Annotated in this window: 120 protein-coding genes and 3 tRNA genes (1 of these 123 running past the window's edge); 44 read left to right on the forward strand and 79 right to left on the reverse strand. The window is 39.9% G+C overall.

Features of this window, described 5'->3' with window-relative positions; genetic code table 11:
* Window positions 1-7 precede the first annotated feature (7 nt).
* Both BUE31_RS08330 and BUE31_RS08335 read right to left on the reverse strand, forming a co-directional pair.
* Window positions 8-1,321, reverse strand: coding sequence for a sensor histidine kinase (locus BUE31_RS08330; RefSeq protein WP_073402330.1), 1,314 nt, complete (start codon window positions 1,319-1,321; stop codon window positions 8-10).
* Between the two features lie 110 nt (window positions 1,322-1,431).
* The gene (locus BUE31_RS08335) at window positions 1,432-2,109 is read right to left on the reverse strand and encodes a response regulator transcription factor (protein WP_073402333.1); all 678 of its coding nucleotides are present in this window, start codon (window positions 2,107-2,109) and stop codon (window positions 1,432-1,434) included.
* 210 nt (window positions 2,110-2,319) lie between these two features.
* Between BUE31_RS08335 and BUE31_RS08340 the strand changes: the two genes are divergently transcribed.
* On the forward strand, window positions 2,320-3,813 hold the full coding sequence (locus BUE31_RS08340; RefSeq protein WP_073402336.1) for a glycoside hydrolase family 130 protein: 1,494 nt from the start codon (window positions 2,320-2,322) through the stop codon (window positions 3,811-3,813).
* 264 nt (window positions 3,814-4,077) lie between these two features.
* On the forward strand, window positions 4,078-4,509 hold the full coding sequence (locus BUE31_RS08345) for a hypothetical protein (protein WP_073402338.1): 432 nt from the start codon (window positions 4,078-4,080) through the stop codon (window positions 4,507-4,509).
* An 11-nt stretch (window positions 4,510-4,520) separates the two neighbouring features.
* On the opposite strand, the gene BUE31_RS08350 is transcribed toward BUE31_RS08345, so the two are convergent.
* From BUE31_RS08350 to BUE31_RS30980, 10 genes are all read right to left on the reverse strand, one after another.
* On the reverse strand, window positions 4,521-5,528 hold the full coding sequence (locus BUE31_RS08350; RefSeq protein WP_073402340.1) for a glycosyltransferase family 4 protein: 1,008 nt from the start codon (window positions 5,526-5,528) through the stop codon (window positions 4,521-4,523).
* Entirely contained in the window at window positions 5,529-7,808 is a 2,280-nt protein-coding gene (locus BUE31_RS08355; protein ID WP_073403077.1) for a glycosyltransferase family 4 protein, read from the reverse strand. It lies immediately after the preceding gene.
* Between the two features lie 432 nt (window positions 7,809-8,240).
* The gene (locus tag BUE31_RS08360; protein WP_073402343.1) at window positions 8,241-9,428 is read right to left on the reverse strand and encodes an aspartate aminotransferase family protein; all 1,188 of its coding nucleotides are present in this window, start codon (window positions 9,426-9,428) and stop codon (window positions 8,241-8,243) included.
* 159 nt (window positions 9,429-9,587) lie between these two features.
* Entirely contained in the window at window positions 9,588-10,085 is a 498-nt protein-coding gene (locus BUE31_RS08365) for a hypothetical protein (protein WP_073402346.1), read from the reverse strand.
* Between the two features lie 9 nt (window positions 10,086-10,094).
* Window positions 10,095-10,832: a hypothetical protein gene (locus tag BUE31_RS08370; protein WP_073402348.1), complete on the reverse strand. Its 738-nt coding sequence runs from the start codon at window positions 10,830-10,832 to the stop codon at window positions 10,095-10,097.
* 51 nt (window positions 10,833-10,883) lie between these two features.
* Window positions 10,884-11,438: an RNA polymerase sigma factor gene (locus BUE31_RS08375; RefSeq protein ID WP_410503970.1), complete on the reverse strand. Its 555-nt coding sequence runs from the start codon at window positions 11,436-11,438 to the stop codon at window positions 10,884-10,886.
* A gap of 112 nt (window positions 11,439-11,550) precedes the next feature.
* On the reverse strand, window positions 11,551-12,012 hold the full coding sequence (gene bcp, locus BUE31_RS08380; protein WP_073402354.1) for a thioredoxin-dependent thiol peroxidase: 462 nt from the start codon (window positions 12,010-12,012) through the stop codon (window positions 11,551-11,553).
* A gap of 1 nt (window position 12,013) precedes the next feature.
* Entirely contained in the window at window positions 12,014-13,732 is a 1,719-nt protein-coding gene (locus BUE31_RS08385) for a M23 family metallopeptidase (protein ID WP_073402356.1), read from the reverse strand.
* 38 nt (window positions 13,733-13,770) lie between these two features.
* The gene (locus tag BUE31_RS08390; RefSeq protein WP_073402359.1) at window positions 13,771-14,382 is read right to left on the reverse strand and encodes a fumarylacetoacetate hydrolase family protein; all 612 of its coding nucleotides are present in this window, start codon (window positions 14,380-14,382) and stop codon (window positions 13,771-13,773) included.
* Between the two features lie 64 nt (window positions 14,383-14,446).
* Complete coding sequence (locus tag BUE31_RS30980) at window positions 14,447-14,620, reverse strand: hypothetical protein (RefSeq protein WP_159440647.1); 174 nt, start codon at window positions 14,618-14,620, stop codon at window positions 14,447-14,449.
* Between the two features lie 180 nt (window positions 14,621-14,800).
* On the opposite strand from BUE31_RS30980, the gene BUE31_RS08395 reads away from it, so the two are divergent.
* A complete protein-coding gene (locus BUE31_RS08395) occupies window positions 14,801-15,199 on the forward strand; it encodes a GxxExxY protein (protein WP_073402362.1) in 399 nt (132 codons plus the stop codon).
* Between the two features lie 37 nt (window positions 15,200-15,236).
* On the opposite strand, the gene BUE31_RS08400 is transcribed toward BUE31_RS08395, so the two are convergent.
* A complete protein-coding gene (locus BUE31_RS08400; protein ID WP_159440648.1) occupies window positions 15,237-15,656 on the reverse strand; it encodes a T9SS type A sorting domain-containing protein in 420 nt (139 codons plus the stop codon).
* 276 nt (window positions 15,657-15,932) lie between these two features.
* On the opposite strand from BUE31_RS08400, the gene BUE31_RS08405 reads away from it, so the two are divergent.
* Window positions 15,933-17,885, forward strand: a complete 1,953-nt coding sequence (locus BUE31_RS08405; protein WP_073402365.1) for a KUP/HAK/KT family potassium transporter — start codon at window positions 15,933-15,935, stop codon at window positions 17,883-17,885.
* A 236-nt stretch (window positions 17,886-18,121) separates the two neighbouring features.
* Window positions 18,122-18,919 carry a phosphatase PAP2 family protein gene (locus BUE31_RS08410; RefSeq protein WP_234997777.1) on the forward strand — a complete coding sequence of 266 codons (798 nt, stop codon included), beginning with the start codon at window positions 18,122-18,124 and terminating at the stop codon, window positions 18,917-18,919.
* 107 nt (window positions 18,920-19,026) lie between these two features.
* On the opposite strand, the gene BUE31_RS08415 is transcribed toward BUE31_RS08410, so the two are convergent.
* Both BUE31_RS08415 and BUE31_RS08420 read right to left on the reverse strand, forming a co-directional pair.
* Window positions 19,027-19,281, reverse strand: coding sequence for a SemiSWEET transporter (locus BUE31_RS08415; RefSeq protein WP_073402367.1), 255 nt, complete (start codon window positions 19,279-19,281; stop codon window positions 19,027-19,029).
* A 77-nt stretch (window positions 19,282-19,358) separates the two neighbouring features.
* Window positions 19,359-21,047: an amino acid permease gene (locus BUE31_RS08420; protein ID WP_073402370.1), complete on the reverse strand. Its 1,689-nt coding sequence runs from the start codon at window positions 21,045-21,047 to the stop codon at window positions 19,359-19,361.
* Between the two features lie 78 nt (window positions 21,048-21,125).
* Here BUE31_RS08420 and BUE31_RS08425 point away from each other — a divergent pair, with 78 nt between their 5' ends.
* Window positions 21,126-21,800: a phosphatase PAP2 family protein gene (locus tag BUE31_RS08425; protein WP_073402373.1), complete on the forward strand. Its 675-nt coding sequence runs from the start codon at window positions 21,126-21,128 to the stop codon at window positions 21,798-21,800.
* Window positions 21,801-21,868: 68 nt separating this feature from the next.
* Here BUE31_RS08425 and BUE31_RS08430 read toward each other — a convergent pair whose 3' ends face one another.
* Window positions 21,869-22,531 carry a hypothetical protein gene (locus BUE31_RS08430; RefSeq protein WP_073402375.1) on the reverse strand — a complete coding sequence of 221 codons (663 nt, stop codon included), beginning with the start codon at window positions 22,529-22,531 and terminating at the stop codon, window positions 21,869-21,871.
* A 249-nt stretch (window positions 22,532-22,780) separates the two neighbouring features.
* On the opposite strand from BUE31_RS08430, the gene BUE31_RS08435 reads away from it, so the two are divergent.
* Window positions 22,781-23,116 carry a hypothetical protein gene (locus BUE31_RS08435; RefSeq protein WP_073402379.1) on the forward strand — a complete coding sequence of 112 codons (336 nt, stop codon included), beginning with the start codon at window positions 22,781-22,783 and terminating at the stop codon, window positions 23,114-23,116.
* A 6-nt stretch (window positions 23,117-23,122) separates the two neighbouring features.
* On the opposite strand, the gene BUE31_RS08440 is transcribed toward BUE31_RS08435, so the two are convergent.
* The 7 genes from BUE31_RS08440 to BUE31_RS08470 form a co-directional block, all read right to left on the reverse strand.
* Window positions 23,123-23,773, reverse strand: coding sequence for a DUF2306 domain-containing protein (locus BUE31_RS08440; protein ID WP_073402381.1), 651 nt, complete (start codon window positions 23,771-23,773; stop codon window positions 23,123-23,125).
* Window positions 23,770-24,150, reverse strand: a complete 381-nt coding sequence (locus BUE31_RS08445) for a hypothetical protein (protein WP_073402382.1) — start codon at window positions 24,148-24,150, stop codon at window positions 23,770-23,772. Before BUE31_RS08445 ends, BUE31_RS08440 begins: the two co-directional genes overlap by 4 nt.
* Before the next feature lie 148 nt (window positions 24,151-24,298).
* Window positions 24,299-24,997, reverse strand: coding sequence for a LytR/AlgR family response regulator transcription factor (locus BUE31_RS08450; protein ID WP_083619512.1), 699 nt, complete (start codon window positions 24,995-24,997; stop codon window positions 24,299-24,301).
* Window positions 24,994-26,016, reverse strand: coding sequence for a sensor histidine kinase (locus BUE31_RS08455; RefSeq protein WP_083619515.1), 1,023 nt, complete (start codon window positions 26,014-26,016; stop codon window positions 24,994-24,996). Before BUE31_RS08455 ends, BUE31_RS08450 begins: the two co-directional genes overlap by 4 nt.
* 240 nt (window positions 26,017-26,256) lie before the next feature.
* Window positions 26,257-27,957 (reverse strand): M3 family oligoendopeptidase, encoded by a 1,701-nt coding sequence (locus BUE31_RS08460; RefSeq protein ID WP_073402383.1) that lies wholly within the window; start codon window positions 27,955-27,957, stop codon window positions 26,257-26,259.
* 136 nt (window positions 27,958-28,093) lie between these two features.
* Window positions 28,094-28,591, reverse strand: a complete 498-nt coding sequence (locus BUE31_RS08465) for a hypothetical protein (protein WP_143167059.1) — start codon at window positions 28,589-28,591, stop codon at window positions 28,094-28,096.
* Between the two features lie 92 nt (window positions 28,592-28,683).
* Window positions 28,684-29,613, reverse strand: a complete 930-nt coding sequence (locus tag BUE31_RS08470; RefSeq protein ID WP_073402384.1) for an NAD-dependent epimerase/dehydratase family protein — start codon at window positions 29,611-29,613, stop codon at window positions 28,684-28,686.
* Window positions 29,614-29,818: 205 nt separating this feature from the next.
* On the opposite strand from BUE31_RS08470, the gene BUE31_RS08475 reads away from it, so the two are divergent.
* The 3 genes from BUE31_RS08475 (at window position 29,819) to BUE31_RS08485 (ending at window position 31,208) form a co-directional block, all read left to right on the forward strand.
* Complete coding sequence (locus tag BUE31_RS08475) at window positions 29,819-30,241, forward strand: antitoxin Xre/MbcA/ParS toxin-binding domain-containing protein (RefSeq protein WP_073402385.1); 423 nt, start codon at window positions 29,819-29,821, stop codon at window positions 30,239-30,241.
* Window positions 30,242-30,246: 5 nt separating this feature from the next.
* Complete coding sequence (locus BUE31_RS08480) at window positions 30,247-30,699, forward strand: RES family NAD+ phosphorylase (protein ID WP_073402386.1); 453 nt, start codon at window positions 30,247-30,249, stop codon at window positions 30,697-30,699.
* Window positions 30,700-30,836: 137 nt separating this feature from the next.
* The gene (locus BUE31_RS08485) at window positions 30,837-31,208 is read left to right on the forward strand and encodes a hypothetical protein (protein ID WP_073402387.1); all 372 of its coding nucleotides are present in this window, start codon (window positions 30,837-30,839) and stop codon (window positions 31,206-31,208) included.
* 44 nt (window positions 31,209-31,252) lie between these two features.
* On the opposite strand, the gene BUE31_RS08490 is transcribed toward BUE31_RS08485, so the two are convergent.
* From BUE31_RS08490 to namA, 3 genes are all read right to left on the reverse strand, one after another.
* Complete coding sequence (locus BUE31_RS08490; protein WP_073402388.1) at window positions 31,253-31,858, reverse strand: Crp/Fnr family transcriptional regulator; 606 nt, start codon at window positions 31,856-31,858, stop codon at window positions 31,253-31,255.
* Between the two features lie 125 nt (window positions 31,859-31,983).
* Window positions 31,984-32,844 (reverse strand): UbiA-like polyprenyltransferase, encoded by an 861-nt coding sequence (locus tag BUE31_RS08495; protein ID WP_073402390.1) that lies wholly within the window; start codon window positions 32,842-32,844, stop codon window positions 31,984-31,986.
* 74 nt (window positions 32,845-32,918) lie between these two features.
* Window positions 32,919-33,989 carry an NADPH dehydrogenase NamA gene (namA, locus tag BUE31_RS08500; RefSeq protein ID WP_073402392.1) on the reverse strand — a complete coding sequence of 357 codons (1,071 nt, stop codon included), beginning with the start codon at window positions 33,987-33,989 and terminating at the stop codon, window positions 32,919-32,921.
* Between the two features lie 318 nt (window positions 33,990-34,307).
* Between namA and BUE31_RS08510 the strand changes: the two genes are divergently transcribed.
* A complete protein-coding gene (locus BUE31_RS08510) occupies window positions 34,308-34,850 on the forward strand; it encodes a hypothetical protein (protein ID WP_073402395.1) in 543 nt (180 codons plus the stop codon).
* A 29-nt stretch (window positions 34,851-34,879) separates the two neighbouring features.
* Here the strand turns inward: BUE31_RS08510 and BUE31_RS08515 are convergent, their stop codons facing one another.
* From BUE31_RS08515 to BUE31_RS08545, 7 genes are all read right to left on the reverse strand, one after another.
* Window positions 34,880-35,584, reverse strand: coding sequence for a L,D-transpeptidase family protein (locus tag BUE31_RS08515; protein WP_073402397.1), 705 nt, complete (start codon window positions 35,582-35,584; stop codon window positions 34,880-34,882).
* A gap of 167 nt (window positions 35,585-35,751) precedes the next feature.
* Window positions 35,752-36,090 carry a YbbC/YhhH family protein gene (locus tag BUE31_RS08520; RefSeq protein ID WP_083619524.1) on the reverse strand — a complete coding sequence of 113 codons (339 nt, stop codon included), beginning with the start codon at window positions 36,088-36,090 and terminating at the stop codon, window positions 35,752-35,754.
* 6 nt (window positions 36,091-36,096) lie between these two features.
* A complete protein-coding gene (locus BUE31_RS08525) occupies window positions 36,097-36,843 on the reverse strand; it encodes a LytR/AlgR family response regulator transcription factor (protein ID WP_073402399.1) in 747 nt (248 codons plus the stop codon).
* 2 nt (window positions 36,844-36,845) lie between these two features.
* Window positions 36,846-37,883 carry a sensor histidine kinase gene (locus BUE31_RS08530; RefSeq protein ID WP_073402401.1) on the reverse strand — a complete coding sequence of 346 codons (1,038 nt, stop codon included), beginning with the start codon at window positions 37,881-37,883 and terminating at the stop codon, window positions 36,846-36,848.
* A gap of 205 nt (window positions 37,884-38,088) precedes the next feature.
* Window positions 38,089-38,916, reverse strand: coding sequence for a LiaF transmembrane domain-containing protein (locus BUE31_RS08535; RefSeq protein WP_073402403.1), 828 nt, complete (start codon window positions 38,914-38,916; stop codon window positions 38,089-38,091).
* 343 nt (window positions 38,917-39,259) lie between these two features.
* Entirely contained in the window at window positions 39,260-40,165 is a 906-nt protein-coding gene (locus BUE31_RS08540) for an SAM hydrolase/SAM-dependent halogenase family protein (protein WP_073402405.1), read from the reverse strand.
* A 133-nt stretch (window positions 40,166-40,298) separates the two neighbouring features.
* Window positions 40,299-40,667, reverse strand: a complete 369-nt coding sequence (locus tag BUE31_RS08545; protein WP_073402407.1) for a LiaF transmembrane domain-containing protein — start codon at window positions 40,665-40,667, stop codon at window positions 40,299-40,301.
* A 79-nt stretch (window positions 40,668-40,746) separates the two neighbouring features.
* On the opposite strand from BUE31_RS08545, the gene BUE31_RS30985 reads away from it, so the two are divergent.
* On the forward strand, window positions 40,747-40,890 hold the full coding sequence (locus tag BUE31_RS30985) for a hypothetical protein (protein WP_159440649.1): 144 nt from the start codon (window positions 40,747-40,749) through the stop codon (window positions 40,888-40,890).
* A 49-nt stretch (window positions 40,891-40,939) separates the two neighbouring features.
* Here the strand turns inward: BUE31_RS30985 and BUE31_RS08550 are convergent, their stop codons facing one another.
* The 3 genes from BUE31_RS08550 to BUE31_RS08560 form a co-directional block, all read right to left on the reverse strand.
* The gene (locus tag BUE31_RS08550; protein ID WP_073402409.1) at window positions 40,940-41,977 is read right to left on the reverse strand and encodes an agmatine deiminase family protein; all 1,038 of its coding nucleotides are present in this window, start codon (window positions 41,975-41,977) and stop codon (window positions 40,940-40,942) included.
* Window positions 41,978-42,120: 143 nt separating this feature from the next.
* A complete protein-coding gene (locus tag BUE31_RS08555; RefSeq protein ID WP_073402411.1) occupies window positions 42,121-42,990 on the reverse strand; it encodes a carbon-nitrogen hydrolase in 870 nt (289 codons plus the stop codon).
* Between the two features lie 128 nt (window positions 42,991-43,118).
* On the reverse strand, window positions 43,119-43,481 hold the full coding sequence (locus BUE31_RS08560) for a response regulator transcription factor (RefSeq protein ID WP_073402413.1): 363 nt from the start codon (window positions 43,479-43,481) through the stop codon (window positions 43,119-43,121).
* A 399-nt stretch (window positions 43,482-43,880) separates the two neighbouring features.
* On the opposite strand from BUE31_RS08560, the gene BUE31_RS08565 reads away from it, so the two are divergent.
* Entirely contained in the window at window positions 43,881-44,792 is a 912-nt protein-coding gene (locus tag BUE31_RS08565) for a hypothetical protein (RefSeq protein ID WP_073402415.1), read from the forward strand.
* Between the two features lie 149 nt (window positions 44,793-44,941).
* Here the strand turns inward: BUE31_RS08565 and BUE31_RS08570 are convergent, their stop codons facing one another.
* Window positions 44,942-46,540 carry a gliding motility protein RemB gene (locus BUE31_RS08570; protein WP_073402417.1) on the reverse strand — a complete coding sequence of 533 codons (1,599 nt, stop codon included), beginning with the start codon at window positions 46,538-46,540 and terminating at the stop codon, window positions 44,942-44,944.
* A gap of 277 nt (window positions 46,541-46,817) precedes the next feature.
* Here BUE31_RS08570 and BUE31_RS08575 point away from each other — a divergent pair, with 277 nt between their 5' ends.
* From BUE31_RS08575 to BUE31_RS31595, 5 genes are all read left to right on the forward strand, one after another.
* Window positions 46,818-49,844: a glycosyltransferase family 117 protein gene (locus BUE31_RS08575; protein ID WP_073402419.1), complete on the forward strand. Its 3,027-nt coding sequence runs from the start codon at window positions 46,818-46,820 to the stop codon at window positions 49,842-49,844.
* Window positions 49,845-50,030: 186 nt separating this feature from the next.
* The gene (locus BUE31_RS08580; protein ID WP_073402421.1) at window positions 50,031-50,366 is read left to right on the forward strand and encodes a type II toxin-antitoxin system RelE/ParE family toxin; all 336 of its coding nucleotides are present in this window, start codon (window positions 50,031-50,033) and stop codon (window positions 50,364-50,366) included.
* Window positions 50,353-50,655: a helix-turn-helix domain-containing protein gene (locus BUE31_RS08585; protein WP_073402423.1), complete on the forward strand. Its 303-nt coding sequence runs from the start codon at window positions 50,353-50,355 to the stop codon at window positions 50,653-50,655. Before BUE31_RS08580 ends, BUE31_RS08585 begins: the two co-directional genes overlap by 14 nt.
* A 2-nt stretch (window positions 50,656-50,657) precedes the next feature.
* Window positions 50,658-51,314 (forward strand): NAD(P)-dependent oxidoreductase, encoded by a 657-nt coding sequence (locus BUE31_RS08590; RefSeq protein WP_073402425.1) that lies wholly within the window; start codon window positions 50,658-50,660, stop codon window positions 51,312-51,314.
* 1 nt (window position 51,315) lies between these two features.
* Window positions 51,316-51,531, forward strand: a complete 216-nt coding sequence (locus BUE31_RS31595; protein ID WP_073402427.1) for a GDCCVxC domain-containing (seleno)protein — start codon at window positions 51,316-51,318, stop codon at window positions 51,529-51,531.
* Window positions 51,532-51,541: 10 nt separating this feature from the next.
* Here the strand turns inward: BUE31_RS31595 and BUE31_RS08600 are convergent, their stop codons facing one another.
* The gene (locus tag BUE31_RS08600) at window positions 51,542-52,105 is read right to left on the reverse strand and encodes an ORF6N domain-containing protein (RefSeq protein ID WP_234997778.1); all 564 of its coding nucleotides are present in this window, start codon (window positions 52,103-52,105) and stop codon (window positions 51,542-51,544) included.
* Window positions 52,106-52,623: 518 nt separating this feature from the next.
* On the opposite strand from BUE31_RS08600, the gene BUE31_RS08605 reads away from it, so the two are divergent.
* The 5 genes from BUE31_RS08605 to BUE31_RS08625 are packed head-to-tail and all read left to right on the forward strand — an operon-like array spanning window position 52,624 to window position 55,080.
* Window positions 52,624-52,953 (forward strand): ArsR/SmtB family transcription factor, encoded by a 330-nt coding sequence (locus BUE31_RS08605; protein WP_073402429.1) that lies wholly within the window; start codon window positions 52,624-52,626, stop codon window positions 52,951-52,953.
* A gap of 46 nt (window positions 52,954-52,999) precedes the next feature.
* Window positions 53,000-53,566, forward strand: a complete 567-nt coding sequence (locus BUE31_RS08610) for a DUF6428 family protein (protein ID WP_073402431.1) — start codon at window positions 53,000-53,002, stop codon at window positions 53,564-53,566.
* An 11-nt stretch (window positions 53,567-53,577) separates the two neighbouring features.
* Window positions 53,578-54,003, forward strand: a complete 426-nt coding sequence (arsN2, locus tag BUE31_RS08615; RefSeq protein ID WP_073402433.1) for an arsenic resistance N-acetyltransferase ArsN2 — start codon at window positions 53,578-53,580, stop codon at window positions 54,001-54,003.
* A gap of 7 nt (window positions 54,004-54,010) precedes the next feature.
* Window positions 54,011-54,664, forward strand: a complete 654-nt coding sequence (locus tag BUE31_RS08620; RefSeq protein WP_073402435.1) for an aquaporin — start codon at window positions 54,011-54,013, stop codon at window positions 54,662-54,664.
* Window positions 54,661-55,080 carry an arsenate reductase ArsC gene (locus tag BUE31_RS08625; protein WP_073402437.1) on the forward strand — a complete coding sequence of 140 codons (420 nt, stop codon included), beginning with the start codon at window positions 54,661-54,663 and terminating at the stop codon, window positions 55,078-55,080. The genes BUE31_RS08620 and BUE31_RS08625 overlap by 4 nt, the downstream gene beginning before the upstream one ends.
* Here BUE31_RS08625 and BUE31_RS08630 read toward each other — a convergent pair.
* Together BUE31_RS08630 and BUE31_RS08635 are read right to left on the reverse strand one after the other, a co-directional pair.
* Window positions 55,077-55,580, reverse strand: coding sequence for a hypothetical protein (locus BUE31_RS08630; RefSeq protein WP_073402439.1), 504 nt, complete (start codon window positions 55,578-55,580; stop codon window positions 55,077-55,079). The genes BUE31_RS08625 and BUE31_RS08630 overlap by 4 nt on opposite strands.
* 91 nt (window positions 55,581-55,671) lie before the next feature.
* On the reverse strand, window positions 55,672-56,193 hold the full coding sequence (locus BUE31_RS08635; protein ID WP_200801893.1) for a hypothetical protein: 522 nt from the start codon (window positions 56,191-56,193) through the stop codon (window positions 55,672-55,674).
* Between the two features lie 106 nt (window positions 56,194-56,299).
* Here BUE31_RS08635 and BUE31_RS08640 point away from each other — a divergent pair, with 106 nt between their 5' ends.
* Together BUE31_RS08640 and BUE31_RS08645 are read left to right on the forward strand one after the other, a co-directional pair.
* On the forward strand, window positions 56,300-57,592 hold the full coding sequence (locus BUE31_RS08640) for a hypothetical protein (protein WP_073402441.1): 1,293 nt from the start codon (window positions 56,300-56,302) through the stop codon (window positions 57,590-57,592).
* 125 nt (window positions 57,593-57,717) lie between these two features.
* Window positions 57,718-59,061: a hypothetical protein gene (locus BUE31_RS08645; protein WP_073402443.1), complete on the forward strand. Its 1,344-nt coding sequence runs from the start codon at window positions 57,718-57,720 to the stop codon at window positions 59,059-59,061.
* A gap of 151 nt (window positions 59,062-59,212) precedes the next feature.
* On the opposite strand, the gene phoU is transcribed toward BUE31_RS08645, so the two are convergent.
* The 6 genes from phoU to BUE31_RS08675 form a co-directional block, all read right to left on the reverse strand.
* Window positions 59,213-59,905 carry a phosphate signaling complex protein PhoU gene (gene phoU, locus BUE31_RS08650; protein ID WP_073402445.1) on the reverse strand — a complete coding sequence of 231 codons (693 nt, stop codon included), beginning with the start codon at window positions 59,903-59,905 and terminating at the stop codon, window positions 59,213-59,215.
* Between the two features lie 88 nt (window positions 59,906-59,993).
* Complete coding sequence (gene pstB / locus BUE31_RS08655; protein ID WP_073402446.1) at window positions 59,994-60,752, reverse strand: phosphate ABC transporter ATP-binding protein PstB; 759 nt, start codon at window positions 60,750-60,752, stop codon at window positions 59,994-59,996.
* Entirely contained in the window at window positions 60,734-61,579 is an 846-nt protein-coding gene (pstA, locus tag BUE31_RS08660; protein WP_073402448.1) for a phosphate ABC transporter permease PstA, read from the reverse strand. The genes pstB and pstA overlap by 19 nt, the downstream gene beginning before the upstream one ends.
* Window positions 61,580-61,583: 4 nt before the next feature.
* Entirely contained in the window at window positions 61,584-62,498 is a 915-nt protein-coding gene (gene pstC / locus BUE31_RS08665) for a phosphate ABC transporter permease subunit PstC (protein WP_200801894.1), read from the reverse strand.
* A 120-nt stretch (window positions 62,499-62,618) separates the two neighbouring features.
* Window positions 62,619-63,668: a phosphate ABC transporter substrate-binding protein PstS gene (pstS, locus tag BUE31_RS08670; protein ID WP_073402452.1), complete on the reverse strand. Its 1,050-nt coding sequence runs from the start codon at window positions 63,666-63,668 to the stop codon at window positions 62,619-62,621.
* Window positions 63,669-63,779: 111 nt separating this feature from the next.
* Window positions 63,780-65,183, reverse strand: coding sequence for a hypothetical protein (locus BUE31_RS08675; RefSeq protein WP_083619527.1), 1,404 nt, complete (start codon window positions 65,181-65,183; stop codon window positions 63,780-63,782).
* 307 nt (window positions 65,184-65,490) lie between these two features.
* Here BUE31_RS08675 and BUE31_RS08680 point away from each other — a divergent pair, with 307 nt between their 5' ends.
* Entirely contained in the window at window positions 65,491-66,129 is a 639-nt protein-coding gene (locus tag BUE31_RS08680) for a DUF47 domain-containing protein (RefSeq protein WP_083619532.1), read from the forward strand.
* Window positions 66,130-66,296: 167 nt separating this feature from the next.
* On the opposite strand, the gene BUE31_RS08685 is transcribed toward BUE31_RS08680, so the two are convergent.
* From BUE31_RS08685 to BUE31_RS08730, 10 genes are all read right to left on the reverse strand, one after another.
* Window positions 66,297-67,022, reverse strand: a complete 726-nt coding sequence (locus tag BUE31_RS08685; protein WP_083619535.1) for a carbonic anhydrase — start codon at window positions 67,020-67,022, stop codon at window positions 66,297-66,299.
* 8 nt (window positions 67,023-67,030) lie between these two features.
* On the reverse strand, window positions 67,031-68,635 hold the full coding sequence (locus tag BUE31_RS08690; protein WP_083619538.1) for a SulP family inorganic anion transporter: 1,605 nt from the start codon (window positions 68,633-68,635) through the stop codon (window positions 67,031-67,033).
* Window positions 68,636-68,712: 77 nt separating this feature from the next.
* Window positions 68,713-69,045, reverse strand: a complete 333-nt coding sequence (locus tag BUE31_RS08695; protein WP_073402456.1) for a hypothetical protein — start codon at window positions 69,043-69,045, stop codon at window positions 68,713-68,715.
* A gap of 142 nt (window positions 69,046-69,187) precedes the next feature.
* Window positions 69,188-69,550 (reverse strand): helix-turn-helix domain-containing protein, encoded by a 363-nt coding sequence (locus BUE31_RS08700; RefSeq protein ID WP_073402458.1) that lies wholly within the window; start codon window positions 69,548-69,550, stop codon window positions 69,188-69,190.
* A gap of 248 nt (window positions 69,551-69,798) precedes the next feature.
* Complete coding sequence (locus BUE31_RS08705) at window positions 69,799-70,197, reverse strand: hypothetical protein (RefSeq protein ID WP_073402460.1); 399 nt, start codon at window positions 70,195-70,197, stop codon at window positions 69,799-69,801.
* A 423-nt stretch (window positions 70,198-70,620) separates the two neighbouring features.
* Entirely contained in the window at window positions 70,621-71,121 is a 501-nt protein-coding gene (locus BUE31_RS08710; RefSeq protein WP_073402462.1) for a GNAT family N-acetyltransferase, read from the reverse strand.
* Between the two features lie 478 nt (window positions 71,122-71,599).
* Window positions 71,600-72,373 (reverse strand): DUF5995 family protein, encoded by a 774-nt coding sequence (locus BUE31_RS08715; protein ID WP_073402464.1) that lies wholly within the window; start codon window positions 72,371-72,373, stop codon window positions 71,600-71,602.
* A gap of 68 nt (window positions 72,374-72,441) precedes the next feature.
* Complete coding sequence (locus tag BUE31_RS08720) at window positions 72,442-72,900, reverse strand: hypothetical protein (RefSeq protein WP_073402466.1); 459 nt, start codon at window positions 72,898-72,900, stop codon at window positions 72,442-72,444.
* A 121-nt stretch (window positions 72,901-73,021) separates the two neighbouring features.
* A complete protein-coding gene (locus tag BUE31_RS08725) occupies window positions 73,022-73,357 on the reverse strand; it encodes a DUF6616 family protein (protein ID WP_073402468.1) in 336 nt (111 codons plus the stop codon).
* A 166-nt stretch (window positions 73,358-73,523) separates the two neighbouring features.
* Window positions 73,524-74,225 carry a S24 family peptidase gene (locus BUE31_RS08730; protein ID WP_073402470.1) on the reverse strand — a complete coding sequence of 234 codons (702 nt, stop codon included), beginning with the start codon at window positions 74,223-74,225 and terminating at the stop codon, window positions 73,524-73,526.
* Between the two features lie 213 nt (window positions 74,226-74,438).
* Between BUE31_RS08730 and BUE31_RS08735 the strand changes: the two genes are divergently transcribed.
* From BUE31_RS08735 to BUE31_RS08750, 4 genes are all read left to right on the forward strand, one after another.
* A complete protein-coding gene (locus BUE31_RS08735; RefSeq protein WP_073402472.1) occupies window positions 74,439-74,624 on the forward strand; it encodes a hypothetical protein in 186 nt (61 codons plus the stop codon).
* Window positions 74,625-74,768: 144 nt separating this feature from the next.
* Window positions 74,769-75,191 (forward strand): hypothetical protein, encoded by a 423-nt coding sequence (locus BUE31_RS08740; RefSeq protein WP_143167061.1) that lies wholly within the window; start codon window positions 74,769-74,771, stop codon window positions 75,189-75,191.
* A gap of 133 nt (window positions 75,192-75,324) precedes the next feature.
* Window positions 75,325-76,071, forward strand: coding sequence for a hypothetical protein (locus tag BUE31_RS08745; protein ID WP_073402476.1), 747 nt, complete (start codon window positions 75,325-75,327; stop codon window positions 76,069-76,071).
* Entirely contained in the window at window positions 76,068-76,928 is an 861-nt protein-coding gene (locus BUE31_RS08750; RefSeq protein WP_073402478.1) for a hypothetical protein, read from the forward strand. Before BUE31_RS08745 ends, BUE31_RS08750 begins: the two co-directional genes overlap by 4 nt.
* Window positions 76,929-77,187: 259 nt before the next feature.
* Here BUE31_RS08750 and BUE31_RS08755 read toward each other — a convergent pair whose 3' ends face one another.
* The 5 genes from BUE31_RS08755 to BUE31_RS08775 form a co-directional block, all read right to left on the reverse strand.
* Window positions 77,188-77,760, reverse strand: coding sequence for a pentapeptide repeat-containing protein (locus BUE31_RS08755; protein WP_073402480.1), 573 nt, complete (start codon window positions 77,758-77,760; stop codon window positions 77,188-77,190).
* A gap of 262 nt (window positions 77,761-78,022) precedes the next feature.
* Window positions 78,023-78,238 carry a YodC family protein gene (locus BUE31_RS08760; RefSeq protein WP_073402482.1) on the reverse strand — a complete coding sequence of 72 codons (216 nt, stop codon included), beginning with the start codon at window positions 78,236-78,238 and terminating at the stop codon, window positions 78,023-78,025.
* Window positions 78,239-78,253: 15 nt separating this feature from the next.
* Window positions 78,254-78,586 carry a hypothetical protein gene (locus BUE31_RS08765; RefSeq protein ID WP_073402484.1) on the reverse strand — a complete coding sequence of 111 codons (333 nt, stop codon included), beginning with the start codon at window positions 78,584-78,586 and terminating at the stop codon, window positions 78,254-78,256.
* Window positions 78,587-78,787: 201 nt separating this feature from the next.
* Window positions 78,788-79,081, reverse strand: coding sequence for an RNA recognition motif domain-containing protein (locus BUE31_RS08770; RefSeq protein ID WP_073402486.1), 294 nt, complete (start codon window positions 79,079-79,081; stop codon window positions 78,788-78,790).
* Window positions 79,082-79,297: 216 nt separating this feature from the next.
* Window positions 79,298-79,891 carry a hypothetical protein gene (locus BUE31_RS08775; RefSeq protein WP_143167062.1) on the reverse strand — a complete coding sequence of 198 codons (594 nt, stop codon included), beginning with the start codon at window positions 79,889-79,891 and terminating at the stop codon, window positions 79,298-79,300.
* 277 nt (window positions 79,892-80,168) lie between these two features.
* Here BUE31_RS08775 and BUE31_RS08780 point away from each other — a divergent pair, with 277 nt between their 5' ends.
* Window positions 80,169-80,630: a terminase small subunit gene (locus tag BUE31_RS08780; protein WP_073402490.1), complete on the forward strand. Its 462-nt coding sequence runs from the start codon at window positions 80,169-80,171 to the stop codon at window positions 80,628-80,630.
* A gap of 3 nt (window positions 80,631-80,633) precedes the next feature.
* Here the strand turns inward: BUE31_RS08780 and BUE31_RS08785 are convergent, their stop codons facing one another.
* A complete protein-coding gene (locus BUE31_RS08785; protein WP_073402492.1) occupies window positions 80,634-81,086 on the reverse strand; it encodes a lipocalin family protein in 453 nt (150 codons plus the stop codon).
* Between the two features lie 62 nt (window positions 81,087-81,148).
* On the reverse strand, window positions 81,149-81,706 hold the full coding sequence (locus tag BUE31_RS08790) for a hypothetical protein (RefSeq protein ID WP_143167063.1): 558 nt from the start codon (window positions 81,704-81,706) through the stop codon (window positions 81,149-81,151).
* A 57-nt stretch (window positions 81,707-81,763) separates the two neighbouring features.
* Here BUE31_RS08790 and BUE31_RS08795 point away from each other — a divergent pair, with 57 nt between their 5' ends.
* The 9 genes from BUE31_RS08795 (at window position 81,764) to BUE31_RS08835 (ending at window position 89,751) form a co-directional block, all read left to right on the forward strand.
* Window positions 81,764-82,087: a hypothetical protein gene (locus tag BUE31_RS08795; RefSeq protein ID WP_073402495.1), complete on the forward strand. Its 324-nt coding sequence runs from the start codon at window positions 81,764-81,766 to the stop codon at window positions 82,085-82,087.
* Between the two features lie 128 nt (window positions 82,088-82,215).
* Window positions 82,216-82,452 (forward strand): hypothetical protein, encoded by a 237-nt coding sequence (locus tag BUE31_RS08800; protein ID WP_143167064.1) that lies wholly within the window; start codon window positions 82,216-82,218, stop codon window positions 82,450-82,452.
* Window positions 82,453-82,497: 45 nt separating this feature from the next.
* The gene (locus BUE31_RS08805; protein ID WP_073402499.1) at window positions 82,498-83,151 is read left to right on the forward strand and encodes a tetratricopeptide repeat protein; all 654 of its coding nucleotides are present in this window, start codon (window positions 82,498-82,500) and stop codon (window positions 83,149-83,151) included.
* Between the two features lie 256 nt (window positions 83,152-83,407).
* On the forward strand, window positions 83,408-83,947 hold the full coding sequence (locus BUE31_RS08810) for a P-loop NTPase family protein (RefSeq protein ID WP_073402501.1): 540 nt from the start codon (window positions 83,408-83,410) through the stop codon (window positions 83,945-83,947).
* A 383-nt stretch (window positions 83,948-84,330) separates the two neighbouring features.
* The gene (locus BUE31_RS08815; RefSeq protein WP_073402503.1) at window positions 84,331-85,536 is read left to right on the forward strand and encodes a head maturation protease, ClpP-related; all 1,206 of its coding nucleotides are present in this window, start codon (window positions 84,331-84,333) and stop codon (window positions 85,534-85,536) included.
* Window positions 85,537-85,647: 111 nt separating this feature from the next.
* A complete protein-coding gene (locus BUE31_RS08820; protein WP_143167065.1) occupies window positions 85,648-86,856 on the forward strand; it encodes a hypothetical protein in 1,209 nt (402 codons plus the stop codon).
* A 121-nt stretch (window positions 86,857-86,977) separates the two neighbouring features.
* A complete protein-coding gene (locus BUE31_RS08825; protein ID WP_073402507.1) occupies window positions 86,978-87,562 on the forward strand; it encodes a hypothetical protein in 585 nt (194 codons plus the stop codon).
* A 125-nt stretch (window positions 87,563-87,687) separates the two neighbouring features.
* Window positions 87,688-88,977: a hypothetical protein gene (locus BUE31_RS08830; RefSeq protein ID WP_143167066.1), complete on the forward strand. Its 1,290-nt coding sequence runs from the start codon at window positions 87,688-87,690 to the stop codon at window positions 88,975-88,977.
* Window positions 88,978-89,130: 153 nt separating this feature from the next.
* The gene (locus BUE31_RS08835; protein WP_073402511.1) at window positions 89,131-89,751 is read left to right on the forward strand and encodes a DUF6712 family protein; all 621 of its coding nucleotides are present in this window, start codon (window positions 89,131-89,133) and stop codon (window positions 89,749-89,751) included.
* A 39-nt stretch (window positions 89,752-89,790) separates the two neighbouring features.
* Here the strand turns inward: BUE31_RS08835 and BUE31_RS08840 are convergent, their stop codons facing one another.
* On the reverse strand, window positions 89,791-90,489 hold the full coding sequence (locus BUE31_RS08840) for an FkbM family methyltransferase (RefSeq protein ID WP_073402513.1): 699 nt from the start codon (window positions 90,487-90,489) through the stop codon (window positions 89,791-89,793).
* Between the two features lie 350 nt (window positions 90,490-90,839).
* Between BUE31_RS08840 and BUE31_RS08845 the strand changes: the two genes are divergently transcribed.
* Entirely contained in the window at window positions 90,840-91,679 is an 840-nt protein-coding gene (locus BUE31_RS08845) for a hypothetical protein (protein ID WP_073402515.1), read from the forward strand.
* 93 nt (window positions 91,680-91,772) lie between these two features.
* Here BUE31_RS08845 and BUE31_RS08850 read toward each other — a convergent pair whose 3' ends face one another.
* Window positions 91,773-92,468 carry an acyltransferase family protein gene (locus tag BUE31_RS08850; protein WP_073402517.1) on the reverse strand — a complete coding sequence of 232 codons (696 nt, stop codon included), beginning with the start codon at window positions 92,466-92,468 and terminating at the stop codon, window positions 91,773-91,775.
* 185 nt (window positions 92,469-92,653) lie between these two features.
* Window positions 92,654-93,766, reverse strand: a complete 1,113-nt coding sequence (locus BUE31_RS08855) for an acyltransferase family protein (RefSeq protein WP_073402519.1) — start codon at window positions 93,764-93,766, stop codon at window positions 92,654-92,656.
* 230 nt (window positions 93,767-93,996) lie between these two features.
* Here BUE31_RS08855 and BUE31_RS08860 point away from each other — a divergent pair, with 230 nt between their 5' ends.
* On the forward strand, window positions 93,997-94,305 hold the full coding sequence (locus tag BUE31_RS08860) for a hypothetical protein (protein ID WP_073402521.1): 309 nt from the start codon (window positions 93,997-93,999) through the stop codon (window positions 94,303-94,305).
* A gap of 13 nt (window positions 94,306-94,318) precedes the next feature.
* Here the strand turns inward: BUE31_RS08860 and BUE31_RS08865 are convergent, their stop codons facing one another.
* The 3 genes from BUE31_RS08865 to BUE31_RS08875 form a co-directional block, all read right to left on the reverse strand.
* Window positions 94,319-95,446 carry an acyltransferase family protein gene (locus tag BUE31_RS08865; RefSeq protein WP_073402523.1) on the reverse strand — a complete coding sequence of 376 codons (1,128 nt, stop codon included), beginning with the start codon at window positions 95,444-95,446 and terminating at the stop codon, window positions 94,319-94,321.
* Between the two features lie 75 nt (window positions 95,447-95,521).
* Window positions 95,522-95,605 (reverse strand) — tRNA-Leu (locus BUE31_RS08870).
* Window positions 95,606-95,704: 99 nt separating this feature from the next.
* Window positions 95,705-95,788: transfer RNA gene (locus tag BUE31_RS08875), tRNA-Leu, on the reverse strand.
* Between the two features lie 209 nt (window positions 95,789-95,997).
* Here BUE31_RS08875 and BUE31_RS08880 point away from each other — a divergent pair.
* Window positions 95,998-97,014 (forward strand): WD40/YVTN/BNR-like repeat-containing protein, encoded by a 1,017-nt coding sequence (locus BUE31_RS08880; protein ID WP_073402525.1) that lies wholly within the window; start codon window positions 95,998-96,000, stop codon window positions 97,012-97,014.
* 113 nt (window positions 97,015-97,127) lie between these two features.
* Window positions 97,128-97,200, forward strand: a tRNA-Lys gene (locus BUE31_RS08885).
* A 356-nt stretch (window positions 97,201-97,556) separates the two neighbouring features.
* Here BUE31_RS08885 and BUE31_RS08890 read toward each other — a convergent pair.
* The 10 genes from BUE31_RS08890 to BUE31_RS08935 all read right to left on the reverse strand — a co-directional run.
* Complete coding sequence (locus BUE31_RS08890) at window positions 97,557-99,896, reverse strand: family 20 glycosylhydrolase (protein WP_200801895.1); 2,340 nt, start codon at window positions 99,894-99,896, stop codon at window positions 97,557-97,559.
* A gap of 50 nt (window positions 99,897-99,946) precedes the next feature.
* Window positions 99,947-101,773, reverse strand: coding sequence for a beta-N-acetylhexosaminidase (locus BUE31_RS08895; protein WP_073402527.1), 1,827 nt, complete (start codon window positions 101,771-101,773; stop codon window positions 99,947-99,949).
* A gap of 217 nt (window positions 101,774-101,990) precedes the next feature.
* Window positions 101,991-103,514, reverse strand: a complete 1,524-nt coding sequence (locus BUE31_RS08900; protein WP_083619549.1) for an alpha-L-fucosidase — start codon at window positions 103,512-103,514, stop codon at window positions 101,991-101,993.
* Between the two features lie 116 nt (window positions 103,515-103,630).
* Entirely contained in the window at window positions 103,631-104,926 is a 1,296-nt protein-coding gene (locus BUE31_RS08905; protein ID WP_073402529.1) for a DUF5690 family protein, read from the reverse strand.
* Between the two features lie 28 nt (window positions 104,927-104,954).
* The gene (locus BUE31_RS08910; protein ID WP_073402531.1) at window positions 104,955-106,112 is read right to left on the reverse strand and encodes a TIGR03364 family FAD-dependent oxidoreductase; all 1,158 of its coding nucleotides are present in this window, start codon (window positions 106,110-106,112) and stop codon (window positions 104,955-104,957) included.
* Window positions 106,113-106,120: 8 nt separating this feature from the next.
* Window positions 106,121-107,572 carry a phosphonoacetaldehyde dehydrogenase gene (phnY, locus tag BUE31_RS08915; protein ID WP_143167067.1) on the reverse strand — a complete coding sequence of 484 codons (1,452 nt, stop codon included), beginning with the start codon at window positions 107,570-107,572 and terminating at the stop codon, window positions 106,121-106,123.
* A 56-nt stretch (window positions 107,573-107,628) separates the two neighbouring features.
* Window positions 107,629-108,870, reverse strand: a complete 1,242-nt coding sequence (phnA, locus tag BUE31_RS08920) for a phosphonoacetate hydrolase (protein WP_083619552.1) — start codon at window positions 108,868-108,870, stop codon at window positions 107,629-107,631.
* A gap of 786 nt (window positions 108,871-109,656) precedes the next feature.
* A complete protein-coding gene (locus BUE31_RS08925) occupies window positions 109,657-110,559 on the reverse strand; it encodes a metallophosphoesterase family protein (RefSeq protein WP_073402533.1) in 903 nt (300 codons plus the stop codon).
* Window positions 110,560-110,586: 27 nt separating this feature from the next.
* Window positions 110,587-112,344, reverse strand: coding sequence for a RagB/SusD family nutrient uptake outer membrane protein (locus BUE31_RS08930; protein WP_073403107.1), 1,758 nt, complete (start codon window positions 112,342-112,344; stop codon window positions 110,587-110,589).
* A 23-nt stretch (window positions 112,345-112,367) separates the two neighbouring features.
* On the reverse strand, window positions 112,368-115,343 hold the 3' portion of the coding sequence (locus BUE31_RS08935; protein WP_159440651.1) for a TonB-dependent receptor. It continues 438 nt past the right edge of the window; only the last 2,976 of its 3,414 coding nucleotides appear in the window; the start codon falls outside the window, past its right edge; it ends in the stop codon at window positions 112,368-112,370.

Raw genomic sequence — 115,343 nt, forward strand, 5'->3', positions numbered from 1 at the left:
AGTTGTTTTAATTAAAGATAAGCTTTATTGCCGTCCCTTTTTCTCTTACCGATTTTATCTGGATTTTTATATCATGAAACGTGGTTATGCTCTTTACTATAGCAAGGCCTAATCCATAGCTTTCCCTTTCGTCTGTATCCAGTTTTTCAAAACGGTTAAATGCTTTTTCAATTTGCTGGCCGCTCATTCCTGTTCCTGTATCGGCAATTTCAAGTACATATCCTTCAGAGTTTAAGTAGTCTGTAATTGTTATACTGCCCTGCTCGCGGTTATATTTTATTGAATTGTTTATAATGTTAAACAATACGGTGTGCATTAAACTATGATTACCTCTTATTGAGTAGGCATGCTTTATATTATTGCTGAACGTAATTTTGCGGTCCTCCAGCCTATCCTCAAGCTCACCATAAACCTCAACCACAATATCAGCAATGCGGATCTTGTCGTTTTTATTAAACTGCTTATTTTCAACCTTCGATATTAAAAGCAAGCTATTGATAATGCTTTTTAGCCTGTTTAAAGTTTTAAGAGAAGCGAATATTTTGTTCTCGCTATCCTCTTTTAAGTCTTCGTGCGATAATATATTTTCCAGTCTCGAGCTAATGATTGATATAGGCGTAAGCAGTTCATGCGATACATTAGCAATAAATTGTTTTTCAAGGATAAACAGATCAGCTATTTTTTTCATTAAAGTGCTTATGCTGTCATCAAGCAGCTTAAAATCCTGTGTGCTGGTTTCTATCTTTTCATAATCAAAGTTCATTGGGTCATTTACTTTGATCAGTTTCCTGTCAATAATTCTGTAGAACGGAGCCAGCAGGTATTTAGTAAAAATCAAATCGATTACCAACGTAAGCAATAAGGCAACTACCAGCATTAGCAGTGTAAATTGCTTAATGGTTTGCTTTAATTGTATCACCGTATCAAGGGTATCCCCTATTTCCAGCAGGTAACTATGATTTTCGAAATTAAAACGGTAGGTAAGGATAAGGTAGCTATCCGTACTTTTCTCAATGGTTCGTTTTTGAGTACTAAAGCTTTCTGTGGGATGCCTGTCGGGTTGGTAGGGTATTGATTTAAGATATATGTATTCTTCCTTTAAAATATTATAATTGGTAAAACTTTGCTGCTGACTTAATACCTGGCTAATTTCTTTTGATGAAAGGTTTCTTATAAATACATCCTTCTTATTTTTAAGCCTTGATGATAAATGAGCGTAAGTGATCTTCTCCAGCGAAAACAAAATAAGTAAACCGGTAAATACAATAATAGCCAACTTGGTTAAAGTATTATATAAAGCCAGTTTTATTTGTAGTTTCATTTGTGTTAAGTTGATTAAGTTAGATTGGGTTGATTAAGTTGATTAGGTTATTTTTCAATTCATTATTAACCCAATCAACAACTCTCTTAATCAACTCAATCAACCACTCCTTAAATATTAACCCTATACCCAATACTCCTTACGGTTTCAAACCAATCTATCGGTTCAAATTGCGAAAGTTTTTTGCGGAGGTTTTTTACATGCACATCAACAAAGTTCGAATCTGAATTAATCTCCAGCACATCTCCCCAAACATGTTCAGTTAAATTTGTGCGCGATATTACCCTGTTTTTGTTCAGCACCAGGTAGTTGAAGATCTCAAACTCTTTTTTAGTCAGATTTATCCGTTCGGCGTTATAATGCACCGTACGGTTTTGTATGTTCATTTTAAATTCCTTTACCGTTATGTCATTGCTTTCCAGCTTATGTTTACGCCGGGTTATGGCGTGCATCCGGGCTAAAAGTTCATTTAATGAAAACGGCTTTGCCAGGTAATCATCCGCCCCTTGCTCCAGCCCATGGATCTTATCGTCAACTGCGCCTCGTGCTGTCAAAATAATAACAGCGTCGTCACGCTCCTTTAAGCTTTTTAGCATTTGCAGCAGCTCGAAGCCATCGCCGTCGGGCAGGTTCAGGTCAAGCAGTATAAAATCATAGCTATTAACAAATATTTTTTCGCCCGCTGTGGTTTTGGTGCGTGCATGCTCAATAGTAAAGCCCTCATGACTCAAAAACTCATCAATTTCAAGTGCAAGTCCTTTTTCATCCTCTACTATTAATACATTCATAGGCAGACAAGATACTAAAGTTAGTTTTAAGTTGATTAGGTTGGATTAAGTTCATTAAGTTAAATACATTTGCTTCGAAACTTTTTAAAAACACTTGCTTAATCAACCATTTAACTTAATCCAACCTAATCAACTTAGTCAACTAATTTAATAAAATTGCCGCAATCAATTTGTGGGCATTGCTGTTAATGAATAAATGCCATTTTTTATATGAGACTTTCCATTGAGCGTAAACCAATAAGAATAAATCCCGATCCGAAACGTGTTATTGCCAGATTCTTCTTTAATGGAAATGATCGTGCTAAAGAGGTAATTCAGCGGGTTATGAGCATTAGCGAGGATATTGCATTCGGCATTGTTTCGCCTTTATTGCAGGAGTATTCAAAACGGCACAGGAATATTACGCGTGCTTTAAACCGCCATTGCAGCAAGTTGAAGCCCCTTTTTACCGAACTCGAAATTGATTATGATACTTTAACAGTATACAGGAAACTACTGATCGGCTCGTATTTTACCCATGAATATTCTATTGAATCGGCAGCTTTCTTTAACCCGTCAATAGTTGAAGACCCTGACCAAACCGAATTACATGAGGGTCAAAGGCGCGTGATCATCAGTTTCAGGGCCGTTGGTGAAGGGCATATATCATCCATAACCTTTAGACGCGCCTTAATTGACCAGGCAAATAATATTACCGTTTTACCTGCAGGGAGCTATATTGACGAGGCCGAGATTGTTAGGAATGCGGTTTATAATAAAAAACTATTCTTTGACAAAGCAGCCGTTACTCAAATCGATATCAATGTATTAAATGAGCTGGAATCAAAACTCGACCATCATTTTGAGTACGCAAACCTGCGCCGGATAATTATCGATTCGCAAAAGCTGCAGGAAAGCGATATGAAAAAATTGGAATATGATAAGGTATTATGGCTTGCCGACTCGTATTATGAAATTGTTTTTTCATTAGATACCGATATATCTGACCGGGTTATATTCCCGATCTCGGAATATGAGCGCAAAGGCATAGAGGATGCACGGTTTGTACATTTTAAAAATGATGATGACAGCACTGTTTATTACGCCACTTATACCGCTTACGATGGCTCGCTGATAATGCCAAAGCTGCTGCAAACCAACGATTTCTACAACTTTAAAATAATGCCGTTATACGGAGCAGGTGCGCAAAATAAAAACCTGGCGTTGTTCCCGCGAAAGATAAATGGCAAATTTGCAATGATCTCCAGGATAGATGGTTGTAATAATTACATCATGTATTCCGATAAAATAAATATCTGGGAGAAACCCATAATGCTGCAACAGCCCAAATTTAGCTGGGAATTTATCCAGATAGGCAATTGCGGCTCACCCATCGAAACAAAACATGGCTGGATAGTAATAACACATGGCGTGGGCCCTATGCGCAGGTATGTGCTTGGCGCCAGCCTGCTTAAGCTGGATGATCCTGAAGTTGAAATAGGTCGTTTAAAAGAGCCCCTGTTGATCCCTAACAGTGATGAACGCGAAGGCTATGTACCAAACGTATTATATTCATGCGGTGCATTGGTGCACAATGGTAAATTAATAATCCCCTATGGCGTATCAGATTCATCAACTGCCTTTGCCGAAGTTGACATGACTGAACTTATTAATAAGCTTATTGCTGATAAAAAAGAAACCGATAAAGCGGAGAAGAAAAATTGATTTATTAGTCTTTGTACATATGTACTAAAAAGTAAAATCAATTATTAAAACTACTGCACAAAATTCCCCAATAATATACACATTTAATAGCTTTTTAACACTTTATATAATATCAGATGTCCATTTGATATTATACGTCTATTATACGTCACTTTTCTTAAAAAAAGAAGATTTTGGCATAGCCATTGTACATAATAATAGAATGTTATCAGGCATATAATATGCCTATAATAAATATTATATGAAAAAATAAATACTACGGCGATGGATCATTTTAGAGAAATAAAAAATAATTTGACCTGGCATAATGAAGGCAAATTTGAGGTCGAACTTATTAACGGTATAATTACCAAACTTAATTTTTGTGAGCCGGGGAAAGGCCCTGAAGATACCGGAAAATGCCTCACATCAACCAGTTATAAATTTTTACAAGCCGTGCACTCCTGCCTTGGCGATCTGTTTACTTTTATTGAGGAAGAAAATAAGCGCCTTGGCTATAGCTATGCCCGCGAAGGTGAAATTCAACCCTATCACCAGGAAGAAATTACAGAAAACAAATATCCAGGAGCTTCTGAAACCATATTGAGGCCTTTGATAAATTACGATCATCAACCTGAAGTAACAGATACCCCCAAGGAGAATATTGAAAATCGCATGGACAATACCTCAACCGGATCAGATGTAAAAAGTGCTTAAATATATGTGGATTATTTATCCAATATATACTCATACAGCTTCAAATAATCCCCAACCATTTTATCACATGAGAACTGTGATTCGGACCACTCACGGCAATCCCTGCGTTTTATATTATTAACCTGGTTTATAGCTTCAACTGCTTCATCAATATTATCAACCAAAAAACCGGTCTTTTCATGCTTTATCAATTCCGGCATCGATCCTTTGTTAAAGGCAATAACCGGGGTTCCGCAAAGCATAGCTTCGGCCACGCTCATCCCGAAGGGTTCATTAAAATTTATGGGGTGCAACAAGGCGTATGCATTTTGCAATAATATATTCCTTTTTGCAGGTTCGGCATTGCCAATATATTCTATATCAGGGCCTAATTGTGGTTTAACTTTTTCATTAAAATAACTTTCATCCTGTATTAGGCCTGCTATCAGCAATTTCCTTTTACTTTTTTTTGCGATCTCAATAGCTTCGGCAGTTCCCTTATCGTGGTGGATCCTTCCGAAATACAACAGGTAATCATCCGGCGTATCATTAAATTCAAACTGATCCGTGTTCAACCCGTTGTAAACTGTTGCCAGGTAATCAAGCTCAGCGCTCCGGTCAGAGTTACTGATTGATACATAATGCCCCGTTGAGTTATACTTTTTATAAACCGGAATTATCCTGGGCGATGAAAAGCCATGTATGGTGGTAATAATCGGTGTTTTTATCAGACCCGAATAGGTAAGCGGCAAAAAATCAAAGTTGTTATGAATAATATCAAACTCCCCTGCCCGCTCCATCAAATTACTGATATGCAGGCACTCTAATACCTTTGCATCCTGGTTACGGTCTTCTTCATATCCAGTATTGCAAATAGAATACAGCTTACCGCTGGTTATAGAATCGCCCGTGGCAAATAATGATACTTCAACACCCAGCTTTACCAACCCTTCGGCAATATTTGATGCTACCTGTTCCCACGGGCCATAATGCCTGGGCGGTGTGCGCCAGGCAACAGGCGCTAATACGGCAACCTTCATTTAAAACGACAATGAAGTATACTGATCAACTTTATTATACTCATATTCAAGCTCAAATGCTTTTAAAACAGTAAGGTGCGATATCAGGTAAGCAAGTGTACTCTCTGCACCCTGGTTCCGATTTATTCCGGTTGGCAGCAGGCCATCGCAGCAACCTTTAGTTTCGTGGTCATAAAGCGGTGCTCTAAGCGTATTTTCACCAAGGAACCATTTATAGCTTAAAAACATCTTCTCAATATACTGCGGCTTGCGGAAAATAGTATAAGCCTGGAAATGCATCAGCACCATAGCCATGGTTTCAATAGCCTGTTGGTCAAACGCAGGGAAACTCCCTCCTTTATAATACCAGCCATCATTACCAACCGGACTTAAATACCCGTTTGAAAGGGTAAGTTTGTCTAAAAACGCCATTGTTTTTAATGCCACCTGCTTAACTTTTTCATTCCCGGTTATCTCGCACGAGTGCAGCAAGGCCAACGGAAGGATCGCATTGTCATAAGTCATTTTTTCTTCAAACCATTGCCAATCTTCCGATTGATGCTTTTCATAAGCATCAATTAATGGGGTGGTTAAACTAACCATCTCATTAACCATACCTTCATCACCGGGATAAACATTTAGATAAAGGCTGATCCCGATTATGGTATTTGCCATCCCTCTCAAATGCTTTAGTGCCTTAAAATGAGGGAACGATTTATGAAAGATCTCGGTGGCAAATTCACGATATGAATTACTTGAAGAGCATCCTATTAAATACCCTAATGACCAAATGGTGCGCCCAAAAGAATCTTCTGAACCAACCTCATCCAAATACCTGCGGTCGAAGCTTAAAAAATTACGGAAGTTACCATCCTCCGTTTGCATATAGTGAATGTAGCTCAGATAGATAGGTAAAAGTTCAAAGGCCTCCTTGCTTTTACTGCGTTGGTAAGCCATTAAAGCCATTATCAGTGCGCGTGCATTATCATCCAGGCAATACCCTTCTTTTAAGTTAGGAATCCCATATTTTGCATGCTGAACTATCCCTGTATCGTCCGTTAAGCGCAACACATGGATAAGGCTGAACTTTGGCATTATTTCAGGATCAACAATGCTATTCTTTAATATCTTGTCGCTAAAATCATGATTGGTGCATGATTCCCGGGCTACATTTATAAATTCGGCCCCTATAACCGGCCAGCGTAAATGCAGGCCATAATCATAAGCGTTTTCTTTTAATTCGTTCAGCAAACGCTCCTGGTCCAACAGCTCAATTACGTTTTCTGCCAGGGCATCGGCATTTTTAAAATCAAACAAGCGGCCCCGGTTATTAGCCAGTAATTCTGTTGCATGCCAGTAAGGTGTTGATACAACCGCAGCGCCGGCGCCAACTGCGTATGACAGTGTGCCGCTGGTTATTTGCGCCTCATTCAAATAAGGGGTAACATAAATATCAGTCGCCGAAAGATAATCAACCAGCTCCTCTTCTGTCACAAACTGGTTTATAAAGCAGAGATGCTTTGACACATTTAATTGTGCTGCAAGCGTTTTTAAATGATCCCTGTATTCCTCGCCCGAGCTTTTAATTACCCCCGGATGCGTATTTCCTAATACCACATACATCACATCCGGATGATTTTCAACTATTTTGGGCAGTGCCCTCACTACAGTTTCCAGCCCTTTGTTGCGGCTAATTAAACCAAAAGTGAGCAGTACCCTGTGATTTTTAAACGGAGTTAGGCTTTTAACAGGATTATCAACCGATGCTTCAACATCCGGAACGCCGTGTTCAATTATCTGGATCTTATCTTCAGGGATCTCGTAAATGGTAGTTAAAAACTCAACCGCCCGCTTGCTCATCACAATTATTTTCGATGATTGTTCGGCAATTTCCCGAATGATGATACGCTGTACGTAACTGGGATCTTTTAAAATAGTATGTAAAATAGATATCAATGGTTTTTCGAGCCTGTTTAACAGTGGCAGGATGTAGATGCCGCTTTCGCCGCCGTAAATTCCAAACTCATGCTCCATTATACAAACATCAGCGTTGCTGGTATTAATATAATTAGCAGCACGGATATAATCTTTTTGATGATTCTGCCTGATAACATATTTTACCTCCTCCGGGTATTCATATTCTTGTACATTTTCCGAATCATTTAAAGCCACAACAAAGCCGCCATTCAACGGTGATTTCTTTTCGGGGAAATTTGCGTTTATAGCACGCATTAAATTTTGGTTAAATGTTGCGATTCCGCATTCGCGGGGAGGATAGGTTGATATATATGCTATTTTCATTAGTGTAGTTTGTTTTTTAATTGCAATGAAGCTATCATAAGCTAATGCCATATTTTAAATACAGCTTATGATGGTTTCATTTTGTTAGATAGATGTGTTTAAAACAACCCTGATTTTAATTAATTGTTTAAATCAGTGACCCAAAAAACGTTCAGTGTTTATCAATAATGCATGTTTATGACCGTTAAATGGCTATTTACATGCATGTTCCGTATAGTTATCATAAACTATACCAATTTAACTAGAACTATAATTTAGGAAATGTAATTAATGTTGGGACGTTAATTACTAAAGGGTATTTATTGAAAACGAAAGGAGAATTAAGACCTGGCTATTTTAACTCCAGGCCTACCAGGTAATTTTAAAAAGAAGGATTATACGCCAATATACGTTTTTTTTGGCAAGCAGGCATTTAAGTTACTGTGTTATCATTCAACAATAAAACCCAATAGCTTCAATAATTACACTACAGGCTTTTTCAATTTCATCAGGGGTGATGATCAGCGGCGGCGCAATGCGCATAGAGTTGCTGCAATGTAAAAACCAGTCGGTTATTACACCGTTTTCAATACAGCGGTCAATTATCTTTTTATTAAGTTCAAAACTTTCAAATTCAGCGGCTAGCATCAGTCCTTTACCGCGGACTTCTTTTATGGCCGGATGTACCAATAATCTTTTAAACAATGCCTCTTTTTCAGCTACAGCCGCAATTAAATTTTCGTTCAGCAAAACTTCAAGTGCTGCAAGCCCAGCTGCACAACATACCGGATGACCGCCAAACGTGGTAATATGCCCAAGGATTGGATTTTCCTTTAGCACTCCCATTATTTGGTTTGATGAGATGAACGCGCCAACCGGCATCCCCCCACCTAATGCTTTAGCTAGTAACAAAATATCCGGCTCAATGCCAAAATGTTCAAAGGCAAACAGTTTACCTGTTCGCCCAAAAGCAGCCTGGATCTCATCCAGTATCAGCAAGGTACCGGTTTCATTGCAGCGATGGCGTAAAGCTTTCAAATATGCAGCATCAGGCACTCTTATGCCTGCTTCACCCTGCACAGTTTCAATAATAACGCAAGCTGTTTTATCGGTTATTAATTCAAGATCATCAGGATTATTAAACCTGATAAAACTAACTCCGGGAAGCAAAGGGCGGTAAGCCTGTTTAAATTCTTCGTTACCCATAACGCTTAATGCACCGTGCGTACTGCCATGGTAAGAGTTATTGCAGGCAATAACCTCATACCTCCCGGTAAAACGTTTGGCCAGCTTTAATGTACCCTCAACAGCTTCTGCGCCCGAGTTGGTAAAATAAACAGATTGTAAATGAGCGGGCAATAACGAAACCAGCTTTTCGGCAAAGCGCACCTGCGGGGTTTGCACATATTCTCCATACACCATCAGGTGCATGTATTTATCAAGCTGATCTTTTATAGCATTAACTACGTATGGGTTGCTGTGACCCAGGTTACTTACTCCAATGCCCGATATAAGGTCGATATAAGCCTTCCCCTCCTTATTGTACATGTATATACCTTCGGCACGTTCAAACTCGAGCAAAAGCGGAAAATCGGTCGTTTGGGCGTTATTGGCTAGGAAGAGTTGTCGGAGAGTGGGCATGGTGCAAAAATAAGGGAAAAGTCCGGAAGTCGGGAAAGTCAGTAAAGTCCGGAAGAAGGAACAGTAGTTTTATGTCAGTAATTATCCTTACCAAAGTAAGTACGTTTAATACTCGAAGCTCTTTTTTACTTTCGGACTTTCGGACTTTCGGACTTAATTTTAATCCCCCGCCCTAACGCTGCGTTCGGTAAGCTGTTTAAGCACCTCGTCATTAAACTCGTGTTCGCTTTTATAAAGTATGCTTACCTTTTCAGGGGGGAGTATTTTATAAAACTCATCCCTGTAACGTTTTTTTATATCTAATTTTTGAGTTTCGTATTTTAAATCCAGGTCAACTTGCTGGGCGCCATCAACGCTGGCATTTGAATTATTTATTCTTTTAAGTATGTTAACCGCGGTTAGCTCTTCAGAATATTTACGGTACAGGGGCCAAAATGCTTTTGCTTCTTTTTGGGTTAAATCAAGCCGCTGATTAAGAAAACCTTCTTTAACAGCCTGGATCTTTTTGCCGCCATTTGGTTTCGCACTTCGCACACCAGGCCGCTGAACAGGGCTAAAACGCTGTACAGGCACAAGCACACGCCGCTGCCCGAAGCTTTTATAGCTTACGGTCATTATAATTAACATTCCTAAAACAATCCTGATCAGCTTACCCATTTAAATTAATTACTGTGCGTTATTAACGTCATTTTGCAAAGCATTTTCTAAACTCGCATCATCAATAGATGCATCGTCAGACGCAACTGTTGCCTGCGCATCCGAGGGGTCAAGATTTAGCTGCAAATAACTTTTAATATCGTCTACCGGAATATTTGACAATTCCTTGTGTAAAAATGTACCTTTATGTTCAACAACCGAACCTGTAAGCTCACTTAGCAATATCCCGCCGCTTAAGGCTAGAGCAAAACAAGCTGCAGTAGCATATTTAAAAGCAGTTGAAGTATATAACCTTCTTATTATCCCCCTGCTTTTAACCGCACCCTGGTTAACGGTACTATCTAATATATTTTTATTAAGCTTATCAAAATAACCGGCCGGAACGCTAAAATGTTCTGCAGGCTCACCCAATGCTTCTTCAACAAATATGCGGTTTTGAATCTGCTGCTGCAGGTTCTCAAAATAACCATCAGGCACAGTAAACCCCGGGTCGGTATTGTTTAATCCGCTTTCAACTGCTATCCTGCTTTGTATATTACCGGTAAGTTCCTCAAAATAATTGTCCGGAACTGTAAAATCTCCAAAAGATCCCTTGTTTTTTAATTCATCTAAATTTTTGAACGCTACAATACGATCTCCGAGGTCGCTAAAATAACCGGCAGGTACTGTAAACGGATTAGCAGGATTAATCTGTTTAAGTGACACATATTCATTAAGCCAATCTTTATTTTCCATTTCACTCTTCATATCTTAGTTATAGATGGAACAATTGTCAAAAGGTTTAAAATTTATTTAAAATTAATCTTTAGATAGTAAATACGTCTCTATTTTTTTCACCGCTAAGTGAAACGATGCCTTTAAAGCGCCTACACTTGTGCCCAGCACCTGCGATATTTCCTCGTATTTCATATCATCATAATATTTCATATTAAACACAAGTTTTTGTTTTTCGGGCAGGGTCAGTAATGCCTCCTGCAACTTACGCTGTGCCTTGTCGCCGTCAAAATAAGTTGAATCAGCCAAAGTATCCGCCAGCTCATAGGCCACATCATCAAGCGACACATTATTTTTTTGCTTTTTCTTATTCAAAAAAGTAATGCATTCATTGGTGGCTATCCGGTACATCCAGGTATACAGCTGCGCGTCACTCCTGAAACCAGCCAAATTTTTCCAAATCTTTATAAAAACATCCTGTACCAGATCATCGGCGTCGTCATGGTCTATCACCATGCGGCGGATGTGCCAGTATATTTTTTGCTGATATTTTTTCAACAGCATGTTAAATGCCTCGTTCCTGGTTTTCTCATCCTGGAACTTGCTTAATATCTCTGCGTCTTCAACCTCCATAGGCATGTAACAATAATTAAACTTAAATTCTTATTAGCTGCTTATTATTATAAAGCAATATTAATACTTTTCCGATAATTTTTTAAGCCCTCTCCTTTGGAGAGGGTTGGGTGGGACTTTATTGTAAAAGATCAAGCACCTGTTGCGATGCGTTTTTAGTATCAACCTTATCAATTATTTTGCTAAGCGTACCATCCGCGCCTATAATAAATGTTTTACGCGCTGTACCCATATATTTTTTACCGTACATGTTTTTTTCAACCCAAACACCATAGGCTTCGTTTATGCTTTTATCTGTATCGGCAATTAGCGGAAACGGAAGGCTATACTTTGTTTCAAACTTTTTGTGCGATTTTTCATCATCCGTACTTACTCCTATCACTTCAAAACCCTGGCCCAGCATTGATTGATAGTTATCCCTGAAATCACACGCTTCGGCTGTACAGCCTGGTGTATCATCCTTTGGGTAAAAATAAAGGATCACATTTTTTCCTTTAAAATCTGATAAAGAAACTGTTTTGCCGTTTTGGTCTTTTGCGGTAAAATCGGGAGCCTTGTCGCCTTCTTTAAGTGTTGCCATGTTATCTGGTAAATGTTGCTGTAAAATATTTGCTGTTATTTTTATTATCGGTAACAGTTAATTCAAATATATGTTTACCGGCTGCAATATCGGTATTAAAGCTATAACCCAGAATTTTACTTTTAAAATCCCATTCCATAAGTACCCATTTGCCGTCAATTTTACCCGTATATGATTTTATACCCGACAGGTTATCACTCATCCTGAAAAAGATCCCTTTAGAAGCCGACATATTTGCCCCAGTTTTAATATTTACTGGTACAATAACCGGGGGTATGGTATCCAGTTTTATAAAAAAATCGCCAAAGGTACGTGGCTGTGCTTTAATATAACCATCCTGGTAAGTGCCGCAGGCCATAGCGCCATCTGTGCTAACAATTACGGCTTTTTCCCCATGCTTTCCAATAGTGCTATCAGGCTTTATCCAAAGGTCATAGCTATCATGCACAGGTGTAAACCGGTTGTGAATGCTATACGTAGCTGAAAATGCCCCTAACTTTTTTGGCAGCATTTTGCAGGTAAAGTCTACATCGTCATAAAGGTTTCCCGGGTTAATATGCACCTTTACTTTATCATTGCTAAATTCATTCACTTTATCATAACGGAACAAATTCCCCCCAGGCTTAACTACAGCAAGGTTACTTTCCGCATGGCCTGCTTTTACTTTTAAGCTTAAGGTTGATGTATTACCGGCAGCATCTTTAACCACATATTCAACCTCATGAACTTCGCCATCATTAAAATTAATTATCCCGCGGTTTATTGATTGCGGATAAAGCGAGATCTTACTGCCCGGCAATATAAAGCACTTTTGCACCCAGCGATGGGTCTTCATCAGCTCGGGGTAATCAATATATGCGTTTATAGCATGGGTTTGGTCAAATGCAAAACGCTCAACTGCAAATGTGTAAACCGTTTTATCATCAACCTTTAGCTCGCACGAGTAAATGCCGTTATGATTTGGCGATACACTCGTCATATCATTAGTGCTGATGCCAAATCCTATCTGCCCCGTTAAATCCAATACCTGCAGCCTGGTTAAATGATAATTGCCGTTGCTGCCGGTAACAGCCAAAAACTGTCTCGGCGTTTTCTCGCTGAACGGATTCCCATCCAAATGATAAATGCCAATGGCGGTAATAGATGGCGGTATTTTATCAGGAATAGTTAAACCAAATAATTGCGGATTAATAGTTTCTTCGGTTTGGGTATCCCTGATCTCAAAATGCAGATGCGGACCAGCTGATGCGCCCTCATTGCCAGACATGGCAATAACCTCGCCCTGGCAAACCAGCATTTGCAATGGATCGAGCTTAAAATCAACTTCGAAGCTTTGTTGTTTGTATTGCTCATCGCGGATCAGTTTTTCCATTGCCGGGGTAAACGTTTTTACATGCCCGTAAACGGTAGTAAAGCCATTTGGATGTGTTATATAGATAGCATGCCCAAACCCGCCAAATTGAACCCGCAAGCGCGAAACATAGCCATCATAAGCAGCATGTAACGGGTAGCCGGTACGCTGATTAGTTTTAAAATCAAGCCCCGAGTGAAAATGGGCGCCCCGCAGCTCACCAAACGAGCCGGCGGTTGACGGAGGCAGGTCAAGCGGGTAACGAAAAAAGTTTTGCGGATACTGCCTGCTCTGGATGATGCCCTGCGCAAACACATTAAAACACCAGCAGGAAATTATAAAAAGGGCACCGATAATTTTTTTACTCATTCTTTGATTTTTCTTCCGGTCTTTCGGACTTTACTGACTTAACGAACGTAAAAATCAAGCATCTTCACATTTTCCAAATAGCCTTCCAGCCTGTCGCCCACATTTACTTTGGCTACGCCTTGGGGTGTGCCGGTAAAAATAAGATCGCCCTTTTTTAGGGTGATATATTTTGATACAAAGGCTATGATGTATTCAAACGAAAAAAGCATGTTTGAGGTATTACCCACCTGCCTGGCTTCGCCATTTACATCAAGCTTAAAATTGATGTTCTTCAAATCGGCAAACTGCGCTTTGGGAACAAACACACTTACTGGGGCAGAGTTATCAAATGCCTTGGCAAGCTCCCATGGCAAACCCTTTTCTTTATGACGCGATTGAATATCACGGGCGGTAAAGTCGACCCCTAAAGCAACTTCTTCAAAGTAATTCTGAGCAAATTGCTCGCTGATATGTTTCCCTTCTTTACTTATCTTTATTACGATCTCAATCTCGTGGTGAATATCTTCTGAAAAATCAGGATGATAGAAGGGCTTATTATCTTTCAGCAAAGCAGTTTCCGGCTTCATAAATATAACCGGAACGCCCGGCACAGGGTTATTAAGCTCCTTAGCATGCTCGGCATAGTTGCGGCCTATGGCAATTATCTTCATAAAGCCGAAATTAAACTAAGATTTGTAGGATTAAAAGATTTTAGGATATTTTTTAATTAATTGATCAAAAATCAAGAAAACGTTTTCTTATTTCAGCCATAACTTCAGAATGAGGAATACCTTCACCTCTTTCAAGCTCTTCTTTTGCTTCGTTTATAGCTTGCTTAACTTCTTTAGGGATTTCATTCCAAAAGTCCTGCTTTGATCCTGCTAATAAAGGTGTATTCTCAATCTCCATAGTTAAGCTCATCTGCTAAATCAAAAAATATTCTAAAAATTTTATAATCCTGAAACGCGGAGTCAGACAAGAAAAAATCCGAAATTAAACTAAGATTTGTAGGATTAAAAGATTTCAGGATATTTTTTAATTAATTGATCAAAAAACTTCTTTCATTCCTGTTTATCTTAGTTTCACCAAATGCAACATCAAGAACTTACTCATAAAATTATTGGATGCGCGATGAAAGTCCATAGTATTCTCGGAACGGGTTTTCAGGAAATCATTTATCAAAAGGCGTTGGCAATTGAAATGCAGAAGCAAAATTTGTCTTTTGGCAGAGAAATTGAAATGACCATTTTTTATGATGGAATCGATATTGGAAAAAGAAGGGTAGACTTTTTTGTCGGAGAGAAAATAATGGTCGAACTAAAAGCCGTTTCAATCCTTACTGATCTGCACCTTGCTCAGGCAATGAATTATTTGGAAGCTTATAATCTATCTGTTGGGCTGCTTATCAACTTTGGAAGCAAAAGCCTGGAGTTTAAAAGAGTGTACAATATCAAACATCCGGATAACAAATTTAAGATATCTGGCTAATCAAATCCTGTAATCTTACAAATCCTAAAAATCTTAGTTATAGTACCGAAATCCTCTTGATCACCGATTCAGTACCGGCAACAACCCTCAAAAAGTAAAAGCCCCGGGCTAACTTGTTGTTTAGCGGGTAGCTAAAGTTTTTTTCGCCGGCTTCAACCCTTTGTGAGTACAAAGTAATGATCTCATTTCCCAAAACATCCACAACTTTTATGGTAACATTTGCGGAACGTGAAATTTCGTACTTTAAATTAATTTGGTCAGTAACTGGGTTGGGATATACCTGTACATTGCTTAACAGCTTGTCATCAGGTTTTGTAACGCTAACCTTTGTGGTTGATATAACAGCCGGCCTTATAGGTGGCAGCACCAAATGCAGGTTATTTTTAAATATGGAAGTTTTTGTTGATTTGGGTTTCAAAAAACGCAGGACACTTGTATCGCCCCTTTGGTAACTCATAGCGTTAGAAAAGGCGAAATTCATAAATACTGCGATTGCAATTATTATGAACCATGAATTTTTATAAGTAGAATTTCGCCTCATGCTGTTTATTATTTACAAAAGTATAAATAAAGCTGTCATCAACTTAAATACTTGCCATTTTATAAACCATTTTAACAAAATTTAACAGATTACGGTTTAGCTTGGTATAAATTTAGCTTTTCTTTTGCTATTATTTATTATTTAATCAGTTAATTGTAATTTTTAATACTTTTGGGCCTTTGAAAGTATAAAGTGTCGAATCATAAAGATCTGCAAAAACTAACCGCCGCTGGGCTGTTAATAAGTTTAGGAATAATTTACGGTGACATAGGTACCTCACCGCTGTACGTGTTCAAAGCCATTGTTGGCGACAGAACTATTTCTGAAACATTAATTTTGGGGGGCGTATCACTTATTTTCTGGACGCTTACACTGCAAACCACTTTAAAATATGTGGTTATTACCTTACGTGCGGATAATAAAGGGGAGGGTGGCATATTTTCTCTTTTTTCATTAGTACGCCGCCGTGCTAAATGGCTTATAGTGCCCGCTGTTATTGGCGGCTGTGCTTTATTGGCCGATGGTATAATTACCCCTCCTATTACTATTTCATCAGCAATTGAAGGTTTGCAAACTTCGTTTCCGCATCTGCAAACTATGCCTATTGTTATAGCCATAATAATATTTCTTTTTATTATACAGCAATTTGGCACATCACTGGTAGGCAAGGCTTTCGGGCCTATGATGTTTATATGGTTTACCATGATGGGGGTTTTAGGGATTACTTTTATTATTCAGTCGCCCACCATTTTTAAGGCGTTAAATCCTTATTACGCATTAAAATTACTAACCAGCCATGCGCCGGGGGCTCATCCGCTGGTAATTATAGGCGCTGTATTTCTGTGTACCACCGGTGCCGAAGCATTATATTCAGACCTGGGACATTGCGGCCGTAAAAATATCCAGATCAGCTGGATCTATGTAAAAACCTGCCTGGTGCTCAATTATCTTGGCCAGTCTGTTTGGCTTTTACAACATGCGGGCACCAAAATGGATCTTAATTTAAATAACCCGTTTTATAAGATCATGCCCCAATGGTTCCTCATTTACGGTATCGGTATCGCTACCGTGGCTGCCGTTATTGCCAGCCAGGCGCTTATTTCAGGTTCATTTACCCTTATTGCCGAAGCTGTAAGATTAAACTTATGGCCCAAAGTACGGATCAACTACCCTTCTGAGCAAAAGGGCCAGCTGTATGTGCCAAGTGTAAACTGGTTGTTATGCGCAGGTTGCGTTGGGGTAGTGTTACTATTTAAGGAGTCGGCCCGGATGGAAGCCGCTTATGGTTTAAGTATCACTGTAGCCATGTTGATGACAACCCTGTTGGTGGCAAACTTTTTACGGCGAAAAAAATTACCAACCTATATTGTTGGTATCTTTTTAGTGGTTTACCTGCTTATTGAAGGCACCTTCTTAACAGGTAACCTTGTTAAGTTTGTTAATGGCGGCTGGTTCACCTTATCTGTTGGCTTAGTTTTGTTCACTATAATGTGGGCATGGCATACCGCCCGCAGAATCAGGAACCGTTATGTTAAGTTTATTGAGATTGAGGATTATTTCAGCATTCTTAAAGAGCTGAGTGATGATGAAACAGTACCAAAATATTCTTCGCAACTGGTTTACCTTACTAGTGCCAATTTCAATTCAGAGGTAGAATCAAAAATTATTTATTCCATATTGCAAAAGCAACCCAAACGTGCTGATGTTTATTGGCTGGTACACGTTGATGTTGTGGATGAGCCTTATAAAAAAGAATACGAGGTTGATTTTTTAGTGCCTAATAAACTGATAAGAATTGATTTTAAACTTGGCTTTAGGGTTGAGCAACAGATAAACCTGCTGTTTAGAAAAGTAGTTGAAGACCTTGTAAAAAAAGGCGAGGTTGATATTACAAGTACCTACAAATCATTAAACAGGCATAAAATTGTTGGCGATTTCAGGTTTGTTGTTATTGAAAAAGTGCTTTCACGCTCACATAACCTGTCGTTTTACGAAAGCTTTATTATGGCTTTTTATAAGATCCTGAAAAAGATCAGCTTATCGGAAGAACGTGGCTTTGGACTCGACCTAAGTTTTGTTACTGTTGAAAAAGTACCTTTAATGCTTGCCGCGCCTGAAACTGTGGAGATTCACCGCGTGAATTAGGGTTAAGTTATAAGGGTTGGAGAAGTTAATAGTGGTAAAAATTCGTTAAAACATTTTCAACTTTTACAACAATTCCAACTCATCTCTAATGTTAACTAAATATTAATTCAGAATTACTACAGATTTGAGCAATATTTTTACCTTATTTAGGTTTTGGTATGAACTGATTAAATCTCATTGATCAGGTTAGCTAAAACTATATAGAACAAACACTGTTAAAATTGAAACATCAGCCATTGAGAAAGATATTATTTGCCTTATTGTGTTTTATTTCATTTGAAGCCAGCGCGCAGCTTAAAGATACTGTGAAAAAAAAGAACATCGCTGATACTATAAAAAAAGACCTTTTAACCGCGCCGGATACGGTAAAGCATTTGCACAGCAAAACTGCGGCATTAGTATTCCCTGCCGCTTTGGTTGGTTACGGAGTAGCATCATTTATAATTCATCCGGTACGCCGCTTTGATTATTATATTAATAACGGTTTTAATAAACTCTACCCTCGTTATTCCGGGGCTATTGAAAGTTACATCCAGTTTGCACCAGTTGCAATAGTGTACGGTTTAAACCTTGCAGGTGTTGAAGGTAAAAACAGGTTTATTGACCGTACCGCACTTCTTGGCCTTTCAGCGGCAATTGCAGGTGTATCTGTTTATGGGTTAAAAAACACGACTCATCGTTTGCGGCCTAACAAAGGCGATTATTTCTCCTTCCCTTCAGGGCATACGGCTAATGCATTTATGGGCGCTGAGTTTTTAGCACAGGAATATTCTGGCAAATCACCGATATACGGTATAGTGGGTTATACGCTTGCTGTTACTACCGGAGTTTTCAGAATGTACCACCGCGATCACTGGTTTAGCGATGTGGTTGCAGGTGCCGGCTTCGGCATCCTGTCAACAAAAGCAGCTTACCTGGTTTATCCATACCTGCGCAATGCCCTAACCCATACCGATAAAGCCGGAAAACACACCATGGTAATGCCCATGTATCAAGACGGTGTAAAAGGACTTTCATTTGCTATGGAGCTGTAGAAGGGTTGTAAAGGTTATAGTTGTTGTAAGGGTTGTAGTTGTTAATACGCTTAGTGCCCTTTCACCTTTTACAACCACTACAACACTTACAACTAATTATAACGACCTTACTTATAAATTATCTTGTAAACCAGTATAATACTGGCAAAAATAAAGGTAATGGCATTGGCTACGGTTACAGGCAGGCTGCCGCTCATTAAACCGTAAATGAGCCATAAAAGTGTGCCAGCAGTAAACAAAGCGTACATTGCCAATGAAATACCCGAGGTGTTTTTTGTTTGAATGGTTTTAACAGCCTGTGGTAAAAAGGAAACGGTAGTGCCAAATGCGGCTAATAAGCCAATAATGGTAGTAATGCTCATAAAGTATCTTTTTAAAATGCGATGATAAGTCAGCCCTACTGGTTTTAAAGCACTATTATTCAATTCATTCAGAAAGCCTAACCATTTGCTTTTTCCTTACCTAATAAACTATGCTTGTAGCTGTAAGTAAAGTATATCACCAGGCCAATAACCAGCCAAATTAAAAACCGCAGCCAGTTGGTATATCCTAACTCTGTCATTAAATAAAAACAACTAAGTAAGCCAAGTACCGGTATTAATGAAAGGTTTTTAACAAAAGACATTACCGCAAGTACAGCTGATAAAATAATGAACAGGAAGAATGGAAAATTTTCATGTGCATTCTTACCGGTAAACATGCTTAATATATGATCCTTTAAAAAATAAGCACCAATTATAAGCACCGCAGGAACAATCCATTTTGAATTGATATATGGCAGGTGGAAACGCCCTTTTTTCGCAGCTTCACGCGGCAATAATAATACACCACCACAAACCAATACGAATGCAAACAGGGTACCAATACTGGTTAAATCGGTAACCTCGGTAAGGTTCATGAATAAAGCCGGTATGGCAACCACAAAACCGGTTACTATGGTAGCAAATGATGGCGTATGATATTTTGGATGGATCCTTGAAAAAGCTTTTGGTAATAAACCGTCGCGGCTCATGCTCATCCAGATACGCGGCTGGCCTAACTGGAATATCAACAACACACTGGCTGTAGCAATAACGGCGCTAAAAGATATAATCCCGCTCAGTGCAGTTAAATGCAATTTGGTAAATACGTAAGCTAACGGATCGCCAACTGCAAGTTCCTTGTAACTTACCATACCGGTAAGCACCAGGGCAATCAATATGTATAATACGGTACAAATAATCAGGGAGTAGATCATCCCGCGCGGCAGATCGCGCTGTGGGCTTTGACATTCTTCGGCCGTGGTTGATATCGCATCAAAGCCTATATAAGCAAAAAACACGCCCGACACCCCCTTCATCACGCCACCAAATCCATTAGGCATAAATGGGTGCCAGTTTGCAGGCGTAACGTAAAAAAAGCCTACTGCAATTACCACAAGAACAATGGCTATCTTTAAAAACACCATTGCGTTGGTAGCTTTCTTTGTTTCGCGGATGCCGATGTAAACAAGGTAAGTAATAATAACTACGATAAGCAATGCCGGTAAATTGGCAATTAATTTCACCCCGCCAATGCCAGGAGCGTTGCTCCATGCAAGTGCACCCTGTTTTATGGTGTCGGTTATTTCGGCAGTATGATTTTTTATGGCTTCATGCGCCTTAAATGCCGTAAAATAATCCATGGTAAGGTATTCCGGCATGTGGATATGAAAACCTTCTAAAAGGTTAACAAAATAGGTGCTCCATGATATGGCCACCGCTATATTACCTATAGCATATTCCATTAGCAGGTCCCACCCTATTATCCAGGCTATCAGTTCACCAAATGATGCATATGCATAGGTATAAGCGCTACCTGCAACAGGGATTCGTGATGCAAATTCAGCATAGCATAATGCAGAAAAACCGCAGGTAACAGCGGTTAATACAAATAATATGGTTACGCCCGGGCCGCCGTTAAAAGAGGCCAGCCCTATTGTTGAAAAGATCCCCGCCCCTACAACAGCGGCAATCCCCATCAGGGTAAGATCCTTTACATTTAATTCTTTTTTCAGATGTGAGCCTGAATGTTCGGCATCACTAAATCCGCTGGCAACGTCAGCTAATATTTTATGAATATTTTTTTTACGGAATATACTCTTCGACATTCGTTTGAATAATTTTGATCAGCAATTGTAAACATAACCATTTTTTTGGATTCAATAAGTATATGCTTACTTTGCACGATGAATATAGGAATAAATGATGTTTTAAAACAGATAAGGCTATTTTTTATCCTTTATGTCATCCTGCTTTGCGCCTGTTTAGTAATTAAGGTGATGTTTAGCAAAGAGGCTATATACTTTGCAGTAAACAACAGGCACTGCTCATTTGCCGATCAAATTGCACCCTATGTTACCGATCTGGGAAACGGCTGGACTGCAATTATTTTATCGGTCGCCATAATTTTATTCAACTATCGTAAGGCATTTTTAATGGCAAGCAGTTATGCAATAACCTCATTACTGGCCCAGGTAGTAAAATATATTTTTGATGCCCCCCGCCCTACTTTATATTTTAAGGATAAGCTAAACCTGATACATTTAGTTAAAGGAGTTGATATACTCAGGTTTCATAGCTTTCCATCAGGCCACACGGTAACTGCATTTTCTGCAGCGGTGGTTATTACCTATCTAACTAAAAATAAAAATTGGGGGATCTTATTGCTGGTTGTTGCTGTAGCCGTAGGATATTCGCGCATGTATCTGAGCCAGCATTTTTTTGAGGATGTTACAGCAGGATCTGTACTGGGAGTAGTAATAACTGTTTGCTGGATAAGTTATATCGACAGCAAACAGTTTTTACATACTTCTAAATGGAATAATGGACTTTTAAGAAAATCATTGGTCACTCGTCATTAATCATTGGTATTATTTCCTGTTTAAAACAATGCTTATAAAAGCTATTGCACCAATAACCGATTATCTGTTTAACTTAAAGTAAGCTTCTTTCTTCTCCTAACCACGGTAACTATTACCAGTACTATAACAAAGGCCGCACCGCCAAATATTGCTATTTTAACAGGTGATGACAACCCTTTTGCGTTTGACAAATATTGATCATTACGCTGTAGCTCAGGTGACAGGCGGATAGATGAAGCATAGGAATTATATTCAGCCTTTACAATGTCTTTTCTCTCGTCAGGGTACACATATTCAAATGTGTAGGTTGCATCCTGTGTGTAAAGCAATGTAAAATTTATCAGCTGGATGTTACCGTTACCATCATCATTTTTTAAAGTAAATACCTTTGCCTTTAATGTTCCAACTGTAGTATCTCTAACATGCTGAGCGCTGCTGCCAGCGCCGGATTGGCCTTCAATGCTGCTGATATATTTTTTCAATACTGCATTAAGGTCATTTTCTTTTTTTAGCGGCGTGTTATTTTTTTCATTAGGCGCCACAATAACAGTCATATAACCATATAGTGCATTAGCAGAATATATATGCTGGCCAAGGGTATCTTTTTTCTGGAAGCCAACCGGCAACGAAACGGTTACCAGGCTATCAATTTTTACAGGCTTAAGTGCGGTTTGGCTGAATGCCGTTATAACATATAATATAAGGGCGAAACTTAATAGTATCTTTTTCATACCTTATTAAACTATAAAAACTTCAATTAGTTTTAATTATAGGTATCATGTATTTTATGTTATGATATTTTTGTGACATATTATGGTATTTTTCAGTTAGTTATGACATATAATACTAATTAACCTTATTTAGTTAGTTTAAACAATACGTTAAAAATGATCATGCGTATTAAAATTTTCATAGTTAATTGGTGCTTATAAATAAGATTTAAGAAACACATTCAGCTAATATTTTTGCAACCCATTGAAATGAAAAATATAAAAAAAGCCTTACTTACAATTTTACTTGTAATGCCATTAACGGTTTTTGCTCACGGAGAGGAGGTGTTGTACACAATTTTCATTCAAATCATTTCAATTGTCGTATTTTTAATAATCCTAGCTTTTATCACATTGAACTTAAAGCAAAAATCAATTCTTTCAGGAGTTTATTTCTTTACGGTGATTATCGTCTTTGGTTCTACCAGCTCAATACCTTATCAGAACAATATGAGCACAATAAATTTCGCCATTGCGTTTATCCCAGGAATAGTTGGCCTAATGACATACTTCCTGCTGAAACTAAATTCAAAAAACATCAAATAAAAACATTTATAGCCTATTCTGCCTTGTATAATTTATCCAAACTTCTGCCGCTACAAGATGAATGGTAAAGCCAAGCCAAAACGCAATGCCGAAAAACTCATGCGGCGAAAGGTGTGAAAAGGCGAAAAACATGCCTACTATCGGGCGCACAGTGGCAATTGCAAATCCTATAGCAAACATCCGGATCATCCATTCCCGGTGGAGCGCTACTTCACGTCGCCGGATGTGATAAAAGGACTTGATCAACGAGAATAAAAAGATGCTTGCGAAAACCACCGTAGCTACCGACTCATTAGCACCACCGATTGCCATTTTAAAGCTCATAACCAAAGCAGTGATCCCTATTATTAACCCTAAAACAACTAAAACGCGCCCGGATAAACGATGAAACCAAAGGTAGTTCAAACGAATTTTCGGCACGAATTGCAATGGGGCCAGGATCATAAACAATGATCCTGGAATAATATGAATAAAAGTTAAAACCGGGTGCGCCAAAGTGCTGTCAAACGTTCCAAATTTTGGATTAACGTACGTTTTGATAGCGCCTGTCAATGTCAACGCACGCCGAAATGCAACCACAATACCAATTGTTGCCAGCAGCACTACAACCACAGTGATGCTCCGCATAAGCCCGCGCGGTATTGTATTCGCTTTCATGATGTTTGTACGCTGTAACTGCGGATTAAAGCAAAAACTGCCGCAGCTGTCGCAATAACCTCTCCTACCTGCTGAATCCATAATCCTGCACTGCCGCCAAATCCGCCGGGCCGGTTAACGTCTAACAGGCGAACATACGCTCCGCTTGCAAAAAGTCCCTGGAGAAGGAACAGTCCTGCCAGTATAGTGAGAACGCGCGCCCATCTCCAGCGCCCAAAAGCTACCAGGCCTGCCGGAATTAACAGAATAAAAAATACCGGCGGAACCTTTGGGTAATGAACCCCGGAAACAATCTGGATCACAATGCCAACCGTGGCTATGATCAGGCCCGCAATGATCAGTCTATCAGCTGCAGACAATGGAAGTTTTTGTTTCATAATATTTCTGTTTTTGTTGTTTGTGAACAATATTGTCCTAAAGTTTTGTTTGTTATCACAAAACTAACTTGCTGACGAATGCAAATTTTGAGAAGTAGACAAGGAAGGGAATTGTCTCGACAGGAGCGTAAAAGACGAAGACCTGGTTTTATTTATTAGTTAGGCGCGACAGATTTTCTTTATAAAAATCGCTCACAGGAATTTCATGGCTGCCAATGCAGGCAAAGTCCCGTTTAATAACAGTTATTTTATCTGTAGCAATAATAAAAGACTTATGAACGCGGATAAATTTATCGGCAGGCAGCTTTTCTTCCATCGCCTTCAGGCTCATTTTAGTAAGTACAGCTTTTGAAGCCGAGGCAAGATGTATTTTAATATAATCTTTCAACCCTTCTACAAAAAGAATATCTGCAAACAAAATTTTCACAAGCGTATATTCCACATTCACAAAAATGTGATCGGCCGGTTGTTCTCTCGTTTTATCATTCTTTAAATCAAATAGCTCTTTTGCTTTATTACAAGCTTTCAAAAATCTTTCAAATGAAACTGGCTTTAGCAAATAATCCACAATATTGAGGTTATAGCCTTCCAGCGCATATTTTTCATAAGCTGTTATTAGTATGATCATAGGCGGATGCTGCAGCGTTTGGATAAACTGCAGACCGTTAAGCCTTGGCATTTGAATATCAAGAAAGATAATGTCAATTTTTTCGTGCTGCAGCACTTCAATTGCCTCCATGGCATTTCTGCATGCTTTTACCAGCTGCAGGTAAGGCACCTGCCCAATATTATCTATCAGCAGATCCAACACCAGTTTTTCATCGTCAACAGCAATACAGCGCATCATTTCAATTGCAGGGTTAAGTAAACATGAAATAAATTATTTTCTTTCGTTATTGTAAGGGTATGCTGCTTTGGATACAAAAGCAGCAATCTTGATTGTACATTGTCCAACCCTATGCCCGGGCTCGCATCCTTGCCTTCATTCACGTTTGAGCTAAATTTATTCTTCACGTCAAATTCAAGTTTGCCATTATTAACGATTAATTGAATCGTTATTAATGGTTCGTCAACATCCATACCATGTTTAAATGCGTTTTCAACAAACGGAATTAAAAGCATCGGCTCAATACTATATTGCAGTTGATTTTGAGGCAGGTCAATATTTACTTTTATCAATACATCGTCTCCAAATCTTAATTTTTGCAATTCAACAAAACTTTTCAGGTAGCCGGCCTCTGTTAAAAGGGTTACCCTGTTTTCATCAGATTCATACAACATATATCGCATTAAATCTGATAACATGATCAAAGCGGGCTCCATTTGCTCTGATCGCTTTCGTGCCAGGGATACAAGATTTGTAAGTACGTTAAAAATAAAATGGGGATTTATCTGTGATCGTAAAAATTTTAATTTGATAGCTAACTGTTCTGCGTCACTTTCCTTTTGCTTTTTTTCATGCTTTATTTTATCAACTATCAACCTGTATATTGTACTGATAACGATAAATGCAAGCGTTGGAAAAAACAGGAAAAGATAAGTATATCTATCAATTATAACTTGTGGATACCACTGCCTTGCAACCAATAACTTTAAATAAAGCGAACCTATAACAATGCATGCTATTACTAAAATATAAGCCCACCATCTTCTTTTATTGAATAATAAAGGATACAATACAAATGCATTCAGGTAAAATAAACATACGTGATAAATGTTGGTGATAGTAAAAAACGATGTAGGGAAAAAGCCGGGGTTAACGGCTCTGTGGTCGCGCGAAATAAAAAGATGCGGCAAGCCAAACAGCATGCTCCATACAACAATATGTACCAGGATAACGGTATATTTTGAACTAAATTTAATCACTGTTGATTGATTGAATATTCAAAGATAACGATAGGTTACATACAGATGGCCCCGCGCAAACAGGATGTACAAATGTGAGGATCAAAACGCGAAATGTGGATACATTGCTATCCGTAATTAGTAAATAATAACATTTTCATCACATTGATCTTACTACAATTTTTTTTTCAAAAAAGAAAAGCGGATAACCTTTCAGTCATCCGCTTTTCCAATTACATTGTTCAAAGCAATCCAGTCTTCTTATAACTTATCCATCTCCGCCTTAACAAACGCAGCCAATTCCTTTACATAACCCGCGCTGAAATCAAATTTGATCCCTGCTGTTTCGTAAATTTCTTTGATGGTTTTAGTGTAGCCTAGTTTTAAAGCATCAAGGTATTGCTGTAAGCCTTTTTCGGGGTTTTCTTTATAGTTTTTCCATACTGCTATTGCGCCAAGCTGGGCCATGCCATATTCAATATAATAAAAGGGCACCTCAAAAATGTGCAGCTGTTTTTGCCACAGGTTATTTTCAGCTTCCTTATGATCGCTCCAGTCAACAAAGCCGGCGCCAAAGGGCTCATAGATTTCTATCCAAGCCTCTGTACGCTGCGCATCGGTATGACCAGGATTGGTATAGATCCAGTGCTGAAACTGATCAACCACGGCTACCCATGGCAATGTTTTCAATACATCAAAAAGCTGATCGCGCTTAGCACGTTTCAAATCTTCCTCGTTATCAAAATAAACATCCCAATTATCCATCGAAATCAGCTCCATACTCATGGATGCTAATTCTGCAACCTCGCTTGGGCAATGTTTAAAATCATTCAGTTCAAGATCGGCAGTAAGAAAGGTATGTACCGCATGGCCGCCTTCATGAACCATAGTGGTCAGATCGCGAAAGGTATTTGCCGAGTTCATAAAAATAAACGGAGCCCCTGTTTCTGACAGCGGATAATTATAGCCACCTGGTGCTTTACCTTTGCGGCTCTCCACATCAAACAGGCTATTATCCTTCATTATCTCCAAACGCTCACCTAAATAGCGGTTGATATTGCTAAAGCATTGGATAGATTTTTCAATCAACTCATTACCACCGTTAAATGGTTTTAAAGCAGGTTTGCCAGATACATCAACATCCATATCCCACGGTTTCAGGGAATCAAGATTTAAAGCTTTTTTACGTTTTTCGGCTTGCTCGCGCAATATTGGTACTATCTCCTTTTCAATAGCTTCGTGAAAAGCGTAGCAATCCTGAGGGGTATAATCAAAACGGCCCAGCGCCTGGAACATATAATCCCTGAAGTTTTCAAACTCGGCATTCAATGCTACCTTATGTCTTAATTCCCGAAGGTGATCAAACAATTTATCAAGCTGGTCTTTATCCTGCAGGCGGCGTTCGGTTATCTTTTCCCAAACTTCCTGCCTTTTAGCGCGGTCAGTATCCTTTAAAAATACAGATGCCTGCTCCAATGTAAATTCCTTATCGCCAATATGAACCGACATAGAGCCGGTTATCGATTGGTATTTTTGCTGCTCAACCTGGATCTCGGTTTGCAACGGGATATTTTCCTCCCTGAATAATTCCAGTGATTTTTTTATACCACGCAGGTATATGAAATATTTTTTATGGTCCAGTTTATCAACCCATGGGCTGTCAACCAGTTTTTTGTTCAGGTCGTTGCTGTAGGGTGCAATTTTAGGTTCAATTTCGGTGGCAAAATATTGAAAGTTTTGCAGCAGCTCTTCGTTGGTAGTATCGCAGGTCATTCGGATATAGCGCCAGGCAAAATCCTCTTCCAATGCTGCTTCTACTTCGCTGCGGTCATGCAACCATTTTTCAAGGTCGGCAACTGAATTTAATGAACGATCACGTAGTTCGGTATAAAGCGGCTCCAGGCTTTCCCATTTAATTTCGAACCCGGCAGGTATATATGTTCTTGTTTTTTTGTGGATCATTTTGTTGATGTGCTAATATGCAAATATGCAGAATTAGTCCGAAAGACCGGAAGTCGGAAAGTCCGAAAGATTAGAAGAATTACTTGAAAATAAAAATTCACATTAACTAACTAATAACTCTCAGTTTATGAACCAGCTAACGTTTATGCTGCACAACATTTATAACTTTATCATTCTTAAAGTCGATCTCTAATGAATCAGGGTCAATATTCCCAAGTTCCGGCCTAAATCCAAGCGGATAATACCAATCGTTGTTATTATATTCATTACCATCATCCCCAAGGATTTTAATAACCTCACTTTTCGATTTACCGATCAACATTTTGCTGTCAATAATATCACCGGAATATTCGTAACGGTCATCTTTATTATTTAGCCACTCATTTCTATCAAAATCACGTTTTGGATAATATTCCATAACCAACATGGTGATGATGACAATCCCCACATAAAGAAGCGGAGTAGTTATCATTGTTAAAACCCAAATGGTAATTCTCCTGGAGCTGGTTGTCGCAATGCGCTTTTTCCAAATACGTCGCCATATAAAAAAGACGGGGACAGCTAATACTATCAATATAACATAGACCTCTGCACTTATTCCAAAAAACTCGGGAATGTAAAGTAATAGCTTCACTTAATAAATTTTAAGGCTTAAAGCTAATTAAAACCACCAAGTTATCACACGCGGAAATAACCTTTTACTTCCATCCTACCGGATTTAATAAACTACTTCTTAGCGTACAAAGTTTCTGACATCAGTTTTAACCCTTCTTTGTAACTTGTTGGTTTAAAATCAAATGCCTTTTCAAATTTTGATGAATCGAAAATATAATCGTTGCTGTACTGGTAATACATCTCTACCGTTCCCATCACTACTTTGTTAAATAAACCATAGGCCCAAAGCATAAATTTATTTACAGCAAAAACCGAAGGTTTTACACCATATACGCGGGCAGCAATTTCAATAAACTGTTTGCCGGTTATTGCCGGTGCGGTAGGCATGTGCCAAATTTGGTTATCACTTTCCGGATGCTGGCCAAGCAGGAACATTCCTTTCCCCATATCAGGGATATAGCTAAAATTATGCAGCTTGTTGGGGTTCCCTATCCATTGTGCTTTTTGTTTTTTGGCGTAGTTTGTAAGCACCATCATATCAACAAAGCTGTTCTGGTTTTCAGTTCCGTAAAAATCAGCGCCACGGGCTATGCTGGCACGGATAGTTCCTGCTTTTGCCTCATCCATTAGCATGTTTGCAATTTGTGCCCTGATACTGCCTTTTACACTGCTTGGTTTGTATGGCGTATCCTCTTTCATCGGCCCGTCAACCAGACCATACATATAAACGTTATCAAAAAATATCAGCCTGGCTCCGGTTTCTTTACCCAGGTTAATAAAGTTTTGCATAATAACGGGCCATTGCGCTGCCCAAATCTTTTTATCATAAACCAACCCAGCGGTGAGGTAAATTACAGTTGAGCCTTTGCAGGCTTCCAGCAGTTCAGCATAATTTAACAGGTCGGCTTTTTTCCAGCTTACATTTTTATTGTTATTTACAATTGGCTTGCGGCTAACAAGGCGGATGATTTCGTTATTGTTTTCAAGTTCGCGGGTTAGTGCGTTTGCTACTGCGCCGCCGGCTCCTAATATAGTTTGCATAATGTTTCGTTTTTGATTTAATCAAAGGTACACGCGCTTTGATTCTCAAAACGTTAACAAAAGATAAGGAATTGAAGGAAATTTCGGAATTCGGATGTTCGATTTCGGATTTGGATTTGTCAGAGTAAACACTCCCAATTTTAATCAATTGACATTAAGGGTAAAAACACCTTGCAAATATCGGCAATTTTACCTAGTATTGTATATGACAATTGCACAAGCTAATCTTTTAAAAACCATTCCGTCTCGTGTGGATACCAATATAACACTTGGGATGATAAAAGCTGACAAAGTTGGCCCACAGCACTTACAAGCAATAAAAGATCTGACTTTATTCAATGATGAAAAAATTTCAGACTGGCTGGATATTAGTGTAAAAACTTTCAGATCGTACAAAAAACCTCACAGTATTATAAAGGCACGGATAAAAGAACATGCCGTAATGGCCTTGTCATTAATTAAACACGGAATCGAGGTTTTTGGCACAAATGAAAACTTTGCAACCTGGCTTGAAAAAGAAAACTTTTTCTTTGATAAAAAAGCACCTATCGAGTTTATGGACACACACAGCGGGATTAAATTTATTGATGATAGATTAACCGGAATTGAATACGGCGACAACGCGTAGTGTAAATGGAAGTATTTAGAATTGCAAGAGAATCTTTTTCCCAAAAACTCTTAGCCTCCGGAAGAGCGAACCGATGGAACCCGGACGACCAATTTATAATATATACAGGAGGCTCCAGGTCACTTTCTTCACTGGAACTAATAGTTCATCGAAATTCAATATCACCCGCCTTTAAATATAAAGTAATGATTATTTCTATTGCAGATGAAGAAAACCTGTATTCAAATATTTTGCAGGGGAATTTACCTAAAGAATGGAGAAGCCTGGATGCATATCCTGAATTGCAGCAGATTGGAAGTAAATGGTATCAAAGCAATAGTTCGCTTGTTTTAAAAGTACCTTCAGCAGTGATCCCGAAAGAATATAATTTTTTGATCAACACCAACCATCCCGATTTCAAAAGCAAGGTTTCACTGGTAAGAACCGAGGATTACTTTTGCGACGAACGATTGTTTTAATTTCAGAAATCGGATGTTCGATTTCGGCTTTAGTTGCCAGAACCCGAATAATAGAAGGTAACTCTAATACAATTCTAATACAAATTATGCGCTTTCAATTATGATTGAGCTTAACTTTATAACATTAAACTAAAATCATGAACAAGCATCTCCTCCTTTTTACGGTAATATTTTTCACTTCATGTTGCTTTGCATTTGCCCAAAACAAAGTAGATAAATATTGCCAGGTTATAGTAGGCCCTAAAAACGGTTTAACAGTCAAAAGAATAGCAAAAATTTCCTTTGGCGAGAACAAAGATTTATTTGCGCTGAAAGACACCACTGTTTTACAAAAGCTACATTATGATGTTAATCACCTGGTAACCGAAACTGATGTTTTAAATTATATGAGCAAATCAGGATGGACTTTAGTTAATATTCATTCTGCATTTCAATACACCAATTATGAGATGTTATATTTCAAAAAGGCATTTGATATTTCAGAGTTGGCAGAAACCCCATCAAATTAGATTATCAGGTTCCTTCAAATCCGAAATCGAACATCCGAAATCCCTTACCTCGCCTCAACTAAGATCCTCTTCCTTATCCGTGAAAGCGAAACCGGGGTTATTCCTAAAAAATGGGCAATGTAATGCTGCGGCATGCGCTGTAGAATTTCGCGGCCGGTGCTTAGCAAATCGAGATAGCGCTCTTCGGGAGTTTTTGTAACAAACGATGATACCCGGTCTTCATAGCAGATTAAATAATGTTCAGCTACCAACCTGCCGAAACGTTCCATTTTGTAGGCCAGCATTGGGTTTGCCAGCATTAACTGCATATTTTTATGGGTGATAGTTACCAGTTCTGTATCCTCAAGCGCCTGGATGTAGGTTAATGACGGGGTTTGGGTTAAATAGCTTTTGTACGAGCTTACATACTCGCATTCAAAGCTGAAATAGCCAGTAATTTCCTCGCCATCTTTAATATAGTAATATCTTACCGCGCCTTTTACAATAAAGCCAATATCTTTGCATACGATACCCGGCTCGGCAAAATATTTTTTCTTTTTCAGCGTACGGAAGTCAAGGTGTTGCGCAAATACTATCCACTCAGCCTCGTTAAATTCAACATATTTTTTAAGCTGCTCCCTGAAAGTACCTTGTGCTTTTAACTGGTCCATATTATTGATGTGCAAATGCGTGGATATGCAGATGTGCGAATGTTTGAATATGTAAATATAAAAAATTCTATCTTCCGGACTTTACTGACTTTCCCGACTTTCCCGACTTTCGGACTTTCCCGACTTTATCTAATCCAAAGCCTATCCAGCAAAAAGAACACCGCAAATACCACGCTGGCAATGCCGTTGGTAGTCATAAATGCAAAGTTAACACGGCTCAGGTCGTTTGGTTTTACAAGCAGGTGCTGGTAGATCAGCATGGCGCAGAAAAACACGATCCCGGCATAATAAAGATAGCCAAAACCTACAGGCGCAAAAAACACCGGCATTATAACAAACGCTGCCGATAGGATATGTAAAAAGGTAGATAACCTTAACGCATTTACCTTACCCAGCCACGCAGGGATTGAATGCAGGTTTTCATCGCGGTCAAAATCTTCATCCTGCAGGGCGTAAATAATATCAAAACCACTAACCCAGCACAATACCGCTAACGAGAAAAACAGTGGTGTTAAAGCAAACTGACCGGTTACAGCCAGGTATGCCCCAATTGGCGCTAACGACAACCCCAAACCCAGCACTATGTGACAAAGGGCCGTAAATCTTTTGGTAGCGCTGTAACCCAACACCACCAGCAAAGCCACCGGCGAAAGGTAAAAGCACAGGTTATTTATACACCAGGCAGTTATTACAAACAGCAGGCAGTTAATTATAGTAAAAGTTAATGCCGATGCCGGGCTGATCCTGCCCGACGGGATATCGCGCTGTTTGGTGCGCGGATTTTTTGAATCAATGTTCCTGTCCAGGTACCTGTTAAACGCCATTGCCGAGTTGCGTGCAAAAACCATACACAGTACCATCAATACCAGCTTAACCCAGTCAAAACGGTAACTGGTAGTGGTAACTGCCAAAAAAAAGCCGATAAAGGCAAATGGCATGGCAAAAATAGTATGCGTAAAGGTTACTAAAGACAGGTATTTTTTCATTTATATTTTATATAAAACCCAATTGTAATTGCGAGGTACCTCGCAATTACAAATTAACAATGTAAAATTAATAATTATTTACTCCATTTCGCTCTTTCATATTGAACAGGCCATTTTACTTCATGCCCCAATTCAAATGCAGCTCTTAACGGGAAATAAGGATCACGTAAAAACTCGCGGGCCATTATTACAAGGTCGGCCTGACTGGTTTGAATAATCTCATCCGCTTGTTTTGATTCTGTTATCAGTCCTACCGCACCGGTAAGTATCCCGGCCTCTTTCTTCACCTTTTCAGCAAACTCAACCTGGTAACCGGGTTTTAAAGGAATCTTAGCCAATACATTTCCGCCCGATGAACAATCAACCAGGTCTATTCCTTTATTGATCAGTATTTTTGCTAACGCGACAGAATCATCAGCGGTCCAGCCGCCTTCAGTCCAGTCGCTTGAAGAGATCCGGATAAACAATGGATTTTCAGCAGGCCATGCTTCTTTTACACTTTCAATAACTTCCAGTAAAAACCGGATGCGGTTTTCAAATGATCCGCCATATTCATCGGCACGGTGGTTGCTTAATGGCGATAAAAACTCATGAATTAAATAACCATGTGCGCCATGTAATTCAATTACCTTAAAGCCCGCTTTTAGTGCGCGTACCGCCGCTGCTTTAAAATCAGCTTTTACTTTTTCAATCCCGGCTTTATCCAGTTCAATTGGCGTTTCTTCAGCCGATGTAAAAGGAATGGCACTTGGCGCTACCGCTTTCCATCCATTAAGCTGATCAGACGAAATCTGCGCGTTTCCGTTCCATGGCAACTCATGACTGGCTTTTCTGCCCGCGTGAGCTAGTTGTATCCCTGCAACAGCGCCATGCGCATGAATAAAATCCGTTATTTCTTTTAACTTTTCAATGTGTTCGTCTTTATATATCCCAAGATCGCCATAGGAGATCCTGCCCTCTGGCGAAACAGCTGCAGCTTCGGTAATGATCAAAGCAGCACCACCCACAGCACGACTGCCCAAATGCACCAGGTGCCAGTTATTGGCAAAACCATCCTCGCTGCTGTACTCACACATTGGCGATACTACCAACCGGTTCTTAAACTCAATATTTTTTATTTTTATAGGGGAAAACAGATGTGGCATAATTACTTTTTTTGGTAAAGATGCGGAGTAGCGGATTAGGTTTTGTTGTTTGTGGTGATTTTTACCGGGGGATGATGAGGGGGAAGACAAGATGCATTTAGGCTTGCTCCAAATATCTTTCGCAAGAATTAGTGTTATAGTTTTCATTAATGTCCCGGCTTGTTCCGCGGAACGATGTGAACACGGGAAACAAATGGAACAAAAAAACCAGTTTGAAACAGCATGGAACAAGTGGAACAGGTGGAACATAAATTTGGACAAAATAGCCTTACACTTTAAGTTATTAGGAATTCCTGCTAATATAAAATAAATTGCAGGATGAAATTTATTTTAATGGTTGCAGCTCTGATTTCTTTGATTGGCTGTTCAGACTCAAATAAATTAAGTTGTTACAATGATAGACTGACAACTTACAAAAAAGAGAAACTTTATGTTCAATTAATAAAATCGGCTAAAAAAGAAATTCCCCTTTTGAACGATGAACATGGGCAAAATCTTTTTAAGGTGCCATCGTATATCGACTCTGCTATGATAGATGATGCTGTCTTTTTTAATCAGGATAAAAACAAGTGTTTACTATTTATTTTGCAGCAAACTTCCAATAAGCTTTACTTGGATCAAGTCTTAATTATACATGGATCATACATAAAAGGAGAATGGGAGTTTATGATTGATAGATTACCAGCAGTGCCCACAATAATTTATACAGTCCGTAAAAGTGGCTCGAGAGACCATCCGATAGAAAATAGTTTTAAAACATTATCTGAAAAGGCCCGATTGTTTGTACTTACTGCAGGGACTGTAGGTAATTATGGGTGTTCTATAGATAATATGTATTGGTTCGGCGACCAAAATCAGTAAATAATCTTTCGGCTTTTAAACTATAACGATTAATTACCAAAAGCATAATCCCTCCCCCTAACACTTGCAACTGGCGGCACATGATTTTTCTCAAACAAATCAAACCCGGACTTCATAGTTTTCCAAAACGCTAATGAAGGGTATCGTGAGTAAGTATGCATGTGCGCCCTATCCATCCTAAAAGGAAATATATCCAGATCTATTTTTTGCTGGCCTGCTTCAAAGGCTTTGTAAATCATGGTGTAAATTTCTTCAATGCGCGGGTCTGTCATCGCATAACAGCCTATTGATGCGCAATGCCCGTGAACCATAATGGCATCACCCGTATAACCTTTCAGTTGCTCCAGTCTATTGGGATAGCCCACATTTATGGCCAGGTAGTAATTACTTACAGGGTTTAGCTGCTTTGGCTCTATAGTATAAAAACCTTCAGGACTTTTACCATCGCCAGACCGGGTTTTAGTCCCCAATCCACCCGAATAAGTGCAGATCTCATAAGTTTTAAATAACCTGTATTGCTTACCAGCCTTTACCCAAACCTCAAGCGAGCTAACGTCTTTAAATAACCTGATGTAAATTGGTGAGTTTAACTTAAGTCCTTTTTGCTTTAATTCAGTTTGCAGCTTTGGCCAAACGGTGGATCTGACAGTCTTTGCCCCGTCGCTATCCGGTAAATCTTTTTTGGGGTTGATGAACAGCAAAGCCATCAACATAAAGCAAAGAAATCTAGCCATTTAACCGCTGATTGATTGTGATTTAGATGATAACGCTGATTTTGGTAAAATATTGATGATCGAGTCAAAAAACCACTGCAAAAACGCGTAGCCATTACGCAGAGGCGGCCCAGTACCCGTGCTCTAGACAGGCAGCATAAAACACCGCCACAGTAGAGGTATTGTCATTATTTACCGTGTATGACTTTCAGGATTTTGCCATCGCTTTTTTGGATTTCAATATAGGCAACCCCACCTTTAGCATGTTTCCCACCATTGAAGGTTCCTACTACAATCCAAACTTTGCCATCCTTTAATTTGGCAATAAATGGTTTCTCATCATTGATTTCCGATCCATAAACATTTAACCAAACTATTTCCGCTACTTTAATTGCAGAAACGGAATTAGGTATATAGCCATCTTCAAACTTCCAGCTTTCATTTGTTTTACTATGGCTGTTACAGCTTGTTAAACATGACAAAGTGATAAGCCAATATAAAAAGGACAGATTAAATGTTTTGTGCATAATGGCCTAAATCCCCAGCACCTGCTTCAGCTTCACATACCCCGTTTTACTTACCGGCACTTTAGCGCCCGATTTAAGGATGGCCAGGTGCGCATCTTTTTCGTAAGGATCAATCCTGGTAATCTGCTGGATAGCTATTATGTATGAGCGGTGTACCCTTACAAATTGCCTTGGGTCGAGCATTTGCTCAAAAAAGTTCATGGTTTTATTTTTCAGGAACGATCCTTCAGCGGTATATACGCTTACATAATCATCATCAGCTGCAAGGTATTGCACATCCTGCACAGGGATTATTTTTACCTTGGTGCCTGTTTTTACCACAATCCGTTCATGCTGTGCCGGCGAATGTGCGGCAGTTTCCAACAAGTCTTCGGTATGCTTTTTGGCTGCAGGGGCTTCGGGTGCCTGGGCAAGGTATTTTTCAATGGCTTTGTTAAACCTGTCCTTATTAAAAGGCTTTAACAGGTAATCAACTGCATGTGCTTCAAAAGCTTTTATAGCATATTCGTCAAAAGCGGTGGTAAATATTACCGCCGGCGGGTTTTCAACCAGCTCCAGCATTTCAAAGCCGTTTATTTTCGGCATTTGCACATCAAGGAATATAATATCAGGCTGATGCACCTGGATAGCCTTCAGGCCTTCAAAACCATCATTGCATTCCTGCATAACTTCTATCTGCGGAAAAGCCTGCAGATATTCTAATACAACCATACGGGCCAAAGGCTCATCGTCAATAATTAAGGCACGTTTCATATTTATAACTGCGGTACTTTAATAATAGTTGTAAATATATTATCATTTGCATGAGTTTCCATCAAATCATTACGTGCAAAAAGTAAATATAATCTGCGCTGTACCCCCCTTAGCCCAAAACCGGTACCTTTTTTAGGCCTTGATGTCTGTGGGTCGTAAGGGTTTTGCACCATCATTATCAGGTAGTTACCCTCCATTTCGGCCCTTATACTCACCACTACATCGCCTATAGTATCGTACAACCCAAATTTTATGGCATTTTCAACAAGCGGCTGTAATAACATGGATGGCAGCACCGCCTGGCCCGATTTTTCATCACAACTGATCTCCGTTTGTAAACGGTGACCAAAACGCACCTTCTCAATATCCAGGTACAGGTTAAGGTGTGTCAATTCTTCGGTTAACGGAACCTGCTGCTGATCGTCCTTTTTTAACGTACCGCGTAAAAAGTCTGATAGCTGGTGAATCATCCGGCGGGCCTCATCGGGCTTAAAGCCTATTAAAGCATTTATTGAGTTTAGGCTGTTAAATAAAAAGTGAGGTTGCAGCTGCTGCCTTAGGTTATATAATTCCGCATCGCGGGCCAGTTGTTCGGCCTCAGCTTTGCGTTTTTCGTTATCTTTCTGGTCAAGCTGCGAATAATAGATCATACTGATCATCGCCATCCACCCTATCGCCAAAAAATTAGTGAAGAAACGTATGGTTAATGAATTTACCAGGAATTTGGTGTATGCCGGACCAGTAGCCAAAAATGGCAAGATCCACCTGCTGCCAAACGTACAAATTGCTGCCAGTGCGCCTATCCAGATCAGGATGTTTAGATAATTACCTTTTTCGGGCTGATAATAACGCAGGTTATTGTTAATTAACCAGCAAGCCGAAGCAAGCAAAATTGAACAAATCAACCCATCGGTAAAGGCAATGTACCATATAAAGCCAAAACTATGCACTACATAGCTCTGCAGGCCGGTCCATACCAGTCCGCAGACTATGAACCCTGCATAGAGTCTTGATGATGTTAAGTTTGATGGTAAGGCCATTTTTTCGAGTCCGGAAAGTCAGTAAAGACCGAAAATCCGTAAGATGTTTATTAAGTTTTTATTGTAGCACTTTTAATATTTCAATGTCATGCTGAACTTGTTTCAGCACCACACTTGCAATGTGTACATCATGTCGGCTACCTGTCCTATGAGTTGCCGAAATAAATTCGGCATGACGTATATTTTGCTATTCTTATTCAGAAAATCAATAACTACGTATATCGACTCCTGCAAAAATCGAAACGCCTTTAAGTACCAATATTTTTTCACTGCCTATAGTAGCTGTGCTTTTCATTCTTTTATCCTCGATGCCGGCAAATACAGCGGCAATATCCGGAACTACCTGCCAATGCGGCGGAACTATCATTTTTACACCGCCGAAGATCTGGGTTATATCAATTATTACTTTACCGGCAATATCAGCCTGGGTAAAGTCAAGTTCGGCACCGCCAAAAATGTTTACTATTTCCCCGCCTTTAAAATTCTTTGAAAGGATGATCTTTTTTACCGATCCAAAAACAGATACTGTATCAAGATAATCATCCCCAGTATGTCTATAGGAAGCCGAAGGATTAATTGGCGGAACTCCTGAAGCTGAGGGATCAACAGTATAATCAGCTATTGGCCCACCGGCTGTTTTTTCCTCAGTTTTAGTCCAGTCCCATTTTGCCTTGTTATCATTTTTCCAGTTTTCCTTATCAAAATGGCTATGGCGCCTTAATATCAGCCATAAACCAAATCCAATAATAGCAATTGGCCATACTATCCGGTCGGCACGGTCAAAGTTTTCATTTATCAAAAACACAATGCCTATAAGTATCAGTAAAAAAGACGAAGGCTTGTGAAAATTGGTTTTTGCACCAATAAAAAGCCCCCAGCCAATAAGCAACATTGGCCAGCTAAATAACCAACCCGGAACAAAAAAGAAATCGAGCTGCTTAATAAGCAGCATAGCACCTACGGCCAGTAAAATTATCCCAGCCAGGGCTTTGCCATTGCGGGGATTGTTAGGGTGTACTATATCGTTGTCCATTATATTATTAGCATTTTAAATCGTATTCAAAACTAAGGTAACATTATAAGTATGCCAAACAAAAATTGGCAGTATATTTAAAGAAGTCGGTAAGATAATGTAAAGTGTCGGTGAAAAAGTTGGATAAATGATCTAATTTTTATTTTTTCCTCTTTCCCCACCTCTTTCCGCCGCAGGTGAAGAGAGGTCGACCAGCGAAGCGTCGTCGGGTGAGTTAACTATACGCCATGCATTCGCGTTAATGCATTGATGTTAATATCGCCCGCAGAATTCACTCACCCGGTCATTGCTTCGCTCGACCGCCCTCTCTTCGCTGCGCGGAAAGAGGGAAGACTATCTTTACTTACTTTAAACTCACTTCTACGCTCCATTCACCACCGCTTGCAACCCGATAGGTTTTGGCAAAATCATCCATATTAAGCGCAAACGATAGCTGCAAAAGGCTGTTCAAATAAGCCAGCGGCTTACCTTCTGCAACTTCGCCGAAGGTTTGGCTGTAGGGCATATCGCCCTGGTAAACCTGCTTGTTTTTGTTAAAGATAGCAACATGCACAATGTTGCCAAATTTGGGGTTTAGCTGTTTAAATAAAGTATCCGGAATGTTAGTCCAAACATTGCCGTATTGTACATCAAGCACCGGGATATTGCCTTTTATAGTTTTACCCTCCATTACCGCCTGTTGGTACGGAATGCTGATAACCTGTTTAGGCAATACCGGCCCAACCTGCTCATAAGTGATACCCCCGGCGGCCAATCGTGCAGCTGTGTAGGCATAAACATCCCTGCCATGAAAGGTATATGATTTTTGCGAATCCTTGCGGCGGTTTACGGCTTCATTAATTTCCCTAATCTCATCAATCCCCAGCGATTGGGCTATAAGCGTTAAGGTGCCGTTATCAGGCGTTACTATATAATGGCCTGACTTTGTTTTAAGCACCACCGATTTACGCGCTGTACCCACGCCCGGGTCAACTACCGAAACAAATACGGTACCTGCAGGCCAATACCTTACGGTTTGTTCAAGGCGATAAGCCGCCTCCCAAATGTTATATGCAGGGATCTCGTGCGTAAGGTCATACAACTTCAAATCAGTCGATACGCCCATGGCAACGCCCTTCATGGCTGAAACGGCGCCATCCTTCACCCCAAAATCCGATTGAAAGACAACTATTTTGTTTTGTGCCGATGCGAGTCTGGCTGACAATGAAAGCAGCACCAGGCAAATAAGTGTTCGTAAAGTTTTATTCATGCTGATTATTAATAACGCAATACAAATTAATGGATTTTAATATTTAATGAAGATGATAATTTAATTCAAAAAAAGAAAGCCACCCCGGATCACCAGGGCAGCTCTCAACCGCTATGAAAAATGCTTTGTTAAATTAAATCTCTTTAAATTTACTCTCCGGGTAATTAACTTCTGCCGGTTTCGTATGTTTCATTACCATCCATGCGCCGGTACCTATTATGGCTAAGGGCCAAACTACACGGTCGGCATTGTCAATATTGTCGGTGAGCAAAAAGGCTGTACCCATAACCAGCAACCAGATATAAATTGGCTTTTTGAAATTATACTTTGCACCCATATAAAGGCCATAACCTATAAGTATCATTGGCCAGCTAATTAACCAATTGGGAACAAAGAACAGGTCGAGCTGATCGATAAGCAATAAACCGCCTATAATCACAATGATTATCCCGGCCATTACTTTGCCATTATTTTTTGCAGGTTTATTTATGATAGTTTCCATTGTTTTACGTTTTAAATATTAACTAAAAGTACAGCAGTATTTAAAGCCGGGCAATGGAATGTTGGTAAGGTGTTTACAGATGTCGGTAAGGAGGGAAAAAGTGTCGGTGAAAAAAGTGATGTATAAAACCAACCATGTCATCCCGAACTTGTTTCAGCACCCCACAGGACAAGCTACCATGCAGGTCTACACCATACAAATGGAAAGCATGGTGCAGACTTAGCAAGTGGGGTGCTGAAACAAGTTCAGCATGACGTTTTTTTTTATTAAAGCTACACCTCCGGTTCCTGCTGGCTTAAACAGTGAAAGCTGCCCAGGCCCCATATAATATCAGTTGAATCAATCCCAACAACCTTTCTGTCAGGGAAGCACTCTTGTAAAATATCTAATGCCTTATCGTCATTGGCGCAGCGATAAGTTGGTACCACAACAGCCGAATTTGCGATATAAAAATTAGCGTATGATGCAGGCAAACGCTGATCGTCATAGATCACCGCATCGGGCATTGGCAGCTCAACTATGTTCAGTTGCTTGCCGTTTAGCAAGCGCATAGTTTTTAGTTCTTCAAGGTTTTCCTGCAGCAGGTGATAATTCTCGTCGTTCTTATTTTCTTCAACAACGGTAACTACAGTATCTTCGTTTACAAAGCGGGTAATATCATCAATATGGCCGTCTGTATCATCGCCAACAATACCATCGCCAAGCCATAATACCTGCTCAACACCATAATAGTTTTGCAGGTATTCTTCTATCTGCTGCTGTTTTAAATGCGGGTTCCGGTTTTTGTTCAGCAAACAGGCCGTGGTAGTTATTAAAGTACCTTTCCCATTAAAATCAACCGAGCCGCCTTCCATTACAATCCCGGGATGATATACCTGTAAACCGAAACACTCGCCTATTTTTGTAGGGATAACATCATCCAAATCAAACGGCGGATATTTACCACCCCAGGCATTATACCCCCAGTCAACAATAGCCTTTTGCTTGGTATCTGCATTTATCAAAAACGCCGGACCATGATCCCTGCACCAGGCATCATTTGTTTCAAACTCAAAAAACTCAATCCGTTTCAAATCAACACCGGCAATTATTAACTGCTGTTTGGCAAAGGCTGCCATCTGCTCATCCTTTACATTAATGCGCACCAATTCGCCTTCGCTTACTACTTTAATAAACTCGCAGTATTTTGGATAGATCAAATCTATCTTACCCGGCCATGAAGCCTCCTTATGCGGCCAGCTAAGCCATGTAGCGGTGTGTTTTGCCCATTCGGCCGGGAAATGGAATCCGGTTGGTGTGTAGTAGTTCATGGTTGATGGTTTATAGCTCAATTGTATGAACCATGATTTACCTGATTTTAGGATTAAAGGATCCTTATACCGTATTAATAAATCAGGGAATCAAAAAATCATGTGAATCATGGTTCAAAAAAAACGCAATAACGCTTTATTAATTAGTCCTCGTCAATAAATCTTTTGGTGATTGGCTGATAAGAATCAATTCTCCTGTCCCTCATAAACGGCCAATGACTCCTGTAATAATCAGATTTTGCCAGATCAAGTTCCTGCACAACCACCTCTTCATCATCGGTTGATGTTTGGTGGATCAAAGCTCCAAACGGATTGGCAAAGAATGATCCTCCCCAAAACTTAACGCCTGCTTCTTCACCTACCCTATTTACACTTACCACATGCACGCCATTAGCAACCGCATGCGAGCGCTGGATGGTTTGCCATGCGTTATATTGTTCAACGTTAGTAGCTTCATCCTGTGTAGTTGCCCAGCCGATAGCGGTTGGGTAAAACAAGATCTCGGCACCCATAAGGGCGGTAATGCGGGCAGCTTCGGGGTACCACTGATCCCAGCAGATAAGCACACCTATAGTAGCAAATTTGGTTTTAAATACCTTATAGCCCAGGTCGCCGGGAGTGAAGTAAAATTTCTCGTAAAAACCCGGATCATCCGGGATATGCATTTTGCGGTATTTGCCAAGGTAAGCACCGTCCGCATCTAAAACTGCGGTTGTATTATGGTAAAGGCCCTGTGCGCGCTTTTCAAACAGTGAAGCAATTATCACCACACCAAGCTCCTTTGCCACAACCGACAGTGCATCAGTTGACGGACCAGGGATAGCCTCGGCCAGCTTAAAGTTGTCATAATCTTCAACATCGCAAAAATAAAGCGAGGTAAATAGTTCCTGTAAGCAAACTATCTGTGCACCCTTTTGGGCAGCTTCTCTAACTTTAACAATTGCTTTATCTAAATTTTCCTGTTTGTTGGCGGTACAGGTCATTTGTACCAGGCCTACTTTTACTTTACTCATCCCGCTAAAATTTGCGCAAAAATAGTGTTTTTTGGTTGATTGAGTTGAATAAGTTGATTAAGTGAGTGGTTGTTTTACTTTAAAATGGCTTGACATAACTTAATCAACCCAATCTAACTTAATCTAACTTAATCAACTAATAATAACCCATTCACAGTGCCCACCAATTCATCCAAACCGAAGGGTTTTGTTATAATGGCGTCACAGCCACAGGCAAGCAGGTCGTCCTTATTCAAATAAGCCGAACAAATAATAACAGGAATATTGTTGATTTGATGGTGGGCTTTAATCTGGCGGCAAATATCATCGCCCCTGGTTCCGTTCAACTTATAATCAAGCATTACCAGGTCGGGTTTATAGGCTTTTATGGTTTCAATAATATTTTCGGGTTCTGAAGTTATGGTAACCTCAAACCTTTCATATAAAAGTGCTTCTTTAACAACATCCAGTATATCCTGGTTGTCATCAAGCATTAATATCCGCTTAAGCATAGTTAAATCAATTAGGTTGAGTAAAGTATCTGCTATCCGACCCTGAATTAAAAGTTAATAATTGAAAAACTACTGTTTAAATAACGCCAGAGGGTTAATTTTATTTGATAACATATTGTGATATTTAAGTCACTTTCATAATAAATTATTAACTTTTATTACCGTATGGTTAAAGCTTCTCTTTTATATTTTGCTGCAGGAAATTGTTTGAGCAAATGTTACGGCAGCAAACAGCCTGGCAACACTCATTAGGGCAAATTTCTTCATAGTTTATTATTTAAGTTTTAAAATGCATACTATTGACGGTAGTATGTTCAAATGGTTTAATAAAAAATAATAGATATTAAGCCTTAATACCATTTAAAGTCAAACAGCACAGCATCCCCTATTAATCAAAACATGATTCAACTATTAAACAAAACACTTCTATCTATTTTATTTTTAGTTTTTTCCATAAGTGCATTTAGCCAAACAGGCCCCTTGCCCGGCGCCGATGAAAAAATAAAGCCCGGCGATAAAAGCAATGATGGCACCTCGTCAATTAAATTCGGTATAAATTATTCAAGCAACAATGTTTTTATGGGCCGTACAGATACCACACGTACGCCCACCCTTATACCGCAGATAAAATACACGCTAAAATCGGGCATATACTTTTCAGGAAGCCTGGATATTATTCCAGGACGAAAAAAGAAGAAGCTGGATGGAGGCGACCTTAGCGCCGGCTATGATTTTGATATTACTGACGACCTTTCGGGCGGGGTATCTTATTCAAAATTGTTTTATAACAAGGCGAGTACTCAAATAGCATCATCAATAAGTAATACCTTTAATGCCAATTTAAGTTATGATATAGGCGATATTTTAACTGCCGCATTAAGCGCTGATTACAATATAAACAAGCAGGGCATTAATAACGATGCATTTGTAAACTTAAGCATCACACATGATTTTATTATGATTGGCATTTTTGGCGACGCCGATATTTTATTGATCTCGCCCACAGTTACTGCAAACACCGGCACAGAAAATTTCTACGATGCTTATTTAACCCGTAAAAATTTGAAAAGCCTAAAGCGCACAGCTGCTCAAAACGCACTTATTACCCAATATATAAATCAGCTTAGCAAATATAAATTACTTGATTACGAGCTGTCGGCACCTGTTGAATATAAAAGCGGGCACTTTATTTTTCAATTTACTCCAACTTATACTATTGTTCAAAATCAGCTGCCCAAAGGGGTAGCAAGCCAAATATCAAATAAAGCATCGGTCTTTTACTTTGAAACCAGTGTGGCATTGAAGTTTTAAGGGAGTCCGAAAGTCGGGAAAGTCCGGAAGTCCGAAAGAAAAAAGCGCTTAGCTTCCAAATTTGTGCAAGTCCTTATTTACCATACCGATCACCCGTCCTATCTTTCGGACTTCCGGTCTTACGGACTTTACTGACTTTCCCGACTTCCCTAAAAATCATGATAAATACTCCGGAATGTGCTGCGCAGGCCAAAGGTAATTTGAGTAGTTTTTCTGCTTCCTGCATCATTCTTCTCATCGCGGATAAGGCCGCCCAGTTCAAAACGCAGGTTATATTTCGGGTTTATGAGGTATGATACCGTCCCTTCGGCGTAACGTAAGGTGGTAGGAATTCCTTGCCCTATGCTGGTGGTTGTTGCTGATGCTGAAGTACTGGTTTTAAAAACATCTTTACCAAAATTCATATTTGCCGGATCAAGGCCATATTTGGCATAATTAACCTGGCCCATAAAATCAAAATTGCCTATTGAATAATTCAATATCCCTATAAACTCCCTGAAGTTTGCTCCAAGCGGATCACCAAGCGGCAGGCTGTAATCACTATAGCTTGTTATAGCCTGCGGGCTTGCATAAGTATATGGCTTAACACTATTGTACTCAAGGAGGTAGTTAAAACTTTTCACCTTAAACAAATCAGCGCCGCGGATCCCTAATTGAACACCGTTGGTGTTATCCATATTGTTACTGCCTGAAAAGAAATCGCTTGCTTTAAAGTTATCTATAAGCAACTGTCCGTAAATTGCTGTTTTATCAAATATCTTATACTTCCCGGTAAAGCCAACTAACACATTGTCAGGCTGGGATGATGGCCCCAATGAACTTGAGAAAAACAACGGATTTATATAGTTTGCGTCAAAGCCATGAAATTTACCGTTATCATCAGCTTCCTGCGCTATCAAAGCATTGAAAAAGCCTAACGACAGGCGGTTAGTAACATTCCAGTCAAGGTAATGGAAGGCAGCCCATTTACGGCGGTTGCTGCCAAACGAATCAAATTTCGGCAGGTTTATATCCTCAAGATATGCCCACATCATCATATATTGAACTTTGCCAAAGTTTGCCGTTAAGCGCAGCAATGGGTAATTAGCCGAAAAGTCTGACAGCAGTAATGACCGGTAGCCATCGCCGATAAATGTTTTATCAGTACCCAGGGTAATATTTAATTGTTTAATGGGTGTATATGAAACTATAGCCGTTACGTACGACCAATCCTGCGTGCCGGTGGGCTGTCCATGATAGCTCCTGTTATAGGCCTGCCCGGGTATAAAGGCATAGCTATTAACAATTGCATTATAGTAGCCTGGAAACTTAGCCGAATTTTCAAAACCACTGCTATAAAAAGAAAACTTATCTCCAACTGTACCGCCCAGCTGGAAACCACGGGTATTCAGGTTAGTAGTTATCTTGTCGGTAAAATCGCGGCCAATGAGCAGGTCTGGCAAATAATCAGCATAAAAAGTATACTCTTTGGTTTTTACATCAAACACATGCTCATTAAATATTTTGCGCACTATCCAGGTTTTACGGCTGCTATCAACTCCCCGGTTCATTATTGCATTATAGGTGGGGCTTAAGGTGCTGTCAATTAAAAATGGCTTTAGCGATGTATGCAGCTTGCTTTGTAAAGAGTAAACGCTTGAATTAAATTTTTGATCGAGCTGGTAGGAATAAGGCAGATAAACAGATTGAGCCTTGCTTAAATTGACCGAAAACACTACAATTATAACAAGTATTATTAATTTCCTCATAGGTAAGCAATCAATATTTTGTATCGCAACAAAATAAGTATTATTTACGATGAAATAAAAATTTCATTTGACTTAACTTTTTTTAAATGCAAACCTTTGCTTCTTTAGTGCTTTACAGCCTTTCGGGTTTTACTTATTTCCCGACTTTTTTACCATATTTGCAACTTTTAAAGCAGCGTGGCCTATTAATATGTTAAAAGTTGTTAAGTAGAACCTGTTTTAGTGGAAAAAGTGTTAAAAAACCTGATATTTACCCTGCAATAAACCATTATTTGTAATGCAATACAAAAAAATAAATAATCTTTTAGGCTGGCTTTGTTTTGCCATAGCATCAATTACCTACATCCTTACTTTAGAGCCATCAGTAAGCTTTTGGGACTGCGGCGAGTTCATCTCCTGCGCATACCGTTTACAGGTAGCCCACCAGCCCGGCTATCCAATGTTTGCCATGCTGGGTAAAATGTTTTCGCTTTTGTCATTCGGCAATAATGCAAAGGTGCCATACTTCACTAATATGGGTTCGGCAATTGCCAGCGGTGCAACCATTATGTTCCTGTTTTGGACAATTACCGCAATTGCTAAAAAAATGCTTGCCGGCAAACCAGGTGAGCCGGAAGATCAAAACCGCACCATCCTTATTATGGGTGCAGGTTTGGTTGGCGCCCTTGCCTTTACCTATACCGATACCTTTTGGTTCTCGGCTGTTGAAACCATTGTATTTGCACTATCAATGTTGTGCACAGCAATAGTTTTTTGGGCTATATTAAAGTGGGACGCCCATGCTGATGAACCCGGTGCAGATAAATGGATAGTATTTATAGCTTATGTAATAGGCCTCTCAATAGGTATCCACCTGCTAAACCTGTTAACTATCCCCGCAATTGCTATGGTTTATTATTTCCGCCGTGGCAAAAACGTAAACGTTAGCGGTGCAATCGGTACATTTTTAATAGGTGTGCTTATACTGGTATTTGTACAATACGGTATCAGGGGCTACTCCATAAAAATAGCCGCCTATTTCGATCTTTTCTTTGTAAACTCATTAGGTACCGGTTTCTGGAGCGGCGCTTTTGTATGGTTCCTGATAATTGCGGGCATATTGGTTGCTGGTATTATCTACAGCATCCGCAATAAAAAGCCTTTAATGAACCTGGCATTTCTGTGTATCTCTTTCGTTTATCTGGGTTACAGCTCATTCGCTTACATCCCTATCAGGGCCACAGCCAATCCCGATTTGAACAACTCGCACCCTGATAATGCTTTTACACTTTATGGTTACTTAAACCGCATTCAGTATGGCGAAAACCCATTGTTATTCGGTCAGTATTTTGATGCCAAGGTTATTGATCAAACCGAAGGCAACACCCTTTACCGTAAAGGTAAAACCAGCTATGAAAATGCCGGTAAAAAAACAAATTATGTTTATGACCATACTACCTTTTTGCCGCGTATGTACAGCAGCGATGGGCAGGATCCGCAATTTTACCGCCAATGGCTGCAAATGAGCGAAGGTGCGGCGCCTACCATGGCTGATAACCTTAAATGGCTGGCCAGCTGGCAGGTGTACCAGATGTATGTACGATACTTTTTATGGAATTTTGTTGGCCGCTACAATGATGCCGATGGGCAACAAAGCATGAGCGGCATTGACGGTAACTGGACAAGCGGTATTTTAGATGGCGGTAAACACCTGCCAAAATCGGTTATTAACGGTACTACTTACACCCCATTATATGCACTGCCTTTAATTATTGGCTTATTGGGCGCCATCTATCACTTTCAACGTAAAAAACGCGATGCACTGGTTGTTCTGTTGCTTTTCTTTTTTACCGGTTTAGCTATTGTGTTATATGTAAACCAGCCCAGCATACAACCACGCGAACGTGATTATTCATATGTTGGTTCATTCTATGCCTTTGCCATATGGATAGGTTTGGGCGTAATTGCCATTGCCGAGCTGATCCGTGTTAAATTAAGTGCTAAGGTTGCTGCTATTTTGGCCACCAGTGTTTGCCTGCTGGCTGCCCCGGTAATTATGGCTAAAGAAGAATGGAAAGCCCATGACCGTTCAACTAAAATGACGCCGCATGATATGGCTTATGATTACCTTATATCCTGCCCGCCAAATGCTATTTTATTTACATATGGCGATAATGACACTTACTCGTTATGGTATGACCAGGAAGTTGAAGGCATCCGCCCCGATGTGCGCATTGTTAACTTGAGCCTTTTCACAGGCGATTGGTATATCCGCCAGATGCAGGGTAAAATGAATGCCTCTGAACCATTGCCTATCACCATGCCTTACGATAAATATAAAGAGGGTGTGCGCGATGTTATTTATTTTGATGATAAAAAGATCCCAGGATCTGTCGAAGTAAAAGAGGTATTTGATTTTATATCGTCTGACGATAAAGCTGCGCAGGTACAATACCAAAGCGGCGATTTTGGAAATTACCTGCCTACTAAAAACTTTAAGATCACTATTAACCCTGATGATGTATTAAAGAACCATGTGATAACTCCTGATCAAAAAGACAAGCTGGCTTCAGTTATAGAGTGGAAATACACCTCAAACTATGTGACCAAAGAAAATCTTGCCATACTTGATATATTGGCGCATAACAACTGGAAACGGCCTATTTGCTTTACCACAACTATTGGTAGTGAAAACCTGATAGGCTTACAACCTTATCTTTATAAAGAAGGTTTTACTTATCACCTGATACCGTTTAAACCCGATACCAGCACTCATGATCAATTGGGTAAAACCAATAGCCTGGTGATGTACAACAACATGATGACCAAGTTTAAATATGGCAACTTTAAAACTGCTAAATATTTGGATCATGAGTCAACTACCATGTTTTACCCGGTTATGGTTACAACCTTTCTTGATCTTGCCGAAGGCTTGATAAAAGATGGTCACCCTGACCTGGCTTTAAAGGCCCTGCACAAGTTTGATGATGTAATGCCTGATATAAATCCGGGACTGGATGTTGCATACCGCAAGATGTTTATGGCGCAAACGGCTTATGGATTGCATGACAATGTTTTAGCTAATAAGTTTGTAACAGGCATTGATGATTATGTTGTTGATCAGCTTGATTATAACTATAACCTGCTGAAAAACAATTCAGACAATTTAGATCTGCGTAATGTACAGTTTGGCGTATCGGTTATAAATGCGATGGTAGGCATTACCGGCGATAGCCACCAAACGGCTTTAAATGCTAAGCTTGCAGCGCAGTTAAAAGATTATACCAATAAGTTTGGCCCTGTTTTGCAAAGACAGCAGCAGTAATTTGAGGCGAAAGCTGAAAGGCGAAAGCTAAAAGGTTATTGAATATTAAATACTGATAAAACCAATCCTGCGGGGTTGGTTTTTTTTGTTTGGTGATATGCTCTTGTAAATTGCGTACTTGCAGAAAAGAATTATAAACAGCAAAGTTGCCCAATAAGGCTACTTTGTTTATATTTGTACCGTTTTATGAAATTTAGAACAATAACTATTTACAAACATTATTTTCCGGAGTTTTTCTCTAAACAGCGCCAAAAAGTAAAAGATAAAATTATCTGGACTTTTAAGTTGATAGAAGAAATTCAGCATGTGCCCGAAAGTTATTTAAAGCATATGGAAGGTACTGATGGATTATTTGAGATCCGTGTTCAATCAGGAAGTGATATTTTTAGAATAGTCTGCTTTTTTGATGAAGGCAAATTAATTGTGATAGCTAATTGTTTTCAAAAGAAAACACAGAAAACACCAATAAAAGAAATTGAAAAGGCACTAAAGATAAAGGAGGCATATTATGAAGAAAAATGATAATCTTATCACTCTTGATGACTTTATTGATAAAGAATATGGCAACAAGGGTACTGCGAAACGCGATAAATTTGAACAAGCTTACCAGGAATTTAAATTAGGAGCATTGATCCATGATGCAAGACTTGCACAAGGCTTGACACAAACTCAATTGGCGGATAAATGTGGCACTACAAAAGCGTATATATCAAAGGTAGAGAATGATGTTAAAGATGTTCGTGTATCTACACTAAGGAAAATTATTGAGGAGGGATTAGGTGGGCAGTTGCAGCTATCTATTAAAATTTAACCATGCGAATTCTCATTTTAGGAGCAACAGGCAGAACAGGTCGTCTTTTAATTGAAGAAGCCAATAAGCATGGCTATGCTGTAAATGTTTTGCTGCGCGATAAAAGCAAGCTAAATTTTAATTCAAATTCAATTACAATATTTGAGGGCAATCCAACTAACCTTAACACATTATTACCCGCCATGCAGGGTTGTGAAGCAATACTAAGCACCTTAAACATTTCCCGCACATCTGATTTTCCGTGGGCGCCATTACGAACCCCAAAAAACTTTTTATCAGCCGGGATGAAAAACATCATTAAAGCAGCTGATCAATTGCAAATAAAACGGCTAATTATAACCACCGCATGGGGTGTGGGCGAAACAAAAAAAGAGATCCCTTTTTGGTTTAGGTTACTTATAGATAAAAGTAATATCGGTTACCCGTATCGCGACCATGAATTACAGGAAGACCTTTTAAGTAAATCATCCCTAAACTGGACCACAATACGCCCGGTTGGCCTAACAAACACATTAAACAATAAAAAAGTGCTGGTAAGCTTTAACAATTCGCCCAAACCCCGTTTAATCATCAGCAGGCAAAATGTAGCCCGGTTTATGTTGGATGTATTAAAAAATGATTTGTATATTAGGCAAAGCCCAACGGTTTCTGAAAAATGATATGACAAAAGAAATTCAGTTACAATCCACCATCACATGTCCCATTTGCGGCTATCAGAAAACCGAAACAATGCCTGTTGATACCTGCCAGTATTTTTATGTTTGTGAGGGTTGCCAGGCACATTTAAAACCCTTGGCTGGTGATTGCTGTGTTTTTTGCAGTTATGGTACGGTTAAATGTCCGCCAATACAGGCTGGCAATTCATGCTGCAGTTAGTTTATAAAAATTATAGATCATTATCAGGTTTGTAACCAATCCGCTTTCTGGGCGGTGCAGGTTTTTCTTTTTTCTCAAGCAATTCATCCAGGTAATGAAAAACCAGCTCAATACTTTTATCGTGATTATTTATTTTCTTTTTGATGTGTTCTATTTCTAAGCGGAGTTCGGTGTTATCAGTAAGTGCTTGCCGAATATTTGTAAACGCTCTTACAATTTGAATATTTACTGAAATAGCCTGGTCACTATTTAAAATACTGGCCAGCATAACTGCTCCATGCTCTGTAAATGCGTACGGAAGTACAGTTGAATATTTTAAACTATCCAAATGTCCAAATAATTGAATAAGCTGATTTTTTTCTGCAGTTGTTACCTGGAACATAAAATCATCAGGAAATCGTTTACTTTTTCGTTTTACCTGTTCGTTTAAGCGTTTAGTAGTTACTCCATAAAGCTCTGCCAAATCACGATCGATCATTACTTTTTTATTCCTTAAAACCATTATTTTGTTAATAATAACTTCGTCAGGAATCCGAACTAATACTGGTTTAGTTTCTATATCTTTTTTTGCCACTCAGCGTATAATATTTTAGAGGCGGTCGCAAATTGCGGCCGCCTCCTGTTTATAATTCTATTAAATAGCTTTAAAGTCTCCAATCGCGATCTTAAAAAACTAAAGCGGTCGCAATTTGCGACCACCTAAAAATATAAAATAATAATTAAAAAATCAGCTACAATCTATTATCTCCGCTGGTACAAGTCGGGGACTCACGTGGCAGCTACGTTATTAACTCCTTATTTTTGAAGGAGCTACAAAATGATTTACTCATCGGTTTTATTTTGATATCCAATTATATATCCACCCTTGTTCTTTAATAAAGATGATATACTACCGTGCTCTTTAACGTACTTTTGGCAGGTATCACAAATTGTGATACCTAACTTCAGTTCATTCCTTTAAGCTTATAATATTAAAAAACAAACTTTAATTAATACTATAGACTTAAAAATATCGATCATAAATTTCAGCAATTATTTATTGCTGAACTCTTGCAAATCTCAACTATTCATCGTAATATTGCGATATAATATATGGGCTTAACTAAAACAGAAATATTTACCGATGAGCAAAACAGGCTGGCTATTATGCTTAAAGCATTGGCACACCCGGCCCGCATTGCCATTTTACAGCAGATAATGGCCGCAAACGCCTGCATCTGCGGCGATCTGTCTATCGAGCTCGGGCTTGCCCAGGCTACTATATCCCAGCATTTAAAAGAGCTAAAATCTGCAGGTTTGATCCAGGGCACTATTGAAGGCGTAAGCGTATGCTATTGTATTGAGCCGAAAGCCTGGGCGTTGCTAAAAGAACAGCTGAACAACTTTTTAAATTTAGCGGAATTAAAGCCTAGCTGCTGTTAAAAAAATTTGAATTAATCCATCGTAATATTGCAATAAATATAAGGCCATGAACAATACAACATCACTAAACTGGAGCACTTTTAAAGAAGCGCTGGTACAAAACCCCAACTTATACCTGCAATTTCAATATGCGGAAAATAAGTGGGTAGATGCGTCCTATCATATCACCGAAATTAAACAAGCCCCTATCACCTCGGTTGATTGCGGCGGCGTAATGAATAACTGGACGGAGATAATTGTTCAGCTCTGGGAGCCTGCAAGTGGGCAACAGGAACGGGCCATGAAAGTTGATAAGGCATTATCAATTATTAAAGTGGTTGAAAAGATGCTGCCATTAGATGCAAATGCCACCGTGAAAATTGAGTTTGGCAACTCAGAGTTTGATACCCGGCAAATGTACCCCAATGAAATTACCGTTAGCGGAGATAATCTGCTGGTTGATCTGCGCCCTGATACCGTACAATGCAAAGCAATCAGTCGTGGCGGCAGCTGCGGAACAACAGCAACCGGCGAAGAATGCTGTGCCCCTGCCGTTGAAAAACCAAAAGTTCAATTAAAAAACCTGGCTGTAACCGCAGAAAGTTGCTGCACCCCCGGTGGTGGCTGCTGCTAATTATATACACAATGAAAATAGAACAAGCTGATAAATACAGGGAAAGCATTATTGCTTTACTAACCGCAGAAAAACTGCCGGTTGCCGATCTGCCTGATCAACTGGAAAACTTTGCCGTAAGCAAAAAGGGCGATGAGGTTGCAGGCGTAATAGGCTTAGAAATTTATGGCGATTATGCATTATTACGCTCACTTGCTGTTAATATCAATTTCCGCAACCAGGGTATAGCTAATAAGCTGCTGCTGCATATTGAACAACTTGCCGCTGCAAAAAAACTTAAAGCAATTTATCTGCTTACAGAAACTGCACCCGGCTATTTTACCCGTAAAGGTTATCAAACAATTACCAGGGCAGATGTACCGGCCCAAGTGCAGCAGTCGTCCGAGTTTAGCCATGTTTGCCCGCAATCTGCTATTGTGATGCTAAAATTTCTTTAAAATTATCATGAAGGCTTACGTGGCAGAATTGATCGGAACATTCGCTCTTGTTTTTTGTGGAACGGGCGCCATCATTATTGATCAGCAATTTGGCGGAGCGGTCACCCATGCAGGAGTCGCCATAACTTTTGGGCTTATAGTAACGAGTATGATTTATAGCTTAGGCCCTATATCCGGGGCACATTTAAACCCAGCCGTAAGCATAGCGTTCACTATTGCCAGGCGTTTTCCTGCAAAATTGCTTCCCGGCTATATTATTAGTCAGTTAACAGGCGCATTATTAGCGAGCTTTGTATTAAAATTTCTTTTTCCCTTAAACGAACTACTGGGTGCCACAATACCAATGGGAACAGAGATGCAATCCTTTATTCTTGAACTGATACTAAGCTTTTTTTTAATGTTGGTGATTATAAACGTATCAGTAGGAAGTAAAGAGCAGGGCATGTTTGCCGGTACTGCAATTGGTGCAGTTGTAGGTCTTGAAGCAATGTTTGCAGGTCCGGTTTGTGGAGCCTCTATGAACCCAGCCCGTTCAATTGCACCAGCAATAGTTTCAGGACATTTGGAGCATCTTTGGGTCTATATCATCGCACCAATTACGGGGGCTTTACTGGCGGTGCCGGTTTGCAACTATCTAACTATAAAAATTAAAACTACATGAAAAACATCCTGGTGCTTTGCACAGGCAACAGCTGCCGCAGCCAGATAGCAGAAGGTTATTTAAGGCATTTTGCAGGCGATACGGCAACCATTTACAGCGCAGGCATTGAAACGCATGGCGTAAACCCAAAAGCTATACTGGTAATGGCCGAAGATGGGATAAACATCAGCCAGCATACCTCAAACAATGTTGATGAATACATTAACATTCCCTTTGATTATGTAATAACCGTTTGTGATAATGCGAACGAGGCCTGCCCGTTCTTCCCCGGTAATGTTGAGCGTTTTCACCAAAACTTTCCAGATCCGGCAAAAGCTACCGGCAATATTGAACAGGTAATGGATGAGTTTACAAAAGTACGGGACTTGATAAAGGTATATTCAGAAAACTTTATCGCTGCACATATAAAGCCCTAATCCTTTTTTATAAAATAGGCTGTTTCGCTATGGCTAAAAGGCGCTGGCGAATAGTAATAGGTACGCAAAACCAAATGAGTAGCATCTAACTGAACTATACTTTCCATTCCGTTGCCGCCACTCCCATTTGTAGGGTGCCGAAGCACTGGCATTAATGTTAAAGTTGAATCAGAAACTTCATAGGTGTAGTTTATTAACGAAACATCGATAGTCCCCTCGCTAACTGCGTGGCCTTTGCCTGTTATTGTATAGATCCCGCTTTGCGAAACAGCAGCAGTTTTATCCGTATTAAACTTAATATAATCTGATGTGGTGAATGAATTGCCCGGAAACGTTGTATCACGATCAACTGCCGTACCGTTCGACTCATGAATGTTTAGCTTAGTTTCCTGCCACTTGCCAACAATTTTTGCGCTTTGCGAATTGTTATTATCCTTTTTACACGCATCTAAAAATGCAATAAAGCTGCCTATTAGTATGATGGGAAGTAACTTTTTCATTTTATTTGATTTAGAACCGGTATGTGTTAATTAACAATACGGGTATGCTAAACGTTTCGCTACAACCTGTTTCAACTATTTAAAATCCATTTTACTTAACCTTAAAATCCTGGTTATTAAATGGCGGGGTATCCGGCGCCTTGATCACATTAAATTCATGATTGGTGTTTTTATGGCAACTGTTACAGCTATTAGTTAAAAACAAAAAACTTGTTTCAAAACTATGCAGGCTTTTTGCTTTAATGGCATTGTTTACACTATCCAACGCGGGATATAATATGGAGAGTGATTTTACTTCAGGCCTGTCAGTACAATATTTTTTAATATCATCAACCGCTTCCTTTATCTCACCCATTTCAAAATCGGCCAGTTTCCAGTTTTGGTTTTTCCCGGCAAAATAAAGCTTGGCATGATGCACCTGGATGCCCGACATAAATTCGCCTAAACCCGGCTTATATGCTTGTGCTATTTGCAGGTTCATGCTATTAACTTTTGCCTGTAGTGCGGCTGTATTTGAATTCGCACTTGTGCACGCGGCAAAGGTTATTACCAACATAACAATAAGCAGATACCTGACATTTTTTTTGAAAATAGTTAGCGGGGTATTTTTCATAACTCATAATGTTAATTAAACTTAAATATACACAGTACAGATTACAGTGTTAGGCATTTTTATTATTTTAGACGTTGATAATCACAACTTAACAACCTAAAACTGCATGACAACCATAACAGCCGAACCCGCATACTGGTCAACCGCTCAGAAAATCGCCTTCCGCTTTTTCATGATATTTTTTATTTTGTATATTTTCTTTAACCCAAATGCTTTAGAGCCATATACGTTAGGGTCATTCAATCTTTACATCCAGCCTTTTCATAAGCTTATCCCCTGGCTTGGCAAGCATGTGCTGCACCTTGCAAAGCCTATCACCGCTTTTACAGGCGGCAGCGGCGATACTACTTACGATTATGTAATTCTTTTGTTTCTTACAACACTCTCAGCTTTCGGCGCAATCATATGGTCAATAACCGACAGAAAGACCCGAAACTATAACAAGCTGCTTTACTGGCTTACCGTAATTGTGCGTTACTATGTTGCCATTACCATGGTTAGTTACGGCAGCGCTAAAATAATTAAGCTGCAGTTTCCTTCACCATCACTTGGCAGGTTGATAGAGCCTGTAGGTAATATGTCGCCAATGGGTTTGGCGTGGACCTACATGGGTTACTCTGTTGGGTTTAACTATTTTACCGGCTTTGCCGAGCTGATTACCGGCCTGTTGCTCTTTTTCCGTAAAACCACTACACTGGGTGCTATTGTGGGGCTGGTAGTTGCTGGCAATATAATGGCTATTAATTATTGTTTTGATGTACCTGTAAAATTACTTTCAACGGCTTTGGTTTTTATGTGCCTTTTCTTAATGATAAGGGATACAACCCGATTGATCAATTTCTTTTTCAGGAACCGGGAGACGCTGCCATCAAACCTGTCGCCACACCGTTTTAAAGCTAAATGGAAAAATATTACACTTACTGTTGTCAAATATTTACTGATAGCCTTTGCCTTACTATCTAATTTTGATAACGCCATATCTATAGCAAAGCAATACGGCGATAACGCAAAAAAACCACCGCTTTACGGAATTTATAATGTAGAAAGCTTTATAAAAAACAAGGATACTTTGCCACCGATAACAACCGATACCCTGCGCTGGAGTAAATTAATGATAAGCTATGCAGACAACGCTCAAATTAAGTTTATGAATGATAGTATGAAATATTATAGTTTTAAACCTGATACTATAAAACATACTATTACCGCAAGCACTTATGCAGATACATTACATAAATTCAATTTAACCTATACTTTGCAAAAACCGGATCTAATGATACTAAAGGGTGCATGGAAAAAAGATTCCGTATCCATCCGCTTGCGCAAAATGGATCCTAAAAACTTCCCGCTTTTAAAGCGTGGGTTTCATTGGGTTAACGAGTTTCCTTTTAATAAGTAATTTCATACAAAACGCTCAAAGCTTTGACAATTTTTAAAAAGTTGTCAAAGCTAATCACCAATAATTGCTAATTCTTTCTTTATTTTAGGAGTTGATAATCACAATTTAACATCTTCTAAAACCGCATGACAACACTAACAGCCGAACCAGTCTACTGGTCAACCGCTCAGAAAATTGCTTTCCGCTTTTTCATGATATTTTTTCTGTTGTATATGTTTTTTAATCCCAACGGGGTGTTTCCCTATTCTGATAGTGTACAGGCAATCTATCTCCAGCCTTTTTATAAGCTTGTTCCGTTTATCGGCGCGCACATCCTACACCTTCATAAACCAATCATTATTGCTATAACCGGCAGCGGCGATACTACTTACGATTACATTATCATCCTTTTAATATTTTTAATGTCAATCATAGGTACCATTGTATGGTCAATTACCGGCCGTAGTACTTCAAATTATAACAAGCTATTTTATTGGCTTACCGTTATGGTACGTTATTACGTGGCTATCACAATGATAAGTTATGGCCTCTATAAGGTGATAAAGCTGCAGTTTCCATCACCTTCGTTTAGCAGGCTGTTGGAACCGGTTGGCAATCTTTCACCAATGGGCCTGGCGTGGACCTATATGGGATATTCAAAAGCCTTCAATTATTTTACCGGCTTTGCCGAGGTACTTACCGGGTTATTATTATTTTCCCGGAAAACCAGCACACTTGGCGCCATTGTAGGCTTCGTTGTTGCAGCTAATATAATGGCCATTAATTATTGTTTTGATGTGCCTGTAAAGTTGCTTGCAACCACGCTTGTTATTATGTGCTTCTTTTTAATGCTGAGGGATGCAGGCCGGCTGATAAACTTTTTCTTTAAAAACAAGGAGGCGCTTCCATCAAACCTTACACCTCACCGCTTTAAAGTAAAATGGAAAAACACCACACTTGTTGTTATAAAATATGTGCTGATTATCTATACGCTTTGCTTTGGCTTAGTTGACGCCTTTGCCAGGGAAAAACAGAATGGCGCCAAAGCGAAAAAGCCGCCGCTGTACGGTATCTACAATGTAGAAGCTTTTATAAAAAACAGGGATACATTAAAACCTTTATTAACTGATACCATCCGCTGGCGAAGGTTTATGATAAGTCGCGGTGGCAGCGCGCAAATTCAGATGATGAATGATAGCATAAGGCGTTACAACTTCAAGACCGATATAAAAAAACGCAGCGTGATAGCCTATACCGATGCAGATACAACACACAAGTTCAACTTGATATATAATTTAACAAAGCCCGGGCTTGCAGACCTAAAAAACTTCAAAGGCATTAACAAGAATGATACAACGGAATACCTTGTATTAAAAGGGGTTTGGAAAAAAGATACCATTGAAGTTTGGATGAGAAGGCTGGATCCTAACGGATTCCCGCTGTTACAACGGGGTTTTCATTGGGTTAATGAATCTGCATACAACAAATAATCGTCCATTTTGTCATCGCGGACTATTATCAACAACAAAGGCGGATATCACTACCCGCCTTGTCCTCATTTATTAATCAATCAACCTAATTAATCTCTTTAAAAATCAATATTCAATAACTTGTAAATTCGAAATCGAACATCCGACATCCTTACTCATCATCTTCGCCTTCAATCATCCGGCTGCTGCTTTCAAGGTGCTTTAAGATCTTGGCTTCAACGTAAAAAATAATCTCTTCGGCAATATTCTTCGCCTGGTCGCCTACACGCTCAAGCTTGCGGATAACTGAAAGGATGTAAAGCGCTTCAGGGATACCTTTGGCATCTGCCTTTATAAGTGCGGTAACGTTGGCCGGTGCGCTTTCATTTATAGCATCAAGCACATCATCCCTTTTAAATATACTTCGGGCCAATACGGTATCTTCCTTTTCAAAAGCTGTACGGGTATCAATCAAAATATTAATGGCTTCGTCATACATCCGCAACAGCGAAGTGCTTTCCAATGCGCTAACTTCAAAATTAACAGTCGATTCAACAACGTAAAGTGCAATACCGGCGGCAATATCGCCAATCCGTTCAAGGTTGGTGTTTATTTTAAGGGCCGCAAGTAAAAACCTTAAATCTACCGCAACAGGGCAGTAAAGAGCAAATACATTTTCGCAATCCCTGTCAATCTTAAGCTCAAAGGAGTTTACCCTTTTTTCTTTTATTAAAACTTCGCGGGCCAGGTCCTTGTCAAACTGTACCATGGCTTCTTTAGCCTTGTTCAATTGCGACTGAACCAGGATCCACATGCTAACCAGCTCTTTTTTTACCGCGGTAATTTCATTTTCTAATGGTGTCATATTTGTGATATGTTAATTTATTATTTAGCTGAAAGCCGAAAGCAAAAAGCTCAAAGCAAAAAGCAGCTTTCTGCTTTAAGCTTTCCGCTTAACTAAACCTTCCTGTAATATAATTTTGTGTACGCACATCGCTTGGTGCGGTAAACATTTGCTTGGTGTCATCAAACTCAACCAGTTCGCCCAGGTAAAAGAACGCTGTTTTATCGCTTACACGCGCAGCCTGCTGCATATTGTGTGTTACTATAATAAGCGTATACTTTTCCTTAAGCTCATGAAACAGCTGTTCAACGCTTGAAGTTGAGATAGGATCGAGCGCTGATGTTGGCTCATCAAACAAAATCACCTCAGGCTCCATAGCAATGGCGCGTGCTATACACAAACGCTGCTGTTGCCCGCCCGACAGGAAAGTACCTTTCTTGTGTAACGAATCCTTAACCTCTTTCCATAAAGCGGCAGATGTTAATGATTTTTCAACAATGTTATCCATGTCGGCCTTGGCCATTTTTAGTCCGTTAAGCTTATAACCGGCAACCACGTTGTCATATATGCTAAGGTTTGGAAAAGGATTTGGCCTTTGAAAAACCATCCCTATTTTATACCTCACATATATGGGGTTCATGGTATAAACCTCATCGTCATATAATTTTAACGATCCTTTTGCCGTTGCACCGGGTATCAATTCGTGCATGCGGTTTATGCAGCGCAAAAAGGTGGTTTTACCGCAGCCGGATGGGCCCATAACTGCGATAACCTGGTTTTTTTCGATCCCGATGCTCACATCTTTTACAACATGATTATCGCCAAACCAGGCATTAAATTTTGATGCGCTTACAACTGTATGTTCCATTTTCTTGTTATCAGTTTTGTAATTATGTTTAAAGTTAAAACAAACATTAATAATATGAATGATGCCCCCCAGGCAAGGTTGTGCCATTCGTCATACGGACTGGTGGCATAAGTGAATATCAGGTGGGGCAAACTCTCCATTGGTTTGGTAATTGACGATGATAAATAAGGGTTACCAAAGGCAGTGAACAATAATGGCGCTGTTTCGCCAATAATACGTGCTATTGACAGCATTATGCCTGATAAGATGCCCGCAAACCCGCAAGGCACAATAACCTTTAAAATTACCCGGTGATAAGGTACTCCTAATGATAATGCAGCTTCTTTTAGCGATGGCGGTAGTAAACGCAATGTTTGTTCGGTTGAGCGGATAACGATAGGCAGCATCATGATAGCAAGTGCTACACTACCTGATATGGCGCTGAAAGTACCCAACGGCTTAACCAGCCAAAAATAAATAACAATACCCACAACAATTGATGGTACCCCCTGCAAAATATCAACACATAAACCACTGTAATAAGCAAGTTTGGTATGCGGGTTTTCGCTCAAATAAATACCGGCAAACATCCCTACAGGTATAGCTAATACCGATGACATCATCACCATTATAAAGCTGCCTAAAAGGGCATTGCTTATACCGCCCCCGCTTTCGCCAACCGGCGCAGGTACATGAGTTAAAAAATGCCAGTTTACCTGTGTAACACCCTGTTTTATTATATAAAGCAATACAATAATAAGAGGAACGGTAATTAAAAAGGCTAAGAAAACAATAACTCCTTTAAATAAAATACTCTTGGTATTTCTAATTCTTATGCGTGCTTCCATATCGTTAATTGTTAGTAAACCTGGTGATTATTCTTTTACCTATAAGGTTAATAACCACGGTGACAAAAAACAGCACTAAACCAAGCTCAATAAGTGCTGAAAGGTAAACTGTATGGTCGGCTTCGGTAAACTCATTGGCAATAACGCTGGCCATGGTATTACTAGGGCCAAATATCAGGTCTTTAAAAGTGTGTGCTAACGTGCTGGTATTACCAATCAGCATGGTTACCGCCATGGTTTCGCCAAGGGCGCGGCCCAGTGATAAAAGTACACCGGCAAACAAACCCGACCTTGTAAATGGCATAATTACACTGCGGATAACCTCAAAACGGGTTGCTCCCAATGCATAAGCGCCTTCTTTTAATGGCGATGGCACCATACGGATCAATGTTATACCCAATGATGCGGCGTAAGGGATTATCATAACCGCCAATATAAGCGATGAAGTAAAAATACCTATCCCGTAAGGCGCTACGCCAATTTTTGCTTCAAACGTGCGGATTATCGGCACTAAAACAAATAAGCCCCAAAAACCATAAATAATAGAAGGCACTGCGGCAATAAGCTCAATGGTGTTTTTTAACAGGTTTGACAACCAGCCTTTAGGATTATACTCGCCCAGGTAAATAGATACAGCGTATGAAAATGGTATTGAAATAATAAGGGCGATGAACGAGGTAAGCAACGTACCAATTAAAAAGGGATATGCGCCGTATATGTTTGATACCGGATCCCATACCTTACCCCACAAAAAGCCTATCCCTAATGATTTAATGGAAGGTATTGATTCTTTTATCAGCGTTATTAAAATGCCAATAACTATCAGCACCAAAATAATACTCATAAAGATCAGGATCCGCCTGAAAATGGTTTCCCATTTCATTTGGCTGTACGAGAGGTCTAATCTTTTATTTTTCACAAAATTGGGGTTTTGTTATTAACACAATTACCAGTCCCATAAATTTTCGGAAACTGGTAATTGCATTATGATTTTATAAAGTTATTAATTCACTAAATCAATAACTCACTAATTCACTAATTATAAAATGGCTTTACCATCATAAGTAGCTGACTTCAATATTTTTTCAGCAACTTTTAAGGCCGATTTTGAAAGCGGCGCATAGTTTAAAGGCGCGCAATTTTTCTGACCATCATGAATGTTAAACCATAATAACTTTAACAGTTGTTTAGCTCTGTCGGCACTACGATCGCTATATTTTTGTTCTTTGTAAATCAAAGCCCAGGTAAAGCTGGTAATAGGGTAACCTTTAGGGTTATCAGTATTTGTTAATGATACTTCGGCATTTGCAGGTAACTCAACATTGCTTGATGCGGTAGTTGATTCAAGAGTTGGGGTAATAAATTTACCGGTCTTGTTTGCAATATCAGCATAAGCCATTTTATTCTGGATAGCATAAGCTAACTCATTGTAGCCAATAGCGCCAGGGGTTTGTTTCACTAAACCTGCAACACCTTCGTTACCTTTACCGCCTAAACCGGCTGGCCAGTTCACAGCAGATGCTTTACCTACTTTAGTAGCCCACTCAGGGTTAACTTTTGTTAAAAAGTCAGTAAAAATGAAAGAGGTACCGCTACCGTCTGAACGGTGGATAACTACTATCGGAGTTTCAGGCAATTTAGTGCCTTTGTTAAGTGCTGCAATTTTAGCATCGTTCCAGGCAGTAATTTTGCCTAAGTAAATATCAGCTAAAACGGTACCGCTTAAATTTAAACCTGTAGTAAGGCCCGGTACATTGTAAGTAACTACAACCGCACCTGATGCCATAGGGATATGCAGAACCGGAGCACCGATTTTTTTAGCCTGATCAGCATTTAAAGGGGCATCTGATCCGCCAAAGTCAACAGTTTTGTTGGTTAGCTGTAAAATACCACCACCTGAACCGATTGACTGGTAATTAACTTTTACGCTGGTTTTAGTAGCATACTCGGCAAATATTTTTGAGAACAATGGGTACACAAATGTACTTCCTGCGCCCAGCAAAGTATTGTCTTGTGCCGATGCTGATAACGATAGTGCACTTGCAGCAATTGCTACCGCGGCTACCTTTAAACTTTTAATTACTTTCATTTTGTTTTGTTTTGTGTGAGTTTTAGTTCGTTCCCTGTTAAGTTCTTGTTACCCGTTTTGTTATGCTGATTGGCCCCTATAGCAAATCAGCATAACAACAGGAGTATTTTATTATTTACCAAAAGTGAAGAAGAAGGTCATTCTGTAAACCAAAGTATGGTTATCAGGTAAATAACCTGCAGTAGTTGGCGCTAACTTATCTTTGTATTGTGTAAACCAAATGTTAGGCATGAAATGTATGTTCTTAGCAGGCGTAAAATCTAAACCTAATGTAACAAACTGCTCTTTGGTAGTTGGATCGTAAGAACCATAGTTAGTATTAACACTATAAGGATCACCACTGTTAAATTGAGTATCAGGGTTGTAAGTATCCCAACGGGCGAAGTAACCCCATTTGCCTTGTACAATTGCACCTCTGATCCATAATGAAAGGCCTTCTGCCTTTGCATCTTCTGCCAGGGCAGTTGTTTTATTTGTAACCCCATTTTTAAATTTCTGGGTGTAAGCTTCGGCGCCTATAGTAAAGTATTTAGCATTGTAGGCAGCAAATACTTTATACATGTTGTGTGATTGTGCACCTACAGCAGCAGTATTAGGAGCAGTTTGTGCGTAATCTGCATAAAAATCTACGTATAATTTTTTGTCAAGGAATTTACCCCATAAAGTACCGTAGAATATTTTATAGAAACCTGTATTAGCATTAGCAGCTGATAATAAGCTTGCAGTGCTGTTATTACCTACCATTGCAACATAACCAAAGTTTTTAGTTTTCGGATCAAAAGTTCCCTGCAAAGCAGCGCCAACATCATATGAGTTGTCTTTATGGAAATCGGTAATTGTTCTTTCAATTGAACGGTAGCTCCAGGTTGCTTCCGCTAATGAAGTTGGTGCGTTTGTACCAGGCTCATTTAATGCGAAAGTAGGGGTGCTCATTTCACCAACTACTAAATCTGTTCCGTTCCAAAGGTCTCTAACCCTGATGTTGAAATTTTTGATATAAAAACTCATCTTGCCATCAACCAGGTTATCACTGTTTTGGATAGATGTTGTACCATTAACGCCAGTATTTGCACTTGGCTCTGATGCCAATAATACTTCAGCCTTAAACTTTTTGGTTATATCATAATCATAACCTAAATAAAGACGACGGAATTGGAAAGCATTTCTGCCTGTAGGTACTCCGGTATAGTTATTTTCCTTGCCCTGGCTAGAGCTTGTTGCAGGAGAATGTGCGTTATAGTAAAAATCACCGAAAGCATATCCCCATAATCTTCTTTGAGGTTTCCATGAAGTATCTTCAGCTGCTTTAACTTCTTTTTTTACTGTAGCTACCGGCTCTTCAGCTTTTGCTTTCTCAACTGTTTTTACTTCAGTTTTTGGGGCGGCTGGCGCCGATATTGCAACCGTAGTAGCTGCGTCAGCATTTAAGCTGGTAGTTTGTGCCTTAGCAGTATAACCTACTATTAAGGATGCTAGTAAGGCTGCACTAAAAAGTTTCGTAAACATTGTTTTCATAATCAATTAAGGATTAAATAAATTTTGCCTCAAAAGTGGGGCAGCAGCATTATCTTAATGTTAAGCAATCATTAATCTTTGATGATATTATTTAAATGTTAACTTAACCTTTATAGCGTGTAAAAAATACATAAAAAGGCAATTTCTTCGATCTTTTAAAATTATAAACAATTGATTATAAATAATTTACACGGATATTTCTTTTTACGAAAATTGATAACATAGATTTAACATTGAACGTATTCTGTTTAATATGGGTTTAACATAGCAGCGCTATTTTTGGGCATTACCAATAATACAGCTGTTTATGAGGGTTTTATTTCAGGATTTTTTGTCAAATAGGGGGTTATTCTTTGATCAGCTCGATCTTGCGGCCAAAAACGCAGCTGATATGGCAACTTTGCTGGTTGGTGTTATAAATACCGAACAAGTTGACGAGCGCGACCTTTTATATAAACAGGTTGCTAAAATGGAGCATTGGGGCGATAACGTAACCCATAAAATAAACCTGGCGCTTAACCGGATAGTTTTCACCCCCTTAAACCGGAACGACATACACGCATTAGCTGCCGCGCTTGATGATGTTGCCGATATGATAAAGGAAACCAGCAACCGGATTGACCTTTATAATATAACCGATTTTAATACAGCTATTAAAGAACTTACCGTTTTAATACAAAAAGCAAGTGCTGAGATTCAAAAGGCGGTTAGCCTGCTAAAGCTGCATCAATCAACCAATACCATATTAATAGCATGTCGCCAGGTAAAAGAATATGAGCGCCAGGCCGACAGGATCTATTACAATGCCGTGGCCAATCTTTTTTTGAATGATAAAGACGCCATAAACCTCATTAAATACCGCGAAATACTGCACTCGTTAGAAACTACAGTAAATAAATGCAAAAGCACCGCCGATGTGCTGGAGGTTATTCTGATAAACAGGTGAGGAAGAGGTGAAAGCCGAAAGACCAAAGCCAAAAGCGAAAAAGATGTTTCGAAATTAGCTTTTAGCTTTCTGCCTTAAGCTTTTGGCTCCCCATACACCAAAAAAGAAAGGAGATGAAATCACTTCCATCCCCTCCCTCTTTCAAACAAATTAAACACACTATCAACTTAGTGCGCAGCCAGCGCTTCAACACCATCCAGCTCATACACATAACCTAAATTATGCGGACTGCTGCTGCTCACCTTAATATCTTTAACAAGGCCGCTACCCAAATCTATAACCCAGCCGTGTACCTCAAGGTCGGCACGGTTCATCCAGGCATTTTGTATAATGGATGTTTTACAAAGGTTATACACCTGTTCAGATACGTTTAGCTCTACCAGCCGGTTAAGCTTTTGAGTTTCATCGGTAATGCGGTCGAGTTCGTGGCTGTGCAGGCGGTAAACATCTTTAATATGCCTTAGCCAGTTGTCAATTAATCCAAACTGTTTGTTGCTTAGCGCAGCAGCTACACCACCGCAGCCATAATGCCCGGCCACTATAACATGCTTTACTTTAAGTACGTTAACGGCATAATCCAATACGCTCAGCATGTTCATGTCTGAGTGTACACATACGTTGGCAATATTACGGTGTACAAAAATTTCGCCGGGCTTGGTACCTGTCACATCATTGGCAGGCACGCGGCTGTCTGAACAGCCTATCCAAAGTACTTGCGGATTTTGGCCTTTTGCCAGTTTATTAAAATATTCGGGGTCGTCTTTTAAACGGTCCTTAACCCAATCACTGTTGCCTTTTAAAAGGGCTTTATAGGTGTCGGATTGTGCAAGTTTTACACTGCTTAAATCTATTTGTGGCTTGGTGCCATTCTTTTTATCTTCTGTAAGTATCATGTTGTTTCTTAGTTAGCGTTATAAATTAATTCTTTTAAAGGCGGTACATCATACCTTTCCTTTATATCTTTTAGTTGCACAATAATTCCTTTGGTAAAAGCATTGTGCTTAAAATTGTGGATGATCTCCAATACATCCGGGTCAATATAGCGCGAGTTTACCCCGTCAATTATCACGTCTGTACCTTTAGGCAGGCTGGTAAGAGTTATCTGTATAGCGGCCTTGTTTAAAAACGAAACCTCCTCGGCAAGCTGCAGGTTTATTACCTTTTTATCCCCATTTTTTATGATGTGATAAAAATACGGATTGCGCATATTGGTACGCAATATGTAAAACACACCTACCAGCATCCCAATACCCACGCCTATCAGCAAATCGGTAAACACAACGGCAATAATAGTTACCGCAAACGGGATAAATTGATCCAGCCCTTTGTGCCACATGTGCTTAAATAACGAGATCCGCGCCAGTTTGTACCCGGTTACCAGCAATATGGCGGCAAGGCACGATAGCGGGATTTGGTTTATTACCCAGGGAATACACAGCAGCGCCGCCAGCAATAATACACCATGTATAACAGCGCTGGCTTTTGTACGCGCGCCGGCATCAACATTGGCTGATGAACGCACTATTACCGCCGTCATAGGTAAACCACCGAGTAAACCGCTTATAAGGTTACCTGCGCCCTGGGCTACCAGCTCGCGGTTGGTGGGCGAGATCCTTTTTATCGGGTCAATTTTATCCACCGCTTCAAGGCTCAGCAAACTCTCCAAACTCGCTACCACGGCTATGGTGAAGGCTACTATCCAAACCTGCTTGTTGCCAATGTGGCTAAAGTCGGCAGTTTTAAACAGGGCAAAAAACTCGCCGCTGCTGTTTATTACCGGTATGTTTACAAACTGCTTTTGAAGCAAGGCAAAGCTGCCACCGGCAAATAAAGCACTCAGGCTTATCCCCGCCACAACTACCAGCAATGGTGCAGGCACAATGGCCAGCTTTTTAAACCGCGGCCAAAATATCATTATAGCTAATGATACCATGCTGATAACCACAGCCCCGTAATTGATCTTTGAAAATGCATTGGTTATAGCCGAAAAGGTATTGTGCTCATCTGTTTGGCTAAAGCCTTCATCGCCTTCGAAATTGGCATCAAAACCAACCGCATGCGGAAACTGTTTCATAATAAGAATAATGCCTATTGCCGCCAGCATCCCCTCAATAACTGCCGAAGGGAAATAATTGGCAATAGTGCCGGCCTTTACCAAACCTAATATCATCTGGAACACACCAGCCAGTATCAGCGCCAGTAAAAACGTCTCGTACGATCCTAAACTGGTTATGGCGTTTAAAACAATTACCGTTAAACCCGCTGCCGGCCCTGCCACACTTAGCTGCGAGCCGCTAAGGCACCCTACAACAATACCACCTATAATACCGGTTAACACGCCTGCGAAAAGCGGCGCACCCGATGCCAGCGCAATGCCCAAACACAAAGGCAGCGCCACTAAAAACACCACTAAACTGGCCGGGAGATCTTTTTTTAAATTTTTAGAAAGGAAATATTTTTTTAGGTTGAGATTGCCCACAGCAAACCCACCTTGCTCATTTTGCATAATTGAAAATTTGGATTAAATATTTAAATAAATTGTAAAGCGAAATGCTCCGGGTAGGAAATACCCGGTAAATTTATTTAAACGTTGGGAGGCGGTGTGGGAACCTGCGGATGATACACCTGCTTATACAGGCAATGCTCAGAATTGTAAAGTACTTTTACCCCGGTAAGGAATGATTGATAGGCCAAAACATGCATATAAGCTTCATCGAAAACCTTTTTCTCCTTAACCATGTCCTTTTCAGGATTGTCCTTTTCAGCCTTTGATTCAAGCTCGAGTTGAAGAATAACCGAGCTGACAGTTTTATTATCAAGATACAAAAAAGCAGGAGCAAGTGATATGGCCATCTTTATTAAAAAGACGCCCAAAAACAACGCAACTACCAGTATTTTGAATTTCCTGACCTTCATTTATGCCGTAAAAATAATTATTAATAACCACAAAAACGTGGTTTGGTTTCATTTTAACAAGGTTTTACATTTTGATGAGGAAGAAAACAATAAAAAAATGGTGACCATCAAAGCTTTACAGCTTCTTTTTCACAGGCTCAAATTACCCGGCTTTTTGCTCTCCAATTAAGCCATTTTCCTTCAACTCTTTAAGTTCAAGTTCATAGGCCCGCATCCGGGCATGCAGTATGTCCATTTCGGTACGCATCATCTGGATCTCGGTAATAAGCTTAGCCGATTCGGGTTTGTTGATCTTTTTTTCACCGGTGCCGAGTATGAGCCACTCGGGCGAGTATTTGAGCTGAAAGCACAGCTTGCGGATAAGATAATAGCTTACGTCCTGCTTTTTATTGATCACTTTGCTGATAAATCCCTGGTCAACACCAATTGCACCAGCCAGGGCCAGTTGCCCGCCATGTTCCTTTACAATTACCTTTAACCGTTTTACTATTGCTTCGTCAGACATTTGGATTGCAATAATAAACAAAGTAGCGGGATTGTCAAGGGTAAAATATTATTAGTTGATTGAGTTGGATTGGGTTATATTAAGTTGTTAAAAAGCTAAATTAGTTGATTGAGTTGGATTGGGTTAGATTGAGTTGAATAAATTATTAAAAAAGCGAAAAGGCTACAAATTTGCTTTTACAAACCTATAGCCTTTCTCTAACCAACTTAATCAACTCACTCACATAATCAACTTAATAAACTAAAACCTTAACTTGCTAATACAAACTCACTGCCATGTTGCTGAACCATATCAAGCAATTCGTCAAGTTTTACATTATAGGCCTCGATAGAGATCTGGCCATTATTATATTTTGCAGAAAGTAATTTAAGCTCCTGTACTTTTGAGAGCCTTAAACTTTCGTTTTTGTTATTATAAAGGTTTGCCATAGTTGATGCTGCCGCCATATTTTGAGGCACATCATCAAAACGTAAAGTAACTTTTAAAGCCGCTATTTTTTGTTCGGTCGATTTTAATAAAAACATCGGTGGAATGCTCCTGCTCTCTCTTAAAACTGCATTAACTTTTACCGCTTGCTTTTTATCGAACTTTAATATCAATACTATAATGGTTACGCCTGCTACCAAAAAGAAAAAGAACACATCCATAGCTTTAAAATTTATCAATAACTAATTCAATACTTATCGTTTGACATATTTTTACGATAGTGACGACTAAGTAGTTACGTTATTTTAATAAATATTTTTTGGTGATCGTTTATAGTTAGTTATTCATGCTAAAAACCTTATTATCAGCTTCTAATATGAGGGTCGGCTTAGGTATAAATACTATATAATATAATATAAAGAAGAAATGACAAGAGGGGTTGTCATTATAAGATATAAAATCCTACTGGATCTAACTGGGGAATGACGGGGGTGGCCTGTCATGGTGAGTAATCTATTTTTTCGAGCAAAAATAGATTACTCACCATGACAAGCCCATTGTATGTTCAATATAATTTGTCATGGGTACGCATCCGTCCAACATTCAAACCAAAAACCTTCCGGCTATGAACCATCAACTATGAACTAAAGCACCTTCTCGTAACACAAAAAACGCATCCCCGGCCTGAAGCCCAGGCCTATCTCGCCGGCAAACTGATAGCCAAGTTTTGGGAAAAGCTTTTGGGTAGCCAGGTTATTGATATTGGTGTCAACACGTAATATTTTAATTCCGCGGTTAATGCCAACCACCTCTGCCTGCACCAGCAATGCGGCAGCAACCCCTTTGCCCTGGAACTTCGGACTTACAGCAAGCCGATGCGTTACTATAGCGGTTTGGGTAATGTCCCAGCCAACATCGGCATACTCTGGCTCCTGGTCGGTAGTAATAGCGGTTATGCCTGCAATGTTACTGTCAATATCAGCCACCCAAAGCTGGTTTAAGGCAATATCGTTTTCAAATACCTGTGGGTTGGGGTAAGTGTTATCCCATTGCATATTACCCGCAGCATTCATAACGGGCACAACTTCGGTAATAAGCTGCATTATTTGAGGGATATCTGTAAGGATAGCAAGGCGGAGGAGCATATAAAAGAAATGGATTAAGGAAGCAAATATTTGTAAACAGACGGCCTGACGGCGTTAATTTCTTCAATCGTAATTTTTACCAACTGAGATTTAACCTTTTTAGTAAAGGATTTAGCATTTAATGTGTTGTTATCTTTACTAATAACTAAACCATTAACTCCATTTAAGTTCTTAACATGCATGGCTGTTAATTTTCTTTGATCGATGCAAATATACTCATTAACAAAGTAAGGCAAACGTATTAAAATAATTCGAGTCAACTTAGGAGGCTCCTCTGGAGCCTGAAAATCTTTATTAATTTTTCTATAAACAGGATGCTCCTATAGAGCTTGTTTTATTGAATATTTTTCAAACTCAAATAGGCTCCTGAGGAGCCCCCTGTTTATAGAAATCGCAAATACAATAATTGGCTCCAGCGGAGCCTCCTGAATCGAGTCTGACAAGCATAATAATTAATATGCATTGCCCTAATCCCACCCTACCCCACTACAATCTTCTGCTTACTATCTTCATGCAATGCCTTAATAATTCTGGCAGGGCTTTTCCATTCAAACAGGTGGATGATCCAAACAGTGAAGCGCAAAAAACCTTTCATAATAATCAGTCCGTCGGCAAGTTTCTTAATGGTTTGGTCACGCTGGCTTATGCAGGCGGTGTAGTCTGCACCTTGTTTTTTCACCAAATCCTCGGCAAAGCACCAGGCGCCATCGCGGGCATTATCAATGCTAAACTGTATCAATATAGATGTTTGGTTATTATAATGCAGGCCCAGCAGCGATAACAATGGCGACATCCGGGCAATATCATTCACTACCTGGTAGGTTAAGGCCGATATAATGATGTTAATGGAATCAAAATCTGATTGTACGCCTGCTAATTGCCCGCCAGACACTTCGGCAGCAGCAATACCCAAATCAAGGTTAATATGCGCGCTCATACCCAGCAACAATTGCTGCAACACAAGGGCACCTGAACTTTTAGTAGCCTCAAAAGCCACAAGCCACGATGCCGAAAGCGATTGTTTATTTTTCCAGGCCGTTAAAGCATCAAGGTATCTGCTGGCAAACACTACATCAAACTTTTCCATTTGAGCGCCATTTGCAAACTGGCCTTTGGCTATCCCCTCCTTCACGCTGGCCGTTACCTTATAATATAAGGCAGCAAAATAACCCATGCGGTCGTTGGTTTTAATGCTTTCGGCAATAATGTTTTCAAGTTGTGCAAGTACATCATCAATAGTGTTGGCTGCCATAGGTGCTTTAAGGTTTAGGATGTCAATTTAGCTACGGCAACAGCGCCGCTTCATCATCAAAAATAATATTATAATATGATATCGCCACCGGCCTTTGCTAAATAGGCTTTCACCTCGTTATAAATATCACTATCCTTCCCCCTAACAAAACGGAGCGGGATAGCGATCTCGCTGCCATGGTCAGATACCCATTTTAAATTAACCCGGATGAGGGAGGAACTTCTGCCGTTTACCAGGCTGATCTCTTTAATATCTTTCCAGTCAATTGTGATGTTGCGGATATAATCAACCAGGCAGGTTTCATTTAGCTCCAACGCTGTTTCTCCTTTAATAGCAGGGACCAGCCGTTTAACTATCAGCAGCGCACTTATCAAAACAAACACAATTACAAATACGCCATAAACTATCCAGCCAGCTTTGCTATTGCTTCCCAGCACATTTGTAAGCAGCAAAAGCATTAATACCAGCATTACTAAAAAGCTGGCCAGGCTATAGCTTAGGCTGTAAGGGTGTTTGGTTGTTTCCATAGTCAGTAAAGTCGGCAAAGTCAGTAAAGTCCGAAAGATAGGTAATTAGCAGTTTAAAGCCTATGTTTCCGCTCTTTCTTTCAAACTTCCGGACTTCCGGTCTTTCCGACTTTCGGACTACCTACATACTAATAAGCGTCCCAATAATATCCTGCGGACTAGCCGGATTGCCTTTCATATTTTGTTGTTCAAAATAATTGTGCCAGCCAGCATCAGCAACCATGGTTTCAAAGGTTTTGGCAAACTCGTCTGTAGGGAATTTCCATATCGCGAAAAAATCAAAACCCATCCGTTTATCAGTATCGGTATCATTAGCCCCCCAGCTAATTATTTCAACTCCCTGTTCAATTAATTGTTGTATTGCCGGTGCAAGCTGCGCCATGTAAGCGCCCCTTTCTTCGGCGCCAAGGTCAAGCCATGCTTGCCGGGCATTCCATCCTTCAATGTAGTATTTCATGTTAATAGTATTTAATAATTGGTTTATCAATACTACTGATTATTAATGAGATAAGTATAGTCCGAAAGTCCGAAAGAAGCTTCGCTGCCGGGTTCTTCTTATCTACCGGACTTTCAGACTCAATGACTTTCGGACTTTCGGACTTTACTGACTTTCGAACTCCCTCCTAATGATTATGCTTCTTATGAATATCCTTCACTAAACACAACTTTTTAATTTCCTCAATTTTTATAACAAAAGGGGCATATTTAAGGCGGTTGCCAATCAATTCGGTAACGTTATCTGAATGGGCAATTACTTCTTCTTCATTATCGCCGGCAAGCAGGCGTTTGTACATGCGGTAGTCGCCCCATTCAATATAATACACTTCGCCGGGGAGGATCTTTTTATCGTGAATGATCTTTAGCGCCACCCAGCAGCCATTTTCCAAATATGGATACATGGAGTGCCCCCAAACCGGCAGGGCAAAGTCGCATTCCTCAATCCCCGGAAAGTTCATGTGGCCAACCGGCCGCGTATCATTAATGTCATTATAAACCTCAACACCCGAGGCCGTAGCTATTATTTCGTACATGGGGATCCCCTCAAACAGGCGTGCAACCCCTGTAGTTTCAGAATTAGTTGTATTTTTTTTACCAGTTAAGAAATCACTGTATTTTTCTTTAAATATCTTTAATTTTTCTGGATCAATATTCTGCCGGCTCTTTATTATCTCGGTAATTGAACTTGGCGAGTTAAATCCAAGCACCTCGGCAAGCTCGGCGTTTCCATTAAACGCTTTCCCCCTAAGTTGATTATATAGTATAATAAACTCCAGTGTTTCGGGCCTTATGGTTTTAATTTTATTGGGTTTCAACTGCTCATCCATAACAATAAAAATTAATTATTTTTTTTTCTTGATTTTAATAAAGATATTTCTTTATATTTGTAATGTAATAATTCACTAAAGTAGTACAAATTTAATTAATTTCCAAACGCGTGAGTAAAGAATATACAGAATATTTTACAGGAAGAGAACCGCCCGGCTGATTCATCGACCAAAAAATAAAAAACAACATAAACAATAGCTAACCAAAATCATATGCACCTCGCCTACTCAGCCATCGGCACAACAAACAACCCGCAACAAAACGGAACGCAACAACATGAACACGAAAATGAAACCCTATTACGCTATGATGCCTACCAGTTAACCTGCGAAAAGTACAGGCATGAAATTGCCGCTATCCAAAAGTACATCCCCGGCTGGGAGCCAAAGTTTAGGTAGAAGTTCATAGTTGATGGTTCATAGTTCATAGTCGCTGCGATTGTCGTTGCCATAAACTATCATCCATCAAACATGTACACCCCTCCCAATGACTAATGACTAATGACTAATGACTTAATGACTAATGACTTAATGACTAAAAAAATGATAAAGATCTCTCAAAAACTAAAAGACAAACTGTGGTGGCTCATCATCTCGGTTGATTACGATTACGGCCGCATCACCATTGCCGACCACGACCTTACTGAAGACACCTTAACCCTGTGGCTGGAAGACAAGCACGATTTTAAAAATACGCTTGACGAATGCCTGCAGGTTGACATCCCGGTAAAGCAATTCGCCAAAATAATAAAGGAGGAACAGCTTAATAGCTACGAGGGCTCAAAAATGCATCCAACTAAAAATTATTTGTATAAGGCCAGCATTGAAATAAACGCACCTATCCGCTGGTACCAGGATGACGCCACGCTTAATGAGCAGCAAAATGCCCGCGAAACGGTGCTTAAACTTTTACTAACCCAGCTAATTGAAACCCAAACCCTGGGCGAGGATATGGTTCTGTATTAGTCCGAAAGACCGGAAGGCCGAAAGCAAGAAAAGTCAAATTTCCATTATTTTTTTAATAGAAATTATGCCAACTAGCATATTTATCATAATACAATAAATCCGAAATAGAAAATCCGAAATCCGAAATAATAACATGAATTACATTGCACAAATAAAAGGCTTTTGGCTGCTGCACGAAAAGCATACATTAAACAGTACCGATACCGCCCTGTACTTTTACCTGCTTGAGGTTTGCAACAGCACCAACTGGATAAACCCATTTAAACGGAATAATGCCAAAGTAATGGCCGATCTGCACCTTTCAAGGGCTACATTTTTCAGATCGCGCAGCAAATTAAAAAAAGCCGGAATCTTAAATTTCAGGTCGGTAAATGGCACACCAAACGTAACCTATAACTTAACCGATCTTGAGCTTATCTATCGCGATAGAAATCAACCGGTTACAGGCAATGCTAATACAGGTTGCGAGCCGGGTAGTGATACAGGTTTTGTTACGGGTAGTGATACACTAAATAAAAACAGTAAACTAAAACCAAAACAAATAGTAGTAATAAGCTGCGCCGATGCTTTTGTTTTTTATGTTGAGACAAAGAATAACCGCATGCTTAAAGACAGGTTTGGCCTTGATAATAATGCTATGCGCCAGCTATTTGAAACTTTTTACGATTCAAAAATTGACCTCGGTGACCTGAACAACAAAACTATTGAAGAAATAGCCCGCAACTTTTATTACTGGCTCCCTAAACATCTTACAGCAGGGCAAAAAGAAAAAAGTTGCGCCAAAAAAGAAAGTTATAACCGCCCGCCTAACGGCCAACCATTAAGGGGTGTTGCTGCGGCAATGAAATTTGCAAATGTTGAAATGAGGGAGGATCAATGAAAATGTTAGGGATTGGTGACAGGAGATTAGAAAAAGCGCCTGATGATAAAGCGCCGGCCCGGGTTAGCAGTGGCTGGGCTATTTTAAAGCAGGAAAAGATAAGAAACCTACCTAAGCGCGATCTTTTTAAAATAGTGCTGGCAAGTGTTGCCAAAGCGTTTGCCGATACCAACACCAAAGAAATCAGCAATGAAGACCGCAACTACCTGGTTAATGAGCTTACGGATAACATTTTAAAGTATCATCCGGCTATTCGTTTAAATGAGATCCCGGAGGCTATAGCGCAGGGCGTTAGGGGCAGGTATGGTGAGTTTTATGGTCTTAGCGTGGTAACGTTCCTGAAGTTTATTGAGCAATATTTATTCTCGGAAAAGCGTACGAGCCTGGTTAAAGAACTGCCACCCGATGAAGTACCTAAGCCTGTCCCCAGCCTGCAAACACAATTTGAAACGGCAAAGCTTAACGCTATGCACGCCCTACAGCGCAAGAAGGATAAAAAGGACATCTCGGCCGTTTCAACATCGGTTTATAATTTTTTAGACCAGCTTACCCTGCTGCAATCTACCCCCAATGAAAAATACGACATGATGGCCGATGCCACCCGCGAGCTGATAGACGAGCTTAAATACAAACTAATCGTTTCGCCCTACGTTGAACGCGCTGCTATTAAAAAGGATATTGAAGCCTATACCGATGCCCTTACAGAACATACTGAAGTTAATGACAGACAACTAACCTTTGTTAAAATGCGGGCCAAAAAACTAGCATTGGATGCGTTTTTAAACAATGTTATTTTGGAGGGTGGGGACTTGGGGAGATTGATTGAAGAAAAGCGGGAGGTGTTTTTAAAAGAATAAACATCGATAAACTATGTTATTGCGAGCGCAGCGTGGCAATCGCGAACTATGCATTTACGCTTTGCAGGTTTTCCACCGTTCTATCCGCTCTGTAAAGTATGAGATTGCCCTCCGCTGGCTAGCGGATCGCAATGACAAATTCTATAAATATTACTACTATGAACTTAATTAAACAACCCAAACCATGGCTTGCAATGGCATTACTGGCATCGCTGCTTATGGCGATGCTTATCATTCTAAAACACTACAATGCGGTAGGCTAAACTATCTTCAACTGGTACTTACTCAACAACCCATGAATGCCTTGTGCAGAAAAACTGGCTTTTTTAACCGAGTTTATCTCGGGGTCAATATCATAATTATAGGCGGTGATGAAGTTGGCGTTGCTGATGTCGGTACGGTTAAATATGGCGCCGTTAAGGTCGCAATCACTAAATACGGAGCCGGCAAGATTGGCCTGGGTAAAGGTTACTTCTTTTAAGGTTGATTTACTAAACCTGGTTTTCAGCATTTTTTTTAGCATAAAGGATGAATAATCCAATATGCAGCCGTCAAACCCAACGCTGAACAAAAAATCAACACAGTCGGTAAAGTTTACGCCAAGGATCTTGCAGTTTTTAAATTCAACACTGCTTAAGGTGCATTTGGTAAGCTTCATTAACGACAGGTTACAGCCATCAAAAACACAGTCGATAAATTTATTATTGGCGAAGTTGCTATTGCTAAAATCGCACTTTTTAAAGGTGCAGTTATTGAACTCTTTGCCACTTACAGTTGCGCCTGCATAGTTCTCATCTTCAAAGGTTTTATCGTCGTGTACAAGGGCGTTCATTAATTGTGAATTGGTGAGATAGTGAATTATATTTAACTTGTGTGGGGTGCCACACTGAGGCTCTCGAAGGGCGACACGAGCAAAGGCCTCAGCGTCATGCTTAGCAACTGGAAAGGGCCACTGCGCACGTCGTCCTTCGACAGAGCTCAGGATGACACCCACCTTGCATCGCTTTGCTTTTTCTATCTTTCGGACTTTCGGACTTTCGGACTTTCGGACTTTCGGACTTTCGGACTTTCGGACTTTCGGACTTCCTCCCCACCTACCCCTCTACTTCATCAATAAAAAGCAATAAGTCCTGGTGAAAGGTTTCGCGTTTAAACTCGGTGCCGTCATAATAAACCACGTTAACCAGTTCATCGCTTTCTGTAAGTGCACCGGTCTTTATATCCTCGTTTAAAAAATAGCCTTCAACAGCCATTTTGGGGCCATCGGCAATCATTACTACAACATCACCCAAAACAAATTTCTTTTCCATGATATTTATTTATGTCTATCGTTCTATTTTAACCAGTTCTTTAGCTTCTTTCACCAATTCTTCCACTGCGCTTTCCTCTTCGGCAGGCTTGCTTGCATACTGCAGCTTGCGGAAACGCCACATGGCAAAAGCTGGCTCCTGGAAACGGTTGATCAGTTTAAAAAACTTGGGGAAGTTATGCACCTCATCAAGCAGCACACCGGTAACTATACCGCTGTTATCGAGGATCTCGCGGATGGTATATTCCTTATCCCGCGTTATCCAGATCTCAAAATCCTGGCGGATCTCCGCGCTTTTTTCAGGATCTATCTTATCGTTTATGCAGATTACTTTATCTCCGGGTTTCATACTGCAAATTTAAGCAGTAAAACGGAAAATTGTTTGAGGTGGGGGTCATTTTATTGAATACCTATAAGACGAAGCCTTGAAATATTATAGCGAAATATACATTTAATTCCCCCTTCAGGGGGTTAGGGGGCCTGGCAAAAAAAAAGCTCCCCGATCCAATCGGAGAGCTTTCCCAATAAAAAAGAATATTGTTATGGGCAATTAATTGCGTCTAAAACCACCTTTATTACCACCGCCACCGTTAAAACCGGGACCTTTATCCTCGGCAACGTTAACCGTAATACGGCGACCATAATAACTTGCTCCATTCATGCACCTAATCGCTTCCTTCGCCTCGTCATCATTGGCCATTTCTACAAAACCAAAACCTTTACTCTCTTTTGTTTCGCGGTCTTTAATTATCCTGAGCGATCTAACCGGCCCAAAATCACCAAACACAGCAGTTAATTCGGCCTCATCCACTTCAAGTGGCAAGCCTGCAATAAATACTTTCATCAATGTTTTTAAATTTATGCAAATGTACACAAAAAAGGCCGCATTTCAGGCAGGTGAAAGCTAAAAGGTTAAAGGCAAAGGGTTTTATTACGTTGGGATGATTTATTGATTTCGAAATTCGGAATTTCGATTTCGGATTTACTTTGCTTTTGGGTTCGATGTTCAATTTGAGATTTACTCCGGCCATGAACTATTAACTATGATCCATGAACTACCCTACTTCAGCTTCAAATTAAATGTCCCTTCAACTTTGTAAACGGGAGCATTTGCTTTATCATCCGGAGCTAAAAAGGCATGGAATGTGCCTTTGGCAAGTACACTATCCTGGTTATATTTGTCAACGTAAATATTTCCAAAATCTTTTTGATCAGCATATTTGCTTAGTGAAAACTGAAAGGCTGGCTTTTTATACCCCGGATTCAACAAAAACTGACTACCGGCAATATCACCGCTTTTATCATTATGCACATAGCCTGATGAACTTATGCCAAAGCTCATGGTATGCTCTTTATTTATGGCCGTAATACCAAAGTATCGTTTGGTATCATCATTGTCATCATGCACTGTAATAAATGCTATCGAATCTTTTGATGCATCAAACACATAGGTCGAATCTTTCAGTGTAAATGATAATGTGCCACTTGCTGCCAAAAAGTTACCTGGCGATAAAGTAGCCGCACTGTCTGCAGCAAGGCTTGTTTTTAATGCGCTGCTATCCTTCACATCACTATCCTTCTGGCACGATGCAAGCACCGCCATAAATGATAGAGAAATGAAAAATATAAGGTGAGTAAACCTCCTAATGCGCATATTTTAAATTATTAATTAAATCTACTAAATTAAAAACGAAGATAAAACATCTAAAGTTGCCTGCGTGTAAAATTTAGTTAACAATTTAACATTTTTTAACCTTAAAATCGTAACAATGCTGAAACATGTCTTATTCACATGATATTTAGGCCACTTTTTCCTTTAACGAAAATTAAAAACTTTAAAATTATTTTGCTAAAAATATTTGCATTTCAATTTTAAAATCCTTATCTTTACATCTGTACTATGCTAATTGGCATATTAATCATAATAACCAATGTTCCCACCCTGCTTTACTGATCAACATAACCTTGCCTTACGTATTGACGCCTATTTTAATTTTATTGAAGGCGAATACCACCTGGAAACAAAACCAGGAAAAGAAACTAAAGAGCAGCCCGCCCCTACTCAAAAAGTATGGGACCGTGATCCGGAACCTGCCACGCTTGCCGGGCTCGCTTTGTCTTTAGGCTTCAACAGCCTCATGGCTTTTGATGATTACATGGAGAATGGCGAATTTGCCGAAGTGCTTAAATGGGCGCACCTGCGGATTGAGGCATCGTACGAAAAAAAGCTCCATGCCCAATCAGCCGCCGGCGCAATATTCGCGCTTAAAAATATGGGATGGAATGAGCGTAAGGAGATTAAACCAGCCGAAGAGCAGTCCCACGTCCTTGCGGTACAGGTTTTTGAATCGGGCCCAACGCCTGCCGAAAGCGAAAAAGAGGTTATACTATAGCGGCTAACGCTTAAATGAAAAGTCGTCAATCTCGGTATCAACCAGGTTAATATTCTGTGGATCCGATACCTGGCTTTCGGCATGTATTGCAAATTCTGTTTCAGTAAGCTTTGTAATTGTTTCAGCAACACCATGGCCGCCATCAACATACAATGTCATTATATTACCCTTAAGCTTGTAGTTAAATGTAGAAAGGCCGGGCGCTATCCTTGTTCCTTTAGCTGATTGATAACCGCTGCCGTCTTCAAAAAATTGTGCAAAGTCATCCGTTGTGTAATTGGTTTTTATTTCTTCATCAATTTGTACGCCATCCCGTACCAGCTTCAGGTCGTGTTTGGTTATAAACCATTTTCCAACAACTGTTATTTTTGCCTGCGGCGATGCAGCATCTTTTTTACACGCTTGCATACACAGTAACAATACAGGCAAAATAAGCAGTATGTATTTGTGTTTCATAACCTTATAATTGGTAATGTTAAATGTACCAATTGTTTTTATAAGGCCTCCCCTTTTGATAATTATTTGGTGTAATAATAATCAAGCACGTATTTATAATTCTTCACGTCGGTATTAAGGGTTTGGGTGGTGGTATATTCCATATGTAAGGTTAATAGCGATGCCGTTAATTGTACTATTTGTGCCGATTGCGATACCAGGTGGATTACAGGAACAGGGCCGGTGCTGAAATTTACAGTACCAACGCCAAAACCACCCAGGCCTGCCGATGAAAGCTTAAACGCCAGTCCTGCAAAACTATACGTACCGCTTAAACTGTCAGCAGCTATAACATTACCCAATGATGTGCTGCCAATGCCACCTGAATTGTAAAAGCTTATTGAGCTAAATTTACCGTCAGCGTCAAATTGTGCAAAGCTAAGGGTCTTGTTTGATGCCAGCATTGTTGTGTCAGTTTTCAAAGTCCCATCGATGAGCACTTCTTCGCTTTGCTTTTGAAGGTTCCATTTTCCGATAATCAGCACCTGCTGCAAATTAGCCGGCGTATTGCTGCTTTTGTTGCCACAAGCACAAAAAAAGCATATAAAAATGGGGATCAATAAAAAGTAAATACGTTGCATAGCTGCAGGCTTAACAGGTTTTATGTAACAAATATAAAAATAAATCGACATTAAAAAATGATCCCTCAAAAAGCTTCAGTGCTATTTCGCCAAAACTACTATACTGATAATCATATTGTTATAAACCAAGGCGGTACAAGTTCAGGTAAGACCGTGGCCATCCTCCAGGTTTTGCTTAGCATCGCATGTGCGAACGCTGGGCAAGTAATTACAGTAGTTGGGCAAGACATCCCCAACCTTAAAGCGGGTGCGTTACGTGATGCACAGAGTATTTATTATGGATGGCCGGCGTTGCAAAGCATGATAAAAAGCTATAACAAAACCGACAGGATCTTTGAGTTTCACAACGGAACTGCAAAATATTTTGGCACAAACCATTAACCGGGTAAACCTGTAGAGGTAAAAGCTGAAAGGCGAAAGCTGAAAGGTAAAAACAACTTTACAACAACTACAACTTTTACAACCCTTATAACAACTCAATCAATCCAACCCAACCAACTCCCCCTCCAATGAACATCAAACTTGCCAACTCATTATTTGACGATGGTATATTCTCTGCCATGTACAAAGCTGGCTTTATAACCACAAAAGTTTTTACTTACCGCGAGATCTACCTGTGGGTACAGGCCCAAATGCAAACCCGCTGCTTAACCAAGCGCCAGGCCGTACTGGAAGCCGGCGGTAAATTTGATAAGGATGAACGGACGGTGTGGCGGGCGCTGAATAGTTTTGAGGAAGGGAAGTAAAGAGGCATTTCTTTTTATTTGACCTGATTATCATACCTTTAATTCATGAAACCAAACCAACGTAAAATATTATCAGCTTTAATTATCATTATATGCTTTTGCTCGTGCGCTAAGCCAAAAAGGAAAATAAATCCCTTGTCAATAAAGCTAAACGATTCGGCAATGCAGTTAGTTATGCACTTTGGGACAGACGACAAATCAGTTGTAAACGGTATAAATCTGTTAGACAAGGCAATTAGAATTGATAGTAATTATGTCACGGCGTATTGGAACAAATTTTCATTTCAGAATCAATTAAAGCAATATAACGAAGCGTTGGAAACGGTAAAACATCTGTTAAAACTAAGGCCTAATGATGCCCTTATCATAGCTCTTACCGGGTTGGCTTACGAAAAAACAGGCGATACGATATCTGCGGCAAAGTGTTATAAAAACGCCTTGTCAAATTACGATAAGATACTTGATACAATGAACCTTAAAAATAAAAGCTATTGCGGTTTGGCTACTGGTAAAGCAATGATATTAAAACTATTAAATAAAAATGAGCAAAGCGACGCTTATCTAAAAGGATTACTTCAAACAGAAACAGATCCTGTAAACAAGCAATTATATGAAGAATCTTTAAGGGATAGCAGAAACGATGTTCTTTATGGGAAAGGCGATACCGTATCAGAAAACGCTAATCCTGTAAAACACTGACAAAACACTGTCAGCACTTTAATAAAAAGTTATACTGATCTTTGAATAGTCTGAACCGGGATTCAGCAGATTAATGGATTTATGGGATGCTTGTCAATTAAAATCGCGAAAATTCTTTAATCCCAAAATCCTGGTTCAGAAATAGCAACATGCCGACAAAACACTGTCAGCACTTAAACAAAAACTTATCCCGATCTTTGAAATATACCAGCGCCTGATCCAATTTATTAATCCCTGTATTTATATTTGCAGGGCAATGAAAATACATATAATGGGGGCATCATGTGCAGGTTCAACAACCTTAGGCATGGCCATGGCAAGACAGTTATCCTACCCTTACTTTGATACTGATAAGTATTTCTGGCAGCCATCTGAAATACCCTTTACTTCCAGGTATTCATTTGAAGACAGGAATAAGATGCTTAAAGATGATTTATTGCTAAGCAACAACTGGATCCTTGGCGGTTCAATTATAAATTGGGGCGATGAGTGGCTCACAGCATTTGATTGTGTTGTGTTTTTATATTTACCACAGCCAATAAGGATGGAACGTTTAAAAGCCAGGGAGCTGGATCGCTACGGTAATATTATATTTACTGATGCTACACGCAACCGTTTATATAAGGAATTTGTTGAATGGGCCACCGGTTATGATGATAACACCACCAACGGCCGAAACCTGCAGGCTCACCAAAACTGGCTGAACAAACTAAACTGCCCGGTAATTGAAATTACCAGCGATACTACAGTTCAGCAACGCTTAGATGTTATTTTAAACAACCTGCAGCGTAAATAACAACGTACTGACAAAACAGTGTCAGCACCTAAACAAAAACTTATCCCGATCTTTGAATAGTCTGAACCGGGATTAAGCTGATTAATGGATTTATGGGATGCTTGTCAATTAAAATCGCGAAAATCCTTTAATCCCAAAAATCCTGGTTCAGAAACAATCATACTGACAAAACACTGTCAGCACCCAATCAAAAACTTATTCCGATCTTTGAATTATGCCAATTAGCATATAAAACATTGAAACCTTTTTGTCATCTTGAGTGAGTGAGGCATCTTAGCAAAGCGACTTTAACGTCGCACAAGTATCACGGTGACAAAAAACGTCAAATTCATCTTTCGGACTTTACTGACTTTCGGACTACAAAAACATCTCAAATCTCAATCATGAGCTACAAAATTTACTTATACGATACCGATGCAGATTGCATAGGTTCCGGCAACTTATCATCAGCTTACATCCAGTCGCAACTGGAAGCAGCAGCCGGGCAGGATGTGGAAGTACACATCAGTTCGGCAGGCGGGAGCGCATTTGATGCCATCGCTATTTATGACCTGCTCAAAAAATACCAGGGCACCGTAACCACTTACATTGATGCTCTTGCCGCCTCGGCAGCTTCAATAGTTGCCATGGGCGGTAAAACAGTAGTAATGAGCAAATATGCACTGCTCATGATCCATAAACCGCTGGTAGGCTCGGGTGGCAATGCCGATGAGCTTTTAAAAGATGTGCAGATGTTAAATATAGTCCAGTCACGTTTGGCGCAGATCTATATGGATAAAACCGGGTTGGACGGAGTTACAGTTAATAGTTTGATCAACTCCGTCACCTGGTTATCTGCCGATCAGGCGCTTGATCTTGGTTTTATCAACCAGGTAGAGGATTACAGCACTGATATCACCAACAGCGCCATCATTAAAAACTATATCAGCACAGCACCTGCCGTGTACCAGAGATGCATTAACAGAATCCTAACCAATAAAAACAACATGAACATCGAAAACAAAGAACTTATCGAAAAAACCACATCGGTTCTGGATAAGATTATGAACTTCTTTAAGAAGGTAGTAAACAAGCAAACCATTACTGACAAAGGCACACTGCACCACACCGGCGAAATGGATGAAGGCACAGAAGTGTACCAGGATGAAGACATGACCACACCCGCTCCTGCCGACACCTACACCACAGCAACTGGCAGCAAAATTGCCGTAAAAGGAGGTCAGGTGCAACAGGTAATCCCTGCAGAAACTGATCCGGATGCCGCCCCGAATGCTGCTGAAGACGATGATGAAACAACTACCGACAAGTTCAAATCAGCCAAAAAACCAATGGCTATCCAAAACAAACTGCAGGAAATTAAAGCAAAGCTGCATGCGCAAAACGCTTTATTAGCCGAAGCAAAAGAAGCCCTGCAAACAGCAAACACCCGCCTTCAGAAAACCCGTGAAAAAGTAAAAAATGAAATCAAATCAGACTTTACCCCCGAAGGCTCTAAACGCAGCAACAAGGCCAAAACAGAACCTGTTGCATTCTTCGCACCAACCAGCACTTTGGCTAAAAACGCAGTTAAGAAAGCGATCGCGAATTAGTCCATGGACGATGGTCAATAGACCATAGCAACTTCTCTTACCCCACTAAACCATGGACCATCGACTATGGACCATGGACAATCAAACACAAAAAAATCCTTACAACAAAACATGGCTCAATTTACATTTACAAACAACACCTATGCCGGCGAAGCGCTGGCCGGGTTTATGGCAAGCACACTACTGGAAGCCGATTCCGTAAAACGCGGACTGCTTACTGTTATTAACGACGTTAAAGCACGCAAGATAATCCTTGACGTTGATGATGACGTAGTATTACAGGATCCATCAGGCATCTTCCACGACCAGGGAACAACTGCCCTGCAAAACGAAAGCTATCTTGACCCGGTAGTGTACGAATTTATGAAACAGGAACAGTGGGACAAACTGATCCAAAGCTGGGAAGCCCAAAGCTTAAAACCCGGCGCATTTTTAGACTATGAAGGTGTAGTTGACCTCTCAGACTTTATGGTGCAGCGTTACTTAACCAAGATCCAGATAGCTAACGAGCGTTTATACTGGCTGGGTAAAGGCTCAACCAAAGAGGCTACATTTACCGCTGCATTCCCCGGCTTACTGCCAACCATTGCGGCAGCTTCAGGCGTTTACAAAGTTGGATTAGCCAAACCGGCAACTTCAATGGCCGCAACTGCAATTAGCGCAACCGGCATAGTAACCGTGGCTGATACATCAACCCTGGCTGATGGTGATGTGGTTACCATCACCGCAGTAACCGGTACCAGCAAGGATACTACTAATGGTACTCCGGGTATTGATCTGCAGGGACAATCATACTTCATCCAAATAGCAAGTGCAACCACATTCAAACTGGTGCGTAACTACAATGAGGTAAATAGCCGCAAGCCCGCTACTTTTGCTAATACTTCAACGGCAGCAACAGTAAGCTACATCAACGTGAGCAATGTGCTATCAGTATTAGGCAGCGTTTATGCCCAGCTTGATCCGGCAGACCGGATCCAGGATGATTTTAACCTGCAGATCCCTTTACACGTAGGTTATGCTTACGCACAGGCACAGGCTAACAAAGCACTGAACGTTATCAATGCCTTTACTGATATGAAGAAGATGGATTACTTAGGCATCCCGTTACAGATCATGAACCACTGGCAGGCCAACACCATTTTGGGTGCACGTTCATCAAACCTGTTTTTAGGGGTCGATTTGTTAGGCGATGCTTCAGAACTGTCAACCGTTTACATGAAGCCTTACACCAATGATAACGTAGTGCGCATGAAAGCCCGCATGAAAGCTGCCGTAAACTACAAATTTGCTAACGAGCTGTTTTATCTGAGCGCATAAGCGCGGTTGATTAAGTGAGTGGTTGATTGAGTTGTAAAAGCTAAAACATATCAATCCTCCTTAATCAGCCTATCCCAACCCAATCAACTTAATCAACCCAATCTAACTTAATCAACTAAAAATGTCAATCTACAATAAAATAAACGCAGGGTTTAGCCTAGGGACAGACTCGCCCGTTACTGCCGGTATTGAGGATGTGATCTACATCTTTAACCAGGATGATATTACCCTAACATATGATACCCTGAATCCGCTTATAGTTAAAGGGCTTACAGCCGTAAGTACCGCTAAGGTGTACAAATTCGAGGGAACAAACAACAGCTTCAACACCATTTCAAAACTGGCAAAAACCGCTGTTGGGCCACGCTATACCGAAGAAATTGATTTTAACATAGCCGGTTTTTCGGTAGATGTTAAAACTCAATTAATGGCAATGGGCTACGGTCGGGTTTGCGCCATAGCAGTAAACAACTATAAAAGCAGCGATTCAGCCATTGAATTATTCGGCGCCGTAAATGGTTTAATATTAACGGATGCCGAACGCACCGCAGCTGATGAAACCCTTGATGGAGGTTACAAGCTGAAGCTAACCAACCCCGATAAATTAAGGGAGCCTTACCCACCACGTGCAGTATCCATCGCGCCAGAAAGCGGCACAGCAACTTATGCAAGTACGATTGCTGCCCTGGAAGCATTAACTGCTTAGTCATTGGTCATTGTGTCATTAGTCATTTTTTTGAGATGGCTAATGACCTTGTATCTCTAAATGGGTTTTCACTTAACAAACACCCCACCAATGACTAATGACCAATGACATAATGACTAAATAATATGAAAACTTACTTACCACAAATAGAACGCCGCATCTTCGTAAGGCCAAATCAAACTTTCGGCATCCTTAATTACGATATGGATAATGCCTATCCACAGCGGATGCTCGAGCTGGTGGCAGCCTCTCCTACTGCAAAAGATTGCTGGAACAAGCGGACAAAGTTCATAGCCGGCAATGGCTTTGAACAGCCGGAACTGGGTAGGCAGGTCATCAACCCAAAAGGTTTAACGTTAGCCAAGCTGCTAAAAGCTGTAGCTACTGACAAGGCTCTGTTTACCGGTTTTGGCATCCATGTAAATTACAATGCCAATTTTAAAATAGCATCAGTAAATTATATAAAGTTCGAGGACATTCGCATGGGAGATACTGACTGCCCTGATACTGCCGATAAATATGCCATCTACAGCGACTGGGGTCGCAAGACCTGGAAGAACATCATGCGCAGCAAGATCACCTTCCTTGATAAATACAACCCTGATCAGCAGGCTATAAAAGACCAGGTGCTGGCAGCAGGCGGATGGCAGAACTACAAAGGGCAGCTTTATTACTTCAACCCCGAAGTAGATGATTATCCATTGATAGAAGCCGACAGTGTTTGGGAAGATTTTGAAACCGAAGCCGGCATCAAGGTCTTTAACAATCGTGAAGTTACAACTGGGTTTCTCCCGTCAACAATGCTTTTTATGCAATCGCGAAGAGAGGAAGCAGATAATACAGCTCCAGATAGTGATGAGCAACCTTACAATAACACACCATCACAATTGGAAAAAGACCTTGGTTCATTCCAGGGAGCAAAGAGCGCACAAAAGATCATTGTTATTGAATATGAGGATGAAAGCTCCAAACCAGAATTTAAACCCTACTCTATCCAAAACAACGACAAGCTTTTTGAAATCACCGAAAAATCTGTAGAGGCGCGCATTATCAAAGGCTTTTCTATCCCTAAAGAGCTGATCAATGCTGAAAAATCATCCGGCCTGAGCAATGGCGGCGAAAAGAAGCAGGCCATCTGCGAATTTAACGATAATACAGCGCCCGACAGGCTGGAACTGTCTGAAGCTTTTGAAGAGATCTTCAGCCACTTTTACACCGGCATCAACCTCAAAAACAACTGGAACATATTACCGGTACCGGCTAACGTTGCCGATGATATTGCCGGCATAAAAGCCGGCAACAGCATTAACCAATTGCTGCTATCCACAATCCCTATCGAAAACAAAATAGCCATCCTGGTTTATGCCTATGGTTTTAAACAAACAGCGGCCGAGGCGATGTGTAGCAGGAGTTGATTTGGTTGATTAAGTTAGATTGAGTTGATTAGGTTTTAAATACTGCCCTTGAAACCTCTATAACACTAACAACATCCCCCCCCTAACTCAATCAATCTACCGAATCCAACTCAATCAACCCAATCAACTAACTCCAACTTAATCAACTAAAAAATGCAACTAATCAACCAAACAACATTTCAGCGATACGAGGATATCTCTGTAAACATAAAACCCGAACGCCTGAACGTATTCATCAAAAAAGCGCAGGACCTGGATCTGAAACCATTTTTGGGTCACGCTTTATACTATAATTTCATCCAGTATTTTAACGAAGATGGAACAATAAAAGACGATGCCCCACAATCTTACAAAGACCTGTTTAATGGCAGCGAATACCTGGACAAATACGGGCATATAGTTTTATATGAAGGTTTGGCACCCACGCTGGTTTACTTCACCTTCGCCCGTTTTATTGAGGCTGATGCAGTGCATTACACCCCAACAGGCCCGGTAGTAAAACACCACGATAACGGAGATGCCGTAGCGCCAAAAGACATTGTAAAACTGGTGCAGCAGCAACGCAGCGTAGCCAATGCCCATGCCAACGAAGTGGAAAAATTCCTTTTTGATAATAAAAACGATTTCCCGTTATGGCGCTATAACGACAAAAACAAAAGCAGCAGGCAATCTGGTCCGAGGATCAGAAGCATCGATAAAAATGATTTTAATTATCCGGGGTATGGTGCAGCAGCAACCGACGGCCATTTGCCCTTTTATGAATTCATGAACTAAACATGGTTTAAGGATTGACTTGTATCAGAAAAATCAGAATTAAGCAGCGCCTTTTACTATTCTTTTCAAAGGCAACGTATTTGAGGGAGATATAGCTAGGAAATTAGAAAAAGCAAAAAACTCACCATTTTTTCTTACGTCATAAGTATACAACCCATCAGGTTTAATGAGGTATACTTTATATCCACAACCTTCCAACAATTCATATGCACTTAATAAAGTAGAGCCAGTCATTGTCCATACATAATTATATTCGAATTGAATAAATCCAATCTTATGATGAGTTATAGCGTCCATAGCACCTTTAAGTATTTTTAAATCAAACCCTTCTGTATCAATCTTAAGATAATCTAAATGTTTTAATTGTAACCTTGATAATTCAGAATCCAGCGTTGATGTTTCAACTTCGATTTTTGAACTGTTGCCAGATACCCATTTTTCTGAAGCAGATGACAATTCTCCGGCGTTCTCCTGTTCGTAAAAATCAAGCTTTCCAATGTGATCACTCAAGGCAATTTTAGTAATCTGTACGTTACTAAGATCCTTAAACCGGTCTGAAATAATTGAGAATGCACTATTTCCGGGTTCATAAAGATATATCGAGGTCAAATTATTACCTGAATTTTCTAAGATATAAGAAGACCAATTTCCTTTATTAGCGCCAACGTCAAAATAACTATTGCAAGTTGGCATAAGAAAATTCAAAACTAAATATTCACCATTAATATCCGGCGACATACTTTTAACAGCATACCGTTGAACAATTATTCGATTACACTGATTTCTAACCTTAAAAGCTAAAAGTGTAATTATCCGGGAACTTGCTAAAATATTTTGGATGGTAGTTAAGAATCTTCTTTTCATTGTCACTCAATTCACAATACTATCATATATGAGTGATGCAATATAAAAACTTTTTATCCTTAGTTAGCTTAAGAGGCAAATAAATGCAATTATTTCACTAAAGTTTATTAAAGCAAGATATGAGAAGATTGCAAACCCAATAATACATAAGCCTTAAAATAAGATCATACTTATTAAACTTTCAAAGCTTTGAATCTCATTTAACAACATTAATTAACAAACTAATGCCAACAGACAAAAAAATAAGCGAATTACCTATAGCTACGTCAGTAAATGCGTCGGATATATCGTTGCTTGTAAATGGCGATACAGATTATCAATATACTTTTACTTTATTGCTGCAGTTTTTGCAGGCGAACCTTACTGTTGGTGCAAATTTATCCTTTGGTACAACCTTGCCACAAAACGCAACAGGCAAAAACGGCGATGTATTTGTAAACACTTCATCCGGATCGTTCGCACAAAAAGTATCCGGCATCTGGACTGTTGTTTACACCCTTCCCGCTGCAGATGCCGCCGATGGAACTTTACTTTACGGCGCCGGGTTGCCGGCTTTAGCAACGGGTAAAAACATGGATAGCTATATCAATACCTTAACCGGCATCTTTTATAAAAAAGCAGCAGGAGCATGGTCGCAAGTCTTCTCCATGGCCACCGGTCCGCAGGGCCCACAGGGAATCACCGGAACCAATGGTACAAACGGGCTAAATGGTAACACCATACTGTCCGGCACCATCAATCCATCAAACAGCACCACGGGCGTTAATGGAAATTTTTACATCAACACTTCTAATTACACAATTTTCGGCCCAAAAACGGCAGGAATTTGGGGAGATGGAGTATCGCTTTTAGGGGCAGGTGTTCCAAACGGAGGCACAGCAGGACAAGCATTAGTAAAGGTTGATGGGAGTGATTTTAATACCGACTGGCAAGACAACTCATTTGCAAACCTTTCCGGCAATCCGGCTGATAATGTTAATCTCTCAATCGCTTTAGCCGCCAAGCAGAATAATTTAGATTTCACACCCGAAAACACAATAAACAAAAACCAAGCAAATGCCTGATGATCCTATAACAAGTACGGCATATATTATTACTATGTAAAGAAAAATAATGTTATAATGAATGAATGTTAAAGCTATCAGCCCTAAACATATTTAATAATCAATTATTATATATTTTCTCAGGATATAAGCCAGGCTGCCTGCAAAGAAAAACGGAACCGGTTTGTTCCAATAAATAAATAATTGCTCATAATTAAACGCATAAAGCAGGATCAGCGTAGTAAAGATCAGAACTGTAAACCATTTCTCCTTAAAAACACACATAATACCCATAATGAATGTCAAAAAATAACATCCAACTTCAACCGGTAAAGTCCAAAGCGGGCCATTAACGGTGCGGGGGTCATGATTGGCATCAAACATACCAGGGAGAAAAAACCTTACATTTTGAAGCGTTATGTTACGAAACAAATAACTCCAGGTAATTTTGGAATTAAAATATTGAAATACGGTTAATTTAGACACTACAGGCCCGACTAAAAATACAGTAACAATGGTGCATACTATTAATGCTGGCCAAATCCGGAATATTCGCATTATGATAAATGCCTGCCTACTTGGGCTATTCACAAAGCTCGCTGTAATAAAAAGTCCGCTTAAAAAGAAAAATATATCTACAGCCAAACCTCCACAATTTAGATCCGGAAAGTAATGGCTTACTGGTTCGGGATATCCATCATTCCTGAATAGCTGGAATGAATGCCCAAACACAACCATTAAAGCCGCTAAAAGCCTTATCAAATCAAAATTATTATTACTCCTCTTTATAACAGTTTCAAGTTTGACCATTTAGTATCCCAAAATTCGAATTTAAAGTTTATTTGGCCTGCGACAAAACGATTAATGCTAATTCAACAACTCTCCATATTCAAACATCAGCCCTGATAAAACCTTATGAGAATACTGAATCAAAATTCAACGTTCGTAATGACACCAGCTGCACTTGATTTAAATGGCTTTATCCTATCCACTCCTTAAATAGTTCTGAATTTTCCTTTAAGATTCAAAAATTTACTTTCAAAAAAAGTGTACGAAGTATAAGATACCGCTAATAAAGCAATCCCATTTAATAACAATGAATCTGAATATTTAAAATATCCTTTCCATGGTTGACTTAAAGTAAATAATTGCTGCCATATATAAATACTATATGAAAGCTTGCCCACCTTAATTAAAATTGGATGATTTAATATCAATGAAAAAAAGTTAGCACCTTTTAAATTAAGAACAATTACATAGCTAATTAAAGTAGGAAAAATATAAATGAGTGCGTTCCAATTCAGAACGCCGGTTATATGAAAGCAGATAGCTACAACGAAAACAATAAGGCTTAAAAAATATGGTTGTCTGTCATCTACGTTTATTATTCGCTTAAATATTAAAATAGATGTGACGGATCCTATAAGGATTGATGACGTGCCCCAACCAAGCAAATAAGTAAAAGACAAAATAAATTTACCTATAATTTGATAATTAAAGGCATGAAATGAAAGCTGACCAACTATAATAATAAATGGCAATGTAATTAAGATCGGTAATACCAGAAACAGGTATTTTTTTATAGATCTAACTAAAATGAAAGGGAAAAGCAAATAAAATTGTTCTTCAACGGCTAAACTCCAAAAATGTGCTGTTTGCCAATTGCCGCCCTGTTGTATAGGAAAATTCCTCAAATAAAGTCCAGCTATTAGAAACATTCTTAAGGTTGTATCTAAATGAAAAATATAGGTAAGAATTAAGAGACAGAATAAATAAAGATATGCAACCGGGAATATTCTTAATATCCTCCGAACGTAGAATTTTTTTAAGGAAACTTTTCCATTTCTAATTTTTTCTTTCAATAAAAGCGTGGTAATTAAAAACCCACTTATTACAAAGAATATGTCGACTCCTATGCTCCCAGGGAAGTAATTATCCCAAGCTTTTCCTAGCAAGGAATGAGCCAATACAACAAAAGTGATTGAAATTGCTCGTAGTCCGTCTAATCCGGATAAATATTTCGCTTGAAATACTTGTGGTATTTCTTTTATGTCAGCATCCAACTTTTGTTTGAAGATATCGAAGTTTTGCTTTAAAGAAGTATGCATTTTCAAATAAACCAAATATTAACGGATTAAATACTTCAATAAAAAAATTTTAATCCTCAAAAAACTTTACAGCGCATTCGTAGACAAATACCAAATTCCATATCAAATCTTAAGGACGTTTAAAAAGAGTTTACAGGTACTATCAGTTCTGCGGATTTTTTCAACAGTAAAACCGGTTCAGGCCCTCTCATTATTATTATAAAAACTAAACTATCCAAAAAACATAAACTATGACAGCTATCGAAAATCATCAGATAAAAGGCATTACCATAAAAAACGTGGTGGTTACAATCATTAGCACTGCCAGCATTGTAGCATCAGTAGTTACTACTTATTTTGGTCTTAAGGCAGACATTCAATCCATAAAATCGTCGCAGGAAACTGAAGAAAAAATAACTAATCTTCGAGTTACAGTGCTTGAAAATCAGGTAACCTTGCTGCAAAAAGAAATGGATGTAATTAAAGGCAACCCAAAGCCACAAAATCCATCGGTTAAAGTTAAATATCCCGCTTTATTAAGTGTAGTAGAAAAAAGATAGCATTCCCAGGTATTTACTCATTTGTTTCCACTAAGCCACCCCAGGTTTTCACTTTGCTGAATTTGTACTTCAAGCTAAGAAAATACCTTTCGAACAGGAAGTACGACAGGCATGAAACAATCATAATAAAAATTAAATTATACGGAAACGTTATCAAGTACCATGGCAATTTGGGATTACCGTACGTAAATACTTGCTGCCAAATGTAAATACTGTACGACAGCAAACCAATAAAAGAAAGCACCCTCGAATTTAGCAGCCTAAAAATAACAGTCGGCGAGGCGACTATATTACTGATAATGATGTAGGCAATTAAAACAGAAATCGTTAAATTGGTATAAACCGCTTTAATGCTGTAAAATTGATCGTATTGAATGAAGAAGATTATAAATATGGCCACTAGATTTCCAGTTGTTTTATAGGATAGCAGCCATTTGTAATCAAGCTGCTTTTTATATACAAACATTGCAAGCAGGCACCCTACAGCTATGGCCTGGAATTTAAAAAGCAGACGCGTAAGCAAGTATAAAAAGCCATTGTCGGGTATGTTCAAAAGCACCTGGAAGCCGCAAAATACAGGCAAAACAGTAACTATAACCAAGGTATAAATAAAAAACACCTTAAAGCTTCTTTTTAGTATAAACGGGAAAATAATATAAAACTGTTCCTCTACAGATAACGACCAATAATGCACTAGTTCTTGCGTATAAGTATGCTTCTGAAAAAAGCCCGAATTCATTAAAAATAGCGAGGCGTTGATAAATTGAAAATAAGGTATTTGTAAATGAAACAGAATATTAAGGGCGATTATTAATATGATGTACAGGTAAGCAACAGGAATTATCCGCAATATGCGTCTTAAATAAAAATTTTTTAATGACACACCCCCTGTTAATTTGTACTCCCTTAAGCAAATACTGGTGATTAAAAACCCGCTTAAAACAAAAAATATGTCAACACCCAGGGCACCGTTAAAGCAAAATGAATAAACAGGATTGCGGGACAGGTGCAGGTGAGCCATTAACACCATAATAATGGAAACACCTCTTAAACCATTTAAGGAAGGATAATATTTTTCATCAACTGCTGTTGAAACCAATTGAGATTTATTTTGCAGCGCTTGCTTATTACCAGGTACCATTTTACATCGATATAATAAAAGCAATTACCTACAGCCGAGTTGATTAAAGCAACATAGTCTAACTTGCATTGGGTGTGCCCAGGAGCGGATTCGAACCGCCACATCCTTACGAATGCCACCCCCTCAAGATGGTGCGTCTACCAATTTCGCCACCTGGGCATATTAAAAAAGATTTGAGATGTTAGATTTGAGCATGAGATTAATAGTTATAAACCTGTCTCAATATTCAAATCTAATGTCTCAAATCTAAAATGGATGTGCCCGAAGAGAGACTCGAACTCTCAAGAGACAATTCTCAACGGCTTCTGAGACCGCAACGTTTACCAATTTCGCCATCCGGGCATTATGAAAGAGATTTGAAATGTTAGATTTGAGGTATGAGACAATTCATCTCCATACTTATATCTCACGTCTCACATCTTCTAACCGCTGCAAATATAAATTTTTAATGCAAAACGCCATTCTATAAATATAAAAAACTACAATTGGTTGCAACTTGGCGATGTAAAAATTAATTTCGGGTAAACTATTCAATCCTTTATCCTGGTAAAATGAAAAAAATCCGCCTGTTGCAATTTGGTTTCTTATCACTTTTTTTGTTGATCACCGCTTGTTTAAAAGCGCAAAGCATATTAAAATTACAAGAGGGCAAACCAACCAGTATCCGTGGTCTATCTGTAGTGGACGACAGTGTAGCATGGATCAGTGGTAGTCACGGATATATTGCCATTACCCGCGATGGCGGCAAAAACTGGACATGGCAGCAGGTAAAGGGATTTGAAAAAACCGATTTCAGGGATATTGAGGCTTTTTCTGATAAAAGCGCGGTGATCATGAGCTCAGGTACACCGGCATTGGTTTTAAAAACTAATGATGGAGGTGCAAACTGGCAGGTAAAATATAGAAATACCGATACAACCTATTTTTTAGATGCCATGGATTTTAACAAACCAAAACATGGTTTAATATTAGGTGACCCCATCAACAACAAATTTTTATTGCTTGAAACCAATAACGGCGGCGAAACCTGGAGCCCATTTAAAGATGAGCCATATGCAATACCTGGCGAGGCTGCGTTTGCTGCAAGCGGTACCTGTTTACGGGTTATAGATAGTAAAATATTTATAGCATCAGGAGGAAAAAGCAGCCGGCTGCTGTCCTGGTCAAATAAAAACGGTTGGGATTATGCAAACTTCCCTATAACACATGGAAAGCCCAGCCAGGGATCATTTTCTGTTGCCATCGGCAAAAAAAATAATGTATTAATTGGCGGAGATTATGCAAATGATAAAAAAACAGACTCACTAGCAGTAAGCTATACCGCCCATCCTTTTAAATTTTTAGGCCCACCGGTTAAACAACCTGCTGGTTTTCAATCGTGTGTAGAGTTTATTATGGGCGATACATTCCTCTCAACGGGTACACCTGGCAGCAATATTACAACCGATGGCGGTAAAACATGGACTAAAATTGATGATATTAGTTTTAACGTTTGCCGCAAGGCAAAACGTGGAAAATTGGTTTTATTAGCCGGCAACGGTGGAAAAATAGGCATTTTTAAAATGTAGAAAGCTGGCAATGAAGCGCTTAAAAACATTAAAAAATAAATTAAAATAACACTTGCATCCATAGCCTAATAGTCCTATATTTGCACCACTTTAAACGGAAACGCTTAAAGTATGATTCCGTAGCTCAGCTGGTAGAGCATAACACTTTTAATGTTGGGGTCCTGGGTTCGAATCCCAGCGGGATCACTGAAAGCCACCACACGGTGGCTTTCTTCATTTTAATACTTTTCCAAGCGAGTTTCGGAGGATCAGGGATCAATCAGAATTCTTGTGGGGGAATAAGAAAAGTATTTATTTTGCATAAGCATAACAAAATACGAACACCCTTGTTATCTCCTTACGAAACGCTTGTCCGTCTTATTTTACCTGAAGGTATTTTAGAATACTTTGAATTGACCAATGTTACCCAGACAGAGACTGGTCTGAATATTTATCTTGAAGAGAAGAATATAGTAACCTCCGGTACTTAGTTACGGACACGCAGAGGTACCTTTCCAGCATGGTGATGATTTGTTAAGCCGGTGGCTCCTTTAGCAAGCCTATTACGGCTTCAAGTCCTCAATTTCTTTATCTGACAATACTTTGTTCCATATTCGCAATTCATCTATTTTTCCATTGAAACCACCAACCATTTGCAATGGGAAAAACAAAGTCTCCATTTTTATCATTTTTGTTTTGTCTTTATCCGTAAATTGAATGAAATCGCCATACAGTTTCTTTTGTAGTGCGCCATTTATATAAAGGATTGTTCCCTTATTAGTACCGGCAATTACAATATGGGTCCATGTGTTTTCCGGAACGACATAATCAAAATCGAAATCATACCCCTCCCTTGAAAACCCTAATTTACCTGTGTTTCCCTGTTTTAACTTAATTACAGCATTTGGCGATTTAAAAACAATAGCGCCATTTTCATTATTATTTGAAGGATTGATCCAAAAGGAAACGGTATAATCATAGCCGATCTCTTTATAGGGTAATTTGGCAAAACTATTTTTCCCTGAAAAAGACAAGGCGTTTCCTTTCATCCCCGCCGCATAAGCTGCCTTTTGAAGGTGTATGTTTTTATTTCTTTTATCGAAATTAAAAAAGGCGACCATTGGCTGATCTGTTTTTCCCATTTTCCCACGGATATTCAACGAGGGGCCCTCACCTATTTTTTTACTTGCGTCTTCAAAATCGTCATACCCTGTAACAGTATGGCTTCCCGTCCACATTTTTTCAGACAGTACCTGCATTGCGGGAAACACACGGTCATGCACATCTTTTTCACTGATGCCATTTCCTACAATATCGTTCCATTCAGCAAAAGAGCCGCCTATAATAGTGGGATCGCCGGGCAGGAAATTCACATCCCCTATCATTGAAGGTGTCCAGTTGTTATAAATATTTTTAGTATCCAGGTAATCATAATAATAGCCCGCAGCGGGCACAATATACAGCCAGCCGTCGGGCGTACTGATCTGATTATAGCCCAGCTTTTTCATTTCAACAGGATTGGCATAACCGTTGTACCAGGTGTTCATGGTTACATTTTTTACGGTTACAGGCGTAGTGCCCTGTGCGTGTGTCAATGCCCCCCAAAGCCTTACATCTTTCCCAAAGCCTTGTACATACTTAATAAAATGGTCGGTAAAAGCGCGAAAAGCTTCCGCATCTTTTTTGGCATATTCATCGGTACCAATATGAACCTCCTTACCCCTAAATACAGGATGATCGCCTGATATATACTCTTTAAACACGTTTTCAATAACTGTGTAAGTAAGCGGATTATGCAAGTCGAGGTGATCCATTCCATACAGCTTACTGCCAATTTCAGGAACCGCTTTGGTAAAAGCCAGCGCATGTGCAGGCACATCTATTTCCGGAATAATGCGCACTGCATAATCATCTGCCAATTGCTGCAATGCAATAAATTCCTTTTTGGTATAAAAGCCGCCTTTAGCAGTAAGACCAGGATAGGTAGCATTTTCTAAACGGAAGGCCGAGTAGGTACTGTCCCAGCTATTATTAAAATATTTTTTAAACCCATTATCGCTCAAATGAATTTGAAAATCATTCATCTTGTAGTAAGACATGAATTTTACATAATCACGCAGAAACTGAAGCGTAAAAAATTTACGTCCATCGTCCAATACAAAACCGCGCACTTTAAATTCAGGGTAATCACGCGCAATACCACAGGGGATGGCTTTCTTTTGTTCCAGTAATTGTAACAAGGTTCTTGTGCCCCAAAACAATCCCTGGTATTTTAATGCGCTGATGGTTATAAAGTTTTTAACCTCAAAATAGTAGCCTTCTTCACCAATAGCCGTATCTTTTTCCTGCAAGGTTAAATAAATATCGCCTTTTTGGGGTTTACCCGTTAATATTTTCAGAATAAAACCGCTTTGTTCTTTTAATTCCTTTTGCAGAATCCCGGCTACTTTTTGCAACGCTTGTGTATGAGCATTTACAACAATCCTGGAAGAGCGGGTTAAAGAGACATCTCCCGCCCCACCATGCCATTCCCGTAATGAAGGGATGACAAAGGGTTGCGGATTAATTCCTTTATCTATAAACCTACCGGGGACCGTTATTTGCTTTGAAACATCATATTTAACAGTATCGTTATTATTGCTTATCAACTGAAAATACAGGTTTACTTTTGTTGCAACCAGGGGCTTAACAATCCTGCCTGTACTATCAATTACCGGTGTATAATCGCTTCCCTTCAATATTAAGTGACACCCATCAGGGCTTGCCGGAAAAGTGATTTTTTTATCGCCCGGCTTTATTGAAGGGACATCGGGAACGGACTGTGTAATTGGGTGGTTACTTTGGGAAAATACAAAACCCAAAGTGAAAAGCATCAAGCTTACAGACAGGATAAATTTTCTCATTTATATATTTTAGTTTATAAATAATTCTTTAAGCGTAACATTAAACCTGCTTATTTAAGATCCACGCTAAATTCATTACTTACCCTGTTTGCCGGTGTAACTATAATATACTTCAGGGTTAACGGCCGTCCATTAGTAAAAGGTGTTGTTATTGAACCATCGTATAGGTTTGTTGTGTTGTCTGCCTTATGCCCATCAATCGTATAATATACTTTGCTATCTGCAACCAAAGGGGTGATGGTTATTTTTTTTCTTCCTATTTGTGTGTCGTCACTAATCTTGATATCTGCTTCGGGGATCCTGTAATTTACTCCTGATTTTTCCAGGTTCTTTAAAAACACCGGTAGCCTGTTTTTGCTAAAACTTTCGTAATCCTTATCCGCTGGTTTAGTCCACCCAACCTCTGCAAGGGCAATCGCTCTCGGGAATAGCATATATTCCAATTTGTTATTAGTTGCCACATACTCTGTCCACATATTTGCCTGTACCCCTGATATGTGTTTTTGCTGATCGGGGGTTAAAACAGCAGGTAGCGGATTATAATTATATACAACATCCAATGGTAAAAAACCACCAATAGCCAAAGGTTCAGTCTTGCCATCTTTAGCCTGGGCATGGTCTACATACATGTTACTACCCGGCGACATGATCACATTATGCCCCTGTTGTGCTGCCTGGATCCCTCCCTCTTCACCTCTCCAGCTCATTACCGTTGCGTTAGCCGTTAAGCCGCCTTCTAAGATCTCATCCCAGCCTATCAAATTCCTTCCGTTTTTATTTAAAAACTTCTCTATCCGGCCAATAAACCAGCTTTGTAATTCATTTTCATCTTTTAAGTGATTATCGTGTATTACCTGCTGAGCAAATGCTGAATTTTTCCATTCATCTTTTGGAACCTCGTCTCCGCCGATGTGGATATATTTACCAGGGAAAATAGCCATAACCTCGGTTAACACATCTTCTAAAAATTTAAAGGTTGGCTCACCCGGGTTATAAATGGTATTATGCACACCCCAATAACCCGGCACTGTATATGGACCTGTTCCATTACCCAATTCAGGATAAGCGGTTAATACTGCGGTACTATGGCCGGGCATTTCTATTTCAGGAATTACCTCTATATTTCTTTCTGCGGCATATTTTACAATTTCACGCGCCTGGTCCTGGGTATAAAAGCCTCCGCTCCTTTTTCCATCATAAATAAATGGTTTGAAATCGCCATACCCGCCAATAATAGTTGAATCGCGCCATGCGCTGATAGTAGTTAGCTTGGGATATTTTTTTATTTCTAAACGCCAGCCCTGGTCGTCAGTTAAATGCCAGTGAAACCTGTTTAATTTCAGGCTTGCCATTACATCAAGGATCTTTTTAATTTCACCTACCTCAAAAAAATGCCGGCCAACATCTAACATTAATCCTCTATAAGCAAGGTTTGGCTGATCTTTAATATTCACTGCCGGAACTGAAAGTTGATTACCACTTACATGAATTAATTGCAATAAAGATTGAACACCATAAAAAACACCACCTGGCTCTCCGGATATTTTTATACCATTATTAGTTACGTTAAGTTCATAACCTTCATGTGGTAATTTTTCCGCCGATAAGGTATTTAAAGTGATAGCGCCTGTAGCTACACCATTATTTATCCCTAATGTAAATCCATACTTTTTCTGGAAGAAGTAATTGAGCATACCTGCCACTTTCATGGCTTCGGCTCCTTTTGCCACTATATTGGTGTGTTTGCTGATGGTAAATGATCCTATGCCTTTTTCTAATAAGGCAGGTTTTGGAACAATTGCAGCGTCATTTGTTTGCTGAGCAAATGCAATGCTTCCCGATAGGACCAGGCAAATAACCAGGTAGATTCTTTTCATAATAAGTATGGTTTTTATTTAATAATTTTATTTTAGTGTGTCTTTTCAAGCGTTTACTGACCTTTTAAATCATAACAAGACCGGCAGTGGCCGGCCTTGCTAATCAATCAATCAACTAATTAACCAATCTCACCTGGTTATTCTTTAAACAAGTAATCTTGTTTGTATCTTAATCATTTCATGCAGATAGATACCTGCTTCCGAAAAATCAATAGTTTTACGGCTGTTTATATAAACCCATAGCAATTAAAGCAGGGTTAGATCTTGACGATATTATTTTTAGCCTTACCCTTTGAGCTGTAATTGCTTTAAAACGGATCAGTCTTTTCGCACCAACGGTGGTTCCTTCAGTTATCAGTTCCCAATTTTTGCCGTCGAAATACTCCAGGTTAAATTTTTCAATGCGCTGGCCAATCGCGATATTTTCCTGCAAAAGCAATACATCAAATGTTTGTGGTTTGGCCAGGTTCATTTGTATAGTTGCGGTGGTATCCTGGTTTTTGGTGGTCCAGTAATTATTTACGTTGCCATTTAACAGCGCCCTGGGGTTTATGCCATTTGCCGAGATGATCTTTGTATCTTTTACCAGGTTGGTTTTAAATGTATTGTCAATTATGTTTTTCCATTCCTTTAAATTTTTCTGATCCTGTTCATTGATCAAACCTCGTTTGTCAGGCGGAATGTTAAGCAGCAGGACAGAGTTGCGGCCAACTGAACTATAGTAAATATCCATCAGTTTTTCAGGAGATTTTACTTTGGTATCTTCTGCTTCATGGTAAAACCAACCGGGCCTGATAGAAACATCCGTTTCGGCAGGATACCATACCAGTTCTTTAGCCTTTGCTATCTTATCCCGGCTTCCCAGGTCGTCGCCGGTCATATCTCCTTTAGGAGCAAAGGAAATATCTTTTTGGGAGTTTTGTTCAGTACCGGTATTTGACTGCTCATCAAGCGGCACTACGCTCCATTCAGACTGGCGCCCATACCCGCTTTCGGTACCTACCCAGCGCACATCAGGGCCCATAATAGCTATCACAGCACCTGGCTGCAAGCTACGGATAAGGCTATACCAGGCTTCAAAGTGATATGCCGGTTTTTTACCGTTAGGGCCGGTGCCATTAGCGCCATCAAACCACACCTCGTCAACTTTGCCATAATTACTCAATAACTCGGTAAGCTGATTCATGAAATAAGCATTATACTTTTCAGTATCCCCATAGTCGGGATTATTTCTGTCCCATGGTGAAAGGTAGATCCCGAATCCAATACCCTGCTGATGACAGGCATCGGCAACCTCTTTCACAACATCTCCCTGCCCGTTTTTCCATGGACTATTTTTTACCGAGTGTTCGGTATATTTACTTGGCCACAGGCAAAAACCGTCATGATGCTTTGCCGTTACAATAACTTGTTTTATTCCTGCCTCTTTGCACGTACGCACCCATTGTGTTGCATCAAGATTGGTGGGGTTAAATAGCTTGGTATCTTCTTTACCATCGCCCCATTCCTGGTTGGTAAAGGTGTTCATGCCAAAGTGAAGAAATGCCGTTAACTCCAGTTGCTGCCAACGCAATTGCCGGGGCGACGGTGTAATATTCGCAGCTTTAGCAATAATGTCCTGCCCATTGTCAGATGCATTGATCACAACATAATTTTGTGTTTTTTGAGCATAAATAGCGGTAGTATTAACTACTGCTAAAAAAAAGAATACCCGGACAAACAGTAACATTATTTTTTTCATTATTGAGATCGAATAGAAGATGAAATTATAAATTATCTTTCCTGATAAAGAGATTTTAAGGATACTTACACTGCGCAAACGTTTGATAAATTGATAAACATCGTCATACTGAGTAATCAGGCATTAAACGTTCCTGTAATTGGGCCCTTAATCCCCATTTTACGGTTAAAGAAAATAGCTGACAAAACAAGCAATAAAATGCAAATACCTGTAAGCAGGTAGCTAAACTGCATCAGCACTTTAGCCCAGCTTAAATTTTTCATAAAAAACTCTTTGTAAAGCAATAATCCAACGCTGCCCAGGTATCCAACAGAATCACAGATATAAACAAAGAAACCTGCGTTTGCCTTTATTTTAAATACGGCTATCATCCGTTCAAATAAAACAACCTGGACAGGTGTATAGGCCAAAAACATCCCCATACCAACCAAAAGCATCCACCAAAATGGATTTATAATATGGAGGTGAAAAAGCAATGTACTGCCGCCGCTTAACAACAAACCCAAAGCAATTAAGTATTGCGTTCCCCAAAAACCTTTTATGTTATTCCGGATCAGTGAAATACTTCCTATAGCAGCTAATACAATGATGCCTGTAATTGTTTCGGTTATCGAGAAGATGGCTTTATTCCAGTGAGGGTCAATCTCGTTCCATATTTCTACCGAAAAATTATCCCTAAAATCTCTCATGGTGGTAAGTATGGTATAAATTAGCCCAATACCTATTATACCCGGCCCATACTCTTTTAAAACATTTTTTTTGTCTTCATTAGTCATTGGTAAGCGTTCAACACGCAATAGCTTATCAGTTTCTGAAGGTTCGGGAATCACTGAGAGCATCCATACAAATATTAAGAAGAGCGGCAGAAAAAGCAAGCCAATAATACCGGGCATCCAAAATTCAGAAACTAATGGAAACCATCCATGTACTATAAAATAAATGGTTTTTAAAATTCCGGATGATACGATGAGGCTAATACTGAGCCCCATTGCCAGCATTTCTGTAAACCGCCTGCCCTCAAGGTAGCTAAAAACAATGCCCCATACCATTCCCAGCGGTAATCCGTTCAGAAATAAAAAGAAAAAATTGTAAGGATATGGCACCAATCCAAAAAGGAGAAGGCCTGCTTCTGAAAAAAGAATCAGCCTGATAATGAGCTTTACCCTGCCGGATGCTTTGAGTTCAGAAATTACTTTGATGCCTATAAATTTTGAAACCATATAGCCAAGCACCTGCGCAATAATTAAAACAGCCTTATAGTCAAGGTCCCAAAGGGTTAACCCGGTATAAGTTCCGCTGGTAAATGGCTTTCTGAAGGCATACATACAAAAGTAAGTGCCAAAGGCGGCCAGCATACACCAAAATATAAAGAACACTTTTGAATGCGTAAGTAGCTTATTTAACTGATTCATCCGGGTTGATCAATAAACTGGTTAAAAATCAGTTGTAAATATCCTTTATGCTGGCTTCGGCGTAACCGGCGGCACAGGTCATGCCCTTACCTCCTATGGCGGTTCGGATATGTATTCTGCCTTCTATATCAGCTTCAACCACATGTTTACTATTATGTTGCGGATAAAATCCGGCCCAGGTAGAAGCTATTTTACGGACATCGAAATTCACAATATTTTGTGCCTCTTTTAACATCAACTCATTGATAGCGCTGTTAACATCAAACCCAAGATCATCGGTATGGTTTACATCTGCGTATTCGTGTGAATCGCCGATAATAATGGAACCATCCACTGCTTTTTTGAATAAAAGGTGTACTCCCCATTTTTTTAACTCCGCGTAATGCTCTGGAGTTGTTAGCTTAGCAAAAGACGGGCATTCCTGGAATGATTCATACCTGCGGATAGACAGGCCCGTTAAAATATTCCCTTCCAGTTGCACTTCCGGCATCGGAACGGTTTTCATCATTTGTAGCTTACAAAGGATGATCCCGCTATTTTTAAACAGATCGGCAAAAAGTAATTTAAATTCCCCTCCGCTGCACACAATTACTTTTTCGGCTATGAATTTTTCCCTGGATGCAGTGGTTACCTCCACATGATCGCCAATAACCTCGCAATCAACAATAGCGGTTGCCGGTTTGTAGGTAAGATTAGGATATTTTTTAGTGGCATATTCAATTAAACGATGGATCAGCTTATCCGGTTCCACGCTTAATTCCTGCGGGAAGAAAATGCCGCCTTTGCAATATTCCATTTTTAACGCCGGCCATTGGGTTAAACAGTTTTTTGCTGATAATATTTCCGCCCCATAACCAGAAGCATCCATACGTTCTTTTAACTCATGCGCCAGTTGTAATTCGTCAGCATCCGAAGCAAGATAAACCGTTCCGTTGTTCCGCACGCTAATGTCAAACTCCTGCTGGATCTCTTTATATAATTCAGCTGTGCGGGTAGCATAAGCAAACCAATCTGACGACATCCCTGAAGTTACCACCTGGCCGAAATTGCGTACCGTGGCATTTACCGGGTACTGATCCTTTTCGGTTAGCAGTACTTTTTTACCTAAACGCGCAGCGTGTATAGCGTGAAATGTGCCCAATATGCCTGAGCCAACCACTATTAAATCAAATGTTGAGTTTTCCATTATTTTAATTACCAGGGCATTGAAAATGTTTTTACATAAGTGAAGCATTTGATAGCTTCTATCACTCCTTCTTTTATGCCAAGGCCCGAATCTTTGATGCCTCCAAAAGGAGAACTCTCAATGCGGTAACCCGGCACCTCATTGATATTTACGGTGCCTACCTGCAATTCTTTCACAAAGCGAATGGCATTCTCCATGTTAGAGGTAACCACACCTGATGATAAACCAAAAGCGGTAGAATTTGAAAGGGCAATTGCATCATCAAGATCTTTAAATGTAAGGATGGGAGCCAGTGGACCAAACGATTCCTGAACCACCATTTGCGCATCCCGGGGGACATTTATAATCACTGTAGGCTGTAACAAGGCGCCAGTGCGCTTGCCACCTAATAAAATTTTTGCACCTGCAGCTACTGCTTTGTCTACCACATTTTCAAGGTATATGGCAGCTTGCTCGTCAATAACGGTTCCAACTTTAGTTTTAGGGTCTGCCGGGTCTCCGCAGGTATATTCTTTTGCCTTTTTAACAAATCGTTTTGTAAATTCTTCAGCGATGCTATCATGTACCAAAATGCGTTTTACAGCAGTACAACGCTGCCCGGAGTTTCTGAAAGATCCCTCAGCGGCCAGCTCAACTGCCAGGTTAAGATCTGCATCTTCTAAAATAATCAGGGGATCATTACCGCCAAGTTCCAGGATCACTTTTTTATAACCAGCGGTTTGGGCAATTCTTTTGCCTACAGCTACACTTCCTGTAAAGGATACCAGATCAACCCGTGGGTCCTGTACCAGCGCTTCCGCAACATCTTTAGTGTTACCTAAAAGAACACTCAGCATATAAGCAGGCAAGCCTGCTTCATATAATAGCTCAACAAAACGAATAGCGGTTAAGGGTGTTTTTTCGGATGGTTTTAAAATTACCGGGGTACCTGCAGCCAATGCAGGCGCAATTTTGTGAACCACCTGGTTAAGCGGATGGTTAAACGGAGTAATGGCAACAGCAAGTTTTAATGGCTCGCGGAGGGTAAATATCTTTCGCTGTTTACCATTTGGTGATATGTCGCATGAGAATACTTGTCCGTCATCTTTTAAACATTCCATAGCTGCAAAAAGCAGTACATCATGAGCTCTGCCTATTTCATAATTAGTTTCAGTGATGCACAAGCCAGATTCGGCCGTAATTAATTGTGCAAACGCTTCTTTCCTTTCCAGTAATAACGTTCTTGCTTTGTCCAGAACGCTGTATCTTTCGTAGCGGTTTAATACCTTCCCGCCTTTCAAAGCCATTTCAATGGCTGCTTGCGTATCGCTTAAACCTGCCATTTCTACCGTTCCAACCGGTCGCCCGTTGTATGGGTTATTAACAACTAATTGTTTCCCTGAAGAAACCGGTTTGCCGGCAACCAGGGAAGCTAATTTTATTATATTTTCAGTAACAGTTAACACTTCTTCTTTCATCATTCTTCGTAAAATTGAATGCAGGTAACACTGCATTTTAAAACCATATCAGATCCAGATCAATTAGTGCCATTAACCGCAAAATCAAATACATCAAAATTGCGCGGATCGCCCTGTGTTTTCATTTTGTAAGCTGCATTTAACGGGTGCGATACCACTAAAGGCACCATTTCTTCATATCTTCCTCCATGCGAGCGCAGGGTTCCGTCAAGGGCTTTCAGATCGTGGTGCGCCGCTGTTTTCCCCACCACAACATCGCGGGCAGACAGTACGAACAAGTCGCCTGTACGGTCTGCCGGTTGCTCTAAGATCCGGCAGCCAGTTGCTTTATCATACACTTCCGTAATACCAGGCTGCAGGGCAAGCCAGTTTTTCACCTCGCTGATATTTGAAGTATCATCCACATAAACTATTACATATGAGCCCAGTGCGCCATGGTGTTTTACATAAGGATCAGTAATAGGGCAAATAACCCTGAAACCCGCACCAAATTTTTCTGTTAGCATGGTTTCAATAAACAACACATTTGGTGTTCCATCCGCTTTAACCTTGGCATTCATGCCGTGATCAGCAGTAGCGCCTATTATGGCGCCCAGCTCAAGCATTTTTCCTAATTCCACATCCTGTGCTTCATAAAATGCCAATGATTCTTCCGTGTCAGGCGCATAGGTATGCTGCATATAATCAGTTAATGAAAGATATAAAAAATCGGCCATGCCTTTTTCAATTAATGCTACACCCGCACGCAAAACAAACAGGCTGGCATCAGCGCTATAAATAGCGGGGGTTTTATGCCCGATAACCGCTTCTGCATTTTCAATACCGTGGGTATCCAACTTTGCCTGGTCTGCTTTTTCGGCAGAGAAAGCGATGCCGTTCAATTTGTGCGAAAGGATATCGCGTAATTTTTCTTTGGCAGTTACTACGGCTACTTTACGCCCTGCATTAGCCGCGGCAGCCAGCAATGTATCGGCCCTGAGGTATTCTGATGAGTTCATCATTACTTCCTGGTCTTTTTCAGCATCATAAAAAAAATTGCCGCAAATACCATGAACCGCCGGACTTACCCCGGTTACTATTGATGAATTGTTTACATTGGTAAATGATGGCAAGGCACCCCGCACCATACCCCTGTAACCCTGTAATGCCATTTTTTTAAGATTCGGCATCCGGTCATGAGCCATAGTAGTGTCAAGGTATTCATCTGCCGAACCATCCATACAGATAACTACGATGGGTTTTGCAGATGGGGTGTACGTTATTCCGTTTGCTGAAAAGGGTTTTGTTGAAATATTATTCATTATTTTTATTTATTGAGGTAGTTCTTATATTTTTAATTGTCTTGTAAAAAAGCCGTATTACTACGACCCTTAAATTAATGTAAGTTCGACATAAGCAGACGGTCATCTAACCCAAAACCCTTCTCCAACAGCGTTGAGGCGAAGCGCAAGTTTGTGTATCTACCCCGCCAACGCGTTCCATGCGTTCCATTTTTGCACACGGAACACCCGGAACGTTGTGAAACATGCTGATTATCAGATACTTGGATAAGTGTTCCATTTTCACAAGCGGAACACCCGGAACAGCGTGAAACATGCTGATTATCAGATACTTGAGTTATATCAAAGATTAAACAACTGTAAGTACCTGATAATCAATCACTATATTACTAACCTTTATATCAAACTCCCGTTAAATTAACCAGTGCTTTTTAATCATCTTTAAAAAAGAGCCGCATTGCTGCGACTCCTACTCAACCAAATTAACCAAGCTCATATTCAATTACACTTTCAACTTTATCAGACCGGACTTTACTTACTTGTTGCAATTCCCCGGCTGACAAATTGCACTTAACAAATATAAATACTTTCTAAACAAAAGTAAACAAATACTAAACTTTTTATAAAATTATTTTCTTATAAACTTACACAACACGCAATAATAAGGTCAAAAAGATTCAAGTCAATAATAATTGTTTAGTAATACTAAATATAAAAATAGTTCCTCCAGGTTATCAGAAATCATGAAAAAGCCTTATGTTTTTATTCATAAGGCTTTTTTCAATATGAAAGAATTCACATCATTATTTAAAAGGCATGCGGCTTATATACGTTTTTAACGCTGCCATCCTCATATAGTTCAAGAATGGCATAACCCGGAGGCGTTTCTTCATAATATCCGTCGCCGGCAGATTTTTCATCACCTTTACCCCACCAATAACCACTCATTGCGCCATTGCAAAAATATTGTGTACCATTATAGGAGGCGGTGTCCAGTAAGTGATTATGCCCGCTTAAACATACTTTTACTTTATCCCTGTGTTGATAAAATAAAGTTTTCAGCTTTTTATAATCTGAATGCATGCCCCCTTCCCAAAATGGCGTTACACCCAGTATGGGGTAATGCGACATCATCAAAACAGGCTGATTTGCAGGTAATTTTTCAAGTTCGTCCTTTAACCAGGCAAATTGCTTATCGTCTAAAGTAATAGATGGATTATTACCATCTAAAATAATAAAATGCCATCCAGATTTAGTAAAACTATAATACCGGTTTGGGATACCCAGGCGTTTTACCACATAATCTTTACCATACATTTCGTCTGACTTATCAGGGGCGACCCACCATGGATCATGATTCCCGATACAGCTGTGCACTTCATAACCTTTTAATCCTTTGATACAATCATCCCATAAATTCCATAGCTCAGTAACCCTTTCGCGCTTTACGGTGTCATACGAAGCATCAAAAATAGAATCGCCTCCGTTCAGAAAAAAATCCACCTTTTCGCTTTTAATTACTTCCAGGCATTTCTTGAATTTTTCGGGCGCATCAAGATCAGGCCGGATGTGAACATCGGTTATATGTGCAATTTTTAATGCAAGTTTATTCTTTACATTTTCTTCCCTTTCAACAGCTTTGCTGCCTTGTGTTATTAAGCCCGCAGCCGCCAGGATACCTGCTTTTTTTAAAACGTCTCTTCTTTTCATATTTTCCAATTTATGCTGTAGTTGCTTTTACCAGCCCGGGTTTTGCTTTAAATTTTTATTAAGCAATAATTCTGTTGCTGGTAAAGGGAAATAATAGTTTTTAGGGTCTGTGAATGTTTTTATAAGGTTAGGGTTAACCAGCACATTGCCGCTATTGCCATTGCTTAGATGAATGTCGGTACCGACAACGAAATAAGAAACCCCTGCAACCGGATTAGAAGGCTTGCTGGTTACAAGTGCAACATCTGGTTGCCCGTCACCATCCAAATCATATGTTCCTAATCCCGGGAAATACATGCCCAAAAATTGTTGTGCCAGCAAAGGGCCAGCTCCCCATCTCATCAGGTCATCATAACGGAAGCCTTCGCATGCCAATTCCACTCTGCGTTCGCGGCGGATCTCCAGGATCACATTTTGCAACGAACCGCCAACATTCGGATAGCTTGCCGCTAGTACAGGATCTATCGCCACATTCATCATCAGGTGAGGCATGCCCACCCTGTCACGAAGCAAATTAACGGACAGATCCAGATCAGACTGTGTAAAGCTTCCTGTTCCGCCACCAGCTAATTCTGCCTTTGCCTCGGCATAAACAAGCAGCATCTCTCCGTACCGAAAATCAATTCCGGCATTATAGTTGGTATTATAGTTAGGCGTTGTTGGGTCGTAATATTTTATCTGTGCATACCCTGTTGGGGCAAAACCCAGCGTTTGCGCTCCCTTCAGGTCGCCATAAACTACCGTAGGTTGTAATGCGGTTTGCATCATTCTTGGATCACGGTTATTGAACTCCTGTGTGATCATCTGTGTTGCATAACCAGGCATTGAAGTGAAAGGCGTTCCATTTACCGTCAGGTATGAGTTCATCAGTCCTTTTGCCAGGCTCAATCCATACGCTCTCATGTTGCCATCAAGCGCGTTTGTAACATGGAGGGTATTACTGTAATAATAGCCTAATATTACTTCTGCGCTCTGCGGATCAGACGGCGCATAAAATAAAAACAGGTTTAAGTAGTCTACTTTTGGTTTTCCAGTACTGTACAGCTTAAAGTTACCGCTTTGCATTACAGCTTGTGCAGCGCTGCCGGCGGTCTGTAAAATGGTTTGCCAACCGGCTATCCCCCTGTATTCTCTGAATGTCCCTTCATGCAACGCAACCCTGGCCATTAAAGCCTGCGCCGTCCATTTGGTGATAGTACCAGATGGGCCGGTAGCGTTAATATTATTGACAGCAAAAGTAAGGTCGGCCATTACGGAATCCATTACCAGCTGTCTTGGATCTCTTCCCTTATATAAATCACCATCATCATTCGGCAGTATGGTTGATCCGTACCATGGCACATCGCCAAAACGCTTTACTTTATCAAAATAAAACCATGCCCTGAAAAACCTGACTATGCCTGCATAATGATTTTTCACCGCCTGCGAGGCATCTGCTTTTTTATAATTTTGCAAAAAATAGTTCACCTGGTGCAAATAAGTCCAGGTCCATCCTGCCTGGCTTGCGCTTGTAGGCAGTGTTAGCTGGCCCGCTACTACTTTATTAAAGGGATTGCTTTCGTAATTATCGCTTTGCTGGTCGCCCAATGCTACTGAATTACTTCCCGGCAGGTAACTATACAATCCGTTGCAATAGGTATTCAAATCGTTGGCATTAGCAAAAAAGTTTTGTTCGGTTAAACTTGATACCGGGTACCGGGTAAGAAAACTATCTTTTTTACAGGAGTATAATGATAAAATGCTCATCATCATACCTGATATAATAATTATATGAATCTTTTTCATTGTAATAATTTTTGAATTATACATTAAAACTTTGCGTTAAGACCAAATGAATAACCACGCTGGAAGGGGTATACTTTCCCTGCACCCCAGCTACCACCCAATGCTTCCGGATCAAATCCTTGCGGCAAGTGGTCTGATTCCCAAAGGTCCTCCCCGCTGAAATAAAGCCTTAAGCGGTCAATACCTATTCTTTTAAATAAAGGCATGTTAAATGAATAACCTACAGTTAAATTCTTCAGGCGGATATAGGCTGCACTATACAAATATCTTGTTTGTGGTACAGCAAGGTCAACCCATGGTCCGTCGTCACCTGCACGCCAGCCTTTAAGGCTTGGGTAAAGCGCATTCGGGGTTTGCGGGGTCCAGGTATTGCCTACTATATTCTTATATACGTTATCCCAGGGTGCATAAAACATACTCCAGTAGTACCCGCTTGTGCCTGGCCAGAATGATTCTTTTCCTACACCCTGGAAGAAAATACTGAAATCAATATTGTTCCAGGTAAAATTACCGCCTACACCGAAATTATATCTTGGGCTGGTATTACCAATTACATGAGCATCTCCCGGTTTTCCTACCGTGCCATCACCATAATCAATTTTTCCATCATGGTTCAGGTCGGCATACTGTATTTCACCAGCTTTGTTCCAATCATAATATCCCTGTAGCTTGGATTGATCGGGAGCTCCTTTTGCAGCAGCATCTGATTGAAAGATTCCCTTAGTAGTCATCCCCCATATATCACCAGGATGCTCACCTACATAGTAATCACCTCCGAACCAGAATTTATTGGGATTATTATACCGGGTAATTACTGTTTGCGAATCCCATACGTTCACCCTCAAACCAAAATTAAAAGGCTTTCCGATCAACTGAAACTGATCATTATAAGCAATGCTTAAATCCCAGCCTTGTGTTCTCAGGTCAGCTGCGTTTTCCAGGGGTTGTGTTGCACCTAATACGGCAGGAAGCTGAAATCCTTTAGTGATCATATTCTTGGTATCCCTTTGATACCAGTCAAAAGTGGCGTTTAATTTGCTAAACAAAGTGATATCTATCCCGGCATCCTTATTATATACTTTTTCCCAGGTAAGCGTGGGCGACACTAAATTAGGTGCATAGACCGCTATCGGCTGAGTTCCGCCTAGAATATTACTGATCTGACCGGAACCGAGCGTGGGCGTAAAACTGTAATTACCCAAACTCTGGTCATTTCCCAATGTGCCATAAGAGGCACGGAGCTTTAGGTTACTCACAACCTTTGTCAACCCTTTGAAGAACGGCTCTTCGGATACCCTCCAACCTGCGGAAGCAGAAGGCAAAAAAGCATAATGCTGATTGGTAGGAAAACGGGAAGATCCATCATAGCGTGCGTCAACTTCCAACAGGTATTTATTATCGTATCCATAATTCAGGCGGGAGAAAGCCCCTCTTACAGCCCATTGATAGCCATTGCCACTCACTGAAGGGGTTGTGCCTGTTGACTCATCAAGGTAACCTACGTTACTGCTGATCAGGTTATTATTAGAGGCAGAAAAATAATTATACTTGTTAAGCTCCTGGTTATAACCTATCATACCTTTAAAATAATGTTTACCAAAGGTTTTTTCATATTCAGTATAAATGTTGATAGCCTGGTAAGCATTATCATCAGCCCAGGCAGAGGCATCGCTATGGCCGGCATATGAAATTGCCTGGTTGGGGCCGGTTTCATAAGGCAATGCTACCTGGTACGCCTGGTTGTAATTATTGGTAGCCCTAAAGGTATAGTCGCCTTTAATCCTCCAGGTATTGTTAAAAAATGAGGTAGTAAAACCAATGGTATTTTGTGGTTCATTCGTTACCGTATTTCCCCGTCCGCCGTCCTGTAAGAAACCGAGGTATGTTCCAGAACTTGTCCAGGAACCGTCCGGATTTCTAGGAACCGATAAAGTGTTGGCGCGACCGATCTGATGGTACAAATCACCGGAGGTCCAGTCAGAAGTCCATAAAGAAGGATAGTTATAAACAGTACGGTTATATGCCGAATTGGTATAAATATGCAGCCAGTCTGTAACCTTAAAATCCAATTTCCCGCGAATGTTAAAACGGTTGTAATAGTCAGGATTATAGCGAAATACGCCTGTTTGATTATTGTAATCAGCCGAAAAATAATAAGTGATCCTGTCATTTCCCCCACTCACACTCACATTATGGGTCTGACTGTTATTGGTTGGCTTATACAATTCTTTAAACCAGTTAGTAGCACCAAAATAATCATATACGTTAGGATTGGTTGGGTCCACTATAGTTGCAGGCAGGCTGGGATTTGCTGATCGTTGATGAGCGTATGCCGTTTGGGTAGTATTATATAAATTCACCCCGTAATAGCCGGAATACGCCTGGTTTTTAAAATCAATTACGGTACCAGGATCAGTTACCACATCCGGCAAATTGGTGATTTTGCGAATAGCATAATTCATGCTATAGCTCACTTTCGGGGTTCCTTTTTGCCCGGTCTTGGTAGTGATCAGTAATACGCCAAATGCTGCCCTTGAACCATAAACCGCTGCTGACGCCGCATCTTTAAGTACCGTTGCACTGGCTACATCATCAGGGTTAAGATCATTGATGTTGGTTTGAACACCATCTACCAGGATCAGCGGGCTCCCGCCATTAATAGAAGTGAAGCCCCGGATATTAAAGGCAGGCGCCGCCCCCGGCTTTCCGCTGCCGGAAGTTATTGTTAAGCCAGGCAGTTCTCCCTGCAGGCCCCTCCCGATATTTGGTATTGGACGGTCTTCCAGCACCTTACCGCTGATGGTGCTTACAGCCCCGGTCAGGTTTACCTTCTTCTGCGTACCATACCCTACCACTACTACATCATCTAAATTACTGGCACGGGGAGATAAAGTAATTATCATTTCTGATTTATTATCCGGTTTCACTTCCCTGGTGTCATAACCAATAAATGAGATCACTAAAATGGCATTGTCATTCAAACCTTTCAATTTAAAATT

The sequence above is a fragment of the Mucilaginibacter sp. OK098 genome, assembly GCF_900142915.1.
In the GTDB taxonomy this organism is placed as follows: Bacteria; Bacteroidota; Bacteroidia; order Sphingobacteriales; family Sphingobacteriaceae; genus Mucilaginibacter.

Coding starts and splice junctions, on each gene's coding strand:
- BUE31_RS30980 (WP_159440647.1), bottom strand. CDS start 14,620: ATGGAGATTGAGAATACACCTTTATTAGCAGGATCAAAGCAGGACTTT.
- BUE31_RS08820 (WP_143167065.1), top strand. CDS start 85,648: ATGGCTCAATTTACATTTACAAACAACACCTATGCCGGCGAAGCGCTG.
- BUE31_RS08900 (WP_083619549.1), bottom strand. CDS start 103,514: ATGAAAAAAATAATGTTACTGTTTGTCCGGGTATTCTTTTTTTTAGCA.
- BUE31_RS08880 (WP_073402525.1), top strand. CDS start 95,998: ATGAAAAAAATCCGCCTGTTGCAATTTGGTTTCTTATCACTTTTTTTG.
- BUE31_RS08930 (WP_073403107.1), bottom strand. CDS start 112,344: ATGAAAAAGATTCATATAATTATTATATCAGGTATGATGATGAGCATT.
- BUE31_RS08560 (WP_073402413.1), bottom strand. CDS start 43,481: ATGCTTAAGCGGATATTAATGCTTGATGACAACCAGGATATACTGGAT.
- BUE31_RS08485 (WP_073402387.1), top strand. CDS start 30,837: ATGAACAAGCATCTCCTCCTTTTTACGGTAATATTTTTCACTTCATGT.
- BUE31_RS08330 (WP_073402330.1), bottom strand. CDS start 1,321: ATGAAACTACAAATAAAACTGGCTTTATATAATACTTTAACCAAGTTG.
- BUE31_RS08610 (WP_073402431.1), top strand. CDS start 53,000: ATGAACAATACAACATCACTAAACTGGAGCACTTTTAAAGAAGCGCTG.
- pstB (WP_073402446.1), bottom strand. CDS start 60,752: ATGGAACATACAGTTGTAAGCGCATCAAAATTTAATGCCTGGTTTGGC.
- BUE31_RS08795 (WP_073402495.1), top strand. CDS start 81,764: ATGATCCCTCAAAAAGCTTCAGTGCTATTTCGCCAAAACTACTATACT.
- BUE31_RS08825 (WP_073402507.1), top strand. CDS start 86,978: ATGTCAATCTACAATAAAATAAACGCAGGGTTTAGCCTAGGGACAGAC.
- BUE31_RS08450 (WP_083619512.1), bottom strand. CDS start 24,997: ATGATGCGCTGTATTGCTGTTGACGATGAAAAACTGGTGTTGGATCTG.
- arsN2 (WP_073402433.1), top strand. CDS start 53,578: ATGAAAATAGAACAAGCTGATAAATACAGGGAAAGCATTATTGCTTTA.
- BUE31_RS08590 (WP_073402425.1), top strand. CDS start 50,658: ATGCGAATTCTCATTTTAGGAGCAACAGGCAGAACAGGTCGTCTTTTA.
- BUE31_RS08680 (WP_083619532.1), top strand. CDS start 65,491: ATGAGGGTTTTATTTCAGGATTTTTTGTCAAATAGGGGGTTATTCTTT.
- BUE31_RS08850 (WP_073402517.1), bottom strand. CDS start 92,468: ATGGTCAAACTTGAAACTGTTATAAAGAGGAGTAATAATAATTTTGAT.
- BUE31_RS08535 (WP_073402403.1), bottom strand. CDS start 38,916: ATGGACAACGATATAGTACACCCTAACAATCCCCGCAATGGCAAAGCC.
- BUE31_RS08385 (WP_073402356.1), bottom strand. CDS start 13,732: ATGAGTAAAAAAATTATCGGTGCCCTTTTTATAATTTCCTGCTGGTGT.
- phoU (WP_073402445.1), bottom strand. CDS start 59,905: ATGACACCATTAGAAAATGAAATTACCGCGGTAAAAAAAGAGCTGGTT.
- BUE31_RS08365 (WP_073402346.1), bottom strand. CDS start 10,085: ATGGGTAAGCTGATCAGGATTGTTTTAGGAATGTTAATTATAATGACC.
- BUE31_RS08740 (WP_143167061.1), top strand. CDS start 74,769: ATGATAAAGATCTCTCAAAAACTAAAAGACAAACTGTGGTGGCTCATC.
- BUE31_RS30985 (WP_159440649.1), top strand. CDS start 40,747: ATGTCGGTAAGGAGGGAAAAAGTGTCGGTGAAAAAAGTGATGTATAAA.
- BUE31_RS08865 (WP_073402523.1), bottom strand. CDS start 95,446: ATGGTACCTGGTAATAAGCAAGCGCTGCAAAATAAATCTCAATTGGTT.
- BUE31_RS08910 (WP_073402531.1), bottom strand. CDS start 106,112: ATGGAAAACTCAACATTTGATTTAATAGTGGTTGGCTCAGGCATATTG.
- BUE31_RS08400 (WP_159440648.1), bottom strand. CDS start 15,656: ATGAGTTACCAAAGGGGCGATACAAGTGTCCTGCGTTTTTTGAAACCC.
- BUE31_RS08395 (WP_073402362.1), top strand. CDS start 14,801: ATGCAACATCAAGAACTTACTCATAAAATTATTGGATGCGCGATGAAA.
- BUE31_RS08585 (WP_073402423.1), top strand. CDS start 50,353: ATGAAGAAAAATGATAATCTTATCACTCTTGATGACTTTATTGATAAA.
- BUE31_RS08635 (WP_200801893.1), bottom strand. CDS start 56,193: ATGAAAAATACCCCGCTAACTATTTTCAAAAAAAATGTCAGGTATCTG.
- BUE31_RS08495 (WP_073402390.1), bottom strand. CDS start 32,844: ATGAAAAAATACCTGTCTTTAGTAACCTTTACGCATACTATTTTTGCC.
- BUE31_RS08645 (WP_073402443.1), top strand. CDS start 57,718: ATGACAACACTAACAGCCGAACCAGTCTACTGGTCAACCGCTCAGAAA.
- BUE31_RS08470 (WP_073402384.1), bottom strand. CDS start 29,613: ATGCAAACTATATTAGGAGCCGGCGGCGCAGTAGCAAACGCACTAACC.
- BUE31_RS31595 (WP_073402427.1), top strand. CDS start 51,316: ATGACAAAAGAAATTCAGTTACAATCCACCATCACATGTCCCATTTGC.
- BUE31_RS08435 (WP_073402379.1), top strand. CDS start 22,781: ATGAAAAATATAAAAAAAGCCTTACTTACAATTTTACTTGTAATGCCA.
- BUE31_RS08805 (WP_073402499.1), top strand. CDS start 82,498: ATGAAACCAAACCAACGTAAAATATTATCAGCTTTAATTATCATTATA.
- BUE31_RS08685 (WP_083619535.1), bottom strand. CDS start 67,022: ATGATACTTACAGAAGATAAAAAGAATGGCACCAAGCCACAAATAGAT.
- BUE31_RS08770 (WP_073402486.1), bottom strand. CDS start 79,081: ATGAAAGTATTTATTGCAGGCTTGCCACTTGAAGTGGATGAGGCCGAA.
- BUE31_RS08780 (WP_073402490.1), top strand. CDS start 80,169: ATGTTCCCACCCTGCTTTACTGATCAACATAACCTTGCCTTACGTATT.
- BUE31_RS08760 (WP_073402482.1), bottom strand. CDS start 78,238: ATGGAAAAGAAATTTGTTTTGGGTGATGTTGTAGTAATGATTGCCGAT.
- BUE31_RS08840 (WP_073402513.1), bottom strand. CDS start 90,489: ATGTCGCCGGATATTAATGGTGAATATTTAGTTTTGAATTTTCTTATG.
- BUE31_RS08515 (WP_073402397.1), bottom strand. CDS start 35,584: ATGGCTAGATTTCTTTGCTTTATGTTGATGGCTTTGCTGTTCATCAAC.
- BUE31_RS08525 (WP_073402399.1), bottom strand. CDS start 36,843: ATGAAACGTGCCTTAATTATTGACGATGAGCCTTTGGCCCGTATGGTT.
- BUE31_RS08675 (WP_083619527.1), bottom strand. CDS start 65,183: ATGAAAACAATGTTTACGAAACTTTTTAGTGCAGCCTTACTAGCATCC.
- BUE31_RS08745 (WP_073402476.1), top strand. CDS start 75,325: ATGAATTACATTGCACAAATAAAAGGCTTTTGGCTGCTGCACGAAAAG.
- BUE31_RS08425 (WP_073402373.1), top strand. CDS start 21,126: ATGAATATAGGAATAAATGATGTTTTAAAACAGATAAGGCTATTTTTT.
- BUE31_RS08845 (WP_073402515.1), top strand. CDS start 90,840: ATGCCAACAGACAAAAAAATAAGCGAATTACCTATAGCTACGTCAGTA.
- BUE31_RS08895 (WP_073402527.1), bottom strand. CDS start 101,773: ATGAAAAGAATCTACCTGGTTATTTGCCTGGTCCTATCGGGAAGCATT.
- BUE31_RS08420 (WP_073402370.1), bottom strand. CDS start 21,047: ATGTCGAAGAGTATATTCCGTAAAAAAAATATTCATAAAATATTAGCT.
- BUE31_RS08510 (WP_073402395.1), top strand. CDS start 34,308: ATGAAATTTATTTTAATGGTTGCAGCTCTGATTTCTTTGATTGGCTGT.
- BUE31_RS08750 (WP_073402478.1), top strand. CDS start 76,068: ATGAAAATGTTAGGGATTGGTGACAGGAGATTAGAAAAAGCGCCTGAT.
- BUE31_RS08815 (WP_073402503.1), top strand. CDS start 84,331: ATGAGCTACAAAATTTACTTATACGATACCGATGCAGATTGCATAGGT.
- BUE31_RS08490 (WP_073402388.1), bottom strand. CDS start 31,858: ATGGACCAGTTAAAAGCACAAGGTACTTTCAGGGAGCAGCTTAAAAAA.
- BUE31_RS08460 (WP_073402383.1), bottom strand. CDS start 27,957: ATGATCCACAAAAAAACAAGAACATATATACCTGCCGGGTTCGAAATT.
- BUE31_RS08720 (WP_073402466.1), bottom strand. CDS start 72,900: ATGGAAACAACCAAACACCCTTACAGCCTAAGCTATAGCCTGGCCAGC.
- BUE31_RS08605 (WP_073402429.1), top strand. CDS start 52,624: ATGGGCTTAACTAAAACAGAAATATTTACCGATGAGCAAAACAGGCTG.
- BUE31_RS08575 (WP_073402419.1), top strand. CDS start 46,818: ATGCAATACAAAAAAATAAATAATCTTTTAGGCTGGCTTTGTTTTGCC.
- BUE31_RS08555 (WP_073402411.1), bottom strand. CDS start 42,990: ATGAGTAAAGTAAAAGTAGGCCTGGTACAAATGACCTGTACCGCCAAC.
- BUE31_RS08640 (WP_073402441.1), top strand. CDS start 56,300: ATGACAACCATAACAGCCGAACCCGCATACTGGTCAACCGCTCAGAAA.
- BUE31_RS08345 (WP_073402338.1), top strand. CDS start 4,078: ATGGATCATTTTAGAGAAATAAAAAATAATTTGACCTGGCATAATGAA.
- BUE31_RS08565 (WP_073402415.1), top strand. CDS start 43,881: ATGATTCAACTATTAAACAAAACACTTCTATCTATTTTATTTTTAGTT.
- namA (WP_073402392.1), bottom strand. CDS start 33,989: ATGCCACATCTGTTTTCCCCTATAAAAATAAAAAATATTGAGTTTAAG.
- BUE31_RS08810 (WP_073402501.1), top strand. CDS start 83,408: ATGAAAATACATATAATGGGGGCATCATGTGCAGGTTCAACAACCTTA.
- BUE31_RS08440 (WP_073402381.1), bottom strand. CDS start 23,773: ATGAAAGCGAATACAATACCGCGCGGGCTTATGCGGAGCATCACTGTG.
- BUE31_RS08925 (WP_073402533.1), bottom strand. CDS start 110,559: ATGAAAAGAAGAGACGTTTTAAAAAAAGCAGGTATCCTGGCGGCTGCG.
- BUE31_RS08890 (WP_200801895.1), bottom strand. CDS start 99,896: ATGAGAAAATTTATCCTGTCTGTAAGCTTGATGCTTTTCACTTTGGGT.
- bcp (WP_073402354.1), bottom strand. CDS start 12,012: ATGGCAACACTTAAAGAAGGCGACAAGGCTCCCGATTTTACCGCAAAA.
- BUE31_RS08340 (WP_073402336.1), top strand. CDS start 2,320: ATGAGACTTTCCATTGAGCGTAAACCAATAAGAATAAATCCCGATCCG.
- BUE31_RS08530 (WP_073402401.1), bottom strand. CDS start 37,883: ATGGCCTTACCATCAAACTTAACATCATCAAGACTCTATGCAGGGTTC.
- pstA (WP_073402448.1), bottom strand. CDS start 61,579: ATGGAAGCACGCATAAGAATTAGAAATACCAAGAGTATTTTATTTAAA.
- BUE31_RS08520 (WP_083619524.1), bottom strand. CDS start 36,090: ATGCACAAAACATTTAATCTGTCCTTTTTATATTGGCTTATCACTTTG.
- BUE31_RS08695 (WP_073402456.1), bottom strand. CDS start 69,045: ATGAAGGTCAGGAAATTCAAAATACTGGTAGTTGCGTTGTTTTTGGGC.
- BUE31_RS08630 (WP_073402439.1), bottom strand. CDS start 55,580: ATGAAAAAGTTACTTCCCATCATACTAATAGGCAGCTTTATTGCATTT.
- BUE31_RS08370 (WP_073402348.1), bottom strand. CDS start 10,832: ATGAAGAGTGAAATGGAAAATAAAGATTGGCTTAATGAATATGTGTCA.
- BUE31_RS08725 (WP_073402468.1), bottom strand. CDS start 73,357: ATGAAATACTACATTGAAGGATGGAATGCCCGGCAAGCATGGCTTGAC.
- BUE31_RS08350 (WP_073402340.1), bottom strand. CDS start 5,528: ATGAAGGTTGCCGTATTAGCGCCTGTTGCCTGGCGCACACCGCCCAGG.
- BUE31_RS08835 (WP_073402511.1), top strand. CDS start 89,131: ATGCAACTAATCAACCAAACAACATTTCAGCGATACGAGGATATCTCT.
- BUE31_RS08580 (WP_073402421.1), top strand. CDS start 50,031: ATGAAATTTAGAACAATAACTATTTACAAACATTATTTTCCGGAGTTT.
- BUE31_RS08790 (WP_143167063.1), bottom strand. CDS start 81,706: ATGCAACGTATTTACTTTTTATTGATCCCCATTTTTATATGCTTTTTT.
- BUE31_RS08765 (WP_073402484.1), bottom strand. CDS start 78,586: ATGAAACCCGGAGATAAAGTAATCTGCATAAACGATAAGATAGATCCT.
- BUE31_RS08785 (WP_073402492.1), bottom strand. CDS start 81,086: ATGAAACACAAATACATACTGCTTATTTTGCCTGTATTGTTACTGTGT.
- BUE31_RS08430 (WP_073402375.1), bottom strand. CDS start 22,531: ATGAAAAAGATACTATTAAGTTTCGCCCTTATATTATATGTTATAACG.
- BUE31_RS08860 (WP_073402521.1), top strand. CDS start 93,997: ATGACAGCTATCGAAAATCATCAGATAAAAGGCATTACCATAAAAAAC.
- BUE31_RS08415 (WP_073402367.1), bottom strand. CDS start 19,281: ATGAGCATTACTACCATTATTGGCTTATTAGCCGCATTTGGCACTACC.
- phnY (WP_143167067.1), bottom strand. CDS start 107,572: ATGATGAAAGAAGAAGTGTTAACTGTTACTGAAAATATAATAAAATTA.
- BUE31_RS08545 (WP_073402407.1), bottom strand. CDS start 40,667: ATGGAAACTATCATAAATAAACCTGCAAAAAATAATGGCAAAGTAATG.
- BUE31_RS08830 (WP_143167066.1), top strand. CDS start 87,688: ATGAAAACTTACTTACCACAAATAGAACGCCGCATCTTCGTAAGGCCA.
- BUE31_RS08735 (WP_073402472.1), top strand. CDS start 74,439: ATGCACCTCGCCTACTCAGCCATCGGCACAACAAACAACCCGCAACAA.
- BUE31_RS08570 (WP_073402417.1), bottom strand. CDS start 46,540: ATGAGGAAATTAATAATACTTGTTATAATTGTAGTGTTTTCGGTCAAT.
- pstS (WP_073402452.1), bottom strand. CDS start 63,668: ATGAAAGTAATTAAAAGTTTAAAGGTAGCCGCGGTAGCAATTGCTGCA.
- BUE31_RS08690 (WP_083619538.1), bottom strand. CDS start 68,635: ATGCAAAATGAGCAAGGTGGGTTTGCTGTGGGCAATCTCAACCTAAAA.
- BUE31_RS08375 (WP_410503970.1), bottom strand. CDS start 11,438: ATGCCTATGGAGGTTGAAGACGCAGAGATATTAAGCAAGTTCCAGGAT.
- BUE31_RS08355 (WP_073403077.1), bottom strand. CDS start 7,808: ATGAAAATAGCATATATATCAACCTATCCTCCCCGCGAATGCGGAATC.
- BUE31_RS08390 (WP_073402359.1), bottom strand. CDS start 14,382: ATGAAGATAATTGCCATAGGCCGCAACTATGCCGAGCATGCTAAGGAG.
- BUE31_RS08755 (WP_073402480.1), bottom strand. CDS start 77,760: ATGAACGCCCTTGTACACGACGATAAAACCTTTGAAGATGAGAACTAT.
- BUE31_RS08710 (WP_073402462.1), bottom strand. CDS start 71,121: ATGCTCCTCCGCCTTGCTATCCTTACAGATATCCCTCAAATAATGCAG.
- BUE31_RS08715 (WP_073402464.1), bottom strand. CDS start 72,373: ATGGCAGCCAACACTATTGATGATGTACTTGCACAACTTGAAAACATT.
- BUE31_RS08905 (WP_073402529.1), bottom strand. CDS start 104,926: ATGAATCAGTTAAATAAGCTACTTACGCATTCAAAAGTGTTCTTTATA.
- BUE31_RS08475 (WP_073402385.1), top strand. CDS start 29,819: ATGACAATTGCACAAGCTAATCTTTTAAAAACCATTCCGTCTCGTGTG.
- BUE31_RS08775 (WP_143167062.1), bottom strand. CDS start 79,891: ATGCGCATTAGGAGGTTTACTCACCTTATATTTTTCATTTCTCTATCA.
- BUE31_RS08855 (WP_073402519.1), bottom strand. CDS start 93,766: ATGCATACTTCTTTAAAGCAAAACTTCGATATCTTCAAACAAAAGTTG.
- BUE31_RS08550 (WP_073402409.1), bottom strand. CDS start 41,977: ATGAACTACTACACACCAACCGGATTCCATTTCCCGGCCGAATGGGCA.
- BUE31_RS08800 (WP_143167064.1), top strand. CDS start 82,216: ATGAACATCAAACTTGCCAACTCATTATTTGACGATGGTATATTCTCT.
- BUE31_RS08625 (WP_073402437.1), top strand. CDS start 54,661: ATGAAAAACATCCTGGTGCTTTGCACAGGCAACAGCTGCCGCAGCCAG.
- BUE31_RS08480 (WP_073402386.1), top strand. CDS start 30,247: ATGGAAGTATTTAGAATTGCAAGAGAATCTTTTTCCCAAAAACTCTTA.
- BUE31_RS08700 (WP_073402458.1), bottom strand. CDS start 69,550: ATGTCTGACGAAGCAATAGTAAAACGGTTAAAGGTAATTGTAAAGGAA.
- BUE31_RS08360 (WP_073402343.1), bottom strand. CDS start 9,428: ATGCCCACTCTCCGACAACTCTTCCTAGCCAATAACGCCCAAACGACC.
- BUE31_RS08335 (WP_073402333.1), bottom strand. CDS start 2,109: ATGAATGTATTAATAGTAGAGGATGAAAAAGGACTTGCACTTGAAATT.
- BUE31_RS08730 (WP_073402470.1), bottom strand. CDS start 74,225: ATGGATGAGCAGTTGAAACCCAATAAAATTAAAACCATAAGGCCCGAA.
- BUE31_RS08705 (WP_073402460.1), bottom strand. CDS start 70,197: ATGGATGTGTTCTTTTTCTTTTTGGTAGCAGGCGTAACCATTATAGTA.
- BUE31_RS08540 (WP_073402405.1), bottom strand. CDS start 40,165: ATGAATAAAACTTTACGAACACTTATTTGCCTGGTGCTGCTTTCATTG.
- BUE31_RS08620 (WP_073402435.1), top strand. CDS start 54,011: ATGAAGGCTTACGTGGCAGAATTGATCGGAACATTCGCTCTTGTTTTT.
- BUE31_RS08445 (WP_073402382.1), bottom strand. CDS start 24,150: ATGAAACAAAAACTTCCATTGTCTGCAGCTGATAGACTGATCATTGCG.
- phnA (WP_083619552.1), bottom strand. CDS start 108,870: ATGAATAATATTTCAACAAAACCCTTTTCAGCAAACGGAATAACGTAC.